At 71.8% G+C, this 96,127-nt stretch carries 86 protein-coding genes, 2 tRNA genes and 2 pseudogenes; 54 read left to right on the top strand and 36 right to left on the bottom strand.

Features of this window, described 5'->3' with window-relative positions:
- Positions 1-22: 22 nt before the first annotated feature.
- The 6 genes from E1211_RS02895 to E1211_RS02870 all read left to right on the top strand — a co-directional run bounded on the left by E1211_RS02895 (position 23) and on the right by E1211_RS02870 (position 4,854).
- Positions 23-289 (top strand): GNAT family N-acetyltransferase, encoded by a 267-nt coding sequence (locus E1211_RS02895; protein WP_371686118.1) that lies wholly within the window; start codon positions 23-25, stop codon positions 287-289.
- 39 nt (positions 290-328) lie between these two features.
- The gene (locus E1211_RS02890; RefSeq protein ID WP_132345070.1) at positions 329-697 is read left to right on the top strand and encodes a hypothetical protein; all 369 of its coding nucleotides are present in this window, start codon (positions 329-331) and stop codon (positions 695-697) included.
- Between the two features lie 211 nt (positions 698-908).
- The gene (locus E1211_RS02885; RefSeq protein ID WP_132345068.1) at positions 909-1,415 is read left to right on the top strand and encodes a (2Fe-2S)-binding protein; all 507 of its coding nucleotides are present in this window, start codon (positions 909-911) and stop codon (positions 1,413-1,415) included.
- Complete coding sequence (locus tag E1211_RS02880) at positions 1,412-2,413, top strand: xanthine dehydrogenase family protein subunit M (RefSeq protein WP_243709308.1); 1,002 nt, start codon at positions 1,412-1,414, stop codon at positions 2,411-2,413. The genes E1211_RS02885 and E1211_RS02880 overlap by 4 nt, the downstream gene beginning before the upstream one ends.
- Positions 2,410-4,617 carry a xanthine dehydrogenase family protein molybdopterin-binding subunit gene (locus tag E1211_RS02875; RefSeq protein WP_132345066.1) on the top strand — a complete coding sequence of 736 codons (2,208 nt, stop codon included), beginning with the start codon at positions 2,410-2,412 and terminating at the stop codon, positions 4,615-4,617. Before E1211_RS02880 ends, E1211_RS02875 begins: the two co-directional genes overlap by 4 nt.
- Entirely contained in the window at positions 4,618-4,854 is a 237-nt protein-coding gene (locus E1211_RS02870; RefSeq protein WP_132345064.1) for a hypothetical protein, read from the top strand.
- A 240-nt stretch (positions 4,855-5,094) separates the two neighbouring features.
- Here E1211_RS02870 and E1211_RS02865 read toward each other — a convergent pair whose 3' ends face one another.
- Entirely contained in the window at positions 5,095-6,270 is a 1,176-nt protein-coding gene (locus E1211_RS02865; protein WP_256371302.1) for a low temperature requirement protein A, read from the bottom strand.
- 94 nt (positions 6,271-6,364) lie between these two features.
- On the opposite strand from E1211_RS02865, the pseudogene E1211_RS02860 reads away from it, so the two are divergent.
- Positions 6,365-6,976 (top strand): annotated as a pseudogene (locus E1211_RS02860) (maleylpyruvate isomerase N-terminal domain-containing protein); the annotation flags it as partial.
- A gap of 18 nt (positions 6,977-6,994) precedes the next feature.
- On the opposite strand, the gene dnaB reads toward E1211_RS02860, so the two are convergent.
- Complete coding sequence (gene dnaB / locus E1211_RS02855; RefSeq protein WP_132345058.1) at positions 6,995-8,401, bottom strand: replicative DNA helicase; 1,407 nt, start codon at positions 8,399-8,401, stop codon at positions 6,995-6,997.
- A gap of 401 nt (positions 8,402-8,802) precedes the next feature.
- Between dnaB and E1211_RS02850 the strand changes: the two genes are divergently transcribed.
- A complete protein-coding gene (locus E1211_RS02850; protein ID WP_132345056.1) occupies positions 8,803-10,344 on the top strand; it encodes a hypothetical protein in 1,542 nt (513 codons plus the stop codon).
- A gap of 202 nt (positions 10,345-10,546) precedes the next feature.
- Here E1211_RS02850 and rplI read toward each other — a convergent pair whose 3' ends face one another.
- The 4 genes from rplI to rpsF form a co-directional block, all read right to left on the bottom strand.
- Positions 10,547-10,993, bottom strand: a complete 447-nt coding sequence (gene rplI / locus E1211_RS02845) for a 50S ribosomal protein L9 (protein WP_132345054.1) — start codon at positions 10,991-10,993, stop codon at positions 10,547-10,549.
- A gap of 14 nt (positions 10,994-11,007) precedes the next feature.
- Positions 11,008-11,247 (bottom strand): 30S ribosomal protein S18, encoded by a 240-nt coding sequence (gene rpsR / locus E1211_RS02840; RefSeq protein WP_013289355.1) that lies wholly within the window; start codon positions 11,245-11,247, stop codon positions 11,008-11,010.
- Between the two features lie 41 nt (positions 11,248-11,288).
- The gene (locus E1211_RS02835; RefSeq protein ID WP_187398745.1) at positions 11,289-11,825 is read right to left on the bottom strand and encodes a single-stranded DNA-binding protein; all 537 of its coding nucleotides are present in this window, start codon (positions 11,823-11,825) and stop codon (positions 11,289-11,291) included.
- Positions 11,826-11,905: 80 nt separating this feature from the next.
- On the bottom strand, positions 11,906-12,196 hold the full coding sequence (gene rpsF, locus E1211_RS02830; protein WP_076468436.1) for a 30S ribosomal protein S6: 291 nt from the start codon (positions 12,194-12,196) through the stop codon (positions 11,906-11,908).
- Positions 12,197-12,927: 731 nt separating this feature from the next.
- Here rpsF and E1211_RS02825 point away from each other — a divergent pair.
- Positions 12,928-13,719, top strand: a complete 792-nt coding sequence (locus E1211_RS02825) for a deoxyribonuclease IV (RefSeq protein WP_132345052.1) — start codon at positions 12,928-12,930, stop codon at positions 13,717-13,719.
- Positions 13,720-13,889: 170 nt separating this feature from the next.
- Positions 13,890-16,031: pseudogene (locus tag E1211_RS02820) on the top strand (hypothetical protein); the annotation flags it as partial.
- A 364-nt stretch (positions 16,032-16,395) separates the two neighbouring features.
- Here E1211_RS02820 and E1211_RS02815 read toward each other — a convergent pair.
- The 3 genes from E1211_RS02815 to E1211_RS02805 form a co-directional block, all read right to left on the bottom strand.
- Positions 16,396-17,886: a glycosyltransferase family 87 protein gene (locus E1211_RS02815; RefSeq protein ID WP_132345050.1), complete on the bottom strand. Its 1,491-nt coding sequence runs from the start codon at positions 17,884-17,886 to the stop codon at positions 16,396-16,398.
- A 191-nt stretch (positions 17,887-18,077) separates the two neighbouring features.
- On the bottom strand, positions 18,078-20,954 hold the full coding sequence (locus tag E1211_RS02810) for a transglycosylase domain-containing protein (protein WP_132345048.1): 2,877 nt from the start codon (positions 20,952-20,954) through the stop codon (positions 18,078-18,080).
- A 196-nt stretch (positions 20,955-21,150) separates the two neighbouring features.
- Positions 21,151-21,597: a DUF5318 domain-containing protein gene (locus E1211_RS02805; protein ID WP_132345046.1), complete on the bottom strand. Its 447-nt coding sequence runs from the start codon at positions 21,595-21,597 to the stop codon at positions 21,151-21,153.
- A 173-nt stretch (positions 21,598-21,770) separates the two neighbouring features.
- On the opposite strand from E1211_RS02805, the gene E1211_RS02800 reads away from it, so the two are divergent.
- A complete protein-coding gene (locus tag E1211_RS02800) occupies positions 21,771-22,409 on the top strand; it encodes a PadR family transcriptional regulator (protein ID WP_132345044.1) in 639 nt (212 codons plus the stop codon).
- 23 nt (positions 22,410-22,432) lie between these two features.
- Complete coding sequence (locus E1211_RS02795; protein ID WP_132345042.1) at positions 22,433-23,512, top strand: inositol-3-phosphate synthase; 1,080 nt, start codon at positions 22,433-22,435, stop codon at positions 23,510-23,512.
- A 173-nt stretch (positions 23,513-23,685) separates the two neighbouring features.
- On the opposite strand, the gene E1211_RS02790 is transcribed toward E1211_RS02795, so the two are convergent.
- Positions 23,686-24,165, bottom strand: coding sequence for a methylated-DNA--[protein]-cysteine S-methyltransferase (locus E1211_RS02790; protein WP_132345040.1), 480 nt, complete (start codon positions 24,163-24,165; stop codon positions 23,686-23,688).
- 66 nt (positions 24,166-24,231) lie between these two features.
- The gene (locus E1211_RS02785; protein ID WP_132345038.1) at positions 24,232-24,636 is read right to left on the bottom strand and encodes a hypothetical protein; all 405 of its coding nucleotides are present in this window, start codon (positions 24,634-24,636) and stop codon (positions 24,232-24,234) included.
- 146 nt (positions 24,637-24,782) lie between these two features.
- Here E1211_RS02785 and E1211_RS02780 point away from each other — a divergent pair, with 146 nt between their 5' ends.
- Positions 24,783-25,295 (top strand): hypothetical protein, encoded by a 513-nt coding sequence (locus E1211_RS02780; RefSeq protein ID WP_371686117.1) that lies wholly within the window; start codon positions 24,783-24,785, stop codon positions 25,293-25,295.
- A gap of 29 nt (positions 25,296-25,324) precedes the next feature.
- Positions 25,325-26,821, top strand: a complete 1,497-nt coding sequence (locus tag E1211_RS02775; protein WP_132345034.1) for a flotillin family protein — start codon at positions 25,325-25,327, stop codon at positions 26,819-26,821.
- Between the two features lie 63 nt (positions 26,822-26,884).
- Here E1211_RS02775 and E1211_RS02770 read toward each other — a convergent pair whose 3' ends face one another.
- On the bottom strand, positions 26,885-28,345 hold the full coding sequence (locus tag E1211_RS02770; protein WP_132345032.1) for a CCA tRNA nucleotidyltransferase: 1,461 nt from the start codon (positions 28,343-28,345) through the stop codon (positions 26,885-26,887).
- A 124-nt stretch (positions 28,346-28,469) separates the two neighbouring features.
- Between E1211_RS02770 and murJ the strand changes: the two genes are divergently transcribed.
- From murJ to E1211_RS02735, 7 genes are all read left to right on the top strand, one after another.
- Entirely contained in the window at positions 28,470-30,212 is a 1,743-nt protein-coding gene (murJ, locus tag E1211_RS02765; protein WP_132345030.1) for a murein biosynthesis integral membrane protein MurJ, read from the top strand.
- Between the two features lie 434 nt (positions 30,213-30,646).
- Positions 30,647-32,245, top strand: a complete 1,599-nt coding sequence (locus E1211_RS02760; RefSeq protein WP_132345028.1) for a protein kinase family protein — start codon at positions 30,647-30,649, stop codon at positions 32,243-32,245.
- Positions 32,246-32,288: 43 nt separating this feature from the next.
- Positions 32,289-33,050, top strand: a complete 762-nt coding sequence (gene sigM, locus E1211_RS02755; RefSeq protein ID WP_132345026.1) for an RNA polymerase sigma factor SigM — start codon at positions 32,289-32,291, stop codon at positions 33,048-33,050.
- Positions 33,047-34,108: a hypothetical protein gene (locus tag E1211_RS02750; RefSeq protein ID WP_132345024.1), complete on the top strand. Its 1,062-nt coding sequence runs from the start codon at positions 33,047-33,049 to the stop codon at positions 34,106-34,108. Before sigM ends, E1211_RS02750 begins: the two co-directional genes overlap by 4 nt.
- A 182-nt stretch (positions 34,109-34,290) precedes the next feature.
- Positions 34,291-35,244: a thioredoxin-disulfide reductase gene (gene trxB / locus E1211_RS02745; protein ID WP_132345022.1), complete on the top strand. Its 954-nt coding sequence runs from the start codon at positions 34,291-34,293 to the stop codon at positions 35,242-35,244.
- Positions 35,245-35,275: 31 nt separating this feature from the next.
- On the top strand, positions 35,276-35,599 hold the full coding sequence (gene trxA / locus E1211_RS02740; protein WP_132345020.1) for a thioredoxin: 324 nt from the start codon (positions 35,276-35,278) through the stop codon (positions 35,597-35,599).
- Positions 35,600-35,746: 147 nt separating this feature from the next.
- Positions 35,747-36,913, top strand: a complete 1,167-nt coding sequence (locus E1211_RS02735) for an N-acetylmuramoyl-L-alanine amidase (RefSeq protein ID WP_132345018.1) — start codon at positions 35,747-35,749, stop codon at positions 36,911-36,913.
- A 10-nt stretch (positions 36,914-36,923) separates the two neighbouring features.
- Here E1211_RS02735 and E1211_RS02730 read toward each other — a convergent pair whose 3' ends face one another.
- Positions 36,924-37,589, bottom strand: coding sequence for a GNAT family N-acetyltransferase (locus tag E1211_RS02730; protein ID WP_132345016.1), 666 nt, complete (start codon positions 37,587-37,589; stop codon positions 36,924-36,926).
- A gap of 283 nt (positions 37,590-37,872) precedes the next feature.
- On the opposite strand from E1211_RS02730, the gene E1211_RS02725 reads away from it, so the two are divergent.
- The gene (locus tag E1211_RS02725; protein ID WP_132345014.1) at positions 37,873-39,183 is read left to right on the top strand and encodes a PLP-dependent aminotransferase family protein; all 1,311 of its coding nucleotides are present in this window, start codon (positions 37,873-37,875) and stop codon (positions 39,181-39,183) included.
- 7 nt (positions 39,184-39,190) lie between these two features.
- The gene (locus E1211_RS02720) at positions 39,191-40,189 is read left to right on the top strand and encodes a D-alanine--D-alanine ligase (RefSeq protein WP_132345012.1); all 999 of its coding nucleotides are present in this window, start codon (positions 39,191-39,193) and stop codon (positions 40,187-40,189) included.
- A 195-nt stretch (positions 40,190-40,384) separates the two neighbouring features.
- Here E1211_RS02720 and E1211_RS02715 read toward each other — a convergent pair whose 3' ends face one another.
- The 9 genes from E1211_RS02715 to rpmH form a co-directional block, all read right to left on the bottom strand.
- Entirely contained in the window at positions 40,385-41,425 is a 1,041-nt protein-coding gene (locus E1211_RS02715; RefSeq protein WP_243709306.1) for a hypothetical protein, read from the bottom strand.
- Positions 41,426-42,074: 649 nt separating this feature from the next.
- The gene (locus tag E1211_RS02710) at positions 42,075-43,088 is read right to left on the bottom strand and encodes a ParB/RepB/Spo0J family partition protein (protein WP_132345010.1); all 1,014 of its coding nucleotides are present in this window, start codon (positions 43,086-43,088) and stop codon (positions 42,075-42,077) included.
- A gap of 27 nt (positions 43,089-43,115) precedes the next feature.
- On the bottom strand, positions 43,116-44,348 hold the full coding sequence (locus tag E1211_RS02705) for an AAA family ATPase (protein WP_371686116.1): 1,233 nt from the start codon (positions 44,346-44,348) through the stop codon (positions 43,116-43,118).
- A gap of 410 nt (positions 44,349-44,758) precedes the next feature.
- Positions 44,759-45,469 carry a 16S rRNA (guanine(527)-N(7))-methyltransferase RsmG gene (gene rsmG / locus E1211_RS02700; RefSeq protein ID WP_243709310.1) on the bottom strand — a complete coding sequence of 237 codons (711 nt, stop codon included), beginning with the start codon at positions 45,467-45,469 and terminating at the stop codon, positions 44,759-44,761.
- 148 nt (positions 45,470-45,617) lie between these two features.
- Positions 45,618-46,226 carry a R3H domain-containing nucleic acid-binding protein gene (locus E1211_RS02695; protein WP_132345006.1) on the bottom strand — a complete coding sequence of 203 codons (609 nt, stop codon included), beginning with the start codon at positions 46,224-46,226 and terminating at the stop codon, positions 45,618-45,620.
- 212 nt (positions 46,227-46,438) lie between these two features.
- The gene (yidC, locus tag E1211_RS02690; RefSeq protein WP_132345004.1) at positions 46,439-47,413 is read right to left on the bottom strand and encodes a membrane protein insertase YidC; all 975 of its coding nucleotides are present in this window, start codon (positions 47,411-47,413) and stop codon (positions 46,439-46,441) included.
- Positions 47,410-47,655, bottom strand: coding sequence for a membrane protein insertion efficiency factor YidD (yidD, locus tag E1211_RS02685; RefSeq protein ID WP_207915192.1), 246 nt, complete (start codon positions 47,653-47,655; stop codon positions 47,410-47,412). The genes yidC and yidD overlap by 4 nt, the downstream gene beginning before the upstream one ends.
- A gap of 44 nt (positions 47,656-47,699) precedes the next feature.
- The gene (gene rnpA, locus E1211_RS02680) at positions 47,700-48,113 is read right to left on the bottom strand and encodes a ribonuclease P protein component (RefSeq protein WP_132345000.1); all 414 of its coding nucleotides are present in this window, start codon (positions 48,111-48,113) and stop codon (positions 47,700-47,702) included.
- 37 nt (positions 48,114-48,150) lie between these two features.
- Complete coding sequence (rpmH, locus tag E1211_RS02675) at positions 48,151-48,288, bottom strand: 50S ribosomal protein L34 (RefSeq protein ID WP_007073824.1); 138 nt, start codon at positions 48,286-48,288, stop codon at positions 48,151-48,153.
- 625 nt (positions 48,289-48,913) lie between these two features.
- Between rpmH and dnaA the strand changes: the two genes are divergently transcribed.
- The 5 genes from dnaA (at position 48,914) to E1211_RS02650 (ending at position 55,448) form a co-directional block, all read left to right on the top strand.
- On the top strand, positions 48,914-50,728 hold the full coding sequence (gene dnaA / locus E1211_RS02670) for a chromosomal replication initiator protein DnaA (protein WP_132344998.1): 1,815 nt from the start codon (positions 48,914-48,916) through the stop codon (positions 50,726-50,728).
- A 787-nt stretch (positions 50,729-51,515) separates the two neighbouring features.
- Entirely contained in the window at positions 51,516-52,649 is a 1,134-nt protein-coding gene (gene dnaN, locus E1211_RS02665; RefSeq protein WP_132344996.1) for a DNA polymerase III subunit beta, read from the top strand.
- A gap of 38 nt (positions 52,650-52,687) precedes the next feature.
- Positions 52,688-53,560, top strand: a complete 873-nt coding sequence (gene gnd / locus E1211_RS02660) for a phosphogluconate dehydrogenase (NAD(+)-dependent, decarboxylating) (RefSeq protein WP_132344994.1) — start codon at positions 52,688-52,690, stop codon at positions 53,558-53,560.
- Positions 53,561-53,575: 15 nt separating this feature from the next.
- Positions 53,576-54,709 carry a DNA replication/repair protein RecF gene (gene recF, locus E1211_RS02655; protein WP_132344992.1) on the top strand — a complete coding sequence of 378 codons (1,134 nt, stop codon included), beginning with the start codon at positions 53,576-53,578 and terminating at the stop codon, positions 54,707-54,709.
- Between the two features lie 184 nt (positions 54,710-54,893).
- The gene (locus E1211_RS02650; protein WP_243709305.1) at positions 54,894-55,448 is read left to right on the top strand and encodes a DUF721 domain-containing protein; all 555 of its coding nucleotides are present in this window, start codon (positions 54,894-54,896) and stop codon (positions 55,446-55,448) included.
- A 7-nt stretch (positions 55,449-55,455) separates the two neighbouring features.
- Here E1211_RS02650 and E1211_RS02645 read toward each other — a convergent pair whose 3' ends face one another.
- The gene (locus tag E1211_RS02645) at positions 55,456-55,677 is read right to left on the bottom strand and encodes a hypothetical protein (RefSeq protein WP_132344988.1); all 222 of its coding nucleotides are present in this window, start codon (positions 55,675-55,677) and stop codon (positions 55,456-55,458) included.
- A gap of 102 nt (positions 55,678-55,779) precedes the next feature.
- On the opposite strand from E1211_RS02645, the gene E1211_RS02640 reads away from it, so the two are divergent.
- Entirely contained in the window at positions 55,780-56,247 is a 468-nt protein-coding gene (locus E1211_RS02640; protein ID WP_132344986.1) for a MarR family winged helix-turn-helix transcriptional regulator, read from the top strand.
- A 114-nt stretch (positions 56,248-56,361) separates the two neighbouring features.
- Here E1211_RS02640 and E1211_RS02635 read toward each other — a convergent pair whose 3' ends face one another.
- Positions 56,362-56,943, bottom strand: coding sequence for a hypothetical protein (locus E1211_RS02635; RefSeq protein ID WP_132344984.1), 582 nt, complete (start codon positions 56,941-56,943; stop codon positions 56,362-56,364).
- A 530-nt stretch (positions 56,944-57,473) separates the two neighbouring features.
- Between E1211_RS02635 and gyrB the strand changes: the two genes are divergently transcribed.
- The 7 genes from gyrB (at position 57,474) to E1211_RS02600 (ending at position 64,377) form a co-directional block, all read left to right on the top strand.
- Entirely contained in the window at positions 57,474-59,420 is a 1,947-nt protein-coding gene (gene gyrB / locus E1211_RS02625) for a DNA topoisomerase (ATP-hydrolyzing) subunit B (protein WP_132344980.1), read from the top strand.
- A gap of 130 nt (positions 59,421-59,550) precedes the next feature.
- Positions 59,551-62,070: a DNA gyrase subunit A gene (gyrA, locus tag E1211_RS02620; protein ID WP_132344978.1), complete on the top strand. Its 2,520-nt coding sequence runs from the start codon at positions 59,551-59,553 to the stop codon at positions 62,068-62,070.
- A 4-nt stretch (positions 62,071-62,074) separates the two neighbouring features.
- Positions 62,075-62,935, top strand: a complete 861-nt coding sequence (locus tag E1211_RS02615; RefSeq protein ID WP_132344976.1) for a DUF3566 domain-containing protein — start codon at positions 62,075-62,077, stop codon at positions 62,933-62,935.
- Positions 62,936-63,081: 146 nt separating this feature from the next.
- Positions 63,082-63,155: transfer RNA gene (locus tag E1211_RS02610), tRNA-Ile, on the top strand.
- A 43-nt stretch (positions 63,156-63,198) separates the two neighbouring features.
- Positions 63,199-63,327: a DLW-39 family protein gene (locus E1211_RS33185; RefSeq protein ID WP_243709304.1), complete on the top strand. Its 129-nt coding sequence runs from the start codon at positions 63,199-63,201 to the stop codon at positions 63,325-63,327.
- 42 nt (positions 63,328-63,369) lie between these two features.
- Positions 63,370-63,445 (top strand) — tRNA-Ala (locus tag E1211_RS02605).
- A gap of 212 nt (positions 63,446-63,657) precedes the next feature.
- The gene (locus tag E1211_RS02600; RefSeq protein ID WP_132344974.1) at positions 63,658-64,377 is read left to right on the top strand and encodes an SDR family oxidoreductase; all 720 of its coding nucleotides are present in this window, start codon (positions 63,658-63,660) and stop codon (positions 64,375-64,377) included.
- A gap of 526 nt (positions 64,378-64,903) precedes the next feature.
- Here the strand turns inward: E1211_RS02600 and E1211_RS02595 are convergent.
- The gene (locus E1211_RS02595; RefSeq protein WP_207915187.1) at positions 64,904-65,179 is read right to left on the bottom strand and encodes a hypothetical protein; all 276 of its coding nucleotides are present in this window, start codon (positions 65,177-65,179) and stop codon (positions 64,904-64,906) included.
- Between the two features lie 175 nt (positions 65,180-65,354).
- Between E1211_RS02595 and E1211_RS02590 the strand changes: the two genes are divergently transcribed.
- On the top strand, positions 65,355-65,693 hold the full coding sequence (locus tag E1211_RS02590; RefSeq protein ID WP_132344972.1) for a hypothetical protein: 339 nt from the start codon (positions 65,355-65,357) through the stop codon (positions 65,691-65,693).
- 267 nt (positions 65,694-65,960) lie between these two features.
- Positions 65,961-66,356 (top strand): hypothetical protein, encoded by a 396-nt coding sequence (locus E1211_RS02585; protein WP_132344970.1) that lies wholly within the window; start codon positions 65,961-65,963, stop codon positions 66,354-66,356.
- Between the two features lie 29 nt (positions 66,357-66,385).
- Here the strand turns inward: E1211_RS02585 and E1211_RS32305 are convergent, their stop codons facing one another.
- From E1211_RS32305 to E1211_RS02575, 3 genes are all read right to left on the bottom strand, one after another.
- Positions 66,386-66,541: a hypothetical protein gene (locus E1211_RS32305; RefSeq protein WP_165947146.1), complete on the bottom strand. Its 156-nt coding sequence runs from the start codon at positions 66,539-66,541 to the stop codon at positions 66,386-66,388.
- Positions 66,542-66,595: 54 nt separating this feature from the next.
- Entirely contained in the window at positions 66,596-67,396 is an 801-nt protein-coding gene (locus E1211_RS02580; protein WP_243709303.1) for an MBL fold metallo-hydrolase, read from the bottom strand.
- Positions 67,397-67,457: 61 nt separating this feature from the next.
- On the bottom strand, positions 67,458-71,963 hold the full coding sequence (locus E1211_RS02575; RefSeq protein ID WP_132344966.1) for a cation-translocating P-type ATPase: 4,506 nt from the start codon (positions 71,961-71,963) through the stop codon (positions 67,458-67,460).
- Between the two features lie 214 nt (positions 71,964-72,177).
- Between E1211_RS02575 and E1211_RS02570 the strand changes: the two genes are divergently transcribed.
- The 6 genes from E1211_RS02570 to E1211_RS02545 all read left to right on the top strand — a co-directional run bounded on the left by E1211_RS02570 (position 72,178) and on the right by E1211_RS02545 (position 76,417).
- A complete protein-coding gene (locus E1211_RS02570; RefSeq protein WP_132344964.1) occupies positions 72,178-72,438 on the top strand; it encodes a hypothetical protein in 261 nt (86 codons plus the stop codon).
- A gap of 100 nt (positions 72,439-72,538) precedes the next feature.
- Complete coding sequence (locus E1211_RS02565; RefSeq protein ID WP_243709302.1) at positions 72,539-73,918, top strand: MFS transporter; 1,380 nt, start codon at positions 72,539-72,541, stop codon at positions 73,916-73,918.
- 116 nt (positions 73,919-74,034) lie between these two features.
- Positions 74,035-74,685 (top strand): GAP family protein, encoded by a 651-nt coding sequence (locus tag E1211_RS02560; RefSeq protein WP_132344962.1) that lies wholly within the window; start codon positions 74,035-74,037, stop codon positions 74,683-74,685.
- Positions 74,686-74,703: 18 nt separating this feature from the next.
- Positions 74,704-75,489, top strand: coding sequence for an SDR family oxidoreductase (locus E1211_RS02555; RefSeq protein ID WP_132344960.1), 786 nt, complete (start codon positions 74,704-74,706; stop codon positions 75,487-75,489).
- A 37-nt stretch (positions 75,490-75,526) separates the two neighbouring features.
- On the top strand, positions 75,527-75,721 hold the full coding sequence (locus tag E1211_RS02550; RefSeq protein ID WP_132344958.1) for a hypothetical protein: 195 nt from the start codon (positions 75,527-75,529) through the stop codon (positions 75,719-75,721).
- Between the two features lie 147 nt (positions 75,722-75,868).
- Positions 75,869-76,417 (top strand): YbaK/EbsC family protein, encoded by a 549-nt coding sequence (locus E1211_RS02545; RefSeq protein ID WP_132345074.1) that lies wholly within the window; start codon positions 75,869-75,871, stop codon positions 76,415-76,417.
- A 149-nt stretch (positions 76,418-76,566) separates the two neighbouring features.
- On the opposite strand, the gene E1211_RS02540 is transcribed toward E1211_RS02545, so the two are convergent.
- The 6 genes from E1211_RS02540 to E1211_RS02515 all read right to left on the bottom strand — a co-directional run bounded on the left by E1211_RS02540 (position 76,567) and on the right by E1211_RS02515 (position 81,005).
- The gene (locus tag E1211_RS02540) at positions 76,567-77,202 is read right to left on the bottom strand and encodes a DsbA family protein (protein WP_132344956.1); all 636 of its coding nucleotides are present in this window, start codon (positions 77,200-77,202) and stop codon (positions 76,567-76,569) included.
- Positions 77,203-77,222: 20 nt separating this feature from the next.
- The gene (locus E1211_RS02535) at positions 77,223-77,651 is read right to left on the bottom strand and encodes a SufE family protein (RefSeq protein WP_132344954.1); all 429 of its coding nucleotides are present in this window, start codon (positions 77,649-77,651) and stop codon (positions 77,223-77,225) included.
- Between the two features lie 56 nt (positions 77,652-77,707).
- Complete coding sequence (locus tag E1211_RS02530; RefSeq protein ID WP_120683526.1) at positions 77,708-78,133, bottom strand: CBS domain-containing protein; 426 nt, start codon at positions 78,131-78,133, stop codon at positions 77,708-77,710.
- A 59-nt stretch (positions 78,134-78,192) separates the two neighbouring features.
- On the bottom strand, positions 78,193-79,956 hold the full coding sequence (locus E1211_RS02525; protein ID WP_132344952.1) for a proline--tRNA ligase: 1,764 nt from the start codon (positions 79,954-79,956) through the stop codon (positions 78,193-78,195).
- A gap of 72 nt (positions 79,957-80,028) precedes the next feature.
- Positions 80,029-80,211 (bottom strand): DUF397 domain-containing protein, encoded by a 183-nt coding sequence (locus E1211_RS02520; protein WP_132344950.1) that lies wholly within the window; start codon positions 80,209-80,211, stop codon positions 80,029-80,031.
- Positions 80,208-81,005: a helix-turn-helix transcriptional regulator gene (locus E1211_RS02515; protein WP_132344948.1), complete on the bottom strand. Its 798-nt coding sequence runs from the start codon at positions 81,003-81,005 to the stop codon at positions 80,208-80,210. Before E1211_RS02515 ends, E1211_RS02520 begins: the two co-directional genes overlap by 4 nt.
- 284 nt (positions 81,006-81,289) lie before the next feature.
- Here E1211_RS02515 and E1211_RS02510 point away from each other — a divergent pair, with 284 nt between their 5' ends.
- The 4 genes from E1211_RS02510 to E1211_RS02495 all read left to right on the top strand — a co-directional run bounded on the left by E1211_RS02510 (position 81,290) and on the right by E1211_RS02495 (position 85,816).
- The gene (locus E1211_RS02510) at positions 81,290-81,652 is read left to right on the top strand and encodes a hypothetical protein (protein WP_132344946.1); all 363 of its coding nucleotides are present in this window, start codon (positions 81,290-81,292) and stop codon (positions 81,650-81,652) included.
- A gap of 125 nt (positions 81,653-81,777) precedes the next feature.
- Positions 81,778-82,545, top strand: a complete 768-nt coding sequence (locus E1211_RS02505) for an SGNH/GDSL hydrolase family protein (RefSeq protein ID WP_132344944.1) — start codon at positions 81,778-81,780, stop codon at positions 82,543-82,545.
- A gap of 130 nt (positions 82,546-82,675) precedes the next feature.
- The gene (locus E1211_RS02500; RefSeq protein WP_132344942.1) at positions 82,676-84,802 is read left to right on the top strand and encodes a hypothetical protein; all 2,127 of its coding nucleotides are present in this window, start codon (positions 82,676-82,678) and stop codon (positions 84,800-84,802) included.
- Positions 84,803-84,913: 111 nt separating this feature from the next.
- Positions 84,914-85,816 (top strand): sulfurtransferase, encoded by a 903-nt coding sequence (locus E1211_RS02495; RefSeq protein WP_132344940.1) that lies wholly within the window; start codon positions 84,914-84,916, stop codon positions 85,814-85,816.
- Between the two features lie 74 nt (positions 85,817-85,890).
- Here the strand turns inward: E1211_RS02495 and E1211_RS32300 are convergent, their stop codons facing one another.
- Positions 85,891-86,196, bottom strand: a complete 306-nt coding sequence (locus E1211_RS32300; protein WP_165947145.1) for a hypothetical protein — start codon at positions 86,194-86,196, stop codon at positions 85,891-85,893.
- Between E1211_RS32300 and E1211_RS02490 the strand changes: the two genes are divergently transcribed.
- Complete coding sequence (locus E1211_RS02490) at positions 86,190-86,759, top strand: VanZ family protein (RefSeq protein WP_132344938.1); 570 nt, start codon at positions 86,190-86,192, stop codon at positions 86,757-86,759. The genes E1211_RS32300 and E1211_RS02490 overlap by 7 nt on opposite strands.
- Here the strand turns inward: E1211_RS02490 and E1211_RS02485 are convergent.
- Complete coding sequence (locus E1211_RS02485; RefSeq protein WP_132344936.1) at positions 86,650-87,933, bottom strand: MFS transporter; 1,284 nt, start codon at positions 87,931-87,933, stop codon at positions 86,650-86,652. The two genes, E1211_RS02490 and E1211_RS02485, sit on opposite strands and share 110 nt — an antisense overlap.
- Positions 87,934-88,052: 119 nt before the next feature.
- Between E1211_RS02485 and E1211_RS02480 the strand changes: the two genes are divergently transcribed.
- From E1211_RS02480 to E1211_RS02460, 5 genes are all read left to right on the top strand, one after another.
- Complete coding sequence (locus tag E1211_RS02480; protein ID WP_132344934.1) at positions 88,053-89,840, top strand: HSP90 family protein; 1,788 nt, start codon at positions 88,053-88,055, stop codon at positions 89,838-89,840.
- Positions 89,841-89,843: 3 nt separating this feature from the next.
- Positions 89,844-92,711, top strand: coding sequence for a hypothetical protein (locus E1211_RS02475; RefSeq protein ID WP_243709301.1), 2,868 nt, complete (start codon positions 89,844-89,846; stop codon positions 92,709-92,711).
- Positions 92,712-92,823: 112 nt separating this feature from the next.
- Positions 92,824-93,423 (top strand): TetR/AcrR family transcriptional regulator, encoded by a 600-nt coding sequence (locus E1211_RS02470; RefSeq protein WP_132344932.1) that lies wholly within the window; start codon positions 92,824-92,826, stop codon positions 93,421-93,423.
- Positions 93,424-93,646: 223 nt separating this feature from the next.
- The gene (locus tag E1211_RS02465) at positions 93,647-94,984 is read left to right on the top strand and encodes an acetyl/propionyl/methylcrotonyl-CoA carboxylase subunit alpha (protein WP_132344930.1); all 1,338 of its coding nucleotides are present in this window, start codon (positions 93,647-93,649) and stop codon (positions 94,982-94,984) included.
- A gap of 159 nt (positions 94,985-95,143) precedes the next feature.
- On the top strand, positions 95,144-96,055 hold the full coding sequence (locus tag E1211_RS02460; protein ID WP_132344928.1) for a hydroxymethylglutaryl-CoA lyase: 912 nt from the start codon (positions 95,144-95,146) through the stop codon (positions 96,053-96,055).
- Positions 96,056-96,127 lie beyond the last annotated feature (72 nt).

Here is a 96,127-nt window from a genome sequence, read left to right as displayed (position 1 = left end):
ATGTATATAAGAGACAGGCGTACTGCCGCAGTGGCAACGCCGCGGGGTGGGGTCCGCGCTGATGCACGCGGTGCTCGGTGCGGCGGACGCCCGCGACGAGGGCCTGGTGGTGCTCCTCGGCCACCCCGGGTACTACCCACGCTTCGGCTTCCGTCCCGCGGTCGAACAGGGCGTGACCCCACCGGTGCCCGAGTGGGGTCCGCGCTACTTCATGGCCCGTCCACTCAGCGGTTGGGACACATCGATCCGAGGCGAGTTCGCGTACGCGGAGCCGTTCCGCCGGATCTGATCTACCGCTGGGTGAGCGGAGTGTTGCATTCTGGTTGCCATGGGAGAGGTACTACCGATGCCCAGCCTCGGTGACCTGTTCGCCGACACGCGAGGCGAGGACCGGTCGATGCGGGTCCGCTACCACCCCGAGCGGGAGGCGGTGGTGCTATCCCTGTGGGGCGGCGGTGTCTGCCGGGCGTCGTTCCGGATGCCCCGAGGCGACCTGCCGCGGCTGCTGTCGCTGCTGACCGGGATGGCGTCGGCCGGCGCGCCGGCCGACGCCGGACCGCCGGACCGCACCGACCCGAGAGCCCCGGTGGTGGCCGGCGCCACCGTGCCGCCCGGCGACGTCGCGCGGCACGGCCACGCGACCGGGCCGGCGCAGCGTGGCCGGCTGCCCATCGTGCCCGCGCCGCGCGTCGCCTGACCGCCGGGGTCGCCTGACCGCCGGACGTCGCCGGCGGCGCGGTGGACGCCGAGCGCCGCGCACCGCCGAGCTGTGCCGCGCGGGCCCGGCGACGCGCGCCGTCCACGCCCTGCCCGCCTTCGCCGGACTTTCGCGGATCTCCACCCGCGCGACCTCAGAAGAGGAGAAAATACGTCAAACAGGACGGCCGGCGACCGGGAGCGGAGGGCAGATGAGCCAGGACCCTCACCACCCCCCGCCCGACCCCGGCACCGTCCGGCTGACCCTCAGCGTGAACGGCGCGGAACACGAGCTACGGCTCGACAGCCGCGTCACCCTGCTCGACGCGCTGCGCGACGAACTCGGGTTGTACGGCACCAAGAAGGGCTGCGACCAGGGCGCCTGCGGCGCGTGCACAGTACTCGTCGACGACAGACGGGTGCTGTCCTGCCTGACCCTCGCCGCGCAGTGCGAGGGGCGGCAGGTGTCCACCATCGAAGGACTGTCGGCGGACGGGCGACTGCATCCGCTCCAGGAGGCGTTCCTACGCCACGACGGGTTCCAGTGCGGCTACTGCACGCCGGGGCAGATCATGTCGGCGGTCGCTCTGCTGCGCGAGGGGCGGACCGGGACCGACGACGAGATACGCGAGTTCATGAGCGGCAACATCTGCCGCTGCGGGGCGTACCCGAACATCGTCGCCGCGATCCGCGAGGTCGCCGGAGAGGGAGCGCGGTGACCGTGCGAGCCTTCGAGTACGTCCGGGCGGACGACGTCGGCGCGGCCGTGGCAATGGTGAGCGCCGACCCGGCCGCCCAGTACCTCGCCGGCGGGACCACGCAGGTCGACCTGATGCTCAAGGACGGCATCCTCGAACCCGAGCGGGTCGTCGACATCACCCGGTTGCCGCTGCGCGGGATCACCGCCGACGACCGGACCCTCCGGGTCGGCGCGCTGACCACTATGGAGGAGCTGGCCGCCGACCCCACCGTCGCCGGACGGCTGCCCTTCGTCCGGGCCGCCCTGCTGGCCGGCGCGTCGACCCAGCTGCGCAACATGGCCACCATCGGCGGGAACCTGCTGCAACGCACCCGCTGCCGGTACTTCCGGGACCCGACGGTGCCGGACTGCAACAAGCGCACCCCGTCGACCGGCTGCGCCGCCATCACGGGAGCCGGCGCCCGCATGCACGCCATCCTCGGCGCCGGCGAGACCTGCATCGCGCTGCACGCCTCCGACCTGTGCGTGCCGCTGGTGGCGCTCGACACCGTGGTGCGGGTACGCGGGATCGAGGGCGAACGGCGGATACCGCTTACCGAGTTCTACGTCCTCCCCGGCGACCGCCCGGACATCGAGACCGTGCTGCGGCACGGTGACCTCGTCACCGGGATCGAGATCCCGTTGCCGCCGGCGGCCACCCGCTCCGGCTACCTGAAGGTACGCGACCGGGCCTCCTACGAGTTCGCCCTCGTCTCGGTCGCCGCCGCCCTGACCGTCCAGGGCGGTACCGTCACCGAGGCCCGGCTCGGCCTCGGCGGGGTCGGGACGATCCCGTGGCGGGCGCGCGCGGCCGAGCAGATCCTGACCGGCGCACCGGCGACGGTGCAGACCTACCGCGCGGCGGCGGAGGCGGAGCTTCGCGACCCCTTCACCGTGCCGGGGACCGCGTTCAAACCCGAGCTCGCCCGCCGGACGATCGTGCGCGCCCTGGCAGAGCTGGGAGGCGGCGAGGCATGACCATGACCCGACCCGTGATCGTCGGCGCCGGAGTGGACCGGGTCGACGGGCCGCTCAAGGTCGCGGGCGCCGCCCCGTACTCCTCGGACATCGACCTGCCCGGCATGGCGCACGTCGCGCTGGTCCGCAGCACGATCGCCGCCGGGCGCGTCACCCGGCTCGACACCGGCGCGGCCGAGCAGCTGCCCGGTGTGCTGGCCGTCCTCACCCATCACAACGCGCCCCGTCTCGCCACCGGACCGGCGACCAACCTGGGACCGACGCCGCCGCCACCGCTGCAGGACGACCGGGTCCGGCACCACGGGCAGTACCTGGCGGTGGTGGTCGCCGAGAAGCCGTACCAGGCGAGCGCCGCGGCGCGCGCCGTCACCGTCGAGTACGAGCGTGAAGAGCCCGTCCTGCGGATCGAGGACCCGGCCGGGGAGGTGCGGACCGACCCGTTCGGGATGGACTCGGCGCGGGGCGACTCCGCCGGCGCGCTGGCCGCGGCCGAGGTCGTGCACGAGGCCACGTACGTCACCGCGGAGAACACCAACAACCCGCTCGGGCTCTTCGCGACGGTGGCGCAGTGGAGCGGCGGCCGGCTCACCGTGCACGACGCCACCCAGTGGACCTCGAACACCTGTCAGACCCTCGCGCAGATGTTCGGCGTGCCCGAGTCGGCGGTGCGCGTCCACGCGAAGTACGTGGGCGGGGCGTTCGGTTCCGGACTCCGGGTGTGGCCGCACGTCGTCCTCGCGGTGATGGCGGCGCGTACGGTCGGTCGGCCCGTGAAGCTGGTGCTCTCCCGTCCGGAGATGTTCACCGGTGTCGGGCACCGGCCGAACACGGTGCAGAGCCTGCGGCTCGGCGCCGCCCGCGACGGCCGGCTCGTGGCGATCGAGCACGAGGCGCTCCAGACGGTCGCCATGGACGACGAGAACATGGAGCCGGTCGCCTCGGCCAGCGCCAGCGCGTACGCCTGCCCGAACGTGACCACCCGCGACCGCCAGCGGCGGCTCAACATCCCCTGCCCCGGGTCGATGCGGGCCCCGGGCGAGGCGCAGGCCAACTTCGCCCTGGAGTCGGCCCTCGACGAGCTCTCCTACCTGCTCGACATGGACCCGCTCGACCTGCGGCTGCGCAACTACGCGGAGGTTCAGCCCCAGTTCGGTCTGCCCTGGTCCAGCAAGGCGCTGCGGGAGTGCTACCAGGTGGGCGCGGAGCGGTTCGGCTGGTCCCGCCGCGACCGGCGGATCGGGGCGATGCGCGACGGCCGGTGGCTCGTCGGCTACGGCGTGGCCGGGGTGAGCTACCTGTGGTGGCAGGTGCACTGCGAGGCGCGTGCGACGGTCGGCCGTGACGGCACGGCCTACGTCCGCAGCGCCGCCACGGACATCGGCACCGGCACCTACACCGTGATGCGGCAGCTCTCGGCCGAGCTGCTCGGGCTGGAGCTGGACCAGGTCCGCTTCGATCTCGGCGACTCGGACATGCCCTGGTCGCCGCAGGCCGGCGGGTCCGGGCTGACCGGGGCGTTGGGGAACGCCGTGCACGCCGCCTGCCGGGAACTCATCCGGGCGTTCCTGAGGACCGTCGTGAACGATTCGGCGTCACCGCTGCGGGGCTGCACCATCGACGACGTCACGGTGAGCGGCGGACGGATCCACCACCGGGCCGACGGCAAGCTCGGCGAGAGCTTCGTGGCCATCCTGGCCCGACACGGGCTAGACGAGCTGACCGCCGACGGAGTCAGCGACCCGCCGGACCCCCAGGAGGTCGGCTTGGCCCCGGCCGGCGCGTTCGCGGCGAAGTTCGTCGAGGTGCACGTCGACCCGGAGCTCGGTCTGCTGCGGGTGCCGCGGGTCGTCTCCGTCGTCGACGGCGGCCGGATCCTCAACGAGAAGCTGGCGCGCAGCCAGATCATCGGCGCGACGGTCGGCGGGATCGGCCAGGCGATCCTCGAGGAGACCGTCACCGACCCGCGGACCGGTCGCATCGCGAACGCCAACCTCGGCGACTACCTGGTGGCGGTCAACGCGGACATCGGCGAGATCGACGTCACGTTCGTGGGCGAGCCGGATCGGCTGACGCCGGTCGGTACCAAGGGCGTCGGCGAGGTCGGCCTGCCGGGCACGGCCGCGGCGATCGCGAACGCCGTCCACCACGCGACGGGCAAGCGGATCCGTTCCCTGCCCATCACCATCGACGAGCTGCTCGACTAGGTGTTCTGCCCGGTACGGACGATCACCGCGCCGTCGCCGCTCGTCGTCGCACCCGGTGGCATGAACGGTGCGGTCGAGAAGCAGGTCCGGGAACTCCACGCGGCATCCGGAGCCTCGAACAAGCGCCTCGTCATCGAGAAGGGCGGGTACCAGGGAACGGATCTGCTCCGGCGATCCGACGACCGGACGGCGTTGGAGGCGGAGACCCTGGCCTTCGAAGGTTGTCTGCGCGGGTAGGACCGCGGTTCGATCGCCGCCGTCGCAGAGTCACGTGACCGTGAGGGTGGATGACCGGGTGTGCGCGGGTCATTCGGCGCTCTCAAGGTCCACCAGGGCGCGATGGCGGCGGGCCGCCGTGGTAGGTCCCCATCGTTGCGTCGTCCGGTCCGACGGCACGATCGCCTGGTGGCGCAGGGCTGGCGGGACGAGGGTGGAACGGCGAATGGATCGCCTCGTTCGACAGGCCTGGATGCGTGGTCATCTCGCCGCTGCGGTTGGCCGCCAACTGATCCGTTCATAGCAGACCAGGGCGATCATGATGATGGCGACCAGGGCGAGGGCAGCGAGGGCGGGAAGGTGTCGGGCGACGGGTAGCAGCGCGAGCATGGTGCCGGCCGCGAGGATCGGGGCGGGTGGGGTGTGCCGGACGGTGAGTCGAAGGAACAGGACCCGGCCAATGAGGTAGAGAGCGGGGCCGCCGAACAGCGTCGTGGTCGAAGTCCAGTCCAACGGGTTCCCAGCGGGCTCTCGGAGCGGGTGGTCGGCCACGTGGGCGACGACCACCTCGATGCCGATGGCCAGGTAGATGATCCCGGCGATGAGCAGGAAGTGAGCCAAGCTGTAGGCGACGCTACCGGTCGAAGTCCGGCTCGCAACGGGGATCCGCGCCAGGGCTTTCGCGGCAGGTGCGGCAGTGTTTTCGAAGTACAGCCACCACAGGGCCAGCGCCGTGATCAGGGCGAGCAGCGCGGCGGCCAGGACCGGCCAACGAGTGACGGCCGATCCGGCGCCGACGCCCACCGAGATCAGAGACTCGCCCAGAGCAATGATCACTATCAGGCCGTGCCGCTCGGCGAAATGGCTGGAGCTGGGCAAGGGGGCGCGTCCGGCAGACACCGCGATGAGTAGGCCGCCGATGCAGTCGATGAGGAACGCCGCGGCCCACAGCAGCGTCTGCGTGGCGCCGCCGAACACCGCGCCGAGCAGCAGCGCGATCAAGCCCACCGAGACCGGGATGACCCGGAGGCGCAGCGACGCGCGTAGCCGCGCGTTACCGGCCGATATGTGCCAGACGAGGGCCAGATATACCGCCCGGATGAGGATGTAGACGAGGGCCAGAGTCATGGGCGCGGCCAGTGACTGGGTGTCGTGCCGCCACGCCTCGGGCAGAACTAGGGCGGCCACGAACATGGCGGCCATCACAACGGAGTTTCCGGCGCGGACCAGGCCGACGTCGGCGCGGACCTGGTTGGTCAACCAGGTGTAGTTGGTGAACGGCCACCACAGCAGCAGCAGGAGCACAAGGCTGTGCGCCAGCCCGAGTGGCATCGGCGCCTGTGCCGTGAACGTCGCCACCCGGATGAAGGCGAACACGAAAACCAGGTCGAAGAACACTTCGAACGGCGTGGTCCGATGAGTTTCCTCGGTCGGCACCGGCGGCCCGGCGCGGAAAAGGTGCCTCACATGCTTATTTTGTCGCCCAACATACGATGAGTCCGGATTCAAGCCTTATCCGGCGACCGTCGCCGGCCGCTCCGACGACGACCTGCGACGGCCGACGCGGTGCCGGGGCTGGCTCGTCGACGACCTGCTCCTGCACGTGCTCTGCGACGTGCAGCGGGCCCTGGTGGCGCTGGCCAGCCCGGCCGACGGTCCGGCCGACGTGGACCAGGTGAGCTACTGGCGGGCGAGCCCGTGGAGCGGCGGCGACGCCGAGGCGCGGCACGCCCGCTGGATCCGCCGGTCCGCCGCCGCCTTCGACCGCCCCGCCGGCCTGGTCGAGGTCTGGTGCGACACCGCACCGGCCGCCGCCCGCGCCGCCGCCGCGGCCGACCCGTCGGGGTACGTCACCACCCAGGGTCTCGTGCTGCGCGTACCCGACCTCCTCGCCACCCTGACGACCGAGGCGGTCGTCCACCACCTCGACCTGGTGCTGGAGCTTCCGGACGCGCCGCTGCCGGGCCCGCGCGCCGTGCGCGTCGCCACCGGCACGATGGACGGCCTGCTCGACGACGCGGTACGTCCGGCGAGGTGGGACGAGCACGAATTCCTGCTGAAGGCGGCCGGCCGCCTTCCGCTCAGCGAGCGGGACCGGTCGGAGCTGGCCGAGGTCGCGTCCCGCTTCCCCCTGCTCGGCTGACCCGGGCGGGACCGCCGCTCAGACGATCGCCATGTCGACGAAGCGCGACAGGTGCAGCTGGGCCGCGACGGTCACCGTGTCGGTCGGCCCGTTCCGGTGCTTCGCGACGATGAAGTCGGCCTCGCCCGCCCGCGGCGACTCCTTGTCGTAGTAGTCGTCGCGGTGCAGCAGGATGACGACGTCCGCATCCTGCTCGATCGAGCCGGACTCACGAAGGTCGGAGAGCTGTGGTCGCTTGTCCGTACGCTGCTCCGGGCCACGGTTGAGCTGGCTGACCGCGATCACCGGGCACTCGACCTCCTTGGCCAGCAGCTTGAGGCCACGGGACAGGTCCGCCACCTCCTGCTGCCGGCTCTCGGTGCGTTTCGGCGAGGTCATCAGCTGGAGATAGTCGACGACGATCAGCTTGAGGTCGTGCCGCTGCTTGAGCCGGCGAGCCTTGGCCCGGATCTCCATGAGGTTCATGCTCGGCGTGTCGTCGACGAAGAGCGGGGCCTCACTGATCTCGCCCATGCAGCGGGCGAGCTTGGTCCAGTCGTCGTCGGAGAGCTGGCCGCTGCGGAGCACGTGCAGCGGTACGCGCGCCTCGGCCGAGAGCAGGCGCATGACGATCTCGACCTTGCTCATCTCCAGCGAGAAGATGGCGGACGCCTGGTTGGCGCGGATGGCCGCATTCCGGGCGAAGTCCATACTCGCCGTCGACTTGCCCAGACCGGGCCGCCCGGCAACGATGATCAATTGGCCGCCGTGCAGGCCGTTGAGCAGCCGGTCCAGGTCGGTGAAGCCGGTGGGCACACCGGTCATCACCCCGCCCTGCGCGCCGACCGCCTCGATCTCGTCCAGGGTCGGCTGCAGCATGTCGGCCAGGACGGCGAAGTCCTCGGTGACCCGGCGTTCGGTGACGTCGTAGACCGCCTGCTGGGCGAGGTCGACGATGTCGTCGACCTCCCGGCTGCCACCCTGGGCGGTGCCGTAGCCGAGCTGCACGATCTTGGTGCCGGCCTCGACCAGCCGGCGCAGGACCGCCCGCTCGCTCACGATCCGGGCGTAGTAGGCGGCGTTCGCCGCCGTCGGCACGGCCGCCATGCAGGTGTGCAGGTAGGGGGCGCCGCCGATCCGGGCGAGATCGCCCGAGTCTGCCAGCGCGGCCGCCACGGTGATGCCGTCGGCCGGCTCGCCCCGGCCGTAGATGTCGAGGATGGCGTCGAAGATGGTGGCGTGCACGGGCCGGTAGAAGTCGTTGCTCTTGAGGATCTCGACGACGTCGGCGATGGCGTCCTTGGAGAGCAGCATGCCGCCGATGACGCACTGCTCGGCCGCGATGTCCTGGGGCGGGGTGCGTTCGAACTGGCCGCTCTGCTGGGCGGGCACCTGCGGTGGCCCTCCGGCGCGCGACTCCGCCCGCATGTCGTCGGTGACCGACACGGTCCCCCCTCCGCTGCGTCGGATCCTCGCCCCCGCGCTTTCCGTCCGGGTGCGACACTCCCTGCCGACCGGGCCGGGCGATCGGGGGTCATCGCGCGGACGGGTCGGGGGCCAACCATACGGAACCCGAGGTCAGCGACTCAACACCGGCGGTGGACGAGCCTCGGGACAACCTGTGGACGCCGGTGGGCAGAGATGTGCGCAGGGTGTGCACAGGCTGTGGACAAGCGTTGGGGAATTCACCGGGCCACCCGCTGTGAGCTGGGCTTTTGCGATCCCCAGGCTGTGGATGACAAGTTTTCGGTCGGATCGGGCCCTCCTCCGTCCCGTACTATCTCCACCGGACGGCTACACCTGCGCAGCGCCTTGCGCCGACGGTTGAGAAGGGTCACGCTCCGGCCGTGAGTTACCGGGACTGGGGACGCGGGGAGAGCAGCCCGCGCGCGCGTGAGCCGATCGCCTCGTGGGACGACGCCGTCGCGCCCGACCCAGTCGACCCCTACCGTTCCGACGCGCGGTCGCGCACGCCGAGCCGTCGCCGCCCCCGTGACCGAGGGCAGGACGAGCCCGTCGACGCCTACCTGCCGGGCTGGGCTGTCGATTCCGGGATCCGCCGGGCCGACGGCGGCGGGCGGCACGCCGCGCCGGACGACGACGAGGCGCTCCGGCCGAACCCCGGCGGCGGTCGGCGCGCCGCCGACCCGACCGGCGGCTGGCGGGAGGGGTCGTCGACGGCCACCGGCCCGGTGTCGGAACACACCGCGGAGTGGACGTTCGACCGCCCGCAGGAGCAGGGGTACGTGGGCAGCCGGCGGGCCGACCCGGCGGAGGACGCGCCGACCTCCGGCTCGGTCGTGGCGCGCCGACCTCGTCGGTCCTCCGCCGGGCGGCCCCAGGTCATCTGGTCCGGGGGCGAGGAGCCGTCGGAGGAGCCCGCCGCCCCGCCGAAGCGGGAGCGGCCCCCCCGGCGGGCGCGGTGGGCTACGGAGGAGCCCGGACCCGCGGCCGACCCGTGGGAGCGGGCGGACGAGGCCGATCCGACGTACCCGCCGGCGGTGGATCCGTGGGACGCCTCCGGGCCGCACGCCGCGCCGAAGGCCGTCGAGGTGGACCCGTGGGACGCCTCGGGGGTGCACGTCTGGCCGACGGTGGGCGGCGCCGACCGGTGGAACGACACCGGCCAGTGGGAACGGTCGGAGGTCGCCGGCCGCTGGGAGGAGCCCGACCACACCGGCGAGTGGAACCGGGACGCCGACGGGTGGAGCCGGGCGATGCCGCCTCGGTCCCGACCGGCCGCCGTGGGGGAAGCGGGCCGGTCCGGGGAGGACGAGGGTTTCTGGGCGGGGACGCGGCTGGCGGGGGACGATCCGCGCTGGATGGATCCGACGACGTCCGCGCCGCGCTCACCCGCGGTGACGTATCCGACGCCGCGCCCGCGGAGCGCGCCGGGCGCGTACGGGCCGAGCCGGCGGCGCAGCGATCCCATCGGCGCGCCCCGGGGCACGGGCCGTACGCCGACGCGCCGGCGGGTCGATCCGATCGCGTCGTCGGGCACCTGGGCGCGGCGACTCGAGGACGACCTGCTCGACCCGGATCCCGGGGGGACGATCCGGTCGCTGCTCTACACCGCGGCCTGCTACCTGATTCCGGCCGCGCTGGTCCTCGCGTGGCTGCTGACGCTCGACGCGCGGCCACCGGCGGGCTGCGTCACCGACATCACCGGTGGTGGCTGCGACTCCGCCCGGGCCCACGCGCTCGGCTCACTGCTCGCCGGCGCACCCCGTTTCGGGGTGGCGCTGGCGAGCAGCCTCGTGGTCGCGGCTCTGCTGCGCAAGGTCGGTACGACGTGGCGCGCCACGACGATCGCGCTCGCGGCGGCGGTGGTCGGTGGCGGCCTCTCGACGGTCTTGATCAGCGTCGTGACGGGTCAGCCGATCGGCTGACCGGCCGGGCTCGATCCCCAGCGGGGTACGCGCCCGCCGGACCGTGCAGCCGCTCCCGGACTGTCCCGTGTCGCCGCGGCGTTCGTCGCGATGACGGGCCGTGGCCCGCCGGGTACGCGCCCACCGGACCCGCCAACGCTTCGAAAAGGGCCAGGGCCCGCACCGATCGCTCGGTGCGGGCCCTGGCCTGGTGCGTGGCGCTTCAGGACGCGACGACGTTCAGGTTGAACGACGCCGTGACCTCCGGGTGCAGCTTGATCCGCACCGGGTAGGCGCCGGTCGACTTGATGTGGCCGGGCATCTCCAGGCGACGCCGGTCGAGGACCGGGCCACCGGCGGCCTTGACCGCGTCGACGATCTCGGCCGGGGTGACCGAGCCGAAGAGCCGTCCGCCGTCACCGGCACGGGCCTTGAGGCTCACCTTCAGGCCTTCGAGCTGGCCCTTCACCTCGTTGGCGTGGCCGAGGTCGCGGATCTCCCGGGCCGAACGGGCCCGCTTGATCAGGGTGACCTGCTTCTCCGCGCCCTTGGTCCAGGCGATCGCGAAGCCCTGCGGCAGCAGGTAGTTACGGCCGAAGCCGTTCTTCACCTCGACGATGTCGCCAGGGGCACCGAGGCCGGAAACCTCCTGGGTAAGGATGATCTTCATTTCGGCGCCTCCTCTCAGCGGGTGGTGGCCGTGTACGGCAGGAGCGCCATCTCACGGGCGTTCTTGACCGCACGGGCGATCTGCCGCTGCTGCTGCGAGGTCACGCCGGTCACCCGCCGAGCGCGGATCTTGCCGCGGTCGGAGATGAACTTCCGCAGCAGCGCGGTGTCCTTGTAGTCGATGTAGGTGATCCCGTCCTTGTCGAGCGGGTTCACCTTCTTCTTCGGCTTGCGAAGTGCCGCAGCCTTGGCCATTGCTCTTGCTCCTGGTTTGCGATCACGGGCGCTCGGCGCCATTAGAACGGGGGCTCCTCGTCAAAAGATCCGCCGCCCGAACCGGAACGCGAGGGGGCGGGCGCGGCCGAAGCCCAGGGGTCGTCGAAGTTGCCTCCACCGCCACCCTGGCCACCGCCACCACCGCCGCCGAAGCCGCCGCCGCTGCCGCCGGAGCGGGCCATCTTCTGCACCTTCGCCGTGGCGTAGCGCAGCGACGGGCCGATCTCGTCGACCTCGAGCTCGATGACGGTGCGCTTCTCGCCCTCGCGGGTCTCGTAGGACCGCTGCCGCAGCCGGCCCGACACGATCACCCGGGCGCCCCGCTGGAGCGACTCGGCGACGTGCTCGGCGGCCTGGCGCCAGACGGTGCAAGCGAGGAACAGCGGCTCGCCGTCCTTCCACTCGCCGGACGCCCGATCCATGAACCGGGGCGTCGAGGCGACGCGGAACTTGGCGACCGCCGCCCCGGAGGGGGTGAACCGCAACTCGGGGTCATCGGTCAGGTTGCCGATGACCGTGATGGTGGTGTCTCCTGCCATGACCATCTCCTCGCGCACTCATCGTCTCGTCGTACAGGCTCCCAGAGCCGTACGACAGCGTGGATGAGGCTGATCCGGGCGAACCGGGTTGGATGCGCTCAGCGCATTTCCGGCCGGATGACCTTGGTGCGCAGCACGGACTCGTTGAGTCGCAGCTGACGGTCCAGCTCGGCCACCGCCGCAGGCGTCGCCTGCAGGTCGATGACGGCGTAGATGCCCTCGGCCTTCTTGTTGATCTCGTACGCGAGGCGCCGGCGGCCCCACACGTCGGTCTTCTCCACCGAGCCACCCGCGGTCCGGATCACGTTCAGGTACGTGTCGAGCGACGGGGCGACGGTGCGCTCCTCGAGGCTGGGGTCGAGGATCACCATGATCTCGTAATGACGCAAGACGTGCTCACCTCCTGTGGGCTAAGCGGCCACGGTCCTTCCGTGGCAGGAGGTCGTGCGTCGTGGACCGCGCCGGAGTCGGGGGGACCCGCCCGGACGCGGACAACCGGACCAGGATACCCGGTCTGGACGATCATGCCCGGGGTGGCCGTCCGGCGGTCGAGCCCGCGAGTCGTCACCGGCCCGCACCCGGCTCGACGACGGACCGGACCGTGCCGCGAGCGCCCGGCCGGCCACCCGCGCGGTGAGCACCCGAAGCGGACGGCGACGGGGGCCCGCGCCGAGCACCTGGCCGGCAGCGGACCCCCGTCGAAGAGGCCGCGGGACGTCCCGTCCGCATTCCTTGGGTGGGACCTGGGGAGGAACGACCACACCGATGAGGTTGGACCGGAGACGCCCCGCGGAGCTTTATCGTGTTGTTACCTGACGATACAACGGCTCTCGTCACTTGTTGGGGGGATTGGCATAATTTCCCCGAATCTTCCGGTGCCTCCCTCCCTGCGGGGCACACCCTCGCCACGCCGGGCCGCGCGGCGAGGGAGCCCCGGATCAGGGACGACGGACGGTCGCGGTCCCGCTCCGACAGCGGCGACGCCGGCGAGTCAGGCGGCGGGATCACGAACCTCCCTCCCACCTCATCAACGACCGCCGGACGCACGGGTGACGACGTGCGACAGCTACTCGCTCCGCCGTGATTCCACCCGTCGGAGCCTCGACGTAGGCTCGCCTTCATGCGTATCGGAGCCCACGTCGATTCGACCGACCCGCTCGCGGAGGCGTCCGCCCGAGAGGCCGACGCCGTGCAGTTCTTCCTCTCCGACCCCCAGGGATGGAAGGCCCCCAAGTCCCGAGAGGACGCCGAGCAGCTACGCGGCGCCGAGGTCGACGTCTACGTGCACGCGCCGTACGTCATCAACGTGGCGACCCTCAACAACCGGATCCGGATCCCCAGCCGCAAGCTGCTGCTCGCCCACGCCACCGCCGCCGCCACCGTCGGCGCGAAGGGGCTCGTCGTGCACGGCGGGCACGTCAACGCCGGCGACGACCTGGCGGTCGGCTTCGACAACTGGCGCAAGACCTTCGCGTACGCCGCCGACTCGGGCGGGTTCCAGGTGCCGGTGCTGATCGAGAACACGGCCGGCGGCGAGAACGCGTGCGCGCGGCGGCTCGACGCGCTGGCCCGGCTCTGGGACGCCGTCGGCGACTACGAGGTGGGCTTCTGCCTGGACACCTGCCACGCCCACGCCGGCGGTGAAGAGCTGCTGGGCCTGGTCGACCGGGTCAAGGCGATCACCGGGCGGATCGACCTGGTGCACGCCAACAACTCCAAGGGTGGCTTCGGCTCCGGGCAGGACCGGCACGACAACCTCGGGGGTGGCACCATCGACCCCGACCTCGTGGTGGCGGTGATCCGGGCGGCCGGGGCGCCGGTGGTCGTCGAGACCCCCGGCGGGGTGGCCGGCCAGGCGGACGACATCGCCTTCCTTCGTGAGCAGCTCGGGACGGAGCGCCCTGCGGCATGACGACCGGACAGTCGGAGACCGGTGGCGCGCCCGCGCCGACCGGCGACAGCCAACGATCCACCAGCGGCTCGGCGCCGCACCCGGCGGTCGACGACGGGGGGACGAACCGCCGAGCGGACTCAACCGGCAGCGATGACCAGACCGTCGACGGAACCGACCGGGTCGGCGCGATGAGCGTCGGCCTCCCGGAGCCCGCCGTGAGCAACGGCAACGGATCAACCGGCGGAACCGGCAGGGCGGCCGGTGACGAGACCGGCACGAGCGGCGCGGCCGGCGCCGGGACGAGCGGACCGGGCAGCACTGCCGGCGGCGACAGGACGGAAACGGACTCCGGCGCCGGTGGCGGACCGGACGACCAGCCGGCCGGGAAGGTCGCCCTCGTAGGCGCGAAGCAGCAGGCGGGCGCGGACACGGCGGACGCGGGCCAGGAGGCCGACCCGGACCAGAAGGCGAGCGCGGACAAGGCCGGCGCGGGCCAAAAGGCCGACCCGGACCAGAAGGCGAGCGCGGACAAGGCCGGCGGCGAGGCTGAGGAGGCCAAGGACCCGTGGACGGCCTTCGGCCCCGCTCCCGAACCGACCCTGAGTCGCCCCCGCCGGGTGGGCCGCGCGGTCGGCCGGTTCCTGATCCACGAGTGGACCCTGGCGGCGCTCGGGTCGCTCGTCCTCGCGGTGCTGATGACGTGGCCGACGCTGCGCTACCCGCGCTACACGATGCCGCAGGACACCTGGGACCCGAGCCTGCAGGCCTGGCAGATGGCCTGGTCCGGGCACATCCTGCTGGCCAACCCGGCCCAGCTCTGGCAGTCCAACAGCTTCTTCCCGGAACTGTGGAGCTTCGCGTTCTCCGACACGCTCCTCGGCTACGCCCCGGCGGGCATGATCGGTACGGGCCCCGAGGCCGCCGTCCTCCGCTACAACATCATGTTCGTGCTGGCGCACGCGCTCGCCACGTTCGGGGCGTACGCGCTGGCGCGGCAGCTCGGCTCGGGGCGCATGGGCGCGGCGGTGGCCGGGGTGGCCTTCGCGTACGCCCCGTGGCTGCTGTCCCAGGCCGGGCACCTGCACGTGCTCTCCAACGGCGGCATCCCGCTGGCGCTCGCCATGCTGGCCCGTGGGCACGGCTGGTCGCTGCGGCACGGGTACCGGCCCGAGCTGCGGCACGACGGTTGGGTCTACGCCGGTTGGCTCGTGGCTGCCTGGCAACTGAGTCTCGGCTTCGGCATCGGCCTGCCGTTCGCGTACTTCCTCGGTGGTGCGGTGATCGTCGCGGCCATCACCTGGTACGTCCGGCGGACCTGGTTCTGGGCGGTCCGGCGGCCGTTCGGGATCCGGCTGCTCGTCGCCGACCTGGTCGGCGGTGCGCTCTTCGCCGGTGTCGGCGTGCTGATGGCGATCCCCTACTTCAAGGTGACCGAGCTGCACCCCCACGCGGAACGGTCGATCGGCGACATCGGCCTCTTCTCCCCGCCCGCCTCCGGGTTCGTGACCGCGCCGGCCGAGTCGCGGATCTGGGGTGGGCTGCACGAGGGTGCGCGGGCGGCGCTGCCCTGGCACCCGGAGATGACGCTGCTGCCCGGGTTCGTGCTCTACGCCCTGGCCGCGGGCGGACTCTTCTTCTCGGTCTGGAAGCTGCGGCACCGCCTGGCGCTGCTCGCCGGGGTGCTGGTCACGATGGTGCTCGCCATGGGCACCCGCTTCTTCGGCGGCACCTGGACCTACATACCGCTCTTCGAGCACCTGCCCGGCTGGAACGGCCTGCGTACGCCGGGTCGACTGATGCTCTGGGTGACGCTGCTGCTCTGCCTGCTGGCGGCGGGTGCGGTCACGGCCTTCACCGACCGGGTGTACGAGCTCGCCCGGCAGCGGATCCCCTCCTGGCCGGGCCCGTGGTTGCGGCTGGCCGCCGTGCTGCCGTTGCTGCTGGTGGCGGTCGAGGGGCTGAACACCACGCCGCACCCGGTGGCTCCGGTTCAGCCGGCCGCGATGCGCCTGGTCGACGGTCCGATGCTCGTCCTGCCGAGCAACCAGAGCCTCGACCAGCACGTGATGCTCTGGTCCACCACGCACTTCCAGGACGTCGTGAACGGCGGCAGTGGCTTCACCCCCCGCCAGCTGGACGACGTCCGGCGGGTGACCCAGACGTTCCCCGACCAGACCAGCGTCGACTACCTGCGCACGCTGGGCGTACGCAACGTGGTGCTGCTGCGCGACCAGCTCCCCGGCACACCGTGGGAGATGACCGTCGACAGCCCCGTGGACCTCCTCGGCATCACCCGCGAGGAGATGGGCGACGCGGTGGTCTACCGGCTCTTTCCGGAGGAGCCGGGCGCCGCACCCCAGCCGCAACCGACCCAGTCGGACCAGGCCGGACTACCCACCAACCTGCCGACCGGGCTGCCCACGAACCTGCCCACCGGGCTCCCCACGAACCTGCCCACCGGGCTCCCCACGAACCTGCCCACGGGGCTACCGACCGGGCTCCCCACGCAGTGATGGTGCGGTGATCCGGTCGTGGTGACACGGTGCCGGGTGAGGTGAATCTTCCCGCGAGCGCTCGGGATCGTCGCAGAAGACGACAGGCGCGGACGCCGTCGCGTTCGTGCCGGGCGGCCTCTGACGGATGACCCGCCGGGGGTACGCGAGCCGCGCGCCCCCGGCGGCGTCCCGACGCGGGTCAGCCGGCCACCGGTAGCGGTTCGGCCGGCAGCGTGTCGCGCCGCCGCCACCGGTCCAACCACGGGGCGTCGGGGGCTCCGTCGAGCACCCCGCCGTCCGGATCGTCGGCGTAGGTGGCCCGGACCGCGTCACGCTCCGGGCGCAGGATGTCGCGCACGATCAGCCCGCAGAGCACCACCACGGTGACCAGCCGCAGGGTGGCGGCGAAGACGAACACGCCCTCCGGGAAGACCGCCCGCCCGGTGGAGGCACCGAGCAGCTCGCCGTAGAACGCCGCGAAGTAGCAGACCTCGGCGAGCTGCCAGGCCAGGAAGGCTCCCCAGCGGGGCCGGGCGAGCACGGCGAGCGGCAGCAGCCAGAGCACGAACTGCTGGGACCAGACCTTGCTGAAGATCAGGAAGGCGGCGACCACCAGGAACGCGAGCGCGGCCAACCGCGGACGGCGCGGCGCCAACAGGGCCAGCGCGGCGACCCCGAGGCAGGCCAGCCCGAAGAGGGCGTACGAGAGCAGGTTGAGGGTGGGGATGTTGGCGTTCAACCAGTCGAACGGGCCCTGGCCGTCGACCTTCCCGTCGAGGTAGCGGCCGATGTACCAGAGGGTCCCCCAGTCGATGGCCCGGGTGCTGTTCAGCTCGAAGAAGCGGTCCCAGTTCTCCCAGTACGGCACGGCGGCCGGCAGGTTCACCGCGACCGCCGCCACCACGGCGGCGCTGACTGCGCTGAGCGCGGCACGTAGCCGGTTCGCGCGGGCGGCTAGCACCAGGATCGGGCCGAGCAGGAAGAGCGGCCAGAGCTTCGCCGCGCCGGCGAGCCCGAGCAGCGCGCCGGCCAGCACCGGCCTTCGCCTCGCCCAGGCCAGCAGACCGAACGCGGCGAGACCGATCGCGAGCAGGTCCCAGTTCACCGTGGCGGTGAGCAGCAGCGCCGGCGCCAGCGCGAAGAGCGCGGCGTCCCAGGGTCGTCGGCGGCGCAGTGCCAGGATCACCGCGACCGTGGCCACGGCGAGTGCGCCGAGCACCAGCGCGTTGAGGTTGTAGAACCACTGACCCTGGTTGATGCCGGGGTCGTCCTGGCCGAGGGCGTGCACCGGCAGCCCGAGCGCGCCCATGAAGTACCCGGTCAGCACCGGGTACTCGACCGGGTGGTCGCGGTAGGGCACCTTCCCCTCGTTCAGCCCCTCGGCGTAGTAGAGGGCGAGCACGTCGGTGTAGCAGAAGCGGGTGTACTGCACGTTGTTCTGCCAGGCGCCGTCCTGGCACGGGGACTTCTGCACCCAGTGCAGCGCCAGGGTGAGGCAGGCGAGGGCCAGGACGATCCGGGCCGCCGTCCAGAAGCGCCGTTCCCGGCCGGCGGGGCGGTCGAGGGCCACGGCGTGGTCGCCCAGCGGGCCGCCGATAAGCCCGGAGACCCCACGGACGAACCCGTCGGAGCGGGACGGGTGGTCGCTGGTGCCGGCATCGCCGAGGCCGGGCGTCGACTGGGTGCTCATAAGGAGGCATCCTGCCGTATGCCCCACCTGCGCTGTAGTTCATCCGGCGTCGGGACGCCGCTCGCGCGCCCGGCCCGCAGCGCCGCCGCATTCAGGCATCCCCCGGGCAGCCCTCTCGCGTCCGCCTCACGCTTGCTGAAATGCCGCCGGCGGCCGGACAGAGGTCCGGCCGCCGGCGGCGTCAGGTCGGGTCAGAAGCGATCCGGGGGTGTGCTCGGTAGCAGCCCAGCACCGCGGCCGCCACCGCCGGGGAAGAGGGGATTCCCGCCGGGGTTACCCCCACCGGGGTTGCCGCCGCCAGGATTGCCGCCCCCGGGGTTGCCGCCGCCGTTGGGCGGGCAGAGCACACCGAACGGGTCGTTGCACGGCTGGTCCGGCGGGGTCGGCGGCGGTGCCGGCATCTCGCCGTTGCCGGACTCCTTGTCACCGATGTTCGCCGCCGGCGGGAAGTCCAGCTTTTCCTGGCCCTTCAGCGCTTTATTCATGAACCGTTCCCAGATCTCACCGGGCAGACCGCCACCGCTGATCCGGGTGCCGTCCTTCGTCTTCAGCGCCTTGCGGTCCTTCACGTTGCCGACCCAGACCGCCGTGGCGACCTGCGGGGTGTAGCCCACCATCCAGGCGTCGCCGTTCTCCGGGCTGTCCGCCTTCTGCTCCCAGGTACCGGTCTTCTGTGCCGCCTTCCGGCCGTCGGCGAGCTCGTGGTGCGTCCGGGCCGGGTAGTCCTCCAGGACGGAGGTCACGTCGGCCACGACGTCCTTGTCGATCCGCCGCTTCGGATCGAGCTTCTCGCCACTGATCGTCTTCCACTTCCCGTTGTCGTCCTGCTGCTGGACGGAGACGAGGAAGTGCGCCTTGTTGTAGACGCCGCCGTTGGCGAAGGTGGCGATGCCGTTGGCGTGGTCCAGCACGGTGATCGGGTACTGACCGTAGCCGAGCACGTGGAAGAACGGCGACGGCGCGATGTCCTCCGGGTCGGACTTGACCAGATCGTACGGCTTCTGCGGGCTGGTGTCGGTCCGCCACATCGTGGTGATGCCGGCGTCCCGGGCCATCTCGATGACCTTCTCCGGCTTGATGTCCTGGGTGACGTAGTAGAACGGCACGTTGAGCGACATCAGCGTGGACTCCCGCAGGGTGCAGGAGTTCCCGCAGCTCGGGTTGTCGTTGCCCGCGTTGCTGACCTTGAACTCCACGCCCTCGGGCGTGAAGCCCCTACCCTTCCAGCGCGACTGGAGGGACTTGCCCGCCTTGAGCGCCGCCGCCAGCGTGTAGATCTTGAAGCTGGAGCCGGGCGAGTGGCCGCCCGTCACGTTGCCCATGGTGTCGGTGTTCTTGCCGGCGTAGTCGGTGCCGACGCCCGTGTCACCGCCGTAGTAGGCGAGCACCCGGCCGTTCTTCGGGTTGACGGCCACGACCGCGGCCATCAGGTTGGACGGCTGGCCGGCGAGCTCCGAGCCCTTGGTCTTCCGCTGGGCGACCTCGAGCGCGGCCTGCTGCATCTTGGTGTCGATGGAGGTACGGATCCGGTAGCCCCCGGACATCAGCGCCTGCGAGCAGAGCGGCTTGGCGTCCGTCACGGAGGCCTCGTCCTCGACGCAGATCCCCTTCTCCCGCATCTCCTGCCGGACATAGTTGATCACGTTGCCGTACGGGGTGTTGACGCCGAAGTCGACGCCGACGCCACCCTTCTTCGGCGGCTTGAGGGTCTTAGTGGGGTACTCGGTCGGCGCCGGCTCCTTGCCCGGGGCGTTGAGCCAGCCCTCCTCGACCATGCCCTTGATGACGTAGTCCCAGCGGCCCTTGGCGTCGACCTCGTTGATCGCCGGGTCGTAGCCCTTGTGCGTGGCGCTCGGCTCCGGCTGCTTGATCAGTGCCGCCAGCACGGCGCCCTCGGCCGGGGTGACCTTGCTGACCGACTTGCCGAAGTAGGTCTGGGCCGCCGCCTCGATGCCGTACGCGCCCCGGCCGAAGTAGATCACGTTGAGGTAGTGCTCCATGATCTTCTCTTTCGAGAACTGATCGTTGAGCTTGGAGGCGAAGATCGCCTCCTTCACCTTCCGGGCGTACGTGTCGTCCTTCAGGTTGTCGTAGGCGTTGCGCGCGTACTGCTGGGTGATCGTCGAGGCGCCCTGCTTGTCGCCGCCGGTGAAGTTGTTCCACGCGGCGCGGGCGATGCCCTTGTAGTCCACACCGGAGTGCCGGTAGAAGTTCCGGTCCTCGGCCGCGGCCACGGCGTCCTGCACGTACTTCGGGATCTGGTCGATGGTGACCAGGGTGCGGTTCTCCTGGCCCACCTTCGCGATGATCGTCTTGCCGGTGGAGTCGTAGAGGGTGGTCGCCTGCGGCGGGTTCAGCGCCTCGGGCAGCACCACGTTGGTCGAGTAGTAGGTGAACCCCACGACGCCGATGCCGGCGAGCATGATGAGCACCGCGAACCCGGCGATGACGATGTTCATCCGCTTGCGCTTCTTCGCCCGCGCCGCGGCGGCCGAGTCACCCGCGCCGCGGCCGCGCCGCGGGCCGGTGGGCCCGCCCGGGCCGCCCGGGCCACCCGCGCCCGGGACGCTGGCCCGAGCCACCGAGGCCCGGCCGCCGACCGACGCCGACCCCACGCTCGCTCGCCCCGCGGAGGCCGCGCCGACGGCTGCGGCGCCGACGGTGGCACGACCCGCCGGCCCGGCCGGGGAGACCGGAACCGAGGCCCGGCCGGCGCCCGCGCGACCGGACGCACCACCCGGTGCCGGCGAGACCGGAACCGAGGCGCGTCCGGCGCGACCTGTCGAGGCCGAACCAACCGACGCCGAGCCGGCCGAGGCCGAGCCGACGGACGCCGCGCCCGAGGCACCGCCCCGGGGCGAGACGGAGGCCCGCCCGCCCGAGCTCGTGCCGCGTGGCGTCACCGATGCCCGTCCGGGCGAGGCGGGCGCCTCCTGCGCCGACCAGCCGTCGCCGCGCGCGTCCTCACCGGGCCGCCGGTACACGTCGTCCGCTCCCCGCCCGGAGCCTCCGCTCGGATTCGGGATCTGTGCCCGCCCGCGCGAACTGGGATCGCCGTACGAGTTCATTCCTCACACCCTGCCGGTCGCGGTGGGGCACCACTGCGCCACCACCGGGTTGCCGTGAGCTGATTCACGCGTATCCAGGGCACGTACGTGCCGGACGCGTGACGTCGTTACCCGATCAATCGGGCCTATCGGACCATTCACCGTCGTCCACCCCGGCGATCCTGTGCGACGCCGGGACCGGGCGACCGGTGTGGACTCACCGTTGGGCCTCTCGCCTTCGGTGCACCGGGCCGGAGGCGTCGCCACCCACCGCGTCGGTCTCCGACCCGCCCTCGGCCAGGCCGTCCCGGCCGAGCAGGTACTGCTCGACGAGATGGTTCCAGTCACAGCCGAGGCACACCTCCACCACAAACACCTCGAACTCACGTAGCGTCATCGCCAGCACCGGCAGCTCCGCCAGTGTGCGGGCTTGGCCGGCTGACTGCTTGAGTTCGTCGCCGTAAATGTAGTGGACGTGGATGAGGTTCTCGCTCCGGCAGATCGGGCAGCGCTCGTCGGTCGGCTCACCGTGGAACCGAGCTGCGTTCTTGAGGTACGGCGAGGCGTCGCAGACGTCGTACGTGCCGACCCGGCCGGCCAGGAGCTCACGCAGCACCGCTCGCTTCCGGAGCGAGTAGTCGACGACCTGGCGCTGCGTACGCATGCGGAGAAGGGTACGCGCTCCGGCCGACCGAGGCGACCGGGGTCACTATCCGTAGTTGAGGGACCCCGAATTCGGGATTTGCCCTGATCGGGGCGAGCGACTAACGTGCGATGTATCGGTCCGATACATCGCGGCGGTTGTCACTCCGCGCAGGGGGTAAGAGAGGATGGCCCGTGCTCGAGCTCGCCATCCTCGGCCTGCTGCAGGAGTCTCCGATGCACGGCTACGAGCTACGCAAGGAGTTGGCCGCCAAGCTCGGCGCAATCCGGGCAGCGATCAGCTACGGCTCGCTCTACCCGACCCTGCGCCGGTTGCAGGCGGCGGGCTGGATCACCGAGGCTGCGGAGGCGCCCGCCACCACCGAGGAGATTCCCGCGCTGACCAGCCGACGCGGTCGGGTGGTCTACAAAATCACCGCCGAGGGCAAGGAACGCTTCGCCCAGCTCATCGCACAGACGGGGCCCGAGACGTACGACGACACGGGCTTCGGCGTGCACTTCGCGTTCTTCGCCCGGACCGACCAGGCGACCCGCCTACGAATCCTGGAGGGTCGCCGCCGCAAGATCGAGGAGCGTCGCGAGGGTCTTCGTGACGTGCTGGCCCGGGCGGCCGAGCGCCTCGACGCGTACACCCTGGAACTGCAGCGCCACGGACTTGATGCCTGTGAGCGCGAGGTCCGCTGGCTGGAGGAGCTCATCGCCAACGAGCGCTCCGGCCGTGCCCCGACGGTCCCGCGAACCGGGACGGCCGGCGGCCGACGAGAAGAGATCAGCCCGCCCCCGCCTGGAGAGTCCAGGAAAGAGCGGCCGTGATGAAGAAGAAGGAGGCAGACGCTATGGGCTCCGTCCGCGTCGCCATCGTCGGTGTGGGTAACTGCGCCTCGTCCCTCGTGCAGGGCGTCGAGTACTACCGGAACGCCGACCCGAACGACCGCGTCCCGGGTCTCATGCACGTCACCTTCGGCGACTACCACATCTCCGACGTGGAGTTCGTCGCGGCGTTCGACGTGGACGCCAAGAAGGTGGGCATGGACCTCGCGGAGGCGATCGTCGCCAGCGAGAACAACACCATCAAGCTCTGCGACGTGCCGCCGACCGGCGTCACCGTGCAGCGCGGCCCGACGTTCGACGGTCTGGGCGTGTACTACCGCGAGATCGTCCAGGAGTCGGACGCCACCCCGGTCGACGTGGCGCAGGCGCTGCGCGACGCGCAGGTCGACGTCGTGGTCTCCTACCTGCCGGTCGGCTCCGAGCAGGCCGACAAGTTCTACGCCCAGGCCGCGATCGACGCCGGCTGCGCGTTCGTGAACGCCCTGCCGGTCTTCATCGCCTCCGACCCGGAGTGGGCGCAGAAGTTCACCGACGCCGGTCTGCCGATCGTCGGCGACGACATCAAGAGCCAGGTGGGCGCCACCATCGTGCACCGCGCGCTGGCGAAGCTCTTCGAGGACCGCGGTGTCGAGCTGCTGCGCACGTACCAGCTCAACTTCGGCGGCAACATGGACTTCATGAACATGCTGGAGCGCAACCGCCTGGTCTCGAAGAAGATCTCGAAGACCCAGTCGGTGACCTCCCAGATCCCGCACGAGATGCAGAAGAGCGACGTGCACATCGGCCCGTCGGACCACGTGCCGTGGCTGGACGACCGCAAGTGGGCGTACATCCGCCTGGAGGGCCGCTCCTTCGGCGACACCCCCCTGAACGCCGAGCTCAAGCTCGAGGTGTGGGACTCCCCGAACTCGGCCGGCGTCATCATCGACGCGGTCCGGGCCGCGAAGATCGCGCTGGACCGGAAGATCGCCGGCCCGATCCTCTCGGCCTCCTCGTACTTCATGAAGTCCCCGCCGGTGCAGTACGCCGACCACGACGCGCACGCGGCCGTGGAGGCGTTCATCGCCGGTGAGGTCGAGCGCTGACGCGCTGACCGCAGCAACGCAGCGAGGGCCGGGTCCACACGGACCCGGCCCTCGCTGCATCCGGGCCTCCCCGCGACGGCCGGGCCGGAAGAGCCCGGCCTCCGCGGATGCCGGCTCAGTTCGATCCGCCGGCGGTGTGCCGGCACCAGGGCGGTGGTGCCCGCCGCGGCCGGTCAGGACCAGGCGCGTTGCAGCGCGATCCGGGCCTCCAGCTCCAGCAGGTGCACCTTGCGGTCGAGCCCGCCGCCGAAGCCGACCAGTTTCCCGCCGGCGCCGACGATGCGGTGGCACGGCACGATCACCGGGACCGGGTTCCGGTTGCAGGCGACCCCGACGGCCCGGGCCGCGCCGGGGTCGCCGACCCGATGGGCGACCTCGCCGTAGGTCAGCGTCTCGCCGTAGGGGATGCCGACCATCTCCCGCCACACCGCCCGCTCGAAATCGGAGCCGCGCGGGATCCGGATCGGCACGGTGAAGTCGGTGAGCTCCCCGGCGAAGTACGCCCGCAGCTCGGCGACCGCCTGCCGGGCGAGGTCGTGCTCCGGCTCGTCGGCGGCTCCCTCGACCCGCCCGAAGTGCGTCCCGCAGACGTCTGTCGCGTCGGTGGCGACGGAGAACTCCCCGATCGGTGAGTCGAGCACGGTCCAGCGCATCAGCCCATTCTCCGTGGCCGGACGACAACTTCACCGGGCGGTAGCGCCGAGCGGCCCGCCGCGGCGTCAGAGCAGGTTGATCCCGAGCAGGAGCGCGCCCGCGCACAGGCTGGCGCCGCCGATGACGGTCAGCCAGATCAGTTTGTTGGGTCGGGTGTCCTGCGGGCGTACGACCGAGAGGAAGAAGCCCAGCGGCATCAGGACCGGCGCCGACACCAGCAGCACCCGGATCAGGGTGCGGGTGCCGTCGGAGGCATCAGCCTGGTCGACGTAGGGCAGGACAGCGAGCGCGAAGAGGACCAGCACGCCGGCGTGGGCGTGGCCGGCCGTCCAGAGGCCGCGGCGTACCGGGTTGTCGAGGTATCCGGCCTTGCGGCGGGCGAGGTGCATGAGCAGCGTCAGCCCGCCGTAGGCCACGGTCACGACGGTGATCAGCAGGATTCCGGCGGTGGTCAGGGTTGCCGAGGACATGGGCACCTCCATCTTGTCGCCGTAAAGATTGCCTCGGAGAGAGACATCTTGTCAATGACTAGATATTCGTCCGGCGCTCGTCCGAGCTTCCCGGCGCACAGCGACCGCCGGCCGGCACGTTGCGGGCCGTCGATACCGTGCCCGACGTGGCCACGGGGACGTTGATCTTTCTGATCATCGGCGGCGCGGGTGTCGGTGTGCTGGCGCTCGCCCTGCTCGGCACGGAACTGCTCCACTTCGGCGGCGTCGACGTCGACGGACCGATCTCGGTCGAGAGCGTCGCCGGATTCGCGGGCGCGTTCGGTTTCGGCGCCGCGATCGTCAACGAGCTGGTCGGCGGCCGGACCACCGGCGCGGTCGCCGCTGCCGCGGCCGGCGGCGCCTTCGCCGCGCTCCCCTTCGCCTGGGTCGCGGCCCGGCTGGGCCGGGCCGCCCGACGGATGCCGACCGACGCCACCCCCACCCGGAGTGACCTCGTCGGCTCGGTGGGCCTGGTCGTCTCCCCGGTGCCGCTGAACGGCTACGGCGAGGTCCGGGTACGCCTGGCCGGGCAGCCGGTCAAGCTCAACGCCCGAGCCGACCAGCCCATCCCCGTCGGCGCGCGGATCTTCGTGGTCGAGACGCTCAGCGAGACCAGCGTGCACGTCGAGACGTACTGAACCAACCCCCTCGCAGACAGGACACCTGCATGCCCCTGCTCATCGCCATCGGAGGCGCGGTCCTCCTCGTCGTCGTCCTCGTGCTCTTCGTGCTCTCGCGGATCAAGGTCGCCGGGCCGAACGAGGCGTTCATCGTCACCGGCCGCAAGGGCCGTACCACGCAGACCGCCGACGGCGGCCGGTCGACCGACATGTCCGGGCAGAAGGTGGTGCTCGGTGCGTCGGTCTTCGTCCTGCCGGTGGTGCAGAAGCTCCAGTCGCTCGACCTCTCCAGCCGCCGGATCGACGTCGGCATCAAGGGCGCGGTGAGCAAGCAGGGCATCCGTACCGACCTGCACGGCGTCGCCATCGTCAAGGTCGGCGGGACCGAGGACGCGATCCGCGCCGCCGCCCAGCGCTTCCTGCACCAGCAGGACGAGATCGAGGACTTCACCCGCGAGGTGCTCGCCGGCGCGCTGCGTTCGATCGTCGGGCGGCTCACCGTCGAGGAGGTCATCCGCGACCGGGCCGCGTTCGCCAGCGCGGTGGCCGAGGAGGCCGAGCACTCGATGACCAACCAGGGCCTGGTGCTGGACACCTTCCAGCTCCAGGACATCCTGGCCGAGGGGAGCTACCTGCAGGACCTCGGCCGGCCGGAGGCCGCCCGGGTGCTCAAGGACGCGGCCATCGCCGAGGCCCGGGCCCGCCAGCAGGCGGAGCAGGAGCGGCTCCTCGCCGAGGGGGCGATCGCCGAGGCGAACCGGAACCTGGCCCTCAAGCAGGCCGGCATCCAGGCCGAGATCGACGCGGCGAAGGCGAAGTCCGCGGCCGCCGGGCCGCTCGCCCAGGCGGAACGCGACCAGGCGATCCTCTCCGAGCAGCAGAAGGTGGCCGAGCGCAACGCCGAGCTCAAGCAGCGCCAGCTCGACACGGAGGTGCGCAAGCCGGCCGACGCCGCCCGCTACAAGGTGGAGCAGGAGGCCGAGGCGGCCCGCAACGCGGCGGTGCTGCAGGCCGACGCCCAACGGCAGTCCGTCATCGCCGCCGCGCAGGCCGCCGCCGAGCAGTCCCGGCTCACCGGTGAGGGTGAGCGGGCGCGGCGGGCCGCGCTGGCGGAGGCGAACGCGATCGAGGGCGCCAAGGAGGGTGAGGCGGAGCAGCGACGGCGGTCGGCGATCGCCGAGGCGGTCGAGCGGGAGGGGCAGGCCGAGGCCGCGGCGATCCTCGCCAAGGGTCAGGCGGAGGCGGACGCGATGGCCCGGAAGGCCGAGGCGTTCGCCGCGTACGGCGAGGCCGCCGTGCTCGACCTGCTGGTCAAGGTGCTGCCCCAGGTGGTCGAGGCGGCGAGCGCGCCGATCGGCGCCATCGACAAGATGACTGTCATCTCCACCGACGGCGCGTCGTCGCTGACCAAGTCGGTGGCCGGCAACGTGGCGCAGGGGCTGCAGCTCGGCAGCGACCTCACCGGCATCGACCTGGCCGGGCTCCTCGCCCGGCTCGGCGCGGCCGCCGACAACGGCAAGCCGAAGCCCGCCGTCGAAGCCTGAGCACGATGAGGGGCCCCGGGTCGACGCAGCGGCGTCCGTCTCGGGGCCCTTCCCGTCAGCTCGTCAGGAGACGATGCCCTCGTCGCGGGCCCAGCGGAGCAGCTCCGCCTCCGCGGCGTCCCGGTCCAGCGGACCGCGCTCCAGGCGCAGGTCCTTCAGGTACTTCCAGGCCCGGCCGACCACCGGCCCCGGGGGCACACCGAGCAGCTCCATGATCGCGTTGCCGTCCAGGTCGGGGCGTACCCGGGCCAGGTCCTCCTCCGCCGCGAGCCGGGCGATCCGCTCCTCCAGCGCGTCGTAGTCGGCGGCCAACTGGGCGGCCTTACGGCGGTTACGGGTGGTGCAGTCCGAACGGGTCAGCTTGTGCAGCCGGGGCAGCAGGTCGCCGGCGTCGGTGACGTAGCGGCGCACCGCGGAGTCGGTCCACTCGCCCCGGCCGTACCCGTAGAAACGCAGGTGCAGCGCGACCAGGGCGGTCACCTTCGCGGTGACCTCCTTCGGGTAGCGCAACGCCTTCATCCGCGCCTTGGTCATCCGGGCGCCGACCACCTCGTGGTGATGGAAGCTCACCCGGCTGTCCGGCCCGACCGACTTCGTGGCCGGCTTGCCCACGTCGTGCATCAGCGCGGCCATCCGGAGGATGAAGTCGCAGTCCTCCTCCTCGAAGCCGACGGCGTTGCTGACCACGGTCAGCGTGTGCTCGTAGACGTCCTTGTGCTGGGCGTGCTCGTCGATCTCCAGCTTCAGCCCGGTCAGCTCGGGCAGGAAGCGCTCGGCCAGCCCGGTGTCGACCAGCAGCCGCAGTCCCGTGATCGCGTCGGCGCCGCAGAGCAACTTCGTGAACTCGTCCCGGATCCGCTCGGCGGTGATCCGGTCCAGGTCGGCGGCCATCGCGGTCATCGCCGCGCGGACGTCGGGGTGCACCGCGAAACGCAGCTGCGCGGCGAACCGGGCGGCGCGCAGCATCCGCAGCGGGTCGTCGCGGAACGACTCCTGGGGCGAGGCAGGGGTACGGATCACCTTGGCGGCGAGGTCGTCGAGGCCGCCGTGCGGATCGGTGAACCGGTGCTCGGGCAGGCTCACAGCCATCGCGTTGATGGTGAAGTCCCGCCGCTTCAGGTCCTCGACGAGGCTGGTGCCGTACTCGACCACCGGGTTCCGGCTGACCTGGTCGTACGCCTCGGCCCGGAACGTGGTGATCTCCAGCCGGAGCCCGTCGCGCTGCGCGCCGATGGTGCCGAACTCGCGCCCGGTCTCCCAGATCGCCTCCGCCCAGCCCTTGACGATGCGCAGGGTCTCGTCCGGGTGGGCGTCGGTGCAGAAGTCGAGGTCGTCGCCGAGCCGCCCGAGCAGGGCATCGCGCACGGATCCGCCCACGAGGTGCAACTCATGACCGGCCTGGGCGAACCGGCGACCGAGTTCGTCGGCGACCGGGGAGACGCGGAGAAGTTCGGCGACGGCGTTGCGCTGCGCGGCGGTGAGTTCGCGGCGGTCGGCGGCGTGCGGTGCGGAGGCTTCGGACATGGGATCGCCAGACTATCGGGCCGGGTCTGGATCTCCTGCGGCGGGCGCGGGTAACGGGTTCGCGTTGACTAAGGTCTGTGACGTGCGGGCGGGCGCCCGGCCGAGGTATCCGGGGAGGCTGAAGATGAGCGGCGGGCTCTACCGCAGCGCGAACGCCATGCCGGACGGCGCCATGCCCCCGCCCGACGGGGCGACCTTCATCTCCGCGGAGCCGCTGAACCAACCCGGAGCGGAGTCCGTGGCGCCGCCGCAGGAGGTCGTCGCGGAGACGAGCGCCGCCGCGAACAGCGCCGTGATGGCGATCGGCAGCCTCGTCAGCCGGGGCACCGGGTTCCTGCGCACACTCGTGCTGACCGCCGCGCTCGGCGGCGCGCTCGTCGGTGACGCGTACACCACCGCGCAGATCCTGCCCGGGATGGTCTACGAGTTCCTGCTCGGCGGCATCCTCACCAGCGTCCTGATCCCGGTGCTCGTACGCCGGCGGAAGGCGGACGCCGACGGCGGTCAGGCCTACTCCCAGCGGCTGCTCACCCTCGCGGTGGTCACTCTCGCCGCGGCCGCGCTGGTCGCGGTGGTCGCGGCCCCGTTGCTGACCAGGCTGTACACCAGCGACAACCGTGGCGAGGACTATCAGGACCTGGTCACCTACCTCTCCTACCTGATGCTGCCGATGATCTTCTTCACCGGCCTCAGCGCGCTGGTCAGCGCGGTGCTCAACACCCGGGGGCACTTCGCCGCCCCGATGTGGGCGCCGATCCTGAACAACATCGTGGTGATCGCCACCGCCGGGATCTACATCGCGATCTTCGGCGCGGAGATCGTCCAGCCGGCGGAGATGACCGCCGGTCGGATCATCCTGATCAGCGGCGGCACGCTGCTCGGCGTCGCGGTCCAGGCCGCCGGTCTGCTTCCGGCGCTGCGCAAGGTCGGTTTCCGGTGGAGGCTACGGTTCGACTTCCGCGCGCTCGGCCTCCGCGAGCTGGGCCGCCTCGGCGCTTGGATGTTCTGCTACGTCGCGGTCAGCCAGGTCGGTCTGATCGTGCTCTTCAACCTGTTGAACCGGGCGGGTGACGGCGACGCCGGCGCACTCATCTACAACAACGTCTTCCTGCTGCTGATGATGGCGCACGGCATCATCGCCGTCTCGATCATCACGGCGCTGATGCCCCGGATGAGCGCCGCCGCCGCGGATGGCCGCTACGGCGACGTCGCCGCCGACCTCTCCCGGGGCACCCGGACGGTCTCGGCCGTGCTCGCTCCGATCGCCGTCTGCTACGCGGTGCTCGCCACTCCGCTGGCGGTGGTGCTGTTCCGCTACGGCGCCTTCAGCGAGGAGAGCGCCGCGGACACCGCGCTGGTGCTGCTGCTCGCCGCGCTCGCTCTGGTGCCCTTCGCGATCAGCCAACTCTTCACCTTCGCGTTCTACGCCCTGCCGGACACCCGCACGCCCGCGTTGATCAACATTCCGGTGGTGGCGCTGCGGATCGGCGTGCAGATCGTGCTCTTCGCCGCCTTCGCCGCGCACTTCGCCGCGGCGGGAATGATGGTCGGCAACGCGGTCTCCTACTTGGCGGCGGCGATCGGCTCCGCCTGGCTGCTCCGCCCACGGGTCGGCCGGATCGGGCTCGGCGCAATCATGCGTACCCTCGGCCGGGTCCTCGTCGCCGCGCTCGGCGCGGCGCTGATCGGGTTGCTGGTGGTCAAGCTGCTGCCCGGTGACAGCACGCCGACCCGGCTGGAAGCCATCGTGCAGCTGGTGGTCGGTGGCGCGGTGATCGGCGGGACCTACCTCGGCCTCGCCATGGCGCTGCGGATCGGTGAGATCACCGAGGTGGTGGGGATGGTCCGCCGCCGGCTGGGCCGCTGACCGCACCTTTGTCCGGCGGTCCGTACGGTCTGTGACGGTGGATCACCAGCCTGGGGATGCACCTGTGGATAACTCCGCGATTCACCGGCCAACCACCAGATCGGCCTGTGGATAACCAGCCGTACGGCTGAGCGTGGTCACCCGTACGGGGGGAAAGGCGGGGTGGGCGCGGACCGCCACCCGGTCGGGCCCCTCCGCCGGCCTCTTGCGGTGAACCCGTAGATTGGCCAGTACATGTGCCAGCAACGTGGCTGACAACGGTCGTAACCGGACGATGCGCCCTACCCCCGGCACCCCCGCCGGGTACGGCGGGAAGATGACATGTCGGGGAGGCGGGCAACCCGGGTAAGGTCGCTCTCGACGGGTACGGCAGGCGGCGGCGCACGCGCCGACACCGGTCGGCCGGTTCCTTCGAAGGCAGAGCGGGAAGCCACATGCCCAGCAGCGCGGGTCCATCGATCGACACGATCACCGAGGGAGGACGGGTGACCCAGGTCGGCGAGGGTCAGGACGCGGACGAGAGCGCTCCGCCGGTCATGACCTTCGGTGCTCCCACGGCCGGTGAAATCCTCGCCGAGCGGTACGAGCTGGTCGAGCACATCAACAACGACAGCGCCGGGCGGTTGGTCTGGCGAGGCGTCGACGTCGTGCTGCGCCGCCCCGTCGCGGTCGTGCTGCGCTACCCGGGCGGCGACTCCGCCACCGAGATGCTCCAGGCGGCCGTCGCGGCCAGCCGGGTCATCCACCCCAACCTCGTCGGCGTCTACGACGCGATCGACGAGGATGAGCGGGCGTACGTGGTGCGCGAGTGGGTGGACGGCCGCTCCCTGCGCGAGATGGTCGCCGACGAACCGCTGGACCCGGCCCGGGCGACCGCCATCGGCGCCGCCGTCGCCAGCGCCCTCGCCGCCGTCCACGCCACTGGGATGGTGCACGGGAACGTGCACCCGGGCACCGTCATGATCTCCGACGACGGCCGGGTGGTCCTGGCCGATGCGCGTACCGACGGCGACGACAGCCAGGAGAACGACGTCCGCGCGGTCGGCGGCCTCCTCTACTTCGCGTTGACCGGGCACTGGCCGCACACCGAGGCTCCGCTGCGGGGCGCCACCGCCGGGCACGGGCGGGCCGGCATCGCCGACGCGGTCCGGGACGCCGACGGCGCGCTCGCCGCCCCCCGGCAGGTACGCGCCGGTGTGCCCGCGTACCTGGACGACCTGACCATGGATCTGCTCGACACCGAGATCGCTCCGCCGTCGTCGGATGTGCTCTCGGCCGAGCTGGCCCGGCTCGACGTGCCGGCCGAGGATCAGTTCCTCGACAACAGCGGCCCGCTGCGCTTCGCGGCCGAGGCCGGGGAGGAGCCGTCGCCGCTGGCCGCCGCGGGTGGCCGCAAGGTCGCCATCGGCATCGCCGGGCTGCTGGCGGTCGCCCTGGTCGGGCTCCTCATCGGCATCAGCACCCTGGGCGACGACAAGGACCCGCAGACCAACCCGGTGGCCGCGCCCAGCTCCAGCGCGCCCGCCCAGGCCGACCCGCCGGCCGCGGCTGTCGGTCCGCTGCGCATCGAGGACGTCCGGATCATCGACCCGGACAGCACCAAGCGCGACGAGCTGGACGACGCCGACAAGATCATCGACAGCGACAAGGACAAGGGCTGGCGGACCGACAACTACCCGAACGACAAGTACGGCAACCTCAAGCGCGGCATGGGGGTCTGGCTGGACCTCGGCTCCCCGCACACGGTGAAGTCCGTACAGGTCACCCTCTCCGCCACCGGCGCCACCGCCGCCCTCTACGCCGGTACGACGAACCCGCCGTCCAGCTCGTCCGGAGACAAGCAGGTGCTGCGCGACTACAAGACCCGGATCGGGCAGCCGTTCGAGGAGCACGACGGCACCACGATGGCCTTCGACGGCTTCAACGCCGACCAGAAGTACCAGTACCTCTTCTTCTGGGTCACCCAGCTGCCGGCCGACGACGACGGCGGCTACCGGCTCGGGGTCCAGGAGATCACGGTTCAGGGGTCGTGAGCCGGCCACCGCGCTCCGGGCACCGCCTCCGCCGGACGTGGTGATGGAGGAGCGCGAGACCCGTACGACGACCGCGCCTCCGGCGGGTCCGCCCACTCCGGCTGGGCCCGCCGACCCGTCCGACGACCTGGCGCTGCTGCGCGCGCACGTCGCCGGCGATCGGGACGCCTTCGCCCAGCTCTTCCACCGGCACCGCGATCGTCTCTGGGCGGTGGCGCTGCGGACGATGGGCGACCGCGAGGAGGCCGCCGACGCGCTCCAGGACGCCCTGCTCTCCGCCCACCGGGCCGCGAGCCGATTCCGCGGCGACTCGGCGGTCACCACCTGGCTGCACCGGATCGTGGTGAACGCCTGTCTCGACCGCATCCGCCGGCGGCAGGCCCACCCGACGGTGCCGCTGCCCGACGGCGTACGCACCGACAGCGGCTCCGCCACCGGGGGTGTGGAGCCGGCCGCCCCGACGTACGACCACGACACCGCACTCGTCGTACGGGACGCGCTCGCCGCGCTACCCGCCGAGCAGCGTGCCGCGCTCGTCCTGGTGGACGTGCAGGGGTACCCGGTCGCCGAGGCGGCGACGATCCTCGGCGTGGCCGAGGGGACGGTGAAGAGCCGGTGCTCCCGGGGGCGGGCTCGGCTGGCCGTGTCGCTGGGTCACCTCCGCCCCACGGCGGGCGGCCCGGCGACCCCGGTCGGCGGCGGCTCCGACGTGCCGCCGGTCACGCTGGGGAACCCGCGCCGGGCCGACGGCGTCGGATCGGGGTCGGGGCGATCCCGGCGGGACGCCAAGCAGGAGGACTCGTGACGGTCGGGCGGTTCCGGGAGGTCGACCACGACCTGCTCGCCGACTACCTCGGCGGCGCGCTGGACGGCACGCCGGAGCAGGTGGTGGTCGCGCGGCTGGTCGCCGAGGACGCTGCCTGGGCCGAGGCGTACGCACAGCTGGCGCCGGCCGTGGCGGCCGTCGAGGGGGAGCTGGCGCGCTGGGGGGAGCCGGTGGCCGAGATGCCGCCGGAGGTCGTCGAGCAGATCACCGCGGCGCTCGCCGCGCTGCCTCCGCCGGCCGGCGGGGGCGAAACCGGCTCGGCCGGGGTGGAGGTCGCTGCCACCGACGGCGGCACCGGGTTCGACGCCCGAGCGACGCCCGGTACCCCAACGGAGAAGCAGCCCGGGCCGGACGAGGGTCCAGCCGGAAGCCCACTCGTCCCGGCGCAGGGCGGTCCACGCCGGCCGGCTGCCGGCGTACCGCGATCGGATCGGGGTGCGACCACCGGACCGGGCCGCCGTCGGCGGCGGCTGGTCCGGATGGCGGGGCCGGTGGCGCTCGCCGCGGTAGCCGTGGCGGCCGTCGGTATCGGCGTCGACCGGCTGGCCGGCGGAGGCGACGACGCCCAGACCTCCGGCACCGCGCTGGATGCGCCCGCGAACGCTCCCGAGGCCGCTTCCGCGCCGGTCCGGACCACCGGGCCGGCGACGCACAGCGGTACCGACTACACGCCGCAGAGCCTCGGCTCCTTCTTCGCGTCCAACATCCCGAAGACGCTGGAGGGCAGCCCGCTGCCGACGCACCGGAGTGCGGCCGGCACCACGGGGGACCGGCTGTCGGCGCCCGACGGGAGCGATCGGCTCGCCCGGCTCGCCGATCCGGCCGCGCTCGCCACCTGCCTGCGCGAGATCGCCACCGAGCACCGGGCGGGCCCGCTCGTGGCCGATCTGGTCGACTACGCGGCCTTCCAGGGGGAGCAGGCCCTGGTCGTACGCTTCACCGACGCGGGGGGTGCCCGGTGGGCCTGGGTGAGCGGACCGGAGTGCGGGGTGCCGGGCTCCGGCGCGGACACCCGCTACCGCACGCGGGTAGGGTGAGTTCACGGTCATCCGGGCGTTCGGGCATCCGCGTGACCTGACCCACCGAACGACCGGCGCGGGAATTCCCGGTTCGTACGATGACGTTTCGCAAGTAGCTGCCGGCACCGTCAGGCGCCGGTGACTCGGATCGGCATCGTGCGCGCGTCGATGCCGAAACACACACAACTCGGGAGACGGCAGTGGACGAGGTCCGCAACCTGATCATCATCGGCTCCGGGCCGGCCGGTTACACGGCGGCTGTCTATGCCGCACGCGCCAACCTGAAGCCCCTCATCATCGAGGGCGTGCAGTCGGGTGGCGCGTTGATGACGACGACCGAGGTGGAGAACTTCCCCGGCTTCGCCGACGGCATCCTCGGCCCCGAGCTGATGGACAACATGCGCAAGCAGGCCGAGCGGTTCGGCGCCGAGTTCCTGACCGACGACGTGACCCGGGTCGAGCTGGTGGACACCGGCGACACCGGCTCCGGCGCGGTCAGCACCGTCTGGGTCGGCGAGACGGCCTACCGGGCGCACGCGATCATCCTCGCCACCGGTTCCGCGTGGCGGCCGCTGGGCGTGCCGGGCGAGCAGGAGTACCTCGGCCACGGTGTCTCCTCGTGCGCGACCTGTGACGGCTTCTTCTTCCGCAACCAGCACATCGTCGTCGTCGGCGGTGGCGACTCGGCGATGGAGGAGGCGAGCTTCCTCACCCGCTTCGCCGACTCGGTCACCATCATCCACCGGCGTGACTCGTTCCGCGCCAGCAAGATCATGGCCGACCGGGCGCTGAACAACGACAAGATCAAGGTCGAGTGGGACACCGTGGTCGAGGAGGTCCTCGGCGCCGACGGGAAGGTCACCGGCGTGCGCGTCCGCAACGTGCACACCGGGGAGGTCAAGCAGCTCGACGTGACAGGTGTCTTCGTGGCGATCGGCCACGACCCGCGTAGCGAGCTCTTCCGCGGGCAGGTCGAGGTCGACGACGAGGGGTACGTGAAGGTGCAGGCTCCCAGCACCCGGACCAGCGTGCCGGGTGTGTTCGCGGCCGGCGACCTGGTAGACCACACCTACCGGCAGGCGATCACCGCCGCTGGTACGGGCTGCGCCGCCGCCCTCGACGCCGAGCGTTTCATCGCGACTTTGCAGGGCTGAGAACGGAAACAACCCCCGGAGGAGGGCCATAGTGGGAACAACCAAGGCGGTCACCGACGCGAGCTTCGTCAGTGATGTGCTGCAGGCCGACAAGCCGGTGCTGGTCGACTTCTGGGCGGAGTGGTGCGGCCCGTGCCGCAAGGTGTCGCCGCTGCTCGAGGAGATCGCCGGCGAGATGAGCGACCAGGTCACCATCGTCAAGCTCAACATCGACGAGAACCCGGAGACCGCGCGGGCGTACCGGGTGATGTCGGTGCCGACCCTGACGATCTTCAAGAACGGCCAGCCGGTGCAGTCCATCGCCGGCGCCAAGCCGAAGGGCGAGCTGCTCAAGCTGATCGAATCGGCGCTCTGAGCACCGCTTACGCCGCGACCCCGTACCCGGTTGACCTGGGTGCGGGGTCGCGTTTTTTCGCCGGGCGAGCCACCTCAGGGGGCCGGAACGCATAACCTCAAGCACGGGCCGCCCGGCCAGCCAGCATCCGTGCAGAGGGGGTCGTGCGTGCGTCCGATCCGTCCCGGTGACCGCGGGCCTGCGGTCACGGAGATCCGTACGGTCCTGGCCGGGCTCGACCTGCTCCCGCCCGGGGACGCCGCGCAGCTCGACGAGTTCGACAGCACCACCGAGCGGGCGGTACGCGCCTTCCAGCAGTCCCGTGGTCTGAGCGTGGACGGCCGGGTCGGTGCGGAGACGTGGCGGGCCCTGGAGGCCGCCCGCTGGCGGCTCGGCGCACGCACCCTCTACCACGCGGTACCCGAGCCGCTCACCGGCGAGGACGTCCGCTCCCTGCAGGAACGCCTGCTGGAGATGGGGTACGACGCGGGTCGGGCGGACGCCATCTACGGCATCCGGACGTCCCGGGCGGTGGCCCAGTTCCAGCGGGAGGTCGGGCTCACCCCGGACGGCGCGTGCGGGCCGCACACCATGAACGCGCTACGCCGGCTCGGCCGGAAGGTGGTCGGCGGGCGCCCCCAGTGGCTTCGCGAGTCCGACGCGATACGCCAGTCGGGCCCGACCCTCGTCGGCCGTACCGTGGTCATCGACCCCGGGCACGGCGGCACCGACCCCGGCGTGGTGGTGCCGGACGGGACGCTGCGCTGGACCGAGGCGGACCTGGCGCACGACCTGGCGAGCCGGCTGGAGGGGCGGCTGGCGGCCTCCGGGGTGCGGGTGCAGCTCACCCGTGGCCCCGCCCCCGGCGAGTGCCTGCCGGACACCGACCGGGCCCAGCTGGCCAACGCGCTCGGCGCCGACGTGTTCATCTCGTTGCACACCGACGGGCACGTCAATCCGGCCGCCGACGGGGTGGCGACCTACCACTACGGCACCGACAACGGGGTGACCTCGGCGACCGGTGAGCGGTTGGCGGGGCTCGTGCAGCGGGAGATCGTGGCGCGTACCGGGCTGCGGAACTGCGGCACCCACGCCAAGGCGTGGGACCTGCTCCGGCTGACCCGGATGCCGGCGGTCCGGGTCGAGGTCGGCTACCTCACCTCACCCACGGACCGCGCCCGGCTGGTCGACCCGCGGTTCCGGGACCGGGTCGCCGAGGCGATCGTGGCCGCCGTGCAGCGGATGTACTTCCCGATCGAGCGGGACGTGCCGACCGGTTCGATCGACGTCAGCGAGCTACGGGCCGTGGTGGCGGCCGGTACAGTGGTCGACTGATCGGGCCGGCTCAGCTCGTGCCGGACCGGGTGGCCGCGGCGGGTCGGACGGGACGGAGCAGGCTCTCCGGGCTCATCGAGCCGAGCAGCTTCTCCAGCGCGTACTCGACGTCGGACTTCCAGCTCAGCGCGGTGCGCAGCTCCAGCCGGAGCCGTGGGAAACGGGGATGCGGACGTACGGTCTTGAAGCCGACGGAGAGGAAGAAATCGGCCGGTGCGACGCAGGCCCGGGAGTCCTCCGGCGCGTCACCGAACTTGGCGTCGCCGAACGCCTCGATCGCTTTGATCCCGCGCTTGGTGAGGTCCCGCGCGACACCCTGTACGAGCATCCGCCCCAATCCACCCCCGGCGAAGGACGACACCACGTTCGCCGTCATCAGCAACACGGCGTCGGCGGAGACGGGCGAGGTGGGAAAGGCCATCGAGCGGGGAACGTACGCCGGCGGGGCGTACATGACGAAGCCGGCCGGCATGCCGTCGACGTAGGCGAGCTTGCCGCAGGACCCCCACTCGAGCAGCGTCTGGGAGACCCAGGCCTCCTTCTCCAGACCCGGATCACCGGCCGCGCAGGCCCGATCCGCGGAGACCGGATCCAACTCCCAGTAGACGCACTGTCGGCAGGGACGCGGCAGGTCCTCCAGCGTGTCCAGGGTCAGGCTGACCAGACGTCGCGACATTGGCGCACCCCACACTAGGCTCGGCGGTGAACCGGCACGGAACGACAGCGCCGCCTTCCTGCCCCCGACGAGCGATCGTACGCCGCCGCCCGACCGTTCGGGAGGGGACGCGCATACGCCCCCTCGCGCGGGTGACCTGTCCGGGGAGTGGACGCACCTGATGTCCGGTGCCCAGTTCGGCGAACCCGGTCTAGGATCGAAAATCGGCGTCCCCTGCCGCCATGGTCGCCGGTGTCCGGGGTACGCCGGAACGGGATTCCGCCTTAGCGATCGAGGTGATGTCATGGCCGGCACGACGCTCGACGACTACACCGACCGGTACGCCCGGCGCGTCCGGGGCATGACGGCCTCGGAGATCCGGGCCCTCTTCGCGGTGGCGAGTCGTCCGGAGGTCGTGTCGCTGGCCGGAGGCGCCCCCTACATCGCCGCGCTGCCGCTGGACGCGGTGGGCGAGATGCTCGGCCGCCTCGGCTCCGAGCACGGCGCGACCACCCTCCAGTACGGCATCGGCCAGGGCACGCTGGAGCTGCGCGAGGGGATCTGCGAGGTGATGGCCCTCTCCGGAATCGACGCCGCCTGCGGCGCGTCCCCGGAGGACGTGGTCGTCACGGTCGGCGGGCAGCAGGCGCTCGACCTGGTGGCCCGCCTCTTCCTCGACCCGGGCGACGTGGTGCTCGCCGAGGGCCCGACCTACGTCGGTGCGCTCGGGGTGTTCCAGGCCGCCCAGGCTCAGGTGGTCCACGTGCCGATGGACTCCGACGGGCTCATTCCGGAGGCGCTGGAGACCGCCATCGCCGAGCAGGCACGCGCTGGTCGGCGGGTCAAGTTCCTCTACACCATCCCCACCTACCAGAACCCGACAGGCGTCACGCTGACCGAGGAGCGCCGGGAACGAGTCCTCGACATCTGCGAGCGCGCGGGCCTGCTCGTGGTCGAGGACGACCCGTACGGTCAGCTGGGGTTCGAGAGCGAGGCGCCGGCGCCGCTACGGGCCCGTCGGCGGGAGGGCGTGTTCTACCTCAGCACCTTCTCCAAGACCTTCGCTCCCGGCCTGCGGGTCGGCTGGATCCTCGCGCCGCACGCGGTCCGCGACAAGTTGGTGATCGCGAGCGAGGCGCAGATCCTCTGCCCCAGCGGGTACGCGCAGGCGGCCGTGTCGACGTACCTCAACACCATGCCGTGGCGGGAACAGCTGAAGGTCTACCGGGAGGTCTACCGGGAGCGCCGGGACGCCCTGCTCGACGCGCTCACCGACCTGATGCCGGCCGGCACCAGCTGGACCAAGCCCGGTGGCGGTCTCTTCGTCTGGGCCACGCTGCCCGACGGGCTCGACTCGAAGGCGATGATGCCGCGTGCCGTCGCGGCCCGCGTCGCGTACGTGCCGGGCACCGGTTTCTACGCCGACGGTTCCGGCGGCGGCCACATGCGGCTGAACTTCAGCTTCCCGCCCCCGGAGCGGATCCGAGAGGGCGTGCGTCGGCTCGCCGGGGTGATGGAGCAGGAGATCGCGACGCGGCAGGTCTTCGGGGCGGTACGTGGCGAGGGTCCCCGCCGCCGGGCCGGCTCAGACGCGCCGGGGCCGGCCTTGGCATGATTCCGGCATGGCTAAGACCGCTGCCGACCGTCCCGAGCTGACCGAGCCGGCCGCAATCGACGACCTGCACGTCCTGGTCCTCGCCGGCGGGCTCTCGTACGAACGGGACGTTTCGCTGCGCTCCGGCCGCCGGGTGCTCGACGCGCTCCGGACCGTCGGCATGGACGTCGAGCTCCGTGACGCCGACATCGCGCTGCTGCCGGCGTTGGCCGCCGACCCGCCGGACGCCGTCGTCATCGCCCTGCACGGTGCGACCGGGGAGGACGGATCACTGCGCGGTGTCCTCGACCTCTGCGATGTCCCGTACGTCGGCTGTGACGCGCGGGCGTCTCGGCTCGCCTGGGACAAGCCCTCGGCGAAGACGGTGCTCCGCGAGGCGGGCATCCCGACCCCGGACTGGGTCGCGCTGCCGCACGACCGCTTCTCCGAACTGGGCGCGGTGGCGGTGCTCGACCGGATCGTCGACCGGCTCGGCCTGCCGTTGATGGTGAAGCCGGCGCAGGGAGGTTCCGGCCTGGGCGCGGCCGTGGTCCGGGAGAGCGCCGCCCTACCGGCCGCCATGGTGGGTTGCTTCGCGTACGGCTCGACCGCGCTCGTCGAGCGGTACGTGCCGGGGATGGACGTGGCCGTCTCCGTCATCGACCTCGGCGACGGCCCGCAGGCCCTGCCGGCGGTGGAGATCGTGCCGCGGAACGGCGTCTACGACTACGCCGCCCGGTACACCGCCGGTCGGACCACCTGGCACGCGCCCGCGCGCCTCGACTCGGGGGTCGCGACGAACGTGGCCGAGGTGGCCCTGGCCGCACACCGCGCCCTGGGCCTGCGCGACCTGTCCCGGGTCGACCTCATCGTCGACGCCGATGGGCGGTCGCACGTGTTGGAGGTCAACGTCTCGCCGGGGATGACCGAGACGTCGCTGCTGCCGCTCGCCGTAGCCGCTGCGGGCCTCGACTTCGGGCGGGTGCTGAGCACGCTCGTCGCCCGCGCCGCCGCCCGACGGCCCTGACCCGCTCGGCTCTGCACGGCCGCCCCTCTCGGCTCTGTACGAGCCTCTGAAGCGCCCGCCGCAGGCTGCCTTCCCCGCTGAGTCGAGTTGTCGCGGTGGTCGCCGAGCGGCGGCTGCCGGGTAGTCCCCACGCCGTCGCGCCGGCCGGTGCGGTTCGTACGATCCGGCGATGCGGCCGGTCGAGCAGTAGTGCGCCTAGTTGGTGATCGCCGGCTTCGCCGCCGGTACGTCTTCGTCGGAGCGTCTCGGCGACGGCACCTTCGGCTGCTGTCCGGCCTCCTCGGTCAAGGCGCTCTCCACGGGCGTCACACCCTCCGTCGCCGCCTCGATCCCCAGGTCCTCCTCGTCGGTCCGGTCGCCGGGCTCGTCACCTGCGGAGCCCGCCTCGGCGTCGCCGCCGTCCGCGCCGTCCGCGCCGCCCAGACGCTCGTCGGGCGCCGAGCCGTGAGCGTCAGCGGGCGCGAAGCGGTGAGCGTCAGCGGGCGCGAAGCCGTCGGCAGCGGCAGTGGCAGAGGCAGCGGTGGAGGTCTCGTCGGCGGGCGGAGTCTCCTCGGCCGCCTCGATCACGGAGATCTCCGGCACGGCCTCGGTATCGGTGGCGGGGAACGACGCGGTGATGCTGGACGGGGCCTGCCACTGAATCCGGGGCGGCTCCGCGAGTGGACGGCCGCCGAAATCGGCCAGCCAGGCCGCCACCATCGCGAGGTTCTCTCGCCACTTGGTCTCGGGGATCGGCGGCAGAATCGAGTCCCAGAGGGACAGGAACGTGCCCCGCAGCTGGAGATAGCCGCGCGGGCGGGCAAGGAACCACAGGTGCAGGTGCGCCGAGCCGTCGCCCCACCGATTCACGTGCACTCGAGCCACATCGTCCAGCGACCGGATCGCGCGCTCCAGCCGTACCGTCATCACGCCCAGCTCGGCAGCGAGCAGGTTCGGCAGGTCGCCGAGGTCGAGGTGGGATCGGGACTCCAGGATGAGGACCATCGGCAGACCGGTGGGCCGGTCCATCGCTCGTACCCGCCACCGCTCGCCGACCCAGATGTAGGCCTCGTCGGGAGCGCTGCAGGTGACGCACTCCCGGTTGCCCTCACCCTTGCGGGGCGGCTCGACCGGGACCGGATCGTCGAGTTGCTTGACACGAAGATCGCCCTCGAAGGGGAACGAGGGCCACTGGGTGAAGTCCGGAACTGCGGGAGGGGTGTCTTGCACGAGGCTGACCCTAGTCGAGTCCGGCATCGCTGTCCCTACCCCGCACCGACCGTTGTGGCGGCCCCTCCAGAGCCCTTCCGTTCGCTCCCGAACCGGTCTCGAAGCCCGGGCAGGTGGTCCCGGGACCGAGATATCCACAGGCACTCGAAGACCCGCCGTTCGGCGGTAATCCACAGGTACGCAAGGGGTTCCACGCGCTGTTTCACGTGAAACGGCAGTCGCCTGTGGATAACCGGTGTGGATAAGTTCGCCCACCGCCGTCACTCCGCACCCGGCACGTTCCACGCACCCCGGCGGTCCCCGTTTCACGTGAAACAGCGATCGCGTTGGCACCGAGAAGGTGACCCTGGATGGCGTCTTCCACCTGAACTCCGGGACGAGGTGGTAGCGGCCGGTCCACTGAACCGGGTCGACTGCGCTCGCCCCATGCGGAATCGACCGACACCCCCGAAGCCCGGCCTGATCGCCGCGGGTCCCCCCGCTGCGGCGGCGCACGCCCGGTCCAATCTGATCGCCGTGGGTCGCGCCGACGGGAGGCAGGGCCCGGCGGCACGAACAACGGCCGGCAGACCCGTCAGTGGGACAGGGGCGCAGGGACGGCATTTCAGGGCCCGACCCCGTCAGCACGACGGCCGCACACCCCGGCAGGGATGTGCGGCCGTCGGGCTCGTTCGGGTCAGGACTCGGTCGGCTCCTCGCCGACGCCGATGATCCCGACGATCCGCTCCAGGTCGTCGACCGTGGCGAACTCGATGGTGATCTTTCCCTTGCTCCGGCCGATGTCCACCTTCACCCGGGTGTCGAACCGGTCGGACAGCCGGTCGGCCAAATCGTTGAGGGCCGGTGCGTGCGGCTTGGTTCGACGGCTGGCCGCCGGGGTCTTCGCGGGCCCGTCGCTGAGGGCAAGAGCCACGATCTCCTCGGTGGCGCGTACCGAGAGACCCTCGGCGACGATCCGCTTGGCCAGCTGCTCCTGAGCCTCGGAGTCGTCGAGGCTCAGCAGGGCGCGGGCGTGCCCGGCGGAGAGGACACCGGCGGCGACCCGCCGCTGCACCTGGGCCGGGAGGTTCAACAGCCGGATGGTGTTGGAGATCTGCGGCCGGCTGCGCCCGATCCGGCGGGCCAGCTCCTCGTGGGTGGCCCCGAACTCCTCCAGCAGCTGCTGGTAGGCGGCCGCCTCTTCCAGCGGGTTGAGATTCGCCCGGTGGATGTTCTCCAGCAGGGCGTCCCGGAGCATCGCGTCGTCCCGCGTGTCCCGCACGATCGCCGGAATGTTCTCCCGGCCGACAGCCTGGGCCGCACGCCACCGGCGCTCGCCCATCACCAGCTCGTACTTCTCGTCGTCGAGCTGGCGTACGACGATGGGCTGGAGGAAGCCGACCTCCTGGATCGAGGTCTTCAGCTCCTCCAGCGCCTCCTCGTCGAAGACCTGCCGGGGCTGCTTCGGGTTCGGCACGATCGCGTCGACCGAGATCTCGGCGAACCGCGCGCCCGGGACCGGACTCAGCGTCGACTCGGGCTGCGGCGGGGCGACCGGGGCCTCCGGGAGCGGCGCGCCGTTGACCGCCGCCTCTGCGGCCGGCAGCCCGCTCGCCGGCTCGGCGAGATCCGTTCCGGTGCCCGCTACCGGGCCGGTCGGAATGAGCGCCCCCAGGCCTCGACCCAGGCCGCCCCGAGGACGGTTCTTCATGCCACGCCTCCAGACGACTTCCCCGCACTACGCATTCCGGCCCACCGGTTCCTTGACGCCGCGCTCGGCGATCTCCTGGGCCGCCTCGAAGTAGCTCGTCGCTCCCCGCGACCCGGGATCGTAGGTCATCACCGACTGCCCGTAGCTGGGCGCCTCGGAGACGCGCACGTTCCGCGGAATCACCGCCTGGAGAACCTTGTCGCCGAAGTGGTTACGGACGTCCTGCTCGACCGCGTCCGCGAGGCGGGTACGGCGGTCGTACATGGTGAGCAGGATCGTGGAGACCTCGAGCCGCGGGTTGAGGTGCTGGCGGACCAGGTTGATGTTGTTGATGAGCTGGTTCAGCCCCTCGAGCGCGTAGTACTCGCACTGGATCGGGATGAGCACCTCCTGCGCGGCCACCAGAGCGTTCACGGTGAGCAGGCCGAGCGAGGGCGGGCAGTCGATGAAGACGTAGTCGAAGTGACCCGGGTACGCCTCGATCGCACGGGAGAGGCGGGACTCGCGGGCCACCACGGAGACGAGCTCGATCTCGGCACCCGCTAGGTCGATGGTCGCCGGTACACACCAGAGGTTCGGAATGCCCTCGACGGGCTGGGCCACCTCCTCCAGCGGCAGGCTGTTGATGAGGCAGTCGTAGACGTCCGGCACGCCGGTGTGGTGCGGCACGTTCAGTCCGGTGGAGGCATTGCCCTGGGGGTCGAGGTCCACCACCAGCACCCGATTGCCGTGCAGCGCGAGCGCCACGGCCAGGTTGACGGTGGTGGTCGTCTTCCCCACCCCGCCCTTCTGGTTCGCGACGCACATGACCCGGGTCCGCTCCGGTCGAGGCATCGTCACCTCGCCACTGGGGTTCAGGATCTGCACGGCGCGCATCGCCTCCATTGCCAACGGTGGGTCATCATCTTCGGCCGTTTCACGTGAAACGTACGAGGGGTCAACCGGCTCGGCCTCGTGCGGCTCGACCGGAACGGTGGGGGCGTCAGGCGATACGGCCGCGTCCCGTACCGCGTCAGGGGTGGGCTGCTGCGGGACGGCCTGCTCGAATCGGGCCGACGCCGTGGAGTTGCGCCGGGTGCCGGCGGACCGTGAATCCGATGGCGCGTTCACCGGCCGAGGTACGGAGTCGGCCGGGCGGTTCGCCGGCTGATCCGGCCCGGACCCGTCGGGGGACCAGGCGGGGTAGCTGGTTTCACGTGAAACATGGTCGTTGGCCGACCTGTTCGCTCGTGGGTCGTCGTACCTACCGTCGTCATGCACCTGTCATCCCTGCCCGCTCCGGATGGTCGGTCCGCACCCGTCAACTGGCCACACCCGCGTGCTTCGGCGGTGTCCGTAGCCAGCGGGAGCGGCCGGGACCGTCAACGTCCGTCGCCATCCGCTCCACACTATCGACGCGCGGTCAGCCTACGGCGCACGGGCGCGACCGGTCCACGTCGGGTTCTCATCCCTTCCCTCCACCCGCACCGGTTCAACGACCAAGGCACCGGACGGGAAAGGCTTATGCCACAACGGAACCGCTGGTCAGCCGAGGGGGCGTGGCGCGCCGCACGCAGTGTCCGACGCAGCGGCGCGGCGGATGCGTTTTCGGTCGCCGAGGGCGACAGGCGTCACAGCTGGAGCAGTCGTCGGGGTCGGCGATCCTTGCGGCTACCGTCAGGGCCGCCCCGTCAGCGACGGCGAGAGCGTCCGCCGCGCGACCGCTTGCCGGCCGCCGCACCTGTCGTGCCCACGACCCGCTCCCGTACCACCTCGACGACAGTGGTCGGCGGATCGATCACGCCGACGCCGCAGAGGTGCACGGCGGGTTCCCCGCCGCCCAACTTCGCCACCGCAGCCGCGTGCTCGGCGATCTCCTCGGCGGCCGACGCACCCTTGAGCGCGACCAGCCGCCCGTTCGGCACGGCGAGCGGCAGGCACCAGGCCGCGAGCCGGTCCAGCGGGGCGACGGCGCGGGCGGTGACCACGTCGGCGCGCAGTGGCGCCACCCCGGCCGCACCCGCCGCCGCTTCTTCGGCTCGGCCACGGAACACGCGGACGGTCGCGCCCAACCCGAGCCGCTCCACCGCCTCGATCAGGAACGAGGTGCGCCGGGCCAGCGGCTCCACCAGCGTCACCGCGAGGTCGGGACGCGCGATCGCCAGGACCAGGCCGGGGAGGCCGGCACCCGATCCGACGTCCAGCACCTCGACGCCCTCCGGGATCCGCTCGGCGACCGCCGCGCAGTTGAGCAGGTGGCGGTCCCAGATCCGGGGCGCCTCGCGAGGGCCGATCAGGCCGCGGATCACCCCATCGGTGGCGAGCAGCTCGGCGTAGGCCGCGGCCACGTCGAGGCGGTCACCGAAGAGGGTGCGGGCCGCCCCGGCCAGACCGGCCGGCAGGACGGCGTCGGTGGGGTCGGCTGCCTTCGCCGCACTGCCGTCGGGCTGCGCGCCGGCAGGACCGACGGAGGGTACGCCGGGCCGGACAGCCGACGGCCCGGGTGAGGTACCACCCGGGCCGGTCGGGAAGTCGTCGTGAGTCACCCGGTCAGTCCGCCGGTCGGACGACGATACGGCGGTTCGGCTCGACGCCCTCCGACTCGCTCTCCACCCCGGCGATCGCGTTGACCACGTCGTGCACGCACTTGCGCTCGAAGGCGGACATCGGCTCCAGCCGGACGGGCTCGCCGTACTCCTTCACCTTCTCGACCGCGTTACGGGCCACGGCGGCGAGTTCCTTGCGCCGGGTGGCCCGGTAGCCGCCGACGTCGAGCAGGAGCCGGCTCGGCGAACCGGTCTGGCGGAAGACGGCGAGCCGGGTGAGCTCCTGGAGCGCCTCCAGGGTGGCGCCGCGCTGGCCGACGAGGCTCTGCAGCCGGCCGCCGACGACCTCGACGACCGGACGGCCGGCGGAGACCAGCTCGTCGATGTCGCCGTCGTAGTCGAGGATGTCGAGCAGGCCCTCCACGTAGTCGGCCGCGATCTCGCTCTGCCGGAACAGGTCGCTGTCGGCCGGAGCCTTCTTCTCCCGGCCCGCGCCGTTCGCCTCCTCGGCGTCGGAGGCGGTGTCGCCGTCGGTCTCCTCGTCCACTGCCACGGAGGCGGTCTCCTCCTCGTCCAGCGACTCGTCGGCGCGGGGGATGCTGGTATCGGTCACGGTCTCATCTCCGTACTCGCTCGGCCGGACCGTCGGGTCCGTTGGTCTCCCGAGGCCCGGCGGGAGGTCGCCGGTGCCACGGGCACGTCTGTACGGGCAGTTTCGCCCGCGCCCGCGTCTCGCGCGGTGCGTTCCGCCCGGCGCCGGCTGTACGGCGGCCGCTCGGTGCGGAAACGGGCCGCCGGCGGTCTCCCGCGGCGGCCCGCATCACGTCAGCCCTGCCGCTTGGCGGGGCGCCCCTTCTTGGGGTTGGCCGGCTTCGCGCCCGGCTTCGGGGCGGCGACCTTCGGCGCGGCGGCCTTGGTCGGCGGCTGCGTGGCCGGCTTGCGACCGAAGAGGCCAGCGGTCTTCGCCGGCTGCACCGGGTTCCGGGCCGAGGTGGTGGTCTTGGCGGTGACCGGCGGCGGGTACTTGCGGAGCACCCACTGCTGCTGGCCGAGGGTGAAGAGGTTGTTGGTGACCCAGTAGATGATCACACCGATCGGGAAGATCGCACCCGAGACGAGCAGCGAGAGCGGGATGCCGTAGAGCATCAGGCGCTGGATCATCCGCTGCTGCGGGTCCTCGGCCCAGCCGGTCTTCAGGATCATCTGGCGGCTGGTGAGGTAGGTGGTGCCCATCATCACCAGGACCAGGACACCGGCGATGATCTTTACGGTGGTGCCGTTCGCGCCCAGATTGGCCAGTTCAACGGGCGTCGAGCCGAACTTGCCGGAGATCGGCGCGGTGAAGAGCTTCGCGTTGGAGGCGCTGTTGAACTGATCCGCCGCCCAGCCATACAGCGTCTTCTTGTCGTTGGTCGGGTTGAGCCGCTTCAGCACGTGGAAGAGGCCCAGGAAGACGGGGATCTGGAGGAACATCGGAAGGCAGCCCATGAGCGGGTTGGCCTTTTCCTTCCGATAGAGCTCCATCATCTCCTTCTGGAGCGTCTCCCGGTCACCCTTGTGCTTCTCCTGCAGCGCCTTGACCTGCGGCTGGAGCGCCTGCATGGCGCGCTGCGACTTGATCTGCTTGACGAAGACCGGGAAGAGGATCACCCGGACGGTGACCACCAGGAAGATGATCGCCAGGATCCAGGCGAAGTTCGTACCGAGAACGGCGTCGACGGGCACTCCGATGGCATCCCAGGCCGAGTGCCAGGTCAGCAGGATCCACGAAATCGCGTAGTAGACCCAGTCGAGACTCAATTCGGAGCTCCAGTCACATCGGCACGGCGGCGACCGCCCGGCTCCGGTACCGGGTCATGTCCACCTGGGTGGAAGGGGTGGCATCGCAACAACCGCCGGACCGCCAACCAGGTTCCGCGGGCCGCGCCGTGCCGGGACACCGCCTCGAGGGCGTACGCACTGCACGACGGGTAGAACCGACAGCGGGCCGGCAGTGCCGGACTTATCCAACGACGGTACGCGATGATGGGCCCGATCAGCACACGGGCGGCCAGGCTGCGGGGCCGGGACGCGGCCGAACCGACGCTCACCGACGCCGCCTTCGGGGCGCCTGGGCGGCGGTGATCGCGGCGTCCAGGTCGGCACCGAGCCGCAGGTAGGAGACCTCGGCCGCCTCGGGGAGCGCCCGCACGACCAACGTGCTGCCCGCGGGGAGTTCGCCCAGCCGTTCCCGAACCAGGTGCCGCAGGCGGCGGCGGACCCGGTTGCGGACCACCGCGGGTCCCACCGCCTTGGATACGACGAAGCCGGCGCGAGTCGGCGCGGAGGAGTCCTCCGCACCGGCTTCCCGCGCCGGCTCCGGCGATGTCGGCGTCGCCGCCTCCGGGGAGATCGGCAGGGTCAGGTGCACCACGACGGCACCACGGCCGGCGCGTCGGCCACCCCGGACCGCTGCGGCGAACTCGCTGCTGCGCCGCAGTCGCTGCGCGGCGGCCAGCACGGCTGCCCCACGTCCCCCCGGACCTGCCCGGTCGGCCTCAGGCCGACAGGCGGGCGCGGCCCTTGGCGCGACGGGTCGAGAGGATGGCCCGCCCGGCCCGGGTGCGCATGCGCAGCCGGAAGCCGTGGGTCTTGGCACGCCGGCGGTTGTTCGGCTGGTAGGTGCGCTTGCTCACGTCAGGCTCTCCGTTGTCCTACGTCCCGGGGCCGTACGGACCCGGGAGTCGTGTGGTGGTCCAGGCCACTGCGGGGTGGCCTCCGATCGGCGCTGCCGGGCGACGCGGCACCCCGTCTGTGCGGGGGACCCACCGGGCAGCGAGCACCCATCACCCTAACAGAGGGCGTGAGAGCAGCCGCTCCAGCCTACGCAGGGGGGCAATGACCGTCAAACGGCACGCCCCCGGTCCTCGGGGACGCGCCCGCGACCGAAGCGGCGGTTTTCACTCATACCGAGAACGTACGGGCCGCGTCGCCGGTTGATGGCGCAGGGACAACGCTGTTACCGTGCCCGATTGCGGTCGGCGTCGGGGGTTGAGTCGTCGTCGACCGGCAAGACCGGACAAGGTAGTTAATCGTTCGGCACGGTGTACCCGCTTCAGCGCTCGATCAGGCAGGGGCAGGTCCCACCCGCGTCCGACGAACGGCCACAATCGGTCGGTACACAGGCTGTGGATAACTTGTGGACGACGACTGGTCGGCCGTTCGGGTGGTGAAGCGCCATCGCGCGAACGCGGCGGGCCCGCGACGGCCGGCTGGCAGACAGCGACGGCCGGGGAGCAGAGGCGAGGGGGTGGCACGACGGTGGCCGGTTCGACCGATCTTGCCGCGGTGTGGACGGCGACGACCGACGAGCTCGCCGACGAGATCATCTCCGCCCAGCAGCGGGCCTACCTCCGGCTGACCCGACTGCGCGCGATAGTCGAGGACACCGCGCTGCTCTCCGTGCCGGACGCGTTCACCCGGGACGTGATCGAGTCGAGGCTGCGCCCGGCGATCACCGAGGCGCTCACCCGTCGCCTCGGCCGGCCGATCCAGGTGGCGGTCACCGTCCGGGTCCCCGAGGATCCTGCCGGACGACCGGCCGGAACCGTCTACCGCAGCACCCCGGATTCGGGGCCGGTCGACCCGGAGGTCGAGCCACCGAGGCTGCTCGACGCCCCGCACCCCGGTGACGGCCCTCGGCACGACGGAACCGCCCGGCCGGCGGCGCACGTCCCCGAACAGCCGGGGCCCGAGCACGCACCGGGGCAACCAGCTCTCGAACCCCACCTCGCCGACTTCGGGGGGCGGGACGCGCAGGAGACGTTGTTCAGCGCCGCCTTCGGCGATCCGGCCCCGGCGCCGGCTCCCCTCGCCGCACCGGAGCGCCGTGGCTTCGACGAGCAGGCGGCCCGGCTCGACCCGCCGGGCCCGGACACCAGCTCCTACGAGCCCCGCTACCGCGACGACACGCCGTCGCCGCGTGACCAGCACGTGATCCGGGCACTGCCCCGCGACGGCGGCACCGACAGCGGCCCCGGCCGCAGTGGCGCGGATCACCGAGCGGGTCTGCGGGACGACCGACGGCTGCCCGGAGCCGACACGGGCGGCAACCGGCTCAACCCGAAGTACATGTTCGAGACGTTCGTCATCGGCTCGTCGAACCGCTTCGCGCACGCCGCGTCGGTCGCCGTGGCGGAGTCACCCGCGAAGGCGTACAACCCGCTCTTCATCTACGGCAGCTCCGGGCTCGGCAAGACCCACCTACTGCACGCCATCGGGCACTACGCGACGACCCTCGGCAACGCCCGCTCGGTGCGGTACGTCTCGACCGAGGAGTTCACCAACGACTTCATCAACTCGCTTCGGGACGACAAGACCAGTGCGTTCCAGCGACGGTACCGGGACGTGGACATCCTCCTGATCGACGACATCCAGTTCCTGGAGAACCGGGAACGGACGCAGGAGGAGTTCTTCCACACCTTCAACACCCTGCACAACGCCAACAAGCAGATCGTGATCACCTCGGACCGCTCGCCGAAACAGCTGGCGACGCTGGAGGACCGGCTGCGTACCCGCTTCGAGTGGGGCCTGCTCGCCGACATCCAGCCGCCGGACCTGGAGACGCGAATCGCGATCCTGCAGAAGAAGGCGGCCCAGGAGCGGCTCTACGCGCCGCCGGACGTGCTGGAGTTCATCGCCTCCCGGGTGTCGAACTCGATCCGCGAGCTCGAGGGCGCGCTGATCCGGGTGACCGCGTTCGCGAGCCTCACCCGGTCGACGGTCGAGCTGTCCCTGGCCGAGGAGGTGCTGCGGGACTTCATCCCGGACGGCGCCGGCCCGGAGATCACCGCCGACCAGATCATGGTCTCCACCGCCGACTACTTCGGGGTGAGCCTGGAGGACCTGCGCGGGCACTCCCGGTCCCGGGTCCTCGTCAACGCCCGCCAGGTGGCCATGTACCTGTGCCGGGAGCTGACCGACCTGTCGCTGCCCCGGATCGGGCAGGCGTTCGGTGGACGCGACCACACCACCGTGATGCACGCCGACCGGAAGATCCGGCAGCAGATGGCCGAGCGCCGCTCGCTCTACAACCAGATCGCCGAGCTGACCAACCGGATCAAGCAGAACACCTGAGACCTACCCGGCCCCGGACCGGCCCCGGACCGCAGAGCCACCGACGCACCCGAGCCCCGCCACCCGGCGGGGCTCGACGTTTTTCCACACCCCTTCGACTTGACCCTCGAGCCGGTCGAACCCCCAGGATCGGCCCATGTCCGTCCACCGCCCCGATCGTTGTCCACATCCCGTTATCCACCGACGGTGGATAACTACGCTCGGTCCAGGCTCGGTTACCCACAGGTTGTGGACAAACCCTGGGGACGGGGTGTGGACGGCTGGGGACAACGAGCGTCGTCATCCACCGATGACCGTCGACCTGTGGGCAAGCTGTTGAAGGTTCTGGGGATGACGGCGGTCGGGACGTTCCGCACAGTCCACAGGCCTGGGGAGAAAGTCGGTGGATAGGCGGTGGATAACCGGTGGACGACGGTGGACAACCTGGGGGCGGACGCGGCCTGTGGACGGCACCCCCGGGTTACACCCCGGTTCTCCACAGCCAAATCACCGGTGGATAACCTGTCTCACCTGCGCAAACGTCGGTTCTCCACAGTTTGCACAGGTGCGATGAAGACGATGAGTTATCTCTTCTGAAAGAACAAAAACCAATCATCACCGTTGGACTTTCTGTGGATCGGGCCGGACGCTGCCTCGGCAGCGGTGAGCAGGGACTCCCTCCGTGGGGTCGGGCACACAGCCGATGTCGTCGCGCCTTAAGGTGCGATGAGCACCCGCACCGTCGGGCGGGTCGGCAGGCAGCGGTCGGCATGAGAGAGTGGTCGTCGACGTCGACGCGGAGGCATTGATGAAGTTCCGAGTGGAGCGCGACGCGCTCGCCGAGGCCGTGGCCTGGACCGCGAAGAGCCTGCCCAACCGGCCGTCCGTTCCCGTACTGGCCGGCGTGATGCTCCGGGTCACCGACGGGAACCTGCAGGTCTCCGGGTTCGACTACGAGGTCTCCAGCCAGGTGACCGTCGAGGTCCAGGGGGACGCCGACGGAGCCGCGCTGGTCTCCGGCCGGCTCCTTGCCGAGATCACCAAGGCGCTGCCGGCCAAGCCGGTCGACATCGCCGCGGTCGGCGCCCACCTCGAGCTGGTCTGCGGCAGCGCCCGGTTCACGCTGCCCACCATGCCGGTGGAGGACTACCCGTCGCTGCCGGAGATGCCGGAGAGCGCCGGCACCGTCGACGCGGCGACGTTCGCCGCCGCGGTCGCCCAGGTGGCCGTCGCCGCCGGGCGCGACGAGACCCTGCCGATGATGACCGGTGTGCGGATCGAGCTCTCCGGCTCCACCCTGGCGATGCTCGCCACCGACCGCTACCGGCTGGCGCTGCGCGAGATCCAGTGGAACCCGGACGACCCCGAGGTGAGCATCAACGCCCTGGTGCCCGCGCGCACCCTGCACGACACCGCGAAGGCCCTAGGCCCGCTCGGTGGCGAGGTCACCCTGGCGCTGGCCGCCGGCGGCGCCGGCGAAGGCATGATCGGCTTCGCCGGCGGCACCCGGCGTACGACCAGCCGCCTGCTCGACGGCGCCAACTACCCGCCGGTCCGGTCGCTCTTCCCGAGCAGCCACAACGCCGACGCCCGGGTGTCGGTGAGCACCCTGATCGAGGTCGTCAAGCGCGTGGCGCTGGTCGCCGAGCGGACCACTCCGGTGCTGCTCAGCTTCAGCGCCGACGGGCTGGTCGTGGAGGCCGGCGGCTCCGAGGAGGCGCGGGCGAGCGAGGCGATGGAGGCCACCTTCACCGGCGACCCGCTCACCATCGGCTTCAACCCGCAGTACCTGATCGACGGCCTGACCAACCTGGGCGCGCAGACCGCGGTGCTCTCGTTCGTCGACGCCTTCAAGCCCGCGGTGATTTCGCCGGCCGGCGAGGATGGCGAGGTCGTCCCCGGGTATCGCTACCTCATCATGCCGATCCGCGTGTCCCGCTGATCGCGCCCGCAACACCCACGCACCGGAGGTAAGAACACATGCAGCTCGGCCTGGTAGGTCTCGGCCGGATGGGCGGCAACATGCGCGAGCGGTTGCGCGCCGCCGGCCACGAGGTGGTCGGTTTCGACCACAACGCGGAGCTGAGCGACGTTGCCTCCCTCGCGGAGCTGGCGGAGAAGCTCGAGTCGCCGCGGGCGATCTGGGTGATGGTGCCGGCGGGCGTGACCGACGAGACCATCGATGCGCTGGCCGAGGTGCTGGACGCGGGCGACATCATCATCGACGGTGGCAACTCGCGATTCAGCGACGACGCCCCCCGCGCCGAGCGGCTGAACGACCAGGGCATCGGCTACATCGACGTCGGTGTCTCCGGTGGCGTCTGGGGCCGGCAGAACGGGTACGCGCTGATGGTCGGCGGCTCCGAGGAGCACGTCGCTCGGCTGATGCCGATCTTCGAGTCGCTCAAGCCGGAGGGCGAGTTCGGCTTCGTGCACGCCGGCCCGGTCGGCGCCGGTCACTACGCCAAGATGGTCCACAACGGCATCGAGTACGGCCTGATGCACGCCTACGCCGAGGGCTACGAGCTGCTGGCCGCCTCCGAGCTGGTCACCAACGTGCCCGGCGTCTTCAAGTCGTGGCGTGAGGGCACCGTGGTCCGCTCCTGGCTGCTCGACCTGCTCGACCGGGCCCTCGACGAGGACCCGGAGCTCGCCGAGCTGAGCGGCTACACCGAGGACACCGGCGAGGGCCGCTGGACGGTGGACGAGGCGGTCCGGCTGGCCGTGCCGTTGAACGTCATCACGGCGTCGCTCTTCGCCCGCTTCGCCTCGCGCCAGGAGGACTCGCCCGCGATGAAGGCGGTGGCCGCGCTGCGTCAGCAGTTCGGCGGGCACGCCGTCCGTAAGCGCTGACGGTATCCACAACCTGTGTACGTCCGCCGGCTGGAACTGGTCGACTTCCGCTCGTACGAGCGGGTCGGCGTGGACCTGGAGCCGGGGGCGAACGTCCTGATCGGCGCCAACGGCGTCGGCAAGACGAACCTGGTCGAGGCGCTCGGCTACGTGGCGACCCTGGACAGTCACCGGGTCGCCACGGACGCGCCGCTGGTGCGGATGGGCGCCGGCTCGGCGGTGATCCGCTGTGCGGTCGTGCACGAGGGGCGCGAGCTGCTGGTCGAGCTGGAGATCGTTCCGGGCAAGGCGAACCGGGCACGGCTGGGCCGTTCGCCCGCGCGTCGGGCCCGGGACGTCCTCGGCGCGTTGCGGCTGGTGCTCTTCGCCCCGGAGGACCTGGAACTCGTCCGGGGCGACCCGGCGGAGCGCCGCCGCTACCTGGACGACCTGCTGGTCAGCCGGCAGCCCCGGTTCGCCGGGGTGCGGGCCGACTACGAGCGGGTGGTCAAACAGCGCAACGCCCTGCTGCGTACCGCGTACCTGGCCCGCAAGACGGGCGGGTCGCGCGGCGGCGACCTCTCGACGCTGGCCGTCTGGGACACCCACCTGGCCCGCCACGGCGCGGAGCTGCTCGCCGGGCGGCTGGAACTGGTCGCGGCGCTGACGCCGCACGTGGCGAAGGCGTACGACGCGGTCGCCGCGGGGCGTGGTGCGGCGGCGATCGCGTACCGGCCGTCGGTGGAGCTGGCCGAGCCGACCGTGGACCGGGCCGTGCTCGCCGAGGCGTTGACGGCCGCGCTCGCCGAGTCGCGGTCGGCGGAGATCGAGCGGGGTACGACGCTGGTCGGCCCGCACCGGGACGAGCTGGCCCTCACTCTCGGCCCGCTGCCCGCCAAGGGGTACGCCAGCCACGGCGAGTCCTGGTCGTTCGCGCTGGCGTTGCGCCTGGCCGGGTACGACCTGCTGCGCGCCGACGGGGTCGAGCCGGTGCTGGTGCTCGACGACGTCTTCGCCGAGCTGGACGCGGGCCGGCGGGAGCGGCTGGCCGAGCTGGTCGGCGGGGCGAGTCAGCTGCTGGTGACCTGCGCCGTCGACGACGACGTGCCGGTGGCCCTGCGCGGCGCCCGGTACGAGGTGGGCGAGGGGACGGTGCGCCGTGCCGAGTGATCCGGAGGGCACCCAGGGGGGCCGCTCGCAGACGGGGCGGCAGAGCCGCGCCGCCTCGGCCGGTGGCTCCGGTGCGCGTACCGGGGCGGTTGGCGCAACGGGCGGCGGCGGTCCGGGCGCCCGATCGGGCGGAACCGCGGCGGACGGTGGGGCCGTTTCACGGCCCGGCGCCGAGCGGGACGCCGTGCCCGAGACGGGCCCGGCCGGTGGCGCCGAGACGGGCGGGCCGGACGGGGTGTCGGGGCCGCAGCTGGCGCGCGCGGTGCTGGACGCGGCGAAGGCCCGGCGGGAGTCGGCGGCGAAGACCCGCCGGCGGGCCGGGACCGGGGGGACCGGTGGTGGCGAGCGGAGGTTGCGCGGCTACTCGGGGCCGGGGCCGGACCCACGTGACCCGCAGCCGCTGGGTGCGGTGCTGGACCGGCTGGTCAAGGCCCGTGGCTGGCAGCAGCCGGCCGCCGAGGCGACCGTCTTCGGCGCCTGGGAGCGGGTGGTGGGGCCGGAGGTGGCCCAGAACAGCCGCCCGGTGAAGCTGGAGGACGGCGAGCTGACCGTCGAGGCCCGGTCCACCGCGTGGGCGACCCAGCTGCGTCTGCTCGCCGGCTCGCTGCTGAAGCAGATCGCCCGGGAGGTCGGTCACAACGTGGTGCGCAAGCTGCACATCCACGGGCCGGCGGCACCGTCGTGGTCCCGTGGGCCGCGCCGGGTCCGTGGTCGCGGCCCACGCGACACGTACGGCTGATCGCGGCTCAGCCGCCGTTGCGGGCCTCGCGCGCGGCCCGTTTGCGTTCCCGCTGCTCCCGGCTGTAACGCTTGCGGTTCTCCAGGTCCTGTTTCCACAGCTCCCGGGCCACCGCCGAGCCACCCTGGACGGCGCCCTGGACCTCGGCCGGGCCGGCCAGGTGCCGGTACGCCCACCTCATGAGCCGGCCGCCCTCACCCGGTTTCCGGCCCGGCTTCTCCTCGCTCATGCCACCCGCCTCCCTTGTGATTGGGCCCCCAATAGTTTGCGTACCAATCATTGGGGCACCAAATACCGGTACGATAGCACCGGTCTACGAGGGGGGCGAGCAGTGCGCGACGAGGTGGCCGGCCGGGATCCGTTGGCCCTGGAGGAGCAGGTCTGCTTCGCGCTCTCGGTCGCCGCGCGCGGCGTCGTCGCGGTCTACCGCCCGCTGCTGGAGCCGATGGGGCTCACCCACCCGCAGTACCTGGTGATGCTGGCGCTCTGGCAGCACGCCCCGCTCTCCGTTCGCGAGCTGAGCCGCCTGCTGCAACTGGATCCGGGTACCCTCTCGCCGCTGCTGAAGCGGCTGGAGGCGACCGGATACGTACGTCGGGAGCGGGCGGCCGCCGACGAGCGCAGCCTCGCGGTCACGCTGACCGCCGCCGGAGCGGCGCTGCGGGCGCAGGCCGAGCAGATCCCGGCCGCGATCGTGGCCCGGCTCGGGTTGCCGGTGGCCGAGTTGCAGCAGCTGCACGCCGCCCTCACCACCGTCATCGCCGCGGCGAACCGGGCCGGCGCCGAGCCGGCTTCCTGAGCGCTGACCGGCCCGCGCGGTCTGCGGCTCCGCGCGAGTCCCGTGTATGTCGGGCTATCCGCCTGCCCGGACGCCCCGACATCCCGGTAAACCCCCGCTCCTACGGACCGGTGGTCAGGAGTGGGTGGCCCGGCGCGGGGCCGCGGACTCCGCGTAGACGGCGAAGCCGCGATCGGCGCAGCGCCGGTAGAAGGCGGCCAGGACGCTGAGCTCGGCGCCGGTGAAGTTCCACTGCGGCGGCTCGCCGCTCTCGTCGCGCAGCGCGTCGAGTCGCCCGTCCAGCCAGCGCAGCTGTTGCTCGGCCAGACGCCCGTCACCGAGCAGCGCGCGCAGCACCTCGCTCACCGACTCGAACGTGACCACCTCGCCGTACTCCCGGTGCCCGGCGACGAAACGTTCGATGCCGTCGGCGATCCAGCCGCAGCCGTCCGGGTCGATCACCGGGTCCTCGTCCTCGGCCGCGGCGTCCGTGGCGTAGAGCACACCCTCCAGGCCGAGCAGCAGGTCGACCAGCTCGGTGTACACCGTCGCCCGGACGGTGCCGGTCTTGGCGATCAACTCGGCCAGCGCGGCTGTCGGCGCGGAGATATTCGGCAGATCGACGATCTCACCGAAGTCGACGAACTCGGCCGGCGCGACCGGATCGTAGAAGCGGCCGGTACGCGGCCAGTGGACCGCGACGTTGTCCAGCCCCATCTGGGGTCACCTCTTAACAGCACGTGTGGGGTCGATCGAGTCGATCGTCCGGTTCCGACGCAGAAAGATCAAGTCGTGTCCGGGACCGCCGCCAACGTACGGCACCGCCGGTCGCTCCGCGACCCCTCGACCCGCCCGACCCCGGGTGCACCCGCGAGCGGCACCGCCCGTCGATCTTGGGCTGGCGCGTGGGGGGAGTCGTGGACGCGGCGGTTCGGCCCGCTACGGAGTTCTCAGCCGCTTTGCGAGGGTGCCGAGTGGCGGTTCTGCCCCCAACGCACAGTAAGATTGGCGTAGAGACGAAGACCCGGTGCGGAGCGAGGAGACACGGGCCCCCAGAAGGGCCCGCGATCATTGTCCACGTCGGGTCGAGCCGATCGCGATCCGCGGGCAACCGCGGCGACCGGCGCGTACCGACCCGTGACCGGACTCTCCGGTGCCGGTGCGCGCCGACGTCGCGTCCTGTCCGCCGAACCCCGCGCCCGAAGTGCCCAATTGCGGTGCTGAACGGCGCGAGAAAGTGGCCGAGGGTGGCAGCGCAGGACAACCAGCAGTACGGCGCAGAATCGATCACCGTTCTCGAAGGGCTTGAAGCGGTCCGGAAGCGGCCCGGCATGTACATCGGGTCGACCGGCGAGCGGGGTCTGCACCACCTCGTCTGGGAGGTCGTGGACAACGCGGTCGACGAGGCCCTCGCCGGCTACTGCGACACCATCGACGTGGTGCTGCTCGCCGACGGTGGCGTCCGGGTGACCGACAACGGTCGGGGCTTCCCGGTCGACCTGCACCCCAAGCTGAAGAAGCCGGGTGTCGAGGTGGCGCTGACCGTGCTGCACGCCGGTGGCAAGTTCGACGGCAAGGCGTACGCCGTCTCCGGTGGTCTGCACGGCGTGGGCGTCTCGGTGGTGAACGCCCTCTCCACCAGGATGGCGGTGGAGATCCAGAAGGACGGCTTCTACTGGCGGCAGCAGTACACCAACTCCAAGCCCAGCCCGCTGGAGAAGGGTGAGCCGACCGACCGGAGCGGCTCGGCGGTCTCGTTCTGGCCGGACGCGACGGTCTTCGAGACCGTCGACTTCGACTTCCAGACCATCTACCGGCGCCTGCAGGAGATGGCCTTCCTCAACCGCGGCCTCACCATCCACCTGCTCGACGAGCGGGTCGCGGAGGGTGAGGAGGGCAAGCCGCGGGAGGTGACCTTCCTTTACAAGGGCGGTATCGCCGACTTCGTCCGGCACCTCAACGCCTCGAAGAACCCGATCCACCGGACGGTGGTCGAGTTCGGCGCCGAGGAGGAGGGCATGTCGGTCGAGATCGCCATGCAGTGGAACGAGTCGTACGGCGAGTCGGTCTACACCTTCGCCAACACGATCAACACCCACGAGGGCGGTACCCACGAGGAGGGCTTCCGGGCCGCGCTGACCAGCGTGGTCAACCGGTACGGCACCGACCGCAAGCTGCTCAAGGGTGACGAGAAGCTCTCCGGCGAGGACATCCGCGAGGGGCTCGCCGCGATCATCTCGGTGAAGCTCGCCAACCCGCAGTTCGAGGGGCAGACCAAGACCAAGCTCGGCAACACCCCGGTCAAGAGCTTCGTGCAGCGGGTCTGCAACGAGTGGCTGGTCGACTGGTTCGACCGCAACCCGGCCGAGGCCAAGACCATCATCCAGAAGGCCTCCCAGGCGGCCCGGGCCCGGATCGCCGCCCAGCAGGCGCGCAAGCTGGCCCGGCGCAAGTCGCTGCTGGAGTCCGGCTCGATGCCCGGCAAGCTGGCGGACTGCCAGTCCACGGACCCGCGCGAGTCCGAGGTCTTCATCGTCGAGGGTGACTCGGCGGGCGGTTCGGCGAAGCAGGGTCGCGACCCGCGGACCCAGGCGATCCTGCCGATCCGCGGCAAGATCCTCAACGTGGAGAAGGCCCGGATCGACCGGGTGCTCAAGAACAACGAGGTTCAGGCGCTCATCACCGCGCTGGGCACCGGCATCCACGACGACTTCGACATCGAGAAGCTGCGCTACCACAAGATCGTGCTGATGGCGGACGCGGACGTCGACGGTCAGCACATCCAGACGCTGCTGCTCACCCTGCTCTTCCGCTTCATGCGGCCGCTGGTCGAGCTGGGGCACGTCTACCTGGCGGCCCCGCCGCTCTACAAGATCAAGTGGAACAAGCGGGGCGACGACGCGCAGTACGCGTACTCGGACCGGGAGCGCGACGGCCTGATCGCGCTGCGCCAGCAGCAGAAGCCCAACGCGAAGCCGGACGACATCCAGCGGTTCAAGGGTCTCGGCGAGATGAACTATCCCGAGCTGTGGGAGACCACGATGAACCCGGCGACCCGCACCCTGCGTCAGGTCACGCTCGACGACGCGGCGACCGCCGACGAGTTGTTCAGCGTGCTGATGGGTGAGGACGTCGAGGCGCGTCGCTCGTTCATCCAGCGCAACGCCAAGGACGTTCGGTTCCTGGACATCTGACAGTCGCCGGCGGGCCGGCCGGACATCCACCGGCCGGCCCGCCGGTCCACAGAGTTATCCACAGCTAGGCCGGTTTCCACAGCGGTTATCCACAGCACGAAAACGACTCTCAGTCTGATAAGGGTAAACAGTGACCGATTCCCCCGAGTCCACACCGAACGAGCCCGAGGCCGCTGAGGCCGCCGGCGCCGTGGTCGCGCACGACCGGATCGAACCGGTCGGGCTCGAGGTGGAGATGCAGCGCTCCTACCTCGACTACGCGATGAGCGTCATCGTCGGGCGTGCGCTGCCGGATGTCCGGGACGGGCTCAAGCCGGTCCACCGCAAGATCCTCTACGCGATGTTCGACTCCGGCTACCGGCCGGACCGCGGCTACGTGAAGTGCTCCCGGGTCGTCGGCGACGTGATGGGTCAGTTCCACCCGCACGGCGACTCGGCGATCTACGACGCGCTGGTCCGGATGGCCCAGCCGTGGTCGCTGCGCTACCCGCTCGTCGACGGCAACGGCAACTTCGGCTCGCCGGGCAACGACCCGGCCGCGGCCATGCGGTACACCGAGTGCAAGCTCGATCCGCTGGCCATGGAGATGCTGCGGGACATCGACGAGGACACCGTCGACCTCCAGGACAACTACGACGGCCGGGCCAAGGAGCCCACCATCCTGCCGTCCCGGATCCCGAACCTGTTGATCAACGGTTCCGAGGGCATCGCGGTCGGCATGGCCACGAAGATCCCGCCGCACAACCTGCGCGAGATCGGCGCGGCGGTGCAGTGGTGCCTGGAGAACCCGGAGGCCGACGAGGCGACCACCCTCGAGGCGCTGCTGGAGATCGTCAAGGGCCCCGACTTCCCGACCCACGGCCTGATCGTCGGTCAGGCCGGCATCCAGGACGCCTACCGGACCGGCCGCGGGTCGATCCGGATGCGGGCCGTGGTGGAGGTCGAGGAGGACAAGCGCGGTCGCCCTGCGCTGGTCGTGAGCGAGCTGCCCTACCAGGTCAACCCGGACAACCTCGCCGAGCGGATCGCCGAGCTGATCAAGGAGGGCAAGCTCGGCGGGATCGCCGACATCCGCGACGAGTCCTCCGGGCGTACGGGCATGCGGATCGTGCTCGTGCTCAAGCGCGACGCGGTCGCCAAGGTGGTGCTCAACAACCTCTACAAGCACACCCAGCTCCAGGAGACCTTCGGCGCCAACATGCTGGCGCTGGTCGACGGGGTGCCGCGCACGCTCAACCTCGCCCAGTTCATCCGCTACTACGTCGAGCACCAGATCGAGGTCATCCGCCGGCGTACCGCGTTCCGGCTCCGCAAGGCGGAGGAGCGGGCGCACATCCTGCGCGGCTTGTCCAAGGCGCTGGACGCCCTGGACGAGGTGATCGCCCTGATCCGGCGCTCGCCCACAGTCGAGGACGCCCGGCAGGGCCTGGTCCGGCTGCTGGAGATCGACGAGATCCAGGCGACCGCGATCCTGGACATGCAGCTGCGCCGCCTCGCCGCGTTGGAGCGGCAGCGCATCCTCGACGACCTGGCCAAGCTCGAACTCGAGATCGCCGACCTGAAGGACATCCTCGCCAAGCCCGAGCGGCAGCGGAAGATCGTCTCCGAGGAGCTGGGCGAGATCGTCGCCAAGTGGGGCGACGACCGGCGGACGAAGATCATCCCGTTCGAGGGCGAGGTCTCGATGGAGGACCTCATCGCCCGTGAGGACGTGGTGGTCACCATCACCCGGACCGGGTACGCCAAGCGCACCCGGGTCGACCAGTACCGCTCCCAGCGCCGTGGCGGCAAGGGCGTCAGCGGCGCGACCCTGCGCCAGGACGACATCGTCAGCCACTTCTTCGTCTGCTCGACGCACGACTGGATCCTGTTCTTCACCAACAAGGGCCGGGTGTACCGGGCCAAGGCGTACGAGCTTCCGGAAGCCAGTAGGGTGGCCAAGGGCCAGCACGTGGCCAACCTGCTCGCGTTCCAACCCGACGAGCAGATCGCACAGATCATCGAAATCCCGAACTACCAGGTGGCGCCCTACCTGGTACTGGCCACGAAGAACGGCCTGGTGAAGAAGACGCGGCTTGAGGAGTTCGACTCCAACCGTTCCGGCGGCATCATCGCCATCAACCTGCGCGATGAGGACGAGTTGGTCGGCGCTGCGCTGGTGGGGCCGGAGGACGACCTGCTGCTGGTCTCCAAGAAGGCGCAGGCGATCCGGTTCAACGCCACCGACGAGGCGCTGCGGCCGATGGGTCGTGCCACCTCGGGCGTGATCGGCATGCGCTTCACCGAGGACGACGTGCTGCTGGCCATGGAGGTCGTCCGGCCGGGTCTGGACGTCCTGGTCGCGACGAACGGGGGATACGCGAAACGTACCCCCATCGAGGAATACCCGGTCCAGGGCCGGGGAGGTAAAGGCGTGCTGACTGCGAAGATCACGGAGCGACGCGGTGGTCTGGTCGGCGCGGTGGTGATCGATCCGGACGACGAACTGTTCGCGATCACCAGCAACGGTGGTGTCATCCGGACTCCCGTGAAGCCTGTACGCCGTACGCGTGACCGGAACACAATGGGGGTCAAGCTGATGGACCTTCCGGACGGCGTGACTATCGTGGCGATTGCTCGCAATGCCGACGAGCCTGACGAACAGGACTAGTTGAATGACGGAGACACAGGCGAAGTCGGGGAACGCGGGGTCCTCGGCCAACCCGGTCGACGAGGAGGCCGCAGGAGGCGGCGCGTCGGCGACCGGCCGAGCGGCCGTGGGCCGCGCAACGGTCCCCGCCGACGCGCCTGCCCCGAAATTCACCCGGGCGCCCGGGATGACACCGCCGCCGGACAAGCCGACCGACGACGAGGGGTCCAGCGAGAAGACCCAGGCAGTGTCGGCCGACGCGGCCAAAGCGGCCGCCGCCCGGCCGTCGAGCAGCAGCACCCAGCAGATCCCGGTCCGGGCCGGCGTGGCGAGCACCGGCACGCAGGCCCGGGTCAGCGGTTCGGCCAACCCGGAGGCCACCCGGCCGGGGACCGGCGGTAGGCCACCGAACGGTGGCGGCCTCCCGGCAGGCCTCGGCAACCCGGCCGCCGTCGGGGCCGCGCGGGTGGGTGACGCGGTACGCGCCGCGCGTACGTCCGTGAGCTCGGCCGCGTCCCGCGGACCGCGCCGGGCCCGGCTGAACCTCAAGCGGATCGACCCCTGGTCCGTGATGAAGTTCGCATTCGCCGTGTCGGTGGTGCTCTTCATCGTGGTCGTGGTGGCCACCTCGGTGCTGTACCTCGCCCTGGACGCCATGGGTGTCTTCCAGAGCGTCAACGACAGCCTCACCGACCTGGTGAACGCCGGCGGGCAGAGCGCCGACGGCTTCCAGATCACCGCCAAGGGCGTGATTCTCAGCTCCGCGCTGATCGGTCTGGTCAACGTCGTGCTCTTCACGGCGCTGGCCACCCTCGGGGCATTCGTCTACAACGTCTGCGCCGACCTGGTCGGCGGGATCGAGCTGACCCTCGCCGAGCGGGACTGAACGACACCGGACGCCGGGGCGCCGCGAAAAGCGGTCGTCCCGGCGTTCGGCATTCCGGTAGGTTCGACGGCGACGGGCGGCACGCAGAGCCACCCCCCGATTTGGGGCGGCGCGCGCGGATGGGTTAACCTTGCTCGTCGCTACGCGGGGCTATAGCTCAGTCGGTTAGAGCGCAGAGCTGATAACTCTGAGGTCGCTGGTTCGATTCCAGCTAGCCCCACCGCACGTCCTCCGACGGCAGCCGAGCGCAAGGGGTCGCCCCAATGGTCAAGAAGCTTCTGGTTCTCGCCGGTGTCATCGGCGTGGCTGCCGTCGTGGCCAAGAAGATCAAGGCTTCCAACGACGAACGCGCCCTCTGGCACGAGGCGACCACCGCGCCCGACCTGCGCTGACGTGACCGTCGGCCACAACTGACCGGCGGCGTCGCCGCTCCCGGGGCCCTAGCTCAACTGGCAGAGCACTGCCTTTGCAAGGCAGGGGTTAGGGGTTCGAGTCCCCTGGGCTCCACCAGCACCTCCCTTGGTCGATCTCGGTCCGAGTACAGCCATCCGTACAGCCAAGCGGTCACGCCGTCTCATCCTGGCCGAGAATCCGGTCAATGGCTGAGGCAGCCTTCCGAGGTAACAGGCCGTCGGCGCCGTACGGATCCGCCGAAGAGCGGATGTCCGATCTTGGCAAGTTCCTGTTGACCTCAACCAGAGTTCAGATGCTTCACTTCGGCCATGAATCTTGACGGCCTGCGCGTCGCCATCACCGGTGCCGCACGTCACACCGGACGGCTACTGGCCGAAGCCTTCGCCGAGCGCGGTGCACAGATCTTCCTCTCGGCCCGCGACCTGGCTGCGGCCGAGCTTGTCGCCGATGCGATCAGCCAGCGGGGGCCAGGTCGGGCTGATGCATTTCACTGCGACCTCGCCGTACCGGAGTCGGTGCGCGCGTTCGCCGCGGCGGTGGCCGAACGGACGAAGCACCTCGATGTGCTGATCAACAATGGTGCCCCATACATCGAAGGTGACGACCTGGGAGACGTCTCGGACGACAAGATCGAAAGCGTGATGGCTGCGGGCGGGACCGGCACCATGTTGTTGACCAAAAATCTACTGCCGCTGCTACGGGCATCGTCGCGGCCCGACATCGTCAACATGATCTCCGCGTGCGGCGAGGTGGGGCACCGCCGCTCGGGTGCACATCCCGCGTTCTACGCCGCTAAGCACGCCCACGCCGGGCTCGCTGAGATCCTGTCGCACCGGCTCCGGCCGGAAGGGATCCGCGTTATCTCACTGTTTCCGCCGGACTTCGTTCAGGACGGGCCCCGACAGGTAAACGGCGACCTCACCGCGCGATCGGTCATCGACTGCGTGCTTTTCGCGGTCGGCCAACCACGAGACTGCTTCATTCGCGAGTTCCGCTTCGAGCAGGTTCGGCGGGCGTCCACGCCCTGACCGTTCACTGCGCGAAGCAGCCCGAGCCCGGTCGAGGGCCCTCGGCAGAGATCCGCCCTTGAGACTGTCACCGTTTGAACCAAGGTCAGGCGCGCGGATATGCCGCGATCCGCGCGGAGGTCGCAGATCAGTTCGCGGACGACTGTCGCGCCTCAGTCGACCGAGGACACCGCCGGTACGGAGCGCACTGCCGAATTCCGCTCTATCAGATCAAGGCGGCCCGCAAGCGGGCCGCGCCGGCCCGGCCCCGGCCTGCTGCGACCTCCGGCCGGCATCGGCCGGGCCGGCCGGCCACGCTTCGGGAGACAAAACCGAGAAGACCTCGGGGCTTCGCCCCGAACCTCGGCCCTCCTCAGAGATGCCGCCGCGGCTCACCTCGCCGGGCACCACGAGGGCTACCAGCCTCCCCGGACGGGGCCAAGGTCGTTCGTCCGGTAGGGCGCTCCACCTTGTCCCCGTCCGGGGAGGCTGGACGGTCTACGACTGCCCGACGAGGAGATCCGCTCGCTGGAGAGGTATGTGCGCCTCAGCGGCTCTTCGAGCGAGACTCTCCTGGCCCAGCAACTCCGCCACGATCCCGCCGCTTCGGATCTCCAGCGGATGGCAGCGGCACCATGCGTTCCTCGTGCACCTTGATCTCTGCACGGAATCGATGAGCGGCTGGATGCCAGATCTCCTCGAACGGTCCCATGACGTTGTCGCCGATACCTCGGCGACGAACCCTGGCCGCCAGCCATGCGAGAAATCCCAAGGTGGCCGCCAAGGAGCCGACAACCAACACGATCGCCAGAAGCTCATCCACCAACCCAAACTAGCCCGCGTAGGCCGCCGTGCCATCTACGTGCCAGTAGCGGGTACCCCGGACGGTCACCACGGGGCACGAACGGTCGCACGTTTCCTGCCTTCACCTGGCCCACCAGGACCTCGCAGGCTGCGATCTTCGCTCTTCCAAACTGATGGTGCTCTAGGGTTCGGCCATGCCTGATGACCACAGGGACGCCCAGCTCTGGCAGCTCCGTCAAGGTGGGGAGGTGGTCGCCCGGATTCGGGTGCATGGTGTCGATCAGCCGTGGTTTGCAGGGCGGTTTGAGCCAGAACCGGGCTTTGTCGAGCTAGCGCCGCTCTTCCAGCGCGAGGTCGAGTTGGTGGACGCGGCCGGCGACCTGGACGTTGACGCCTGGGAGGCGGTCCAGGCTCAGATCTGCCAGACGGTCGGTTTGGTCAAGCCGGACGGCCAGGAGGTCGCGGACTTCATCCTTCACATTCGTGGCGGTGAGGCGTCGTTCCGGTGGAGTGACGAAGCGCTCGACGAGTAGGACGCCGCCTGGCTGTACAGCCATCAGTACAGCCAAGCCGGCCGACACGGGCAGGGGGAGAGCTACACCGGCCGACAGGTCGAGCAGGTCAGCGGCAGTGGCCGACGTTGGCCGACAGGAGTCTTGATCTTTGCAAGGCAGGGGTTAGGGGTTCGAGTGCCCTGGGCTCCACCAGCAGTTTCCTTGGTTGATTTTGCTGTCGACGGCGGCCGCCTCGCCGCCCGGTCGCTGCGGGACATGTCGTTGCTGCCTGGCACACTGCGGCGCATGAGCTACGACCTGGCGGTGTGGGAAGGTGACAGGCCCGCCGACAACGCGGCGGCGCTGGCCGACTTCAAGGCGCTCTACGAGAGGTACCTCGGTGGGGGCCAGATCCCGCCGACGCCGCGTATCCGTGCCTACGTCGAGGCGCTCCTGGGGCGCTGGGTCGACCTCACCGAGGACGACGGCGAGGAGCGGAGCCCGTGGTCGACGGGGCCACTGATCAAGGAGGCATCGGGCCCGATCATCTACTTCCCCATGGTGTTCAGCCGTTGCGAAGAGGTGTCGGCCGGCGCCGCACGAATCGCCGCTGAGCATGGCCTCGTCTGCTTCGACCCGCAGCTGGGCCTGCTTCGGCCCGCGCCTGAGGAGTCCGAGGTTGCGGAGCTGCCTGAACGGTGACAGCGGTGTGGGGAGGGCGGTAGCCCTCCTCACACCTCCAGGCCAGCCAGGTGCGCGTAGCAGAAGTACGAGCGCTCCCGGGCCTCGGCGCCGTGCAGGGCGACCACCGCACCGCGAACCGGGCCCGCCGGTAGGTCCAGCGTCGCCGGGAGCTGTCCGCCGTCGACGTCGATGCTCAGCTCCATGCCGGCAGTCAAGCACGATCGGGCTGCTGGCGTCGGGCCGGTCCGCGCCGGCCGTCAGACGGGTGGGCTGAGCGGGACGGTCTCGCCGCGCTCGATGGTGCGTACCTGCCGGATGATGCCCCGCCGTCGCGCCTCCGCAACGAAGTGCGACAGCGGCGAGCGGAACACCGGGTAGTCGTCGTAGTGGATCGGCACGGTGAGCTTCGGCCGCACCAGCTCGACCAGGTCGGCGCCCTGCCGCGCGTCCATGGTGAGCAGGATTCCGGCGACCTTCGTGCCGCCGAGGTGGATGAGCATCGCGTCGATCTCCGGGTACCGCTGCGGGATCTGGGCGAGCTGCGGACGGTTGAGCGTGTCGCCGGTGACGTAGAGGCGGAACGCCCGGGCGTCGCCGCGTACCAGGTCGATCATCGTGCCCATCACGTCGGGCATCAGCCGGTCGACCAGGCCGGGCCCGTGCCGGCCGGGGAGCGAGGTCAGGCGCAGGAGCTCGCCGTCGCCGCGCAGCTCGTGCGACTGCCAGGTGGGCAGCCCCTGCGCGGCGTCAAAGCCCCAGCGACGTAGCTTCCGCTCGGTGGCGGGGGTGGTGAGGATCGGCAGCTTCCGGTCGAGCTCCCGCTTGGCCACCCGATCGAAGTGGTCGCCGTGCAGGTGGGAGAGGAGCACCGCGTCCAGCGCGGGCAGCTGGGCGATGCCCAGGGCCGGGTCCGTGCGGCGGCGCGACCACAACCCCTTGCCCAGGTACGCCCGCTGCCCGCGGTGCAGGAAGTTCGGATCGGTGAGCAGGGTGAACCCACCGATCCGGAGCACCGTGGTGGCCGTGCCGATGAACGTGACCTCCGGCTGCTCTGCCAACGCGCCCACCTCCACGCTCGCCCGTACCCGGGAACGGGCCGGCCATGCCGGCGGGAGCCGGTCACTGCGACGAGTCGTCGCCGTCGGAGCCGTCCGCGCCGGAGCCGCCCGGATGGGAGCCGTCCGCGCCGGAGCCGTCCGCATCGGCGCGATCCGCCGGACCGCCCTGGACCTGGGGCAGCCGCTCGACGAGCCGGCTCAACGCGCCGTTGGCGAAGGTCGCGCCGAACGCCGAGCCGGTGGCGATGCCCCAGCCGATCGGCCCCAGCGGGGTACAGCCGAAGAACTGGCTGAGCCCCGGCGTCTGCACCACCGCGGTGAGCGCGCCGAGCGACACCGCCGTCGAGGCGAGCACCGCCGGGCTCGTACCTCCGGCCAGGAGGGTCTGGCCGAGCTGCGTACCGACCAGGGAGACCAGGGCCACCGTGCCCGCCCGCCGGGGCGACCCGGTGTACCGGGCCAACGCCCAGGCCGCGGTGGCACCGAGGGCGGTGGCCCCGGCGCGCAGCCCGATCTCCCGGTTGAGCGTCCCACCCAGCGAGGTGTCCGGCCCCTCCTGCAGCAGCCCGTCGGCCCGGTCCGCGCCGGGCGGGCGCACCGCGATGGCCAGCGCCGGCGCCAGGTCGGTGAGCAGGTTGACCAGCAGCAGCTGCCGCCCGTTGAGCGCCGACTGCCCGGTCGCCGCGGCGGTCAGCACGCTGAACGCGATCTCGCCGAGGTTGCCGCCGACGAGGATGCTCAGCGCGTGCCGGACCGAGGACCACATGGCCCGCCCCTCGGCCAGCGTGGCGATGATCGTCTCCAGCCGGTCGTCGGTGACCACGAGATCGGCCGCGGCGCGGGCGGCCGGGGTGCCCCGCTGGCCGAGGGCGATGCCCACGTCGGCCAGGCGGATGGCGGGCGCGTCGTTGGCGCCGTCCCCGGTCATGGCGACGGTACGCCCGCACTTCTGCAACGCCTGGATGATCCGTACCTTGTGGGCCGGGGTGCAGCGGGCCACCACGTCGGTGTGGGCCAGCCGCTCGGCGATGGTCTCGTCGTCGAGCTGGTCCAGCTCGGTCGCGGTCACCACCCGCTGCTCGTCGTGCTCGGTGATGGTGGCGGCGATCGCCTCGGCGGTCGCCGGATGGTCCCCCGTGATCATGATGGTGTGCACGCCCGCCTGCCGGATCCGGCGCACCGCCGGGGCGGCGCTCTTGCGCACGCCGTCGGCGAGGGCCAGGAAGCCGACGAAGCTCATGTTCCGCACCTGGTCATCGGTGACGGTCGGATCCTGCACCCCGCACTCGGCGACCGCCAGGATCCGGTGCCCGGCACCGGCCCGCTCGGCGAGCACCCGCTCCAGCTCCGCCCGACCGGCGTCGTCCAACGGCTCGTTCCGCCCGTCGCGGCGGCGGTACGCACACCGCGGCAACACCGACTCCGGGGCGCCCTTGACGCTCAGCAGCAGGCCGTCGTCGCTCTCGCCGACGCTCGCGTGGTAGCCCCGGGACGGCTCGAACGGCAGCCCACCGGCCGGCCGCCAGCCGGGTGCACCGGTCTGCTCGACCACGTTCCCCGTGTCTGCGCCGTGGCGTACCGCCCGATCGGTCTGCTGGGTCAGCTCCGCCGGGTCGACCGCGCCGGGGGTGGCCCGCAACGCCGCGCCCAGGGTGAGCCGAAGCCGGTCGTCGAGCCGGTCCACCGGCGCGTACCGGTCACCGTCACCGACCCCGGCCAGCTGCAGCTGCCCCTCGGTGAGGGTGCCGGTCTTGTCGAAGCAGAGCACGTCGACCCGGCCGAGCGCCTCGATGGTGCGGGGATTGCGGACCAGCGCCCCGTGCTCGGCCAACCGGCGGGCGGCGGCCAGCTGTGCGGCGCTGACCAGGAACGGCAGCCCCTCCGGCACGGAGGCCACCGCCAGGTTCGCGGCGGTCGCCGCGGTCTGCGCCAGCGGTACGCCCCGCAGCAGGCCCGCCCCCGCCACCGCGACCGCGGAGCCGGCCGCCAGCGGGATGGACGCCCGGGTCAGTTGACCGAGCCGGGCCTCCACGCCGCCGGCCGAGGGCGCCTGCCGGGCCAGCGCGAGGCTCCGCCCCGCCTCGGTCTCGGTGCCGGTCGCGACCACCACGGCAGTCGCGTGTCCGGCGGCGATCGTGGTGCCCTCGTACACCATGGAGCGTCGGTCCGCGACGGCGGCGGCCACCACCGGCTGCGCGGTCTTGCCGACCGGCAGCGACTCCCCGGTCAGTGAGGACTCGTCCGTCTCCAGGCCCACCGCCTCGATCACCCGGCAGTCGGCCGGCACCGCGTCGCCCGGTTCCAGCCGGATCACGTCGCCGTTCACCAGGTCGTCGGCCGCCATCACCTGGTCGGCGCCGTCGCGCCGGACCCGGGCGGTGACCGCTGAGCGGGACAGCAGCTCCGCCAGGGAGCGTTCGGTGTTGCGCTGGTGCACCGCGCCGATCAGCGCGGACCCGCCGACGACCCCGCCGACCAGGGCGGCGTCGACGAGCGAGCCGAAGGACGCGGAGAGGATCGCGCCGGCGGCCAGCACCGGGGTCAGCGGGTTCGCCAGCTCGTCGACGAACGCGCGGAGCAGGCTGTTCGTACCCCCCGCCTCGCCGGCCTCGCCGCGGCTCCGGCGTCCCGCCTCGGCGCTGGAGAGGCCGTCCGGAGTGGTGCCGAGCCGGTCGAGGACGGTCTCCACCGGCATGAGATGCCAGGCGGTGGTGACCGGCGCCGGTGTGTCGTCAGGCATCGGCAGCCGGCTGGCCCGCCACACGCCGTTGCCGAACGCCATCGCCGCCGCGCCGTTCACCGCGTGCAGGCTCCGGCTCGGCAACTGCGTAGGTGCGGCGGTGAACGCGCTGAGCGCCCCGAGACCCGTCCCGGCCATCGCGAGCTTGATGTTCTGCCTGGTCATCCGGCGGGCCACACCGGCCGCCTCGATCACCAGCGCCACGACCCGCAGGTCGGTGCCGATCAGCAGGTGCGCGCCCCACGGCGGCAGGTCGTCCGGGCCGTAGATGCCCAGCCCGCAGTCCGCGGCGCCGAGCGCGCTCCGGTCACCGGAGGCGAGCATGACCACCGCGCCGTCCCGCTGGAGCGAACGGACGGACTCCGTCAACCGGTCGCCGCCGGGCAGGACGGCGTCCGCGAAGCCGTACCGCTTCTCGTCGTCGCCGGCCACCACGAGCCGCAAGCCGGCGTGGCGGGCGGCGGCGGGCAGCCCGTCGCCACCCGGTGCGGGCTCGGTCTCCACCCGTACCAGCGCAACCAGCGTGCCCCCGGTGGCGAGGCCGAGCAGCCGGCCCCCGCCCGAGCGGAGCCGGGCGCTCTCGTCGGTGTCACCCGGGTCGTCGGCCTCCAGCCGCTCCAGTGGCCCGATCCGCCAGCCGTCGGCCTCGTACCGGCGGTCCGGGTCGGTGGGGTCGAAGAGGGCGAACGCGCGTTCGGCGACCTGACCGGTGTCCGCGCCGGTCAACGGGGCGAGGTCGGCGAGGACGCCCCGGTCCGAACCGAGCACGGCGGCGTCCAGGACGAGGGTGTCGATCCGGTCGAGCTCGCGCAGCACGCTGCGGTCCATCGCGATCACACCGCGGCGCGCCAGGACCCGGCCCAGTTGGGCGCCGTACCCCTCCCGGCCGCTCCCGGGCGCCTTCGGTAACGCGGAGAGCCCGAGCGCGGCCGCCCGCTTCCGGCCGACCACCGGGGCGGCCCCTGCGGCCGCCGCCGCACCCGCGGTCAGCATCCGGATCGCGTACCGCTCCAGCGCGCCGTCCGGCTTGGGCCGGGGCCGTTCGCCGACCGGCCAGCGGGAGACGGCCCGCTCCGGGTCACCTGTCAGCCCGGGTTCGGCCTTCTCCCAGAGGGCCAACTGGGCCCGGTCCTCGCCCCACTGGAGGATCCGCTGGGCCCCGTCGAGGACGATCCCGGTCCACCCTCCGGTGAGGCCCTGCACCACCGCCTCGGCGAGCGGAAAGATCAGGTCGGCTCGGGGGTCGGCGCGTACGCCCCGGCCGGCCAGCGCGTGCAGTCGTGGGTGCAGGTCCACGGCGCCGAGCAGGCCGGCCACCTCGCCGGGCACCGGCGTGAACGGCAGGATCCGGGTGGCCGCGGAGATGGTCAGGCCCAGCGCGTCGGAGGCCAGCGCGCCGAGAGTGCGTGGGGTACGCGGGCCCTCCTCGGGCGGATGGGGTGGCGGCACCTCCCGATCCGGTTCGTACGGGCAGGAGCGCTCGGCTCGCGCGATCGTGGCGATCAGGTCGCGCAGCTTCGGTTCGGGCGACTCGACGGCCACCACGACCCGTCCGGACGGGGCGTTCACCCGGGCCCAGGCCACGCCGGGAGTCTGCTCCAACGCCGACTCGACCTGCTGGGCCAGGGCGTCGCCGCCGTCCTGGCAGACGCCGTGCACCTCGATGTGATGCCGTCCCGGCCGGGACCACACCCGGCGGCTGGTCAGGCCGACCATGCGGGCCATCCGCGCGGCGGCGGAGCCGACGGTCTGCGTCGCCTCCTCGACGAGCTTCGGTACGCCGACTGGTGCGAGGAGCCGAGCGGCGACGTGGACCGGCGGGATCATCGAGGCGTACGGCCGGACCGGTGCCGGCGTGACTCCCCTGCCCTGCTGTCCCTGCCGTACGCCATCTCGCCTCCCGCGCTCACGTCCGGCGGCCTGGCTTCCCGCAGTTCCGTCCGTTATGCCCTCTGAGCAGAGGAATTTTCCGCCGGTGACGGCGCATGGACCGGATCGCCGGTGGAATGCGGTCGGTGGTAGGAGTCAACGGGGAGGCCGAATGAGCACACTGACCCGACATCTCAACGGGGCCCGCGAGACGGTGCAGATGTACAACCGGCGGGTGCACGTGCCGCTGCTGGGCGAGCTGGCGGTCCCGCCCGCCGACAAGGTCGCCTACTACGGCGGGCTGGGGCTGCTCGCCGCGCTCCAGATCATCGAGTGGCCGGTGGCGTTGGTGATCACCGCCGGCCACCTCCTGGCCGACCAGCACTTCTCGGGACTGGTGAAGGGCATCGGCGAGGCGTTGGAGAGCGCGTGACGCGGGATCCGCCGGTTCCGGGTTGACCTGAATCGGGGTTGAGGTCGCAAGCTGAGCGCATGTCGATCGAAGCGTTCGGTTCCGCACCGTCGGGCCCGCGGTGACGGCGACCCTCTCGCCGCCGCCGGGACTCTTCACCCCCCGGCTGCGCGCCATGACGGTGGGCAGCGTCGCGCTCATCTCGCTGCTCGCCTTCGAGGCGTTGGCGGTCGGTACGGCGATGCCGACCGTGGCCCGCAGCCTGGACGGGCTCGCCCTCTACGGGCTGGCCTTCGGCGGCCCCTTCGCCGCGGGTGTGCTCGCCATGGTGCTGTCCGGCATCTGGTGCGACACCCGCGGGCCGGGCGCGCCGATGTGGCACGGGCTGCTCTGGTTCGTGGCGGGGCTGGTCGTCGCCGGCACGGCCTCGGCGATGGAGGTCCTGGTCGTCGGCCGGGTGGTGCAGGGCTTCGGCTCGGGGCTGCTCTCCGTGGCGCTGTACGTCATCGTCGGGCAGGCGTACCCGGAGGAGCTGCATCGGCGGATCTTCGCGGCGTTCGCCGCGGCGTGGGTCGTACCGTCGCTGGTCGGCCCGGCGCTGGCCGGGCTGGTCGTGGAGCACCTGCACTGGCGCTGGGTCTTCCTCGCGGTGCCGGTGGTGGCCGTGCCGGCGGCGCTGCTCATCCGCCCCGGTCTGCGGTCCGTCGCGGCACCGGCGGTGACCGGGGTGCCGGCGGGCGCGGTGGCGCGGATCGGCTGGGCGTGCGGGGCGGGGGTGAGCGCGGCGCTGTTGCACATCGGGGGCCAGCAGCGGGGCGTGTTCGGCGGGGCGCTCTCGGCGGTCGCGATCGTCGGCCTGCTGCTCTGCGCGCCGCGCCTGTTGCCGCCGGGGTCGCTGCGGGCCGCCCGGGGGCTGCCCACGGTGGTCGGGCTGCGCGGGCTCGCCTCGGCGGCGTTCGTCGGCGCCGAGGTGGTCATACCGCTGATGCTCTCCCGGGAACGTGGTCTCTCGCCGACGGCGGCCGGGCTGGTGTTGACGGTCGGGGCGTTGTTCTGGTCGGCGGGCTCCTGGATCCAGGGGCGGATGGCGGCGCCGGCCTCGCGGGCCAGCCTCCCGCGCGCCGGGCTGGCCTGCCTCACGGCCGGCATCGGCACGGTCGGGCTCACCCTCGTGCCGGGTACGCCGGTCGCCGTGGCCGTACTCGGCTGGGCCGTCGCGGGGCTGGGCATGGGTCTGCTCTACCCGTCGCTGTCGGCCCTCACCCTGGAGCTCTCCGCCCCGGGTGAGCAGGGCCGCAGCAGCTCGTCGCTGCAACTCTGCGACTCGCTCGGCGCGGCGACCGTGCTGGCGCTCACCGGCGCCGTGCTCGCCAGCGGCTCGGCTCCCGCTGCGGGCAGTTTCCTGGCCACCCTCGCGATCTCGGCCGTCCTGGCCCTGGGCGGCGCTCTCCTCTCCACCCGCGTGACCCCGGCCACCGCGCCACCCCCGAGCTCCACCTGACCCCTTCGACCTGTCGCCGAGGTGGCGGACGGCGGGCGGCGACAACGTCGTGACCGAAGCCGGGGTGGAGCGAACCGGGCCCGGCGAGTGATCGGGGCCGCGAGGATGGGCACAGGATGAATTTCCTGACCGTCCTGCCGCTGGCCGTGGTGATGGTCGCCGGGACGCAGTTCGTCGCGGCGGTGCTGCTCCCCTCGGCCGATCGTCCGCGCGCGGCACCACTCGGATACCTGGGCGGTGTGGGCGCGGTGGTCACCGTCGGGGTGACCGTCGGGTGGCTCGTCACGAGGGTGGTGCGAGGCTTCGCCGACCGGGCGGAGACCGACGTCGGCCACCTGGAGGACACCGCGCGACGGATCGACTGGGCGGTGCTGGTGCTGCTGGCCGTGCTCGCGGTGGTCGTCTACCTGCGCCGCCGGCAGACCGGCACGCCACGCTGGTTGACCGCTCTCCAGCACGCCGGGCCGGGTCGTGCGGCACGGCTCGGGGTGTTCCTCGTCGCCACCTCACCGTCGGACGACCTCACCATGGCGGCCGTCGGCGCGAGCGTCGCCCGGCACGATCTCTCGTGGTGGCACCTGTTGCCGTTCGTCGGGTTGACCCTCGGGCTGCTGGCCCTGCCGCTGCTCGCCCTGCTGCTGGCGGGCCGGCGGGCGGCCTCACTGCTGCCCCGGATCCGGAAGTGGTCCGACCGGAACGCCTGGGTGATCAGCGAGATCGTGATTGTGTTCTACGTGTTGGTGACGGTGCTCGACCTGACGGAGTGAGGCTTCGAGGAGGATCGGATGAGGGTGCTGGTCACCGGCGCGGCAGGTCGCCTCGGTCGGGCGGTGCTGCCGCGGCTGCTCGACGACGGCTTCACCGTACGGGCCACGACCCGGCGGCCGCGCACCGATCCGACGCTGGAGTGGGTGGTGGCCGACCTGGCGACCGGGATCGGGCTGGCCGAGGCGGTGTCCGGGATGGACGCCGTGCTGCACCTGGCCACCATGCCCACCCCGGGGCGGCGCACCTACCAGGTCGACGTGCTCGGAACGCGCCGGCTGGTGGTCGCCGCCGGCCGGGCCGGCGTCCGGCATCTGGTGTTCACCTCCATCGTCGGCGTGGACGAGGTGCCGATCCCGTACTACCGGCACAAGCTCGCCGCCGAGCAGGTAGTCGCGGCCGGCCCGGTGCCCTGGTCGGTGCTGCGGGCCACGCAGCTGGCGGAGTTCCTCGACGAACTGCTCCGGACGGCCAGCCGGCTCGGCCCGACGATCGGCGACCCGGGCATCCTCGCCCAGCCCGTCGACCCGGGCGAGGTCGGCGTACGGCTCGCGGCCCGGCTCGCCGCGGGGCCGCTCGGCGGCATCGAGGAGTTCGGCGGGCCCGAGGTGCTCCGCTTCGACGAGGCGGTACGCGCCTGGCGGGCGGCCCGGCGTTCGCACCGACCGCTGCTGCCGGTACGCGTACCGGGGCGGCTCGGCCGGCTTCTGCGCGAAGGTGGGTTGGTCAGCACGGCTTTGCCTCGCGGTACCCGGACCTGGGACGACCACCTCGCGGACACGTACGGGGGAACCGGCCGGAGATGAGAACGTGTCTGGTTCACGTTCGACCTAGCGTGACGGCATGGTTGCTGTCTTCGTCGCTGTCATCCTCTACTGTTTCGGATTCGTCTTCCTCTACGGCGTGATCCGGCTCGCCGTCCGGCAGGCTCTGGAGGACCTGGAGGTACGCCGCGCCCAGGCGCTGCGGGCGGAGGAGCTCGCGGCCCACCGGGACCGTACGTTCCTCAACGAGAACGCCTTCCTCGCCGGCAGCTGAGTGTCCTCGCGGGTGGCCGCGCCGACGGCGCGGCCACTCCTGTCGGGGCGGGTGGCGGCGGCGCCCGGTTCCGCGATCGGCCGGCGGGTGTGGCGTGGTCGACCGGCTGGTCGACGCGGCCCGGCGGGTGGAAGGATCACACCCGTGATGGGGACGCTGAAGACAGAACCGGCCCGGAGCCGCCCCGACCTGCTCGCCCCGCCGGTCGCCGCGGCGCTCGGGGAGTGGCCCGCCGACGCGCCGGTCGACGTGGACGAGGTGCTGGTCGCGCCGATCGACGCCGAGCTCGCCGACACCGCCGCCTTCTGTGCGGCGTACGACGTGGGGTTGGACGTCTCGGCCAACTGTGTGGTGGTGGCCGGTAAGCGGGAGGGCGTCGTCCGCTACGCCGCCTGCATCGTCCTCGCCACCACCCGCGCCGACGTGAACGGGGTCGCCCGGCGCGCGCTCGACGTCCGCAAGGCGAGCTTCGCGCCGATGGCGGACGCGGTCGAGCTGACCGGCATGGAGTACGGCGGCATCACCCCGATCGGCCTGCCGGCCGAGTGGCCGATCCTCGTCGACTCCCGGGTGATCGCCACGCCGCACGTCATCATCGGCTCCGGCGTGCGGCACAGCAAGATCGCGCTGCCCGGTCCGGCGCTCGGGGCGCTGCCGAACGCGCGAGTGGTCGAGGAGCTGGCCCGGCCCGCCTGACCGGCGGCTCAGTCTCGGCCTCGCGGCCCGTCGCGGACCCGGCCACGCGCGCTGCTCACCGGCGTCGATGTCGTTGCACGTGAAACATCATAGATGTCGATGTTCGGCGACGGGCCCGACCGGTGACCGGCCGACCCGGCCTTGCCGGCTCACTCCCCGCCCGACTCCAGGCGTTCGACCTCGGCCAGCGCGGCGAGCAGCGTCTGCGGCTCCTGTGCGCCGCTGATCCCGTACTTCCCGGCGAGCACGAACATCGGCACGCTGCTGATCCCGAGGTCATGGGCCTTGGCCAGCTCGGCGGCGACCTCCTTCGTGCCCTCGTCCGAGTCGAGGAACCGGCGCGCGTCGGCGCCGTCCAGCCCGACCTGCTCGGCGAGCCCGGCGAGCGAGTCCCGCGAGCCGATGTCGATCCCGCCCACGAAGTGCGCCTGGTAGAGCGCCTCCACCATCTCGCCGGACCGGCCACGTTCGGTGGCGTACGCGACGAGCCGGTGGGCGTCGAAGGTGTTCGCGGCGATCGCCCGGTCGTAGTCGAGCCGCAGCCCGGCCCCGGCCGCCACCTCGGTGACCCGCGCGATCATCTGCCGCGCGTTGCCCGCGCCGCCGAACTTGGCACCGAGCGCCTCGACCACGGGCACCGGCTCGGGCACCGGCGACGGATCCAGCTGGAACGGCCGGTAGCGCACCGTCACCTCGCCGTCGTACGACGCGAGGGCCTGCTCCAGCCGGTGCTTGCCGATGTAGCACCAGGGGCAGACCACATCGGCGTAGATCTCGATCTCCATGATCGGTGGCAACCCCCAGGTCAGCCGAGTTGTTCCCGCACCTGGCGCTTCAGCCGGGCGAGGATCGCGGTGCCGCCGCGCACCCGCAGCGGGCTGATCGCCTGGGCCAGACCCATCCGCTGGTAGAGATCGTCCGGGACGGCCAGCACCTGGTCCGCGCTCGCCCCGGCCAACCCCTCGGCGAGGATGCCGGCGAAGGCGCGGGTGGTGGGCGCCTCGGGCGGGCAGTCGAAGATCGTCTCCACGGTCTTCTCCGGGGTCACCCGGGCACGCAGGAAGAACGCGGTCTGGCACTCCGGTACCTGCTCCATCCCCTCCCGCTCCGGCGCGTCGGGTGGGAGCTGCGGGATGACGTCGGCGTACTCGAGCAGCATCTCCAGCACCACGTCGCGGGGCGCGGCGGCGAACTCGTCGACGATTTCGGCCAACCTGGCCGGCATGGCGGACATGCGGTCGAGGCTACCCCGGTCGAGCGGCGGTCCCTCCGCTGTCGATGCGGCCCTCCTCACACCGTGGGCGACTGCTCGCTGATCTCGCTGAGCGCGGACTGGGGGTCGAGCTGCATCGCCAGGTCGCCGAGGGAGACGATGCCGACCAGCTTCCGGTCGCTGTCACAGACCAGCACCCGCCGGATGCCACGTTCCCGCATCAGCGCCGCCGCCTCGCCGGCCGTCGCGTGCTGCTCGATCATCACGACCTCCCGGGTGGTGATCGAGCCGATCGTGGTGGTGGACGGGTTCGCGCGTTCGGCCACCGCGCGGACCACGATGTCCCGGTCGGTGAGCATCCCGGCGAGGCTGGCGCCGTCGGTGACCACGACATCGCCGATGTCGGCCTCCCGCATCACCGCCGCCGCTTCGTCCAACGTGGTCTCCGCCGGCAGGTAGACCACTTGTCTCGTCATCACGTCGCTGACCCGGTAACCGGTCATGAGAGCCCTCCACGTACGCGTACGCCCCGATCCGGATTCGGTACCCCGTCACGCACCGGCTACACCCGGTGCGTGACGGGCACCTCGTCGACGAGTCGCCGCACCAACCCGTCCAGCGGCAGCTCGATCCGCTCACCGGAGGCCCGGTCACGCAGTTCGACGTACCCGTCGGCGAGCCGGCGCCCGACCACGACGGCGCGCGGCAGACCGATCAGCTCGGCATCGGTGAACTTCACCCCGGCCGAGACGCCGGACCGGTCGTCGACCAACACCCGCAGGCCCGCCGCGGAGAGCCGCGCGCCGAGTTCGACCGCCGCCTCCAGCTGCGGCCCCTTGCCGGCGGCCACGACGTGTACGTCACACGGCGCGACCGCCGCCGGCCAGACCAGCCCCCGCTCGTCGTGATGCTGTTCGGCCACTGCGGCGACCGCCCGGGACACCCCGATCCCGTAGCAGCCCATGGTCGGCCGGACCGGCTTGCCTTCGGAGCCGAGCACGTCGACGGCGAACGCGTCGGTGAACCTGCGGCCGAGCTGGAAGATGTGCCCGACCTCGATGCCGCGCCGGATGGTCAGCGCGCCGGACGCGCAGGCCGGGCAGGGGTCGCCGGCGCGCACCTCGGCGGCCTCGATCGTGCCCTCCGGGGTGAAGTCGCGGCCACTGACGACTCCGGTGGCGTGCCGGCCCGGCTCGTTGGCCCCGGTCAGCCAGGCCGTACCGGGCGCGACCCGCGGGTCGACCAGGTAGCGCAGGCCGAGCTTGTCGAGGATCTGCGGGCCGATGTAGCCGCGCACCAGCTCGGGGTGCTCGGTCCACTCCTCGAAGACGGTCACCGTGGCCGGGTGCAGTGCCGCGCCGACCCGTTTCAGGTCGACCTCCCGGTCGCCCGGTACGCCGATCACCAGCAGCTCGGCCTCGTCCGCGCCCGGCCGGCGTACGGCCAGCACGATGTTCTTCAACGTGTCGGCGGCCGTCCAGTCGTCGCGACCGGCGAGGCGGCGGGCATTGGCCAGCTCGACCAGGCCGGCGATGGTGGGCGTCTCCGGGGTGTCGTGCACCTCCAGGTGCGGGTACGCCCGCGGATCACCGGCCGCCGGGGCCCGGGTCGTGACGGCCTCGGTGTTCGCCGCGTAGTCGCAGGCGGTGCAGCCGACGAACGTGTCCTCGCCGACCGGTGTGGCGGCGAGGAACTCCTCCGACGCCGACCCGCCCATCGCGCCGGACATCGCGTGCACCACCGTGTAATCCAGCCCCAGCCGGTCGAAGATCCTCCGGTAGGCGTCGCGGTGCCGGTCGTACGCCGCCTGGAGGCCCGCCTCGTCCAGGTCGAACGAGTAGGCGTCCTTCATCAGGAACTCGCGGCCGCGCAGCAGACCAGCCCGGGGACGGGCCTCGTCCCGGAACTTCGTCTGGATCTGGAAGAGCGTCACCGGGAAGTCCCGGTACGACGTGAAGAGGTCCTTGACCAGCAGCGCCGCCATCTCCTCGTGGGTCGGGGCGAGCAGGTGCTCGGCGCCCTTCCGGTCGGCGAGGGTGAAGATGTCGTCCCCGTACTCGGCCCACCGGCCGCTCGCCCGGTACGGCTCCGCCGGCAGCAGCGCCGGGAAGTGCACCTCCTGCCCGCCGATGGCCGCCATCTCCGACCGGACCACCTCGCTGATCCGGTCCAGCACCAGCTTGCCCAGCGGCAGCCACGTGTAGCCGCCCGGTGCCGCGCGGCGGATGTAGCCGGCACGCAGCAGGAGCCGGTGGCTCGGCACCTCCGCGTCCGCCGGGTCCTCGCGCAGGGTCCGGAGCAGCAGGGTCGACATGCGCAGCAACATCGGCGCAGCGTACGTCCGGTGTCGCCGGGCTGGCGACGCAATTCGGAACGCGCCGAACAGCGCCATGGCCGGTCAGGGGCGTTTGGCGTACGCGACGAAAGCGCGCCAGGCTCGGGGGGTGAAGGTGAGGATCGGGCCGGTCGGGTTCTTGCTGTCCCGCACACCGACGACGCCCGGCAGGCTGTCGGCCACCTCGACACACTCGCCATTGCCGCTGCGGGTGGATTTGTGCCAGACGGCACCGGTCAGCTTCATGGAGTGATCACTTTCTTCATCAGCTCGACCGACTGCCGGTGAGGCAGCGCCTCGCTGCGGACGCTCTCCCATCTCGCGACCAGACTAGCCACGTCTTCGTCCTTGTCGACGGTCGCGCCGCCGAGCTGGTTTTCCAGGTGGCCGATCCACCCGCCGTCCATGCTTCGGGCAAGGGTGAACGGACCGGCGAGTCCCACGTGTGTGCTCACCTCTGCTGGGATGACGTGTACCCGGATGTGTGGCCGCTCGACGAACTCGATCAAGTGACCGACCTGCTGTGCCATGAGCCCCAGGAGGTTGTCGCCGGCCCGGCGGAGAACGGTCTCCTCGATGACCGCGACGAGCTTGGGCGGCTGCGCGCGGCTGAGGACGCCCTGCCGATCCAGCCGGACCGCCACCCGTTTCTCGACCTCTTCGTCGCTCAGCATGTCGTCGGCCCGGATCACGACGCGGGCGTAGTTCTCCGTCTGAAGCAGACCGGGAATGAGCGTCGGGTGGTAGCACCAGAGGAGTTGGGCGTTGCGCTCGGCTTCCAGCCACGGTCGGAACCAACTCGGCTGGCGGTCGCGCTCGGCCATCTTAAACAGGGACGCCAACAGCCCGCCGCTGTTCAGTACCTCGTCGGCGCGCGTGAGGAAGAACCGGTCGTACGGCCGCTGGCCCAACTCGACGGCGGAGACCTGGGACCCGGAGAAGTGGACGAGCTTCCCGAACTCCTCCTGGCTCAGGCCCGCGCTCAGCCGCAGCCGCCGCAGTTGTGCCCGGATCAGCTCAGCGGTCGGCTCGGATTCCACAGTCCCTCCACAATTCTCCGGACGCCGCCACGGCTGTGCCGCGTCGACGGGATGATCGCCCCGCCGTCGCCCTGACCTGCGTCGATGCCTTCCGAGCGTAGTCGTGTTGTCGGCAGGCTGTCACGCAGCGGATCGCCTCCCGTCCGGTCCGCTTCCGGGGCCGCCTCGAACCTCCCCCGCACCGGGGCGGCCCCACATTCGTGAAGGAGGTAGAGATGCGCGATCCGCTCCGCCGGCTCCGCTGCCGCAGGCCCGCCGCCACCGCGCGTCAACGGAGGGAGCCGGTGACCGGCGGCCGAGCGTGGCAGACGGCAAGCCTCCCGGTGCCGCGCCTCGGGCCGTACGCCGATCGGCCGCGTCCCGATCCGCCGGGTCACCCGCCGCACGTGCCGCTCCGGCCGCTCTGGATTTGCCGCGCCTGCGGGCTGCCGTGGCCGTGCGCCGAGGCGCGGTTGCGGTTACGTGTCGAGTACGACGGCCACCCCGTCGACCTGGCCATCTACCTGTCCGGGCTCTACCACGAGGCGACGCACGACCTGTTCCGGTTGAACCCGCACGACGGCCCGACGCCGCGCGAGCTGTTCGAACGCTTCGTGGCCTGGGGCCCGTACCGGAAAAGGACGATCGAGCCGCCGGGCGGCGGATGAGGGACGCCACTCGTGCGGGGTGCGGGTGTCATGTGCCACCTTCCACCGTCGGAGGGCACCGCCGGGCGGGCCCTCGGTGCCAAACTGGTCGCCGCAGGCAACCAGGGAGCGTGAAGGAGGCCGCCGTGCGCTGGCGCAGCTTCGTGGCGGTGGGCGACAGCTTCACCGAGGGGATGGACGACCCGTACCCGGACGGCAGCTACCGGGGCTGGGCGGACCTGGTCGCGACCCGGCTCGCCGCCGAGGCCGGCCCGGACTTCCGGTACGCGAACCTCGCCATCCGCGGCCGGCTCTTCCCCAACATCGTGGCGAACCAGGTGCCCGAGGCACTCGCCATGAAGCCGGACCTGGTCAGCTTCGCCGCCGGCGGCAACGACGTGCTGCGCCGCTCCTTCGACGCGGAAGCGCTGGTCACCCGCTTCGACGAGATCGTGGGGCGGTTCCGGGCGACCGGCGCCGACGTACTGATCTTCCGGTTCGCCGACGTGATGGCCCGGCTGCCCGGGCAGCGCCTGGTCAAGCCCCGGGTCGAGATGCTGAACCGGGCGGTCGGCGAGGCCGCCGAACGGCACGGGGCGATCATGGTCGACCTGTACGCCGACGACACGTACCTCAACCCCACGCTCTGGGGCATCGACCGGCTGCACCTCTCGCCGGCGGGGCACCGGCGGGTCGCCGGCCAGGTCCTCGACGCGCTCGGGGTCGGCTGCGACGAGGAGTGGCTGCTGGTCCCACCCCACCCGGAGCCGACCCCCTGGCTGGCCGCCCGGACGGCGGACGTGCGCTGGGCCGGCCAGCACCTGGCGCCGTGGATCAAGCGCCGGCTGACCGGCCGCTCGTCCGGAGACACGGTCACCGCGAAGCGCCCGATGCTCGGCCCGATCACCGACTGAGCCGCACTCGCCCGGAACCCGCGTCGGAGGGAGGTGGCCGTATCAGGGATGCCCGATGTCCGCCCGCCCGGATAACATCCGCTGCCCCCGCCGAGAAGTGCGGGGAAATCGGGGAAGGCGGATGTGGGGGATGATCACCATTCCTAAGGGGACGGTGCCGGGAGGACTACGGCGCGGAGCACTGGCCGCGACGCTGTCGATAGCGGTTGCCGCGGCGCTGGTGACGGTCACCGACGCACCGGCCACCGCGAACAGCATGCGATACGAGACCAACACCTCGTGGGCGTACACCGACTCGCACCGACCCACCAAAATCTACCTCGACCAGACCGGTGATGTGCCGGTCGGATCCTGGAAGGACGACCGGGGACGGAAGCACACGTCGCGCGCGTACTTCACCTTCGACATCACCCGCTACCGAGGCGCGGTCATCGAGTCCGCGACCTTCTCCGCCAAGGAGACCTCGGTCGCCGACTGCACCAAGCGGACGCCCGTCGAGCTGTGGCGCACGGCCGCGTACACGGCGGATTCCAGCTGGCGGAAGCCGCCGGCGGACAAGGCGAAGCTGTACGTGAGTACGCTGCCCGACGCCGCCGGGTGCCCCGCGCCCTACGTGGAGTGGGACGCCGCGGAAGGGCTGCGGCAGGCGCTCGCCGAGGGCGCCTCGGCTCTCACCGTGTCGCTCCGACTGCCCGCGGGCCTGGAGCCGGATCCGACCGCGTCCCGCCGGTACGCCAGCACCGTCGGACTGTCGATCGACTACAACTACCCGCCCGGAGTGCCGACCGAGCTGAAGACGTCGGCCGAGGCGTGCAGCACGAACGAGCCGTACGAGCTTGTGCGGCGCGGTGACCTGGGCCTCTCGGCGGTCCTGCACGACGAGGACGGTGACGACACCGGCGGCACGGACATGCTGACCGCCACGTTCGCACTCTGGCCGGTCGACGACCCGGACGCGCGGACCGAGCGGACGGACCAGGCCCGCAACGGTGAGCGGGCGGTCGGCCTCTTCCCTGCCGACCAGTTCGCGCACGACCAGCTGTACGCCTGGCAGGTTCGGGCGGCCGACGACCGCGCGAACAGCGACTGGAGTGGCAGCTGCTACTTCCGTACCGACTTCCAGGGACCGGCGACCGCACCGGCCGTGTCGTCGACCGACTTCCCGTCGAACGGCGAGTGGGCTCCCGCGCTGCCCGGCGAGATCACCTTCGCCGCGAACGGTGCCGCGGACGCGGTCGGGTTCGGTTACCAGCTGAACTCGTCGGGCAACAACACCGTGGCGGCGGACCGGCCAGGTGGATCGGCCACGGTGACGATCACCCCTCGGTCGGGCGTCAACTACGTCGAGGCGTGGAGCGTCGACGCGGCCGGAAACCGGTCCGGCACGACCAGGTACGACTTCCTCGCCAGCGATGTCGGGCCGATCCTCACCGGCAACCTGACCGAGGTCGGGGTGCCGACCACGTTCGCCGTCCAGCCGCGGATGGGCGGGGTGGTCCGCTACCGCTTCCACCTGGACGGCGACCCGGAGCAGACTGTCGAGGCGGAGGCGGACGGCACCGCCTCGTTGACCGTCACCGCGACCCGGGGCGGCAACCGCACGCTCTCCGTGACCAGCGTCACCGGCGACGGGGTGACGGCCACCTCGGAGCGCAGCTTCCGGCTGACCACCGCGCCGAAGATCTCCGCCACGGTCTACCAGCAGAACGGCACCGGTGGGGGCCAGGGCGTGCCCGGGGTCTTCACGTTCACCCCGCGCCAGCCCGACGTGGTCAGCTACCGCTACCGCTTCGGAGCAGAGAACAGCACCGTGGCCGCGGCGGCCGACGGCACGGCGTCGGTGACCTGGACGCCGACGAAGGCGGGCTTCACCTCGCTCACCGTCTGGAGCGTGAACCGGGACGGCGTCCAGTCGGACGCGGCGAGTTTCGCGTTCATCGTGCGAGACCTCCTGCCGAGTATCCAGGGTCTCCTCTACGACCCCGGCTACCCGGCGGGTGGCCCGGGTCAGGCCGGCGATTTCTTGATCAGCTCGGAGGTGCCCGACACGACGGAGTTCCGGTACCGCTTCGATGACGGCCCCGAACAGGGGATCGCCGCCGACATCAACGCCAGCGCCATCGTCACGTGGACCCCGGAGCAGAGCGGCACGCACACCCTGACGGTCCGCAGCATCTTCGCGGACGGAACGGCCTCCCAGGAGCGGACGTACACCTTCCTGGTGGCCGACGCCCCGCCGGTGGAACCGGCGCAGTAGCCGACGACGCCGCGAGACGCCCACCCGGCGACCCGGCCCACCACCTGAATCGGTGGTGGGCCGGTCACGTTTACGGGTCGACCCCGGGCCGTCCGGCGTACCTTGGGGACCATGTCTGTGCCGAGCGATCCTGATTCCCGACTCCAGGCGTACGCGGACCCGCAGCGCCTGGTCACCACCGCCTGGCTGGCCGAGCACCTCGGTGACGAGGGGCTCGTCGTCATCGAGTCCGACGAGGACGTCCTGCTCTACGACACCGGCCACATCCCGGGCGCCGTCAAGGTGGACTGGCACCTGGAGCTGAACGACCAGGTGACCCGGGACTACCTGGACGCGAAGAGCTTCGCCGAGCTCTGCGCCGCCAAGGGCATCGGCCGCAACGACACCGTCGTCTTCTACGGTGACAACTTCAACTGGTGGGCCGCGTACGCCCTCTGGGTCTTCTCCCTCTTCGGCCACCAGGATGTACGGCTGCTCGACGGCGGCCGGCAGAAGTGGATCGCCGAGGGGCGGGAGCTGAGCCGCGACAAGGTGACCCGGCCGCGCGCCGACTACCCGGTGCCGCAGCGGGACGACGCCCCGATCCGGGCGTACCGCGAGCAGGTGATGGCGCACGTGGCCGCGGGCCGTCCGCTGGTCGACGTCCGTTCGCCTGGCGAGTACACCGGCGAGATGCTGCACATGCCGGACTACCCGCAGGAGGGCGCGCTGCGCGGCGGGCACATCCCGGGTGCGGTGAACAAGCCGTGGAAGCAGGCGGCCAACGACGACGGGACGTTCAAGTCCGCGGACGAGCTGCGCGCGATCTACGCCGACCAGCTCGGGCTGAGCCCGGACGACGACATCGTCGCCTACTGCCGGATCGGTGAGCGGTCCAGCCACACCTGGTTCGTGCTGCGGCACCTGCTCGGCTACCCGCAGGTGCGCAACTACGACGGCTCGTGGACCGAGTGGGGCAACCTGGTCCGCGCCCCTGTCGTCAAGGGCGACCAGCCCGGCGGCCTGAACCCCTGACGGCTGTCGACGGGAAGGGGCCCGACGCGCCGGAGCGGCGCGGCGGGCCCCTCGACGTAGTGCCGGGAGCAAGCTCAGCGGGGCCCGTCGACGTGGCACCGGCAGCTCAGCGGGGGGCGACGGAGATCTCGCCGTACACCTCGCGGACCACCCCGGTCACCTCGCCGGTCGCCGGCCCGGAGGACGTGCTCCAGGTAGCCGTTGAGCGGGTAGCGGCGGACCTGGGCGGTGGTCAGGTCGACCACGATCACCTCGTCGGTCTGGGCGAAGGCGGCGAGCCGCCCGTCCGGAGACTGCTGGGCCGCAGGGGCGCCGCCGCGTTGCCGGGCGACCAGGTCACCGGCGAGGCGCGAGCGCCGAATAGGCTGCGCCGGTGACACGGGTCTGGCGGGACTGGGGTGGGGTCCTGCTCGCCGCGGGCGCCGCGTTGCCGGTGCTGGCCCTGGTCGTCGCCGGGCTCGTTCGGGTACGCCGGAACACCCTCCCGGCCGCGGAGGCGTGGTGGCGCAGCGTCGCCGAGGTGGGCGCGGTCGCCGGGACGGTGCCGTGGGTGTGGATGATCCTCACCCCGCGCGCGGCGCCCCGTGCGGTCGACGCCGTACCCCTGCACGACCTGGTCGACCTGCTCACCGGGGCGCCCACCACCGCCGTGGTCCAGGTGGTCGGCAACCTGCTCGTCTTCGCCGCGCTGGGCTTCTTCGCGCCGGTACGTCTGGCCGGGCTGGCCGGGCCCGGTCGGCTCTTCCTGCTCGGCGCGGCGGGTTCGGTGCTGGTCGAGGTCCTCCAGTACGCGCTGGACCTCGGCCGGGTCTCCTCGGTGGACGACGTGCTGCTCAACGCGGCGGGGGCGGTCCTGGCCGGGCTGCTGTCCCGGCCATGGTGGGCCGGTCGGCGGGCGGCGTCGGCGCCGCAGCTCGCAGCGCCCGCCACGCCACGACGGTGACCAGCGCGAACGTCCCGGTGGCCGCGACCGTGACCGGCACCGTCCCGTACGCCCCGGCGACCAGCCCGGCGAGCGTCGCGCCGACGGGAGCGGTGAGCAGTCCGAGCATCCGCTGAGCCGAGCCCACCCGACCGAGCAGGGCGGCCGGCACCCGCTGCTGCCCGTACGACGTGCCGAGGCTGTTCCACACCGAGGTGCCGGCGGCGAAGACGGCCAGCGCGAGACCGGCCGGCACCGGCTCCCCGGCGAGCGTGAGCCCGGCCAACGCCACGGTCTGCACGGCGAGCACGGCGCGCAGCACGGGCAGCGTGCCGAACCGCACGGCGAGCCGGCCGGCGACCAGCGCCCCGACCACCCCACCGACGATCGCGGTCGCGGTGAAGAGCCCGTACCCGGCCGGCGACACCCGCAGCACGTCCAGCGCGTGCAGCACCAGGACGGCGAGCAGACCGCTGATCGCCAGGTTGCTGGCCGCCGAGAAGAGGGTGATCCGCCACAGTGTCCGGTCCGCGCGCAGCCGGCGGATCCCGACCGCAACCTCGGTCAGTACCGACGGCCGTCGCGTCCGGGCGCTCGGCGGGCCGGCCGGGACGGGTACCCGACCCCCTCGGGGCAGGGCGAGGACGAGAAGCGCGGCCACGGCGAAGGTGACGGCGTCAAGGGTGAAGGGGAGAGCGGGGGACGCGGCGAACGCCGCCCCGGCGACGGGCGCGCCGATAAGGCCCCCGGCCACCGCCGTGCCGGCCTGCAGGCGACCGTTGGCCCGGGGCAGGGCCGTCGCCGGCACGACGGAGGGCAGCAGCGCGAAGGAGGCGGCGTCGAAGAGCGAGGCGAGGGCGGCGAGCAGGAAGGCGACAAGCAGCAACGTCAGGACGCCGGCCCGGCCGGTGGCGACCGCCACGGCGAGCGCGGCCACCAGGGCGGCGCGCACGCCGTCCACCAGCGCCATGGTGCGCCGGCGGTCCCATCGGTCGGCGTAGACACCCCCCAGTAGCCCGAAGAGCAGGGGCGGCAGCTGCCCGGCCACGGTTATCGCGGCGATCAGCCGGGGGTCGCGGGTCAGTGTGGCGGCGAGCAGGGCGAGCGCCGGCGTACGCAGGGCATCGCCGAGCCGCGAGGAGACGGCGGCGGACCACAACAGATGGAAGTCGCGGCCGAGGCGAGTCGTGGGCACGACGGCGAGCCTGGGGGTTCGAGCCGGTCGAGGGTCAAGGCGCCGGGTGAAAGGAGGACGCGCCTGTCGGTGATCATCGGTACGGTGAGCGCCGGATTCGGACCGGGGAGCACACAGGCGTGGAACATACTTTCCAGGTCGACCTTCGTGGCGTCGTCGACCTGCTCAGTCATCACCTCTACGGCAGCCCGCGGGTGTACGTCCGCGAGCTCTTGCAGAACGCGGTCGACGCGATCACCGCGCGGCGGGCCTCCGACCCCGACGCGCCCGCGCTGATCCGGGTCGAGCCGCCCGAGCTGACCGGCGACGGGACGCTCCGGGTGCACGACACCGGCATCGGCCTCACCGAGGCGCAGGTGCACGAGCTGCTGGCCACGATCGGGCGCAGCTCCAAGCGCGACGAGCTGGGCTTCTCCCGGCACGACTTCCTCGGCCAGTTCGGCATCGGGCTGCTCTCCTGCTTCCTGGTCGCCGACGAGATCCGGGTCCTCACCCGGCACGGCGACCAGCCGACCGTCCGCTGGACCGGCTACTCCGACGGCCGGTACACGGTCGAGCCGGTGCCCGCGGGCGCCGGACGCAGCGAGCCGGGCACCACCGTCACCCTGGTCCCGCACCGGGACGCCGACCAGTGGTTCGCCACCCCGACCGTCACCGACCTGGCGCGGCTCTTCGGCTCGCTCCTGCCGGTCACCGTGCGCGTCGGCGACGTGGTCACCACCGCCGGGGCGCCGCCCTGGCCGACCACGCCGGGCACCCCGGTCGACCGCCCGGCCCTGATCCGGTACGCCCGGCAGACGCTCGGCTTCGACCCGTTCGACGTGCTGCCGCTCTCGGTGCCGGAGGCGGGGCTGACCGGTGCGGCCTTCATCCTTCCGGCGCCGGTGAACCCGGCGGCCCGGGCGGGTCACCGCGTCTACCTGAAGCGCATGCTCCTCACCGAGCACGCCGACGCCCTGCTGCCGGACTGGGCGTTCTTCGCGCACTGCGTGGTGGACGCCAGCGAGCTGCGGCCGACCGCGAGCCGTGAGGCGCTCTACGAGGACAACCTGCTCAACGCGGTCCGGGAGGCGCTCGGCGACCAGGTGCGGGGCTGGCTGGTGCGGCTCGCCAAGCACGACCCGCGCCGGCTCTCGGAGTTCCTCCAGATCCACCACCTCGGGGTGAAGGCGCTGGCGCTGCACGACGACGAGATGCTCCGGCTGGTCGACGAGTGGTGGCCCATGGAGACGAACGTCGGCACGCTCACCCTGGCCGAGTTCCGCCAGCGGCACGGCCTGATCCGGTACGCGGCGAGCCTGAACGAGTTCCGCCAGCTCGCCGCGGTCGCCGCCGCCCAGGATCTCGCGGTGGTGAACGGCGGCTACACGTACGACACCGAGCTGATCGAGCGGCTGCCCGCCGTGGAGCGGTCGGTGCTGATCGAGCGCTTGGAGCCGAGCGACCTGACCACCCGCTTCGACAACCTCGACCCGACGGTCGAGCTGGCCCTGCGGCCGTTCCTCACCGCCGCCCAGCGGGCGCTGGAGCGGACGGGCTGCGAGGTGGTGATCCGAGCGTACGAACCGGTCTCGCTGCCCGCGCTCTACCTGGTGAGCCGCTCGGCCGCGTTCAACGACCAGCTCGCGGCGAGCCGGGACAAGGCCGACGAGCTCTGGGGAGGGGTGCTCGACGCGCTCGCCGCGTCCGCGCCGCCGGACCGCCCGCAGCTGGTGCTCAACCATCGCAACCCGCTCGTCCGCCGGGTCGCCACGCTCACCGACCCGGACCTGGTCGGGCTCGCCGTCGAGGCGCTCTACGGGCAGGCGCTGCTGCTCGGGCACCATCCGATCCGCGCGGCCGACGCCGCGCTGCTGAACAGTTCTTTCCTCGGCCTGCTCGGCCGGGCCGTACCCGGACGGGAGTGAGCGGTGGACACGAACGAGGACCTGTGGCGGGTGTTCCGCGAGGTCGGCAACATGCCGTACGGGCCGGGGCAGATCGCCGCGCTGGAGCAGCTGCTCCGGCGGGTCGACGTGGCCGAGGACCGGGAACTCGCCTTCGTCACCAGGTTGCAGGGCACCAACGCGTACACCTACGGCGGTGAGCCGGCGAAGTCGTTCGTGACCTTCTCCTGGTGCCTCGCCGAGTTCGACCGTGACCCGCAGCCCTACCACGCCCGCTACGCGGGGCAGCTGCTCTGGCACTTCAAGTACATGGTCAACCTCATGCTGAAGTTCCCTGAGGTGCCGCTCGACCGGACGTACGCGGTCCTCGACGACATGGAGCGGCGGTACCGGGCCAGTGGACACGGCCTCCAGGCCGTCCACAAGCACCGGTTCCGGGTGGCCGAACACGTCGGGGACGCCGACGCCGCGTCACACTGGTACCGGCTCTGGCAGGCCACCCCGCGGGACGACCTCTCCGACTGCGCCGGCTGCGACCCGACCACAGAGGTGCAGTACCTCGCCGACACCGGCCGGTACGCCGAGGCGGCGAGCCTCGCCGAGCCGGTGCTCGCGGGGCGGCTCACCTGCAACGAGCAACCGCAGGCCATCCTGACCGCGCTGCTCGTGCCCTACCTGCGGACGGGCCGGCACGACGACGCGCGCAACGCGCACCGGACGGCCTACCGCCGGATGCGGGGCAACCTCTCCGACCTGTGGGACATCGGCGACCACGTCGAGTTCTGCACCGTCACCGGTAACGAGGCGCGGGCCCTGGAGTTGGTCGAGCGGCACCTGGACTGGCTGGACCGCTCGCCCTCCCCGGCGGCGGCCATGCACTTCGCGGCGACCGCCGCCGCGGCGCTCCGCCAGGTGGACGGCGGGCTGACCGTCTATCGGCGGGCAGCGGGTGACCGGCCCGCCACGGAGGTGCCGGCGGCCCGGCTCGCCGCGGAGCTGGCGGAGACCGCCACCGAGCTGGCCGCCCGCTTCGACGCCCGCAACGGCACCGCCCGCCAGTCCGAGATGATCGCCGCCCGGCTGGCGATGCGGCCGAGCGGTGAGCATGTGCCGCTCTCGGCGAGCGTGCGCCGTCGGGTGCCCCGCCCCGGTGCCGGCTCGGGGACCGTACCGGCGGTCGGCGTCGCGGACGCGGCCATCCCGGCGCCAGTGCGGCCGGCGGCACCGGAGATCCCGGCCGACGCCGGGCCCGATCAGCTGCTCGACCTCGCCGAGTCGTGCTGGCACCGGCACGACCGCCCCGGCTTCCAGGCCGCCCTCTCCGCCTACGACGAGCGGTTCGGCGCGACGGAGCCAGACCCGGTCACGGTTGCCCGCCGGTTGGAGCTGCGGGCGGCCGAGTTGAGCGACGACGAGCAGGTGCCGGCCGCGATCGAGACCGCCCGGGCGGCCACGGCCGCCTACCGGGAGCTGGGTGACGAGGTCCGGGCGCAGGTGGTCGCCAGCCGGCTCGGTGTGCTGCTCACCATGACCGAGACGGGCAGGGCGGAAGGGCTGGAGTTGGTGGAGACGGCGGCCGATTCCCTGGACCGGCTCGGGGACGACCGGCAGCGGGCCGCCGCGCGCGACCGGGTGGCGCTGGCGCTGATGCACGGGGAGCGCTGGGCCGAGGCGCTGGCCGTGCTGGAGCGGATCCCGGCCGTCGACGACCCGTACCTGGAGCTGCGGGTCGCGCTGCACCGCGCCCATGCGCTGGAGGAGTCGGAGAAGGCGGAGGAGTTCCGGTCGGCGGCCGAGCGGGCCCGCGGGCTGGCCCGCGAGTTGGGCGTCGGCGAGCTGCTGATGAGCGCCAGCTTGGCGTACGCCCGGTCGGCGGACGACCCGGCGGAGGCGGTCACCGCCTGCGACGAGGCGCTGGCCGTCGCGCCGCCGAACGCGCTGGTCGCGGTGCGGGTCACCCGGGCACGGGCGCTGATGGCTGCCGGGCGCGCCGACGAGGCGGTGGACGACTTCGCCGAGGCGGTGACGCTCTGCGTGGAGCAGGGCGCCGCGGGAGACGCGCTGCTGCGCTGGGAGTTGGCGAACGCGTACCGGGTCGCCGGCCGGTTGACCGAGGCGGCCGAGGTCGCCGAGGAGGCCGTGATCGGGTTGGACAAGCTCGGGGCCCAGGTCCAGGCGGACCGTTGCCGGTACCTGCTGGCCGGCATCTACCAGGGGCTCGGCGAGACCGACCCGGCGCTCGCCCTGCTCGAACAGCTCGCGGAGAACCTGGACGGTCCGGACAATCTCCCGCACCGCGCCGAGATGCTGGAGGAGGCGGGCGGGCTGCTCTACGGCGCCGACCGGGACGCGCTGGCCGCCGAGCGGTTCGCGGCGGCGGCGAGCACCTACGAGTTGGCCGGGCTCGCCGTGGACGAGCTGCGGGCCCGTCGACGTGAGGCGTACGCCTGGCTGTGGGCCGGTGACGGTGCGACGGCGCTGCGCGTGGTGGAGGTGATGGACCGCCTCTCGGCCGCGCTCGCCGAGGATCCGGAGCCGCCGGCGACGTACGAGCGGGCGATGGCGACCGAGGCGGCGGCCCGGGTGCTGGCCGACGACGGCCGTGAGGGCGAGGCGCTGGACCGGCTGGCCGGGGTGCCCGACCGCCTCCGGTCGATCGAGGCGTTCGGCGAGGCGGCGCAGGTGGAGATCTTCACCGGGGAGCTGCTGCTACGGCTGGAGCGACCGGCCGACGCGGAGCGGTTGCTGCGCGAGGTGCTGGGCGGGCTGCCGGTCGGCACCCGGCCGGTACGGCAGGCCGCCTGGCTGCTGGCCCAGGCGCTGGATGCGCTCGGTCGGGCGGACGAGGCCGCCGAGCTGCGCGCCGAGCACAACCTCGACCACGATCACTGATCGTGATCCGGGCCGGCCGTCGCGCCGGCCGGCCCGGGCATCGGCCGGCTCTGATCAGCTCTGCGGCAACCTTGCCTCCTCCTCGCCGTCCGCGCGGGTCTAGGCTTGCCCCGTGACGGTGGAGCAGCAGGCGCGCAGCGCGGCCGGTGCGAGCCGGCGTCGTTCTCGTAAGGACGAGATCCTGGAGATCGCGGTCGGTCTCTTCGCCGCGCGCGGCTACCACGGTGTCTCGATGGACGACATCGGTGCGGCGGCCGGAGTCACCGGGCCGGCCCTCTACCACCACTTCGCCGGCAAGGAGGCGATGCTGGTCGCCGCGCTCATCCCGGTGAGCGAGGGGCTGCTCGACGGCGGCCGCGAGCGCGCCACCGCGCATCCGGACGACCCGCGGGGCGTGCTGGAGTCGCTCATCGACTTCCATGTCGAGTTCGCGCTGGCGAACCCGGCGGTGATCGCCCTGCACCTGCACGAGCTGGACCGCCTTCCCGACGAGCCGCGGCGCCGGATCCGCCGCCTCCAGCGCCTCTATGTCGAGGAGTGGGTCACGGTGCTCACGGCCCTGCACCCGGGCATGCCCGACGGTGAGGCCCGGGTGTTGGCGCACGCGGCGTTCGGCCTGATGAACTCCACTCCGTTCCTCGGCGGCGAGGTGGACCGCCACCGCCGGGCGGAGCTGCTCCGCGAAGCCACCCTCGCCGCCCTCCTCGCCTAACCCCCACCCCCCGGGGCGCTCAACCGCGTTGATCAAGAGGTTTGCGTCATTTTCCACGCGGAAGTTGACGCAAGCCTCCTGATCAACGTGTCCAGACCCGGTACCGGCTCGCGATCGACACCCGGTTGAAGGCGTCCAGGGTGGGGATGGGGTGGGGCTCGTGCGCGGGGTGGGTGGCATGGTTCGCTGAGATCCGTCCCAACCCTTGGACGCTGGAGGAACCATGATCGAGTCGCTGCTGGTCGCCAACCGGGGGGAGATCGCCCGCCGGATCATCCGTACCGCAAAGCGGCTCGGCGTCCGGGCGATCGCGGTGCACTCGGAGGCCGACGCCGACCTGCCGTTCGTCGCCGAGGCCGACGAGGCGGTGTGCGTGGGGCCGGCGAACCCGGCACTGAGCTACCGCAACGTCGAGGCGATCCTGGACGCCGCCAAGTCGACAGGTGCGCAGGCGATCCACCCCGGCTACGGCTTCCTGTCGGAGAACGCCGACTTCGCGCGTACCGTCGAGTCGAGTGGGCTGATCTGGGTCGGGCCCGGCGCCGACGCGATCGCCGCGATGGGCGACAAGATCAATGCCCGGAACCTCATGGCGGCGGCCGGTGTCCCGGTCGCGCCCGGCACCACCGAACCCGCCGCCGACCTCACGGCGGCCACCGCCGCGGCGGCCGGGATCGGCTACCCGGTGATGGTGAAGGCCGCAGCCGGCGGTGGGGGCATGGGCATGGGCGTCGCCACCGACGAGGCGGGGCTGCGTGCCGAGTACGACAAGGTGCGCGCGTTCGCCGAGCGGATGTTCGGCGACGGCTCGGTGCTGATCGAGCGGTACTTCCCGCGCGTCCGCCACGTGGAGGTGCAGATCCTCGGCCTCGCCGACGGCCGGGTGGTCGCGATCGGCGAGCGCGAGTGCTCGGTGCAGCGGCGCAACCAGAAGCTGGTCGAGGAGTCGCCGTCCCCGGCGGTCGACCCGCAGCTGCGGGAGCGGTTCCTCGCCGCCGCCGTACGGGCCGGCGAGGCGGTGAACTACCGCAACGCGGGCACGGTCGAGTGCCTGCTGGACCCGGCCACGAACGAGTTCTTCTTCCTGGAGATGAACACCCGGCTCCAGGTCGAGCATCCGGTCACCGAGCTGGTCTACGGCATCGACCTGGTGGCGGAGCAGCTCCGGGTGGCCGCCGGGCTGGCCCCGACGTTCGACCCTGCGGCGCTCGCCGCGCGCGGGCACGCGATCGAGCTGAGGATCAACGCCGAGGACCCGAAGCGCTTCATTCCCGGGCCGGGCGCGATCAGCACGTGGAGCGAGCCGGCCGGCGAGGGCGTACGGGTCGACTCCGGGTACGTCGCCGGCAACACGGTCACCCAGTTCTACGACAGCCTGATGGCGAAGCTGATCGTCAGCGGGGCGGATCGGGCCGAGGCGATCGCGCGCGCGAAGGCGGCCGTGGCCGCGTTCGAGGTCGCCGGCCCGAAGTGCAACCTGCCCTTCTTCGCCGAGCTGCTGGAGAACCCCGAGTTCCTCTCCGGCGACTACGACACCGCCCTGGTGACCCGCATGCGCTGACCCCGCCGGCTCCTTCTGCGCAGCTCTCATTGATCATGAGGTTAGCGGTCGGACTCGTACCTTTTGTCGCCGCTGACCTCATGATCAACGTTGCCGGCGGGTGGGGTGACATGCTGGGAGGACAGGAAACAGCACCGCGTCACAGTGAGGTGACCCCTTATGACGAGCCTGCCGAACTCCGTGTCGATCCGGGAGGTCGGACCCCGCGACGGGTTGCAGAACGAGGATCCGATTCCGACCGACGCCAAGGTGCGTCTGCTCGACGCGCTCTCCCGCACCGGCGTCCGGCGGATCGAGGCGGTCTCCTTCGTGCATCCGAAGGCGATTCCGCAGATGGCCGATGCGGACGAGGTGTGGCAACGCGCCGACCGGGTCGACACGGTGCGCTACTCGGCGCTGGTGCCGAACACGCGCGGCGCGCAGCGTGCGCTCGCCGCCGGGTTCACCGAGATCGAGGTGGTGGTCTCGGCCAGCGACACGCACAACCGGCGCAACGTCAACCGCTCGACGGACGAGTCGCTGGATGACATCGCCGAGCTGATCGACCTGCTGCACGGCGCGGGCGCGCGGGCCGAGGTGATCGTGGCGACCAGCTTCGGCTGCCCGTACGAGGGGGACATCGACCCGCAGCGGGTGGCGGCCATCGTGGATCGGGTGGTGCGCGACGGCGCCGACCGGGTCGCCTTCGGTGACACCACGGGGATGGGTACGCCGCGCCGGGTCCGCGAGCTGCTGACGGCGGTACGCGACCGCAACGCCCACGTCCCGGTGCTGCTGCACTTCCACAACACCCGGGGCACCGCCCTGGCGAACCTGCTCACGGCGTTGGAGCTGGGGGTCACCGAGTTCGACGCCAGCGTCGGTGGCCTGGGCGGCTGCCCGTACGCCCCGGGGGCGAGCGGCAACCTCGCCACCGAGGAGGCGGTGCACATGTTGCACGACATGGGCATCGACACCGGCATCGACCTGGACGCCCTCGTCGAGGTGGCCGAGTTGGCCGAGCGCCTGGTCGGCCGGGAGCTCCCCTCCGGTGTGCTCCGCGCCGGACCGCGTACCCGCCTGGCCCGATAGGCGGGTTCGCCCTTGCGCGGGCGGGACCCTTCCGACAGGTGAACGAAGGGGGGCCGGCACGAGGTGCCGGCC

It is taken from the genome of Micromonospora sp. 15K316 (assembly GCF_004348525.1).
Classification (GTDB): Bacteria; Actinomycetota; Actinomycetes; order Mycobacteriales; family Micromonosporaceae; genus Micromonospora.
The sequence above is the reverse complement of the archived record's forward strand: the minus strand, read 5'-3'. Positions and strand labels throughout refer to the sequence as shown.

Excerpts from the sequence above, each read along its gene's own strand:
- E1211_RS02890 (WP_132345070.1), top strand. The coding sequence starts at position 329 with ATGGGAGAGGTACTACCGATGCCCAGCCTCGGTGACCTGTTCGCCGAC.
- E1211_RS02885 (WP_132345068.1), top strand. The coding sequence starts at position 909 with ATGAGCCAGGACCCTCACCACCCCCCGCCCGACCCCGGCACCGTCCGG.
- E1211_RS02875 (WP_132345066.1), top strand. The coding sequence starts at position 2,410 with ATGACCATGACCCGACCCGTGATCGTCGGCGCCGGAGTGGACCGGGTC.
- rplI (WP_132345054.1), bottom strand. The coding sequence starts at position 10,993 with ATGAAGATCATCCTTACCCAGGAGGTTTCCGGCCTCGGTGCCCCTGGC.
- rpsR (WP_013289355.1), bottom strand. The coding sequence starts at position 11,247 with ATGGCCAAGGCTGCGGCACTTCGCAAGCCGAAGAAGAAGGTGAACCCG.
- E1211_RS02825 (WP_132345052.1), top strand. The coding sequence starts at position 12,928 with ATGCGTATCGGAGCCCACGTCGATTCGACCGACCCGCTCGCGGAGGCG.
- E1211_RS02815 (WP_132345050.1), bottom strand. The coding sequence starts at position 17,886 with ATGAGCACCCAGTCGACGCCCGGCCTCGGCGATGCCGGCACCAGCGAC.
- E1211_RS02810 (WP_132345048.1), bottom strand. The coding sequence starts at position 20,954 with ATGAACTCGTACGGCGATCCCAGTTCGCGCGGGCGGGCACAGATCCCG.
- E1211_RS02805 (WP_132345046.1), bottom strand. The coding sequence starts at position 21,597 with ATGCGTACGCAGCGCCAGGTCGTCGACTACTCGCTCCGGAAGCGAGCG.
- E1211_RS02795 (WP_132345042.1), top strand. The coding sequence starts at position 22,433 with ATGGGCTCCGTCCGCGTCGCCATCGTCGGTGTGGGTAACTGCGCCTCG.
- E1211_RS02790 (WP_132345040.1), bottom strand. The coding sequence starts at position 24,165 with ATGCGCTGGACCGTGCTCGACTCACCGATCGGGGAGTTCTCCGTCGCC.
- E1211_RS02785 (WP_132345038.1), bottom strand. The coding sequence starts at position 24,636 with ATGTCCTCGGCAACCCTGACCACCGCCGGAATCCTGCTGATCACCGTC.
- E1211_RS02775 (WP_132345034.1), top strand. The coding sequence starts at position 25,325 with ATGCCCCTGCTCATCGCCATCGGAGGCGCGGTCCTCCTCGTCGTCGTC.
- E1211_RS02770 (WP_132345032.1), bottom strand. The coding sequence starts at position 28,345 with ATGTCCGAAGCCTCCGCACCGCACGCCGCCGACCGCCGCGAACTCACC.
- murJ (WP_132345030.1), top strand. The coding sequence starts at position 28,470 with ATGAGCGGCGGGCTCTACCGCAGCGCGAACGCCATGCCGGACGGCGCC.
- E1211_RS02760 (WP_132345028.1), top strand. The coding sequence starts at position 30,647 with ATGCCCAGCAGCGCGGGTCCATCGATCGACACGATCACCGAGGGAGGA.
- sigM (WP_132345026.1), top strand. The coding sequence starts at position 32,289 with ATGGAGGAGCGCGAGACCCGTACGACGACCGCGCCTCCGGCGGGTCCG.
- E1211_RS02730 (WP_132345016.1), bottom strand. The coding sequence starts at position 37,589 with ATGTCGCGACGTCTGGTCAGCCTGACCCTGGACACGCTGGAGGACCTG.
- E1211_RS02725 (WP_132345014.1), top strand. The coding sequence starts at position 37,873 with ATGGCCGGCACGACGCTCGACGACTACACCGACCGGTACGCCCGGCGC.
- E1211_RS02720 (WP_132345012.1), top strand. The coding sequence starts at position 39,191 with ATGGCTAAGACCGCTGCCGACCGTCCCGAGCTGACCGAGCCGGCCGCA.
- E1211_RS02715 (WP_243709306.1), bottom strand. The coding sequence starts at position 41,425 with ATGCCGGACTCGACTAGGGTCAGCCTCGTGCAAGACACCCCTCCCGCA.
- E1211_RS02710 (WP_132345010.1), bottom strand. The coding sequence starts at position 43,088 with ATGAAGAACCGTCCTCGGGGCGGCCTGGGTCGAGGCCTGGGGGCGCTC.
- dnaN (WP_132344996.1), top strand. The coding sequence starts at position 51,516 with ATGAAGTTCCGAGTGGAGCGCGACGCGCTCGCCGAGGCCGTGGCCTGG.
- gnd (WP_132344994.1), top strand. The coding sequence starts at position 52,688 with ATGCAGCTCGGCCTGGTAGGTCTCGGCCGGATGGGCGGCAACATGCGC.
- E1211_RS02645 (WP_132344988.1), bottom strand. The coding sequence starts at position 55,677 with ATGAGCGAGGAGAAGCCGGGCCGGAAACCGGGTGAGGGCGGCCGGCTC.
- E1211_RS02635 (WP_132344984.1), bottom strand. The coding sequence starts at position 56,943 with ATGGGGCTGGACAACGTCGCGGTCCACTGGCCGCGTACCGGCCGCTTC.
- E1211_RS02615 (WP_132344976.1), top strand. The coding sequence starts at position 62,075 with ATGACGGAGACACAGGCGAAGTCGGGGAACGCGGGGTCCTCGGCCAAC.
- E1211_RS33185 (WP_243709304.1), top strand. The coding sequence starts at position 63,199 with ATGGTCAAGAAGCTTCTGGTTCTCGCCGGTGTCATCGGCGTGGCTGCC.
- E1211_RS02600 (WP_132344974.1), top strand. The coding sequence starts at position 63,658 with ATGAATCTTGACGGCCTGCGCGTCGCCATCACCGGTGCCGCACGTCAC.
- E1211_RS02590 (WP_132344972.1), top strand. The coding sequence starts at position 65,355 with ATGCCTGATGACCACAGGGACGCCCAGCTCTGGCAGCTCCGTCAAGGT.
- E1211_RS02585 (WP_132344970.1), top strand. The coding sequence starts at position 65,961 with ATGAGCTACGACCTGGCGGTGTGGGAAGGTGACAGGCCCGCCGACAAC.
- E1211_RS32305 (WP_165947146.1), bottom strand. The coding sequence starts at position 66,541 with ATGGAGCTGAGCATCGACGTCGACGGCGGACAGCTCCCGGCGACGCTG.
- E1211_RS02575 (WP_132344966.1), bottom strand. The coding sequence starts at position 71,963 with ATGATCCCGCCGGTCCACGTCGCCGCTCGGCTCCTCGCACCAGTCGGC.
- E1211_RS02570 (WP_132344964.1), top strand. The coding sequence starts at position 72,178 with ATGAGCACACTGACCCGACATCTCAACGGGGCCCGCGAGACGGTGCAG.
- E1211_RS02560 (WP_132344962.1), top strand. The coding sequence starts at position 74,035 with ATGAATTTCCTGACCGTCCTGCCGCTGGCCGTGGTGATGGTCGCCGGG.
- E1211_RS02555 (WP_132344960.1), top strand. The coding sequence starts at position 74,704 with ATGAGGGTGCTGGTCACCGGCGCGGCAGGTCGCCTCGGTCGGGCGGTG.
- E1211_RS02550 (WP_132344958.1), top strand. The coding sequence starts at position 75,527 with ATGGTTGCTGTCTTCGTCGCTGTCATCCTCTACTGTTTCGGATTCGTC.
- E1211_RS02545 (WP_132345074.1), top strand. The coding sequence starts at position 75,869 with ATGGGGACGCTGAAGACAGAACCGGCCCGGAGCCGCCCCGACCTGCTC.
- E1211_RS02540 (WP_132344956.1), bottom strand. The coding sequence starts at position 77,202 with ATGGAGATCGAGATCTACGCCGATGTGGTCTGCCCCTGGTGCTACATC.
- E1211_RS02535 (WP_132344954.1), bottom strand. The coding sequence starts at position 77,651 with ATGTCCGCCATGCCGGCCAGGTTGGCCGAAATCGTCGACGAGTTCGCC.
- E1211_RS02530 (WP_120683526.1), bottom strand. The coding sequence starts at position 78,133 with ATGACCGGTTACCGGGTCAGCGACGTGATGACGAGACAAGTGGTCTAC.
- E1211_RS02525 (WP_132344952.1), bottom strand. The coding sequence starts at position 79,956 with ATGTTGCTGCGCATGTCGACCCTGCTGCTCCGGACCCTGCGCGAGGAC.
- E1211_RS02520 (WP_132344950.1), bottom strand. The coding sequence starts at position 80,211 with ATGAAGCTGACCGGTGCCGTCTGGCACAAATCCACCCGCAGCGGCAAT.
- E1211_RS02500 (WP_132344942.1), top strand. The coding sequence starts at position 82,676 with ATGATCACCATTCCTAAGGGGACGGTGCCGGGAGGACTACGGCGCGGA.
- E1211_RS02495 (WP_132344940.1), top strand. The coding sequence starts at position 84,914 with ATGTCTGTGCCGAGCGATCCTGATTCCCGACTCCAGGCGTACGCGGAC.
- E1211_RS02465 (WP_132344930.1), top strand. The coding sequence starts at position 93,647 with ATGATCGAGTCGCTGCTGGTCGCCAACCGGGGGGAGATCGCCCGCCGG.
- E1211_RS02460 (WP_132344928.1), top strand. The coding sequence starts at position 95,144 with ATGACGAGCCTGCCGAACTCCGTGTCGATCCGGGAGGTCGGACCCCGC.